Consider the following 115343-nt stretch of genomic DNA (forward strand, 5'->3'; position numbering starts at 1 on the left):
CGACCTGGCCATGGGCACCGCGCGGGCGCTCATCCGCCGCGGCTTCCCGGTGGGCCCGTCCTCCGGGCTCAACTACGCGGCGGCGGTGGAGGCGGCGAAGCGGCTGGGCCCGCAGGCCCAGGTGGTGACGGTGTTCCCCGACCGCATGGAGCGCTACTTCTCCACGGAGCTCATCCTGCCCCGGCCCAAGCCGATAGACTGATTTGTACAGCACACCGAGGGAGTCGAATCCTGAAGGCCGGCACCGCTCAATCTCTTGTCACGAAATCTTGGCCCCCATGCTCCCCATCGAAAACCTCACCATCCACCGACTCCGAGGTCTTCGTGACGTTCAACTTTCCGACTGCGGGCGCGTCAATGTCCTGGTTGGTCGCAACAACTCGGGAAAAACCACCGTGTTGGAGGCCGTGGCACTTCATGCACGACCGCTGAGCCCAGGAGACTGGGTAGAGGCTGTTCGTCGACGTGACCTAACCAACTCCCGCTCAGCACTGATTGAAGGACTGCGCTGGCTCTTTCCACATACGCAGGAGAATGGCTCGGGGGATGCGGGTCCATTCGTAGGCACGGTTCATCTCAGTGGCCAGGGAAGACTACTGACCCGGGAAGCACGCGCCCACTTTAAAGAACTCGAAGGGTACGCCGTTGGGACCGAAGAGCCGCCGTCGGGCTTCGCCACGGAGATCCTTACACTCCACGACAGCGGAATCAGGCGCGGGGCTAGTCTTGAGTTCCAAGCAACCCTGACAGATACCGACGCTGCACCTGTTTCAAGCGGACCCCTTCCTTCTTATGAGGAAAGATTCACTGTCACACTTTGGGAGACTGGCCGTGGTCCCATCGCTCAATTCCCCCAGGGTGCCGCATCGCCCGTCGCCACGGTCACTCCATTCAGCCATCGGTTCCAGCAACTTGAAGTGGAGGCATTCTCAGATGCCGTCTTTTCAGACCTCAAGCCGACGGTGCTCGACCTCCTCAAGCTGTTCGACTCCGACATCGAGGATCTCGAAATATTGAAACGGCCTCGGAATGATGCGGCCATCTACATGCGCCATCGTCGACTCGGAATGGCCCCACTCAACACTTTCGGTGATGGGATGCGTCGAGTGCTATTGATGGGCCTCAGCGTTGCTGCGGTCCAGGGAGGTCTCCTTCTCATCGACGAGATAGAGTCAGCCATCCATACAAAAGCGTTGGATGCAGCGTTTCGATGGCTCATCAGAGCCTGCCAGCAACTGGATGTGCAGCTTTTTGCCACAACGCATAGCCTTGAGGCGGTTGACGCCTTGCTAGCCGCGAGTACGTCCTCCGACGAACTGGTCATCTACCGACTCGAAAGCAAGGCAGAAGGCATTCGAGCGAAACGGTTCTCGCAGGAGCAACTTCTCGTTCTGCGTGAAGAGCTTGGGCAGGAGATCCGAGTGTGAAGTACGCAATGCTCGCAGTGGAAGGCACGACGGATCAAGCAGTCGTCGGACGCACATTAAAGCTGCTCAATTTCAAGAGGTTTGGTGGTCAGAGCGAGCGCCTCGACGCGCTCTGGAACTCCATCGTCCCCACCTATCCGCCCCAGAAAGGCAACCTCTATGATCGTCTTGCGATGCCGTCAATCTTCGCGAACGCCTCCCAATCCCTAGCCATTTACCAGGGTAATGGAAGCGACTTGATCAAGAAGGTGAGCGCCCTACTCACGAACCACGACCTGCATGAAAAGCTCGATGCGTTCGGAGTCATCGCGGATGCTGACAATCATGCACCCTCAACCGTAGCAACAAAATATCAGCAAGGATTCTCCGCGCTTTTCCCAAGGATTCCCGCGACACCGGGCCAAGTCTCCCAGGATCATCCCAAGACGGGCATCTTCGTTTTCCCCGACAACTCCAGCAAAGGTGTCGTCGAACACCTGCTCATCGAATGTGGCGATGTTGTGTATGGTCCGTTGCTCAAGCGAGCTCGGGCCTACGTCGATGGATTCAGCGTGGATGCCAGGAAAGCAGAGAACTGGACACCATTTGCCCCCGAAAAGGCCCTCATTGCAGCAGTAGCCAGCCTGCTCAAGCCAGGCAGTACCAACACCGTCACAATCGCGGACAATCTCTGGATATCTGACCAAACAAAAGACCAAGCAATGCTTGCGAGCCTCATCGGCTTCCTAAGAACGCTGCTTCGAGAAACCAACGATCCTATCAGTGAAACCACGTAGCAAGTACGCGTCGACGGTTAAGGGATTCCGCCTTCCATCCGCATGCGCATGTACGCTCACACATCGGACGCGCCAGCCGGCGGGCGCGTACGCTTGCGCGCATTTGGAACTCTGGCAGCGAAGCGGCTGGGCCCGCAGGCCCAGGTGGTGACGGTGTTCCCCGACCGCATGGAGCGCTACTTCTCCACGGAGCTCATCCAGCCCCGGCCCAAGCCGCCGCCCGTCGCGGGTTGAGCCCGCGACAGGCGACCGGACGGCTCAGAAGCCCCAGGGCAGTCCCAGCACCTGCCAGAGCGCCAGGAGCAGGGGCCAGAGGATGAAGAGCGCGATGACGTAGGGCAGCATCAGGGCCACCACGGTGCCCACGCCCGCGCCCTTCTGGTACTTCTGGGCGAAGGTCACGATGAGCGCGAAGTATGCGTTCAGGGGTGAGACGGAGTTCATGGGCGAGTCGCCCACGCGGTAGGCGGCCAGCACCGCGGCCGGGTCCACGTTGAGCCGCATCAGCAGCGGGACGAAGACCGGGGCGAAGATGGCCCACTTGGGGATCGCGCCCGTCATGATGAGGTCCAGGACGGCGACGACCAGGACGAACCCGATGAGCAGCGGGAGCGCCCCCAGGCCCGCGCCCTCCAGGGCATCGCCCACCTTCACGGCCGCGAGCGTCGCCATGTTGCTGTAGGTGAAGAAGGCGATGAACTGGCTGATGATGAACAGCAGGAAGATGAGGCTCGCCAGGCTGCCCACGGCCTTCTCCATCGCGCTGATGACGTCCACCGTGCCCTTGATGGTCCCGGCGCCAATGCCATAGGCCACGCCCGCCACCAGGAAGAGCAGCGTGACGGCGACGATGAGGCCGCTCATGAACGGAGAGTCCCCGATGAGGGCCCCCGTCTCCGGATTGCGCAGCGGCGCGCCCGAGGGCACCGTCAGCAGGACGAAGACCGCGGCGAGCCCGAGCACCGCCCAGGTCGCGAACTTCAGCCCGCGCGACTCCTCCTTCGTGGGGCTGCTCCCCGCCTCCGCCGGCAGCTCCCCGGTGTACTTGCCCAGGCGCGGCTCCACCAGCCGTTCGGTGATGATCGTCACCACGACGGTCAGCAGCACCACGGAGGCGCACGAAAACCAGAAGTTCGCCGTCAGGTCGATGGAGAGCGCCGGGTTGAGGATGTGGATGGCGTCGTTGGTGATTCCCGTCAGGATTCCATCCAGCGGCTTGATGAGGATGTTCACGCTGAAGACAGACGCCACGCCCGCGAAGGAGGCCGCCAGCCCCGCGACGGGGTGTCTGCCCACGCTCAGGAAGGCCGTCGCCGCCAGGGGAATCAACACCAGGTAGCCGGCATCCGCGGCGACGCTCGACACGATGCCCACGAACACCAGGATGTACGTGAGCGCCTTGCGCGGCGCGACCATCACCAGCTTCCGGATCAACGCGGAGACCAGCCCGGACGACTCCGCGACGCCCACGCCCAGCATGGCGACGATGATGACGCCCACGGCGGTGAAGCTCATGAAGTTGTCGATGACGCCCGCGAACATGAAGCGGAGGCCGTCCCCCGTCAGCAGGCTCTTCGCCGCGGTGGTGGTGGTCTCCAGCTCGTGCGTCTCCGGGTTGATGGCCTGATAGGTGACCGAAGAACCCATCAGGTAGAAGACGTGGGAGAGCACGATGACAATGCCGATGAGCGCGACGAAGATGACGGCCGGGTGGGGCACCTTGTTGCCCACCCGCTCAATGGTGTCGAGCGCCCTCGCCATGCCCTTCTTCTTCGGCTCCGGCCTCGGAGGGATCATGCGATGGTCTGTGATCTCGGTCATCTGGCGCTCCCCATGCCGTGAACAACTCTCAAGAATCAGCGAAAAAACTCCGCATGACTGGGAGTGTGGACAATGCGTCCCTGGACGCAGGGGGTCGGGGGATTGCGGACAGTCAGCGCAGGGGCTCGCGCGGCTTCAGGGCCAACACCAGCAGGGGGTGACGGCCCAATCCCTCATCAAGGTCTCCCGGGCACGGCCTCAGGTGTCGGGCTTCGAGCTGAACAGGCTCAGGCCGAGCCGCGGGGACAGGAACCGCGCGACGAGCTGCCCCTGGATGCTGTTTCCGGCGGCGTCGAGCCGCGGCGCGAAGGTGCCCAGCGCGCCCTTCCCCGGGGCGACGGCGACGATGCCTCCACCGATGCCACTCTTGCCCGGTATCCCCACGTCATAGAGCCAGTCTCCGGACGTTTCGTACATCCCGGCCGTGGCCATCACCGCGAGCGCGTGGTGGCAGACCTCCTCGTCGACGACCCGCTCCCGGGTGAGCGGGTTGACGCCCCCGTCCGCCAGGGTCGCCCCCATCACGGCGAGCTCCCGGGCGGTCACCGCCAGCGAACACTGGCGGGTGTAGAGCTCCGTCGTCAGGGCCGGATCCATCTCCAGGCGACCCAGGCCGTGCAACAGCCAGGCGAGCCCCTGGTTCCGGTGGTGGGTCTTCGACGCGGAGGCATACACCTCTTCGTCGAGCGCGAGCCGGGTGCCGGCGAAGCGGGACAACCCCTCATGGATGAACCGCCACCGGGCCTCTGGACTGGTGCCGGGGACCAGGCTCGTGGTCGCCAGCGCGCCCGTGTTCACCATGGGGTTCGTCCGTCCGTCCGGGCTCAGGTCCATCGCCATGGCTGAGTTGAACGGCAGGCCCGTGCCATTGACCCCCAGCTTGCGCCGGGCCACCTCCGGGCCCAACGCCTGGCAGACCAGCGCGAAGAGGAACGGCTTGGAGACGCTCATGATGGAGAACGGATGGTCCACGTCTCCCGCCCCGTGGCTGCTGCCGTTGATGCCCACCACGCACACGCCGAACAGCCGTGGATCCACCCGGGCCAGCGCGGGGTAGACCTGGGAGCACTGCCCCTCCGTGTTCCCTTGATGACGTTGGTAGGCCTGGTCCACCAGCTCTCGAACCCGCTCTGGAGCGGGGAGCTGGCCGGTGGAGACGAAGGGGGGCTCGCCTGGGGTGTCCATTCGTGGCGGCCCTCCTGGGTTTCCTGCAACGGCTGTCATTGAAAAGGTCCGTCGCGCCCCAATGGATGTCAATGCGCCGGGTTGGCTACAGCACGGCGCAGCCGACCATGGGACCGGTTGAAGCTGGCTGCCCCCGCCGTCAGCTTGGACGGCGCGTGGGCAGTCCCTGCCCCCCCAATGCGCTGGGATGCCCATGGCCTGCTCTCTTCCGCTGCTCCTCGCCGTGCTGGCCCAGACGCCGGAGCCGAATCCCCGGCCCGCTCCCGCCCCGACGGCTTCGCCCTCCGTGGCGGAGGACGCCCCCAAGGCCCTGTGCGAGGACCTCACGGAGAAGGAAGCCGGCCCGTGGACGGGCTCCGCGGCGCTCTCGTTCCTGCTGCTCGCGGGCAACAGCCGGTCGCTCGCGCTGACCGCGAATGGGCTGGCCGAGTACCGCACGAAGGTCTGGGTCGCGACGTTCAAGGCGGATGGCGTCCTGGAGACCGCCGCCTCCGCCGAGGAGGGCGACGGTGACGAGGACGTGGTCGCGGAGGCGCTGGTGGCGTCCGTTCGCGGTGAGCGGCGGTTCACCCCGCTGCTGGGCGCCTACGCCCTGGTCTATGGAAAGACCGACCACCTGGCCAGCATCGAGCTGCGCCTGGATGGGGAGGCAGGCATCGCCTTCACCCTGCTGGAGCGCGACACGAAGTACGCGGAGCAGCAGTTGCTTCGCCTGGACCTGGGCCTTCACTACTCGAACGAGTCCCGGTTCCAGTACTTCGAGGACGAGCAGGAGCTCCCCAGCGTGGATCTGCTCGCTCCAGGTGGAAGGTTGACCTTCTACTACCCCTTCAACGAGCGGCTGAAGTTCACCCAGTACCTGGAGGTCTTTCCGAACATCCTGGGCGACTCCCGCCTCCTCGCCGACTCCACCACCAAGCTCTCGACGTACATCACGCACCGTCTGGCGCTCAGCACGAACCTGCTGGTGCAGCTTGATACCGCTCCCGCGGCGGGGAAGGCCGTCGCGGACGTGGCGCTCACCCTGGGCGCCGAGTTCGAGTTCTGAAAGAGCCCGGGCGCCTTCGCCCGGGCCCTTCCCTGCGTGCGTCAGGTCAGTGGCGGGTCTCCCCTGGCGCGCGGAAGCCCAGGAGGAATTCGATGAGCAGGCGCGTGCCGTAGCCGGTCGCGCCCTTGGAGCGCCACGACTTGTCGGTTTCGACCCTGGAGGTCCCCGCCATGTCGATGTGCGCCCAGGGGATGCCGGCGACGAACTCCTCCAGGAAGAGGGCCGCGGTGATCTGCCCCGCGTTCACCCCGCCGACGTTCTTGAGGTCCGCGACCTCCGAATCCAGCTCCTGGCGCAGGCGCTTGTCGAGCGGGAACTGCCACACCGTCTCATCGGACTTCTCCGCCGCGGCGCACACCTGGTCGACCACGCCCTGGTGGTTGCCGATGACGCCTGCGTTGTCATTGCCGAGCGCCCGCTCGCAGGCGCCGGTGAGGGTCGCGATGTCGAGGATGGCGTCGGGTGGCGGCTGCTCCTCCGTCGCCAGGACCAGGCCGTCCATCATGACCAGCCGGCCTTCGGCGTCGGTGTTCAGGACCTCCACGGTCTTGCCGCCCCGGGCCGTCAGGACGTCGCCCAGCCGCATCGCCTTGCCGCCCGGCATGTTGTCCGTGCACATGAGATACCCGGTGACCGAGGCCCTGGCGCCGAGCGAGGACAGCGCCGACATGGCGGCCAGGATGGCCGCGGCGCCGGACATGTCTGTCTTCATCGCGGCGTGGACCAGGTCGTTCGGCTTCAGGCCCAGGCCTCCCGAGTCGTACATGATGCCCTTGCCCACCAGCGAGACGCGGCCGACGGGTTCGAGCGCCTTGCCCCGCGCATCCTTCGGCCGGTAGGAGAGCTTGATGAGGCGCGGCGGTTCGGAGCTGCCGGCGTTCACGCCGAGCATGCCGCCGCAGCCGAGCTTCGCGAGGGCCTTCTCGTCGAGGACCTCGATGTCCAGCCCCGACGACTCCGCCACGACGCGCGCGATCTCCTCGAGACGGCGGGCGGTGAGCAGCGTGGCCGGCGCGTTCGACAGGTCGCGGGCCAGCTCGGCGGCCCGGGCGGTGATGCGGCCGCGTTCGACGCCGCGCTTCACCTCTTCGGGCGGAAGCGACGGCGACAGGAGGGTGAGGGCTTCGAGCGGCGGCTCCTGCTGGGACGTGCGCTTGAGGGGGCGGTAGCGGTAGCGCGCCAGGAGGACGCCCTCCACGACCGCCTGCGCCGCGTCCGCGGGCGCGACGCCGGTCAGCTCCGGCAGGGTGATGGCGAGGTGGGCATAGTGGCCTCCCGCCCTGGCGAAGGCGGCCGCGGCGTGCCGGAGGGAGGTCAGGTCGCGCCCCTCCTTCGGCCCCATGCCCACGACCACGACGGCGGGGCCGTCCGCGCGGGGGATGACCAGGGACTGGCCGACCTTGCCCTCGAAGCCGGCGGACGCGAGCCGGGTCCTGTCCAGCCCGAGCTCACGCGGAACCTCCCCCTCGACCCCGACGGCGATGCCGATGCAGCCCGCCTCCTTGGGCATGGCTTTCGAGACGTGGAGCTGGGTCGCCGCGATCTCGTCCACGGAAGGGGCGGGATGGAAGTCCGACACTGCTTCCGCATGGAACGTTGGAAACGTCATGGCTCTGTCCTCGTGTGCCGCACCCGCGCGGCAATCACTGTCGATCTCGCGAGAACGTATTCACGGGCCGACCGGCGCCAAGACATGGCGCCGGAACGGCGAGCCCTTCTTCGACTGGCTGAGTGACACCCCGGGGCAACGCCCGATTTAAAACCCCGGCATCGTCCGGATGTCTGTCATTGGGACTACGTGCGCATGCGCACGCGCGTCTCATGCACCGTGTCCGGCGGGGGCGCGGTCCGCTCGCGCTCCTGGGCGCGCATCAGGCGCAGGATGCTGGGCCCCAGCACGTCGATCTCCGTGGAGGCGTAGGCCTCCGTGCCGAAGCGGCGGATGGAGTCCGTCTGCTTCGCCAGGATGCGCGCGTCCTGTCCGAAGATGTGCAGGGCCACTGGCAGGACGAAGGGCATCGCGGCCTTGAGCAGCAGGCGCGGCACCGGCAACTTCACCGTCACCACCGCGTACACGAGCGTCTCGAAGTCGCCCACCGGCGTCATCGCGGAGTTGACCAGGATGTGGCTCTTCTCCCCGATGCGGTACTCCACCTGCGCGATGGACGGCATCAGGAAGCGGTCGAAGTGCTGCACCACCCCGCCGCCCGGGGCCAGCAGCCGGCCGACGAGCCCCTTGGGCGCGGGCTCACCGATGTACTCCGCCTCCACCCGGTCCGCGCCGCGGCGCACCACCACGTCAATCTCGTTGCGCTTCTCCGCGGTGCGGAACAGGCCCCCGTGCAGGAAGGCGGTGTGCGGCACGTCCAGCGTGTTCTCCAGCACCGCGTGCAGCGATCCCGGCGCGCGCAGCACCTGGCGCACGGTGGAGTAGCCGGCCGCGTCCAGCAGCGGGAAGCGGAAGGGCTCCGTCGTGGGCTCCACGCCGGGCGTGGAGTAGACCCAGACGAAGCCGTCCTGCTCGCGCGCCGCGTAGGCGGTGGCGCAGCGCGACTTCGCCTCGGGCTCCCCCACCAGCCCCGGGATGAGCCGGCACTGGCCCCCCGCATCGAAGCGCCAGCCGTGGTAGCCGCACTCCAGGTTGCCGCCCTGCACGCGCCCCAGCGACAGGGGCACGTTGCGGTGCGGACACCGGTCCACCAGCGCGCCGGGCTTGCCTCCCTCGCCCCGGAACAGCACCAGGGGCGTGCCCTGGAGCGTGCGCGCGAGCGGCTTGCTGCCCAGCTCGCGCGACGTGCAGAGGATGAACCACGAGTGCGGAAGCTTGACGACGGAGATGTGGCTGGAAGGCGCACCTGGGGTGCGCCCCTCCTCGCGGGCGGTCATGCGCCCAGTCTAATGGGCCCGGGCCCGCGTGCACGCCCCCTTCGGTCAGGCAGCCCGGTGGCACACCCGGCGGGCTACGCGTCCAGCCTCCGCAGCCGCAGGGCGTTGGCGATGACGGACACGGAGGAGAGGCTCATCGCCACGCTCGCGAACAGGGGGCTCAGCAGCAGGCCGAAGACGGGGTACAGCACGCCCGCGGCCAGCGGCACGCCCAGCAGGTTGTAGATGAAGGCGAAGAAGAGGTTCTGCCGGATGTTGCGCAGCACGCCCTGGCTCAGCCGGCGCGCCCGCGCGATGCCGCGCAAGTCGCCCTTCACCAGCGTCACGCCCGCGCTCTCCATCGCGATGTCCGTGCCAGTCCCCATGGCGATGCCCACGTCCGCCCCCGCGAGCGCGGGCGCGTCATTCACGCCGTCGCCCGCCATCGCGACCACGCGCCCCTGGGCTTGCAGCTGCTTCACCGCGTCCCCCTTCGCGTCCGGCTGCACGCCCGCGATGACCTCCGTGATGCCCAGCCGGCGCGCCACCGCGTGCGCCGTGGTGGGGCTGTCGCCGGTCAGCATCACCACGCGCAGGCCCTCGCTGCGCAGCCGCGCCAGGGCCTCCGGCGTGGAGGCCTTCACCGGATCCTCCACCCCCAGCAGGCCCGCGGCCCGGCCGTCCACCGACACCAGCACCACCGTCTGGCCCTCCTGCCGCAGCGACTCCGCCCGCGCCGTCAGGGCCTCCACCGACACGCCCAGCGCCCGCATCAGGGCCTCGTTGCCCAACGCGACGTCGTGCCCGTCCACCCGCCCCCGCACGCCCTGCCCCGGCTGGGACTGGAAGCCCTCCACCCCGACCAGGGAGGCGCCCCGCTCCCGCGCGCCCGTCACCAGCGCCGCCGCCAGCGGATGCTCGCTGCCCCGCTCCAGGCTCGCGGCCAGCCGCAGCAGGGCGGTGGCCTCCATGCCCGGCGCGGGCTCCACGGACACGAGGCTCGGCTTGCCCTCCGTCAGCGTGCCCGTCTTGTCCACCACCAGCGTGTCCACCGCGGCCATGCGCTCCAGCGCCGCCGCGTCGCGGATGAGCACGCCCATGCGCGCGCCCTGCCCCGTCCCCACCATCACGGACATCGGCGTGGCCAGCCCCAGCGCGCACGGGCACGCGATGATGAGCACCGCCACCGCGTTCACCAGCGCGTGCGCCAGCCGGGGCTCCGGCCCCCACACCGCCCAGACCACCGCCGTCACCACCGCCACCGCGATGACCGCGGGCACGAAGACGCCGGCCACCCGGTCCGCCAGCCGCTGGATGGGGGCGCGCGTGCGCTGGGCCTCGGCCACGCGCTGCACGATGCGCGACAGGAGCGTGTCCTGGCCCACGCGCTCCGCGCGCATCACCAGCGACCCCGTGCCGTTCACCGTGCCGCCCGTCACCTTCGCGCCCGGCCCCTTCTCCACTGGCACCGGCTCGCCGGTGACGAGCGCTTCGTCCACGGCGCTCGCGCCCTCCAGCACCTCGCCGTCCACCGGCACCTTCTCCCCGGGGCGCACGCGCAGCCGCTCCCCCACGTGGACCCAGGACAGCGGCACGTCCTCCTCGTGGCCGTCGTCCCCGATGCGCCTCGCCGTGGCGGGGGCCAGCGACAGGAGGGCGCGCAGGGCGCCGGACGTCGCGTGGCGGGCGCGCAGCTCCAGCACCTGCCCCAGCGCCACCAGCGTGAGGATGATGGCGGCGGCCTCGTAGTACACGGGCACGGTGCCGCCGTGCCCCGTGCGGGCCCCCTGCGGCAGCAGGTGCGGGAACAGCGTGGCCACCACGCTGAACAGGTACGCCGCGCCCGCGCCCAGCGCGATGAGCGTGAACATGTTGAGGTGCCGGTTGCGCACCGACGCCCAGCCCCGCTGGAAGAACGGCGCCCCGACCCAGGCCACCACCGGCGTCGCCAGCGCCAGCTGCACCCACAGCTGGGCCTCCGGGGAGAGCGCGAGCCGCACGGGCAGCATGTCCGCCATGCCCAGCACCATCAGCGGCACGCTCAGCACCAGCCCCACCCAGAACCGCCGCGTCATCGAGCGCAGCTCCGGATCCGGCTTCTCCTCCAACGTCACCGTGCGAGGCTCCAGCGCCATGCCGCACTTCGGGCAGGCGCCGGGCCCGTCGCGCACCACCTCCGGGTGCATGGGGCAGGTGTACTCGGTGCGCGTCTCCAGCGCGGGCGGCGCGTCCGGCTCCAGCGCCATGCCGCACTTCGGGCAGGCGCCCGGCGCGTCCCGCCGCACCTCCGGGTCCATGGGGCACACCCAGGTCGTGCCCGGCGAGGAGGCCGGTGGCGGACTCCGGGGTTGCAGGAAGTGCTCGGGGTCGGCCTGGAAGCGCTGGCGGCACTTCTCCCCGCAGAACGACCAGGTATGGCCTGCGTGCTCCCACTGCCCCCCGCGAGGGGCGCGCGGGTCCACCTCCATGCCGCACACGGGGTCGATGGCAGGCCCTCCTGCCTCCTGGGCGGGCGGGGAAGGCGGCGGCCGGGGCGAAGGCGAAGCAGGGGGATGTGAATGGGGGTGCGTCATGGTGAGGCCTCCTTTCCCCGGGCCAACGCGGCACCCGGCGCGCTCTTACACATGCTTGAGACCGCAGGGCGGCGGCGGAAGGGTCCCGCCTGATTTCCGCCGGGTTCCCCACCCGCGCGCACCCTGCTCCCCGCGCTGGCGGCAAGGGAGCCAGCCGGGCCCCGTCCTTGTCCCCCGGGGGAGTTCTCCGATAGGACGCGGGCGCTCGGCGGGCCTCCAATGTCTGGAGTTCCAGACCCTTGGGGAGCACCCGGCCGGGTTCAGCGGGAAACGACCCGGAAAATCCCCTCCCTCCGTATGGACAGGGAGGCGAGGCGGGGCCCGAACGGAGAGGGCAACGGATGCGACGCACATGGGGGACGTGGGGGCTGCTCGCCCTGCTGGGCAGCGGCTGCGACGCCATCGACCTCTCCGACATCACCCGACGCGACGCGAAGACGCGGGTCCGCCCCGAGCCCGCCGGTGAGCACTGTCCCCTGGGCGGTCAGGCGGTGCTGACGGGCCTGGACCAGGACCGCGACGGGGAGCTGGACGACGCGGAGGTCACCGCCACCCACTACGTCTGCGACCGCGCGCCGTCCGAGGTCCGCACCCGCGCACGGGCCGAACCGCACGGCGTGAACTGCGCCCTGGGAGGACAGGCGGTGCAGTCCGGCCTGGACCGGGACGCCAGCGGGCAGTTGGACGACGCGGAGGTCACCACCACCGACTACGTCTGCGCCACCGCCGTCGCCAATGTGCTGGTGCGCGTGCGCCCGGTGCCCCCCGGCGCGCAGTGTGCCCGGGGCGGGCAGGTGACCCATGCCGGCCACGATGCCAACGGCAACGGGCTGCTGGAGGACGCGGAGATTTCGCGCGAGGTCTACGGCTGTGACGAGCGGGCCCCGGTGCTCTCCCGCGTGCGGGAGCTGCCGAGCTCCGTCGCCCCGTGCGACCGCGGCGGCGCGGTGGTGGAGGCGGGCGCGGACCTGGACCTGGACGGGACGCTCGACGCGGAGGAGCTCGACGCCACCGCCTACGCATGCGACGTGGCCCCCGCCTACGTGAAGCGCGTGCACTACGCGATGGAGCCCGGCGGGATGAACTGCCCCACGGGCGGCACGGGCGTGAACGCCTTCGAGGACGCCGACGGCGATGGCTCACCGGATGCCAACGCCTTCCAGACGACGGTGTACGTGTGCCAGGCCCCCCGCATCCACGACGGAGACTTCGTGGTCACGAGCGCCGTGGACCTGGTCGCGCTCCAGGGGGTGGGCCGCCTGCGGGGCACCCTGCGCATCGAGGCCCCCACGCTCACCGAGGCCATCCTCCCCACGCTGCCCGTCATCGACGGCTCGCTCGTCGTGCAGGGCAACTCCAGCCTGCGGCGCCTGTTCCTGACCAGCCTGCGCTTCGTCGGGGGGAGCGTGGAGCTGCGGGACAACGCCCGGCTCGACGGGCTGGGCCTGGGGGATGACACCCGCGGCCTGCTGCGCGTGGCGGGCAGCCTCGTCGTGGAGAACAACCCCGCGCTCCCCGACCTGTTGGGGCTGGTCGCGGTCGTGCCCGCCCATGGCATCAGCCTGCGCGCGAACAACGCGATCGTGCAGCCCGGCCCCCTGCCCAACGTCGTCACGCTCCAGGGCTCGCTCGTCATCGAGGACCACCTCCAGTTGGACCGGACGCCCTTCATCCACCTAGCCCACGTGCACGGCGACGTGTTCATCGTGAACAACGCCAAGCTGCCGGGCCCCTTCGGGCTGGATCAGCTGTTGACCGTGGACGGTGAGCTGGAGCTGCGCGACAACCCCGTGCTGGAGGTGCTCCACCCGCTGGCCAGGCTCACCTCCGTGGGCGACCTGCACATCCTGGGCAACGCGAGGCTGCCGGACACCACCGGTTTCGCCCAGCTTGCCCGCGCCAGGCGCATCCTCATCCAGGGCAATCCGGTGATGACGCGCGCGGGGGACATGCCCCTGCTGGCCCAGGTGGAGCGGGACTTCAGCGTGAAATACAACGCGGGGTTGCAACGCGTGCATGGCCTGCCCCAACTGCGGAGCGTCAGCGTGGTGTCCGCCGTCGGCAACGGACACCTGGTGTCGCTGGAGGCCTTCCACACGCAGACCCGGCTGGACACGCTGGAGGTGCTGGGCAACGCGCGGCTGACGGCGCTGGGCGACTTCCCGGCGCTGCGCCACCTGGACTTCCTCAACGTCCAGGGCAACGAGGAGCTCACCGACCTGGGCCTGGGCGAGCTGGCCCGGGTGCTGACGAACTTCGTCGTCGTGGACAACGTGAAGCTGCCCACGTGCAAGGCCACCGCGCTCGCGACGCGCGCGTTCCAGGGCGAGCCCGCGGGCCTCCACATCGACCTGAACGACGACACGGCCACCTGCCCCTGAGGCCGCCCGTCAGCGGCGGGGCTTGCAGGTGCAGTCCAGGCACCCGTGCGTCGCGCACGCGCCGCAGCCGCGCTCCAGCGAACGCTTGAGCGCGAGCCGCGCCCGGTGCAGCCGCACACCCGCGTTGTTCGCGGTGATGCCCGCCTCGCGCGCCACGTCCGGCACCGCGCGGCCCTCCAGGTCCACCTGGCGCACCAGCTCCGCGTAGGAGGGCTTGAGCGTGGGCAGCAGGTCCGCCAGACACGCGCACACCACGCCCTTCAGCTCGGCGTCCTCCGGCGCGGCTTGCGCGTCGCGCGCCTCCACCTCCAGCGCGCGCCCTTCCGCGGCCTGCCTCCGGTGGTGGTCCACGAGCGCGTTGCGCAGCAGGCGGTAGAACCACGCCACCGCGCCTTCGCCGTCGTGCAGCGCCCCACCCTTCTCCAGGGTGCGGGCGAAGGCCGTCTGGAAGAGGTCCTCCGCGACGGCCCGGCTGCCCACGCGCCGCTCCAGGAACGCCAGGAAGCGGCGCTGGTGGGCCAGGAGCGCCGCCACCACGTCCTCGCGGTCCGGGGGCAGCCCTGCGTCTGGCCCTTCAGCATCCATGCGCTTCGCGACCGACTACGGAGGGCCGTTGCCCTGGCGAACGGAGTTCAGCTCCACCGCGGTGGCGTAGACCTGCGCCCACGCGCGGAACTTGAAGCGGTCCATGGCGCCCTTCTGGTCGTTCGCGTAGTCGAACATGTCCTTGCGGAACATCGCGTCCGCGGCCTTGCGCGCTTCCGGCTTCAGCGGCGTGCCCTTGCGGTCGTAGTAACGCAGCAGGTCGTAGCCGTAGTCGTGCGTCTTGGCCGCCTTGTCGAACTCCTTGTCCGGGCCAATCTTCCCGGGCACCGACGCATAGCCATGCGGGTCCTGCATGCGCTGCCCGTGCGGCGTCTGGATGGCGTAGGGCTTGTAGCCCATCACCTGCTCGAAATCCGCCGGGGGCGGACGCGCGCCGGTGAGGTACTCGTTCATCAGCTTGCCGTGGTCGCCCGGAGGGGCGGCCGTGACGGCGGCGGTGCGCTGGGTGGCGGCGGTGCCCGCGGAGAAGGAGTCCTTCACCTGGTTGCGCACCGGAGGGGTCGCGGGGCGCGCGGGGGCGGAGGCCGTGCCGGAGGTCTGCGGGGGGCGAACGGGAGTGTTGCGGATGATCATGGAGGGCCCGGGGAGAAGTCTTCTCTCTTTTTCGCGGATCGCCGCCCCAAAGTTGCGAGCAACGCCCCAAAGTCGCGCAGAATGAGACAACGCGCCGCGTGGTGCACTCTGGAGGATACCGTGGGAACTGAACCGTACCGCTACCTTGAGGCAATCAAGCAGGTGAAGGCCGGCAACCTGGAAGAGGCCCAGCGTCTCGTGGAGGAAGCGAGCAAGCAGGGCCACGCCTCCGTGGAGGAGCTGCTCGCGATGGCGTTCGCCATGGACGAGAAGAAGCAGCGTCCGCTGGCCACCAGCCTGCTGGAAGAGGCGCTGAAGCGGCAGCCGTCCGCGGTGGAGCCCGCCTGCGTCCTGGCCATGTTCCACCTGGAGAACCAGGAGGACGCGGAGGCCGCGCGCATCCTCACGCCCGCGCTGGCCGCATCTCCGGACCACCCCAAGGCGAACCTGTGCATGGCCATGGCCCTGGCGAAGACGGAGACCGAACGCGCCCGGACGTTCGCGGCCAAGGCGATGAAGGATCCGGACGCGGACATCCGCCAGCAGGCGGAGGCGCTGGACAAGTCGCTCTCCGAGCACGCGCCCCGCTAGCCACCCGCACCCGCTAGGATGACTCGCCGCGCTTGAAGTCCTCCGTGCGAACCCCGTAGCGCTTGAGCAGGCGGTGCAGGCTCTCGCGCTCCATGCCCGCGCGCTCCGCCGCGTGGGTGACGTTGCCGGAGAACTCCTGCATCAGCGCGGTGAGGTAGTCGCGCGAGACGGCATCCCGCACCTGATCCACCGCCTCGCGGTAGGGCCGCTTCGCCAGCGCTTCCGTCGGAAGCGCCCCCGGCGTCGCGGCGGGACGCACCGGGCCGGACTCCGGAGGCAGGTCCTCCGGGGTGATGCGCGGCCCGGTCGCCACCGCCACCGCGCGCGCCACCGCGTTCTGCAGTTGCCGCACGTTGCCCGGCCAGGGCGCGGCGGTGAGCGCCTGGAGCGCCTCCGGCGTGAAGCCCTCCAGCTCCGGCCGCCGCGCGGTGGCCAGGAAGTGCATCGCCAGCAGCGGGATGTCCTCGCGCCGCTCGCGCAAGGGGGGCATCCGCACCGTCACGCCGTCCAACCGGTAGTAGAGGTCCTCGCGGAAGCGCCCCTGCGCGACCTCCGTGGCCAGGTCCCGGTGCGTCGCCGCCACCACGCGCACGTCCACCGTCACCGGCGTGGTGGTGCCCACGCGGCGCACCTCCTTCTCCTGCAGCGCGCGGTTGAGCTTCACCTGCACCGGCAGCGGCAGGTCGCCCACCTCGTCCAGGAAGAGCGTCCCGCCGTGGGCCTCCTCGAAGAGGCCCGCCTTCGCGCCCGTCGCGCCCGTGAAGGCGCCCTTCGCGTGGCCGAACAGCTCGCTCTCCACCAGGTCCGCCGGCAGCGCGCCGCAGTTCACCGCGACGAAGGGCCTGTCGCGCCGGGGGCTCTCCCGGTGCAGGGCGCGCGCGGCCAGCTCCTTGCCCGTGCCCGTCTCGCCGGTGAGCACCACCGTGAGGTCGCGCGCCGCCACCTGCGCGAGCAGCGCGTGCGTCTTGCGCAGCGCGGGGCTGGTGCCGCGCAGGCCGTGGAAGTCCGGCATGCGCGCCACCCGGGCCTGGAGCCCCGCCGCGTCCCTGCGCTGACGGCGGCGCTCCAGCGCGCGCGCCACCACCAGCGCCACCTCGTCCGGATCAAACGGCTTGGACAGGTAGTCGTACGCGCCCTGCTTGATGGCCTCCACCGCCTTGGGCACGCTCGCGTAGGCGGTGACGAGCACCACCTCCGTGTCCGGCGCGCGCTGCTTCACCTCGCGCAGCACCGTGAAGCCGTCCGCGCCCGGCATCTGGATGTCCGTCACCACCACGTCGAACGCGCGCGTGGACAGCAGGCCCAGCGCCCGCGCGCCGTCCGGCGCGGTCGTCACCGCGTACGCGTCCCCCAGGATGCGCGCGAACAGCTTGAGCATGTTCTCCTTGTCGTCCACCACGAGCACCGTCGGCCTCGCGTCCGGCGTCACGGCGTCCGGCTCCTGCGTGCTGCTCATGCCGCTGCCTCCTGTTCACGCGACGGCGCCGGCAGGGACAGCGTGAAGCGCGCGCCGCCCAGCGGCCCCACGTCCACGTCGATGCGCCCGCCGTGCGCCTCCGCGATGGCCTGGCTCACCGCGAGCCCCAGCCCCGTGCCCGTGGGCCGGGTGGTGAAGAACGGCTCGAACAGCCGCGCCCGCGCCTCGGCCGTCATCCCCGGCCCTGAATCCGACACCGCCACGCGCGCGCCGCTCCCCCCGTCCACGTCCAGGCGCACCTCCACCCGTCCACCCTCCCCCGCCGCCTCCGCCGCGTTCTTCACCAGGTTGAGCAGCACCTGCCGCAACCGGGAAGGCTGCGCCCACGCGACGCCTTCACCCTGGACCTCCACCGTCACCGGCCCCAGCAGGGCGGACTCGCGCAGCCGGGCCACGACCTCCTCGCACGCCTCGCGCAGCGCCACCGGCGCCACCGGCCCGCGCCCCGGGCGCGACAGGTCCAAAAGCCCCTCCACGATGTCCTGGCAGCGCACCGCCTCCTCCTCCACCACGCGCAGGTCCTCCGCGAGCGTGCCCTCCGCCCGCCGCTGCAACAGCCGCACGTACCCGAGGATGACGCCCAGCGGGTTGTTGATTTCATGCGCCACGCCCGCCGCCAGCCGGCCGATGCCCGCGAGCTTCTCGTGCTGGACGCGCTGGGCCTGGTGCTCGCGCAGCGCCCCCGTCATCCGGTTGAGCTGCGCGGCCAGGTGGCCCAGCTCCCCCGGGTCGTCCTCCGGGATGCGCACGTCCAGGTCCCCGCGCGCCAGCCGCGCCGCGCCCTCCGACAGCCGCGCCACCGGCCGCGCCACCGAGTTGCCGATGTAGACGCCCACCCCGGCCGCGAACAGCGTGGCGCCGCCCAGGAACAGCAGCGCCCAGCGGAAGCTGTCGCGCTCCACCGCGCCCACGTGCGCCTCGAAGGCCTCCATCGACGCGTCCGAGCGCTCCGTCAGCGCATCCACCCGCGCCTGGATGCGCGACACCCACTCCAGCGCCCGTCCGTGCGCCGCCTCCACCGCGGGCGCGTCCTTCGCCATCACCGCCGGCAGCAGCATGTCCCGGTAGAGCCGGTCCAGCGCGTCACCCGACGCCTGGATGTCCGCCACCGCCGCGCGCTCCTCCGCGTCGCGTGCCTGCTCCGCCAGCCGCCGCGTCAGCGCCTCCACGCGCGAGCGGGCCTCGGTGTGGAAGCGCCGGTGGCTGTCGTTGCCCAGGATGATGGTGTGCGCCAGGTGCGCGTACTGGTCGCGCACCGCCGTGGCCAGCTCGCGCGCCTCCCGCGCCCGGCCCCCCACCTCGCGCAGGGCATGCGTGCCCTCATGGATGTCCGACAGCCGGCCAAGCACATAGCCCGACGCCGCGGCGAACAGCGCCACCAGCGCGCCGAACGCGAGCAACAACCTGCGGGTGGTGGTGCCGGAGACGGGGCGCATCGGAAGCCTTCTTATAAGCGAGGCGCGGGGCGCGGGCCTGGGCTCCGCGCCTGTCCTCCAGTGGCGCCCTCTTCCTTCCGGCGCTTCATTCCCCTTGCACCCCGACCCGCCAGCCGAGCATGACTCCCCCTGAAGGCGCGTGCGGGTCCATCCTCCAGGGAGGACCGACGCGGGGAGCCACTCATGGCGATGCGCTTCAAGAACCTGGATGGCAGCGGACCGCACCCGTTCAACACCATCTTCAAGTGGGCCGTGGTGGACAAGCTCGGCGGCAAGCGCCGCAGGTCGCCCGCGCGCGCCACGGTGCCGCGCGTGGAGCCGGACCTCGCGGTGCTCGCCACCCCACCCGCCCCGGGCGAGGGCGCGCGGCTGACGTGGCTGGGCCACGCGAGCTGGCTGGTGCAGTTGGATGGCGTGTCGCTGCTCATCGACCCGGTGCTGCGCGACACCATCAACCTCGTCATCCGCCGCAACGTGCCGCCCGGGGTGCCGGTGCAGAAGCTGCCGCCCATCACCGCGAGCCTCGTGTCCCACAACCACTACGACCACCTGGACCTGCCCACGCTCAAGCAGGTGGGGGCCCGCGTCATCACCGGCCTGGGCCACGCGCCCATCTTCCAGGGCGAGGGGCTGCCCTTCAGCGAGCTGGACTGGTGGGAGTCCACGCAGGTGGGCCCCGTGCGCGTGCACTACGTGCCGTCGCAGCACTGGAGCCGCCGCGGCCTCAACGACGCCAACCAGATGCTGTGGGGCGGCTTCGTGGTGGAGGGCTCCAGCGCGCGCGTGTACCACTCCGGCGACACCGCCTACTTCCAGGGCTTCAAGGAGATCGGCTCGCGCTTTCCGCGCATGGACGCGGCGCTGCTGCCCATTGGCGCGTACGACCCGGCGTGGTTCATGCGCTTCCAGCACATGAACCCGGAGGAGGCCGTGCAGGCCTTCGAGGACCTGGGCGCGCTCGCCTTCTTCGCCATGCACTGGGGCACCTTCAAGCTCACCGACGAGCCGCTCGACGAGCCCCCCGCCCGCCTGGACGCGGAGTGGCTGCGCCGGGGCTGGCCGCGCGACCGCGTGCACGTGCTGCCCGTGGGCGGCACGCACACCGTGCGCCACGGTTGAGCCCCGGCGGGGCTTGTGCTCTCAAGCAGGCATGCTCCTGCCCACCCTCACCGCCCTGGTCCTCACGCAGGCACCACCCCTCACCTCCACCTCCGAACAGAGCGGCTGGACGCGCACCGGCCGCTACGCCGAAGCCGAAGGCCTCTGCCGCGCCTTCCCCAAGGCGTTCCCCGGCAAGGCCCGCTGCGACACGCTGGGCCTGTCCCCGGAGGGGCGCCCGCTGGTGGCGCTGGTCGTCAGCCAGGACGGCACCCTCACGGCGGACGCCGCGAGAAGGAAGCAGCGCCCCGTCGTCTTCTTCCAGGGCGGCATCCACGCGGGTGAAATCGACGGCAAGGACGCCGGCTACTGGCTGCTGCGCGACGCGCTCCAGGGCAAGGCGCTGCCGGGCGTGCTCAAGGGCGTCACCGCCGTCTTCGTCCCCGTCTTCAACCTGGACGGCCACGAGCGCTTCACGCCCAACCACCGGCCCAACCAGGTGGGCCCGGAGGAGATGGGCTTCCGCACCACCGCGCAGAACCTCAACCTCAACCGCGACTACGCGAAGGTGGACGCGCCGGAGATGGCGCTGCTGCTCAAGTACCTCAACGCGTGGGATCCGCTCGTCTACGTGGACCTGCACGTCACCGACGGCGCCAAGTTCGAACCCGACGTGTCCGTCAGCCTGGAGCCCCAGAAGTCCGGCCCGCCCGCGCTCCAGGCGCTGGGCACGAAGCTGACCGAGGAGCTCCTCACGGGCCTCACCGCCCAGGGCCACCAGCCGCTGCGCTTCTACCCGTCCTTCATCCAGGACGACGACCCGACGAGCGGCTTCGCCTACGGCGTGCCCCCGCCGCGCTTCAGCCACGGCTTCTGGTCCATCCACCACCGCTTCGGCGTGCTCGTGGAGACGCACTCCTGGAAGACCCACGCCCAGCGCGTGAAGGCCACCCGCGACGTGATGGAGGGCCTGCTGCGCCTCGTCGCCCGCGACGGCGCCGCGCTCCAGGCCGCGGTGAAGGCGGAGGACCAGAAGGCCACCTCCGGCCAGGTGCGCGAGGTGGTGCTCGGCTGGGAGAACACGGAGAAGCGGGAGACGCTCCAGTTCAAGGGCTACGCGTACGAGCGCACGCCGTCGGACATCTCCGGCCAGCCGTGGATCCGCTACGACGACACGAAGCCCCAGACGTGGACGGTGCCGTACGCGCCGGACGTGAAGCCCTCCCTCCGCGTGACGCTGCCCACGGGCGGCTACGTCGTCTCCGCCGCCCACGCCGCGTGGGTGGCGCCCAGGCTCGCCGTCCACGGCATCACCTTCCAGCGCCTCGCCCGCGCGGTGCCCGCCGCGAAGGTGGAGTCGTTCCGCACGCAGGACTTCCAGTTCCGCGCGCAGTCCAGCGAAGGCCACCAGGGGCTGGTGGCGAAGGGCGGCTGGAAGCCGGACACGCAGGACGTGCCGGCCGGGTCGCTCTACGTGCCCGTGGCGCAGAAGAACGTGCAGCTGGTGGCGCACCTGTTCGAGCCGTCCGGGCCGGACTCCTTCCTCGCGTGGGGCTTCTTCAACGCCCACTTCGAGCAGAAGGAATACATCGAGGACTACGTGGTGGAGCCCTTCGCCCGGGAGCTGCTCGCGAAGGACGCGGGCGTGAAGGCCGCCTTCCAGGAGCGCCTCAAGGATCCTGCCTTCGCCAAGGACCCGCGGGCCCGCCTGCGCTTCTTCGCGGAGCGCCACCCGGCCTGGGACGAGCGCCTGGGCCTCTACCCCGTCTACCGCGTGGCCGGCGCGCTGAAGTAGCGCCCCCGGACGTGGAAAACCCCCGGCCCGTGTCCCCTTGAAGCGGGACGTGGAGACCGGGGGCTTCCCGAAACGACCTTGCCGTCACTGACGCTCCCCCGGTCCGCGCGGCGCCGGGGGAGCGGCTTCACCCAGGCCGCATCAACCGATGGGCTTCTCGCAGGCGCACGTGCTGACGTTGCACATGAAGCCCGGGCCGCACGTGCCGCCGCAGTCCGGCTGGCAGACGCAGGCGCAGAGGCCCGGGTCGGCCGCGGAGCCGGCGCCGCAGTTGAGCGCGCCCGTGTCGCAGACGCAGCCGCAGGCGTTGTTGTCGAACTTGTAGCCCGCCGCGCAGGAAGCGGACTGCACGCAGGAGCACGAGCAGGCCGCCGTGTTGCACGTCTCGAAGGTGCCGCACGCGCCGCCGCAGTCCGGAGCACACGTGAAGTCACACACGGCGCGGTCGGTGTTGCACACCTGGCCCACGGGCGCGGTGCCGCCGCAGTCCGCCGGGCACTCGCACTTGTCGGTGGTGCGATTGCAGGCGAGCTTGCCCTTGCAGGAGTCCGCTTCGTTCGGGTCGTAGTACTGCGTGTCGGACGCGCACGGGGGCGGGCTGCCGTTGGGGTTCGTCGAACGGTCGATCCAGTAGCGGTACGACAGCGCCGCCTGCGTCTGGCCGGACGTCTTGGGGCGGCACGCGCCGTAGAACGACACGGTGCGGTTGATGCCGTCCACGTCGAAGCCGTTGGTGCGGCTGCGCGGCAGGTCCCCGATGCTCGGGCAGGCCGCGGGGTCCGCCACTTCCGCCACCGCCACCTTCAACGACGCGCCGATGGGCGGCTTGAGCGTCCGGTAGCCCACCGAGGCGATGACGCTGTCCACGATGGCGTTGATGGTGTTGGTGATGGAGGTGTTGTCCCGGATACTGCCGGACACGCCGCCCGTGGCCTGGATGACGTCCAGGTGGCGCGGGTTCTTGTTGTCCTCGCCCGCGTAGCAGGGCTCACCGTCCGGCGGGCAGATGATGCCGTGCACCTGGATGGGCTGCGCGGTGGGGTTGTTCGTCGTGCCGGCCGTGGTGCCCGTGTTGAGGAAGTACGCCGAGTAGTTCGCGATGCTGTCCGCGGACTGGTCCTTCACGTCCGTGAGGATGACCACCACCACCTTCGCACCCGGACGCAGCTTCGTGTCCGCCGCGCCCGTGGACGCGGCCATGTCGTTGATGGCCTTGCGCGCCGCCTCCAGCGACCGCTCGCTGCCGTCACCGGCCAGGCCCACCCAGCAGTTGGTGTTGGCCGTGCAGGTGGTGGTGGGGATGGGCGTATAGGTGGTGCTCCCGCCCGAACCCGCCCGCACCGCGCACACATTGGCGTTGCACACCGCGTTCTGGGTCAGCCACGCCTTGAACTGGTTGATGTTGGTGGTGAAGGGGCGCAGCACATTGCGGTTGACGCTGCTGCCCACGGTGTAGCTGGTCGTCACCATGGCCACGCGCCAGTCCAGCGTCGCGTTGCCCAGCTTGTTGGCCACCGCCGTCGCCGCGTTCGCCAGCGACGTCTGCGACGGCTCCATGGAGCCGCTGTCGTCCACCACGAAGAGGAAGTCCACCACCGCGGTGTTGCCGGTGAAGACCTCGCACTGCACCGCGTCCGCGTCGCCGAACTGCGCCAGCGCGGAGCCGCCCGCCGTGTCCGCCATGGTGAACAGGCTGTTCGCTTCGTTGTAGCGGGCCGCCGGGGTGATGGCGAGCACCACCACCACGCTGTTGTTGGAGCGGTGCACGTACTGCGCCTGAATCTTGAACGGGCCGGTGATGCCCGCGTTGCCTCCCAGCGCGTCCGTGGTGGCGGGCACGAGCGCCTTCGCCAGCGAGTTGGTGAAGACCTTCAGGTCCGCCGTGCCGGCGAGGGCGTAGCGGGACACCGCCGCGGGGAAGCCGTCCCACGTGGTGAACGTCTGGGTGAACTCCACGCTCGCCGGCGCCAGGGGCGCCGTGCCCAGACGGATGCCGGACTCGTCACCCGAGGGGGTGGTGGAGCCCGTCACCTGACCGCGCTTGAAGGCGATGAACGTCGTCTGCCTGGTGTCGTCATAGCCCATCACGCCCACCGTCTGGCCGGCCGCCCGGATGTTGACCAGGTTGGCCTGCTTGAAGGTGTTGGGCAGCGCCAGCCGCATGTCCGCGCCGCTGTCCTCCTTGAACGTCACCGTGCGCAGGTTCTGCGCGCTGCACGCCTTGCCCGCCGGGGTGTTGGGCGCGCCGTCCGTCGGGTTGTTCGGGTTCAGCTCGCCCGGATCCACGCGGCCGTTCTGGTCGGAGTCCTCCGCGCCGTCGGGGATGCCGTCACCGTCGCTGTCCGGCTTGGTGGGGTCCGTCGTCGTCGAGGGGTCCGCGTCGCCCTTGAAGCCGCAGTTGGTGCGCGGGGCCGCGGTCGTCGCCACGCCGCGCTCCACGCCGTCGGAGAGGCCGTCACCGTCGGTGTCCGGGTTGGTGGGGTCCGTCTCACCGGGGTCCACCTTGCCGTTGCTGTTGGGGTCTTCCCCGAGGAAGCCGTTGCGGCCGGCGCCGTCCTGGAGCCCGTCGCAGTCGGTGTCCGTCAGGCGCGGGTCCGTCTCACCGGAGTCCACGCGGCCATTCTTGTTCTCGTCCTCCACGCCGTCCGCCACGCCGTCGCCGTCCGTGTCGGTCTTGGTCTTGTCCGTGCCGGTGGCGTCCTCCACCGCATCCGGGATGCCGTCGAAGTCGGTGTCGGGGATGGACGCGGCGCAGTCCGCCACGCGCGGGTTCGTCTCACCGGGGTCGTGCTTGCCGTTCTTGTTCACGTCCTCCGCGCCGTCGGAGCAGGTGTCGCCGTCGGTGTCGGGCTTGAGCGGATCCGTGCCGTTGGACTTCTCCAGGCCGTCCGGCAGGCCGTCGCTGTCGGTGTCGCGCAGGCGCGGATCCGTTTCGCCGGGGCTCACCGAACCGTTCTTGTTCGCGTCCTCCGCGCCGTCGGCCAGGCCGTCATTGTCGGAGTCCGCGGTGTTGGGGTCCGTCTCACCGGGGTCGCGCTTGCCGTTGCGGTTGGCGTCCTCCAGGCCGTCCGGCAGGCCGTCGTCGTCCGTGTCCGCCTTCACCGGCGAGGTGCGCGTGACCGTGTCCTCGTCCGGGTAGAACGAACAGGCGGGGTTCACGCTGGTGGTGCGACCTACCTCCACGCCGTCGCGGATGCCGTCGCCGTCGGTGTCGCGCAGGCCGGGGCTCGTCTTCAGCCCGCCCGCGTAGACGGTGGAGTACTCCTCCTGGTCCGTCAGGCCGTCGCAGTCCGAGTCCTTGGTGGCGTTGTTCGGATCGTACGGGTCGGTGGGGACCTTGCCCGGGTCGGGATCGGGGTCCACGATGATGCCTGCGTCCTCGACGTAGCCCGCGTCGAAGCCCGCGTCGGTTTCACCGGCGTCGGTGCCGGTGCCGGGGCCGGCATCGACCTCGGGGCCTGGGCCGGCGTCGGGCTCTGGGTCACTGCCGCCGCAGCCCGCGAGCAGCGTCGCCGCGAGCAGGGTGCCTGAGAAGAGTCTTTTCCAATTGCGCATACGGGTCGGGCACTCCGGGAAGGGGGGTTACGGAGAACACCCAGCATAGAAGCAACGACGCGAACTTCCGATGTAGGTGCTCCCCTGGTTGGAGGGACGCATCGCGATTTGAAAACTTGGCGTCCGCCGCTATCGCCTGTTTCCGACCGCACTGTCTGGACGCGGGACTGGAGGGCTCGGTTATCGTCCGGGCCGTGCCTGTCTTCGGTCTCGCGGCGGTGTGGAGGGGAGGGGCGTCGCCCGCGCTGGCGGCGTCCGTGGTGGAGGGCCTGGGCACCCTGTTGCCCTCCGCGCAGTCCATGCAGTTGCTGGTGGCGTTCCGCGACGAGGAGGGGGCGCTGGAGGTGAAGGTGGAGGTGCCCGGCTATCCGCGAGCGGCGGTGGAGCGGCTGGGCGAGGAGGTGCGCAAGAGCGGCGGCACCTTCGTGGAGCTGTGGCGACTGCCCAAGGCGGAGCGGGACGCCCTGCGCTCAAGGACGCTGGCGGGAGGCACGCCCTTCACCGGCGACGAGCGCGCGCAGGCGGCGCAGGAGCTCCAGCAGCACCTGGAGGCGCTGGCCGCGCGGGGCCCGCCGCCGTCCACGCCCGTGCCCCTCACCGCGCCCGCGCCGGAGGTCGCACCCGCGCCCACGCGGGGAGGTGAGCCCTACCGCGCGCCGGAGGAGGCGCCGCAGGAGGACGGGCCGCAGCGCCGGGGCCGGCGCTTCGCCGTGAAGCTGGAGCTGGAGTTCCGCACGGAGCTGGACTTCGTGCGCGAGCACGCGCTGAACATCTCCAACGGCGGACTCTTCGTGCGCACGGCGCACCGGCCACCCCAGGACAGCGTCGTCACGGTGGACGTGAAGCTGCCCAACGGCCAGCGTCTGCAGGGCGAGGCGCTGGTGGTGCACGTGGTGGACGCGCCGTACACGGGCGGCGTGGGCCTGGCCTTCCTCAGCGACGACGCCACCTTCTCGCGGACGCTGGACGACTACCTGGCGAGCCTGGTCGGGGAGACGGCGTGACGGTGCAGCAGGAGGGCCCTCCGGAGGCGTGGCCGCGCGACTGCGGGCGCTTCCAGTTGCTGTCCCGGCTGGGGCGCGGCGGCAACGCGGAGGTGTTCCGCGCGCGGATGCTCCAGGGCATGCGGGCGGGCGAAGAGGTGGCCCTCAAGCGCGTGCGGCCGGAGCGGGCGAGGGACCCCGAGGCGCGCGAGCAGTTGCTGCACGAGGCGGAGCTGGCGCGCTGCCTGGACCACCCCCACATCGTGGGCTTCCGCGAGTACGGCGAACAGGCGGACGGCCCCTACCTGGCGCTGGAGCTGGTGGAGGGCACCGACCTGGGCCGGGTGCTGGCGCAGTGCCGGCGCCGGAGGATCGAGCTGCCCATCGACATCTCCGTGATGATGGTGCGCCACGTGCTGGAGGCGCTGGCGCACGCGCACGCGGCCACCAACGCCAAGGGACGGCCGCTGGCGGTGGTGCACTGTGACGTTTCACCGCACAACGTGCTGCTGTCGCGCGGCGGCGAGGTGAAGCTGGCGGACTTCGGCGTGGCCCGCTCGCGCGCGGGCGCGGCGGTGGACTCGCGGCGCCTGGGCAAGCAGCACTACCGCTCGCCGGAGCTGCTCGCGGGCGAGGTGTCCGTGGCGGTGGACCTGTGGGCGACCGCGGTGCTGCTGTACGAGCTGCTGTCGCTGGAGTCTCCCTTCGAAGGCAGCACCGCCGACGAGGTGGAGGCCTCCATCCGGGGCGCGCGGGTGACGCCCGTGCGCATGCTGGCCCCCGAAGTGTCCGACCCGCTGGCGCTGGTGCTGGACCGGGCGCTCGCGCCCCACCCCGCGCAGCGCTTCTCGTCGGCGGAGCAGTTCGCGCGGGCGCTCGCGGCCCTGAGCGATGACCGGGTGGCGACGCCGCTGGCGGTGGCCGCGGTGGTGCGCGGCCTGATGGGCGCGGAGCCGGTGTCGGGCTGACACGGGTGCCCGGGGCCCGGCCTCACGCCACCTGCTGCCCCTGGGGCACGACGAGGCCCGCGTCGCCCTCCACCACCAGCCGGCTGCGACCGCCGCCCTGCTTCACCACGCGCACCTGCACGCCAATGCGCTCCGCCAGCCCGCTGACGTGGGAGATGATGCCCACCTGCCGGCCGGTGGCCTGGAGCGCGTCGAGCGTGGCCAGCGCCACCTCCAGCGTCTCCGGGTCCAACGTGCCGAAGCCCTCGTCGATGAAGAGGGTCTCCACCTGCGTCGTCTCCGACGACAGCGAGGCCAGCCCCAGCGCGAGCGCCAGCGACACGAGGAAGCTCTCACCGCCGGAGAGGCTGGCCACGCTGCGCACCTCGTCGCCCATGTCGCCGTCCACCACCTGGAGGTCCAGGTCGTGGCCGGGCACGCGCTCCAGCCGGTAGCGGCGCGCCAGTTCGCGCAGGTGCGCGTTGGCGTGCAGCAGCAGGGCGTCCAGCGTGAGGCTCTGGGCGAACACCTTGAACTTCTTCCCGTCGTGGGAGCCGATGAGGTCGCCCAGCGCCTTCCACACCTCCGCCTCGCCGCGCCGCAGCTCCAGGGCCCGGGCCTCCGCCCCGTGTCGTGCGCGGGACGCGTCGTCGTTGTCCAGCCGGGCGCGCAGCATGGCCTCCGCGTGGCGGCGCACCTCGACGTCCGACAGGAAGCGCTCGCGCAGGGCCGCGACGTCGGCCTCCGCCAGCGCGGGCAGGCCCGACGCTTCATGGCGGACGCGGCGCTCCCGGCGCTCCACCAGCACGGCGCGGGCCTGGGCCACGGACTCGCGCAGGGCGTCGAGCGCGCGCGCCTCGCCGTCGCACCAGGCGGCGTCGCGCGACAGCAGGGCCTTCAGCTCCTCCAGCGTGGTGCCACGTCCGGCGAGGCGCTCCGCGAGGACCGCCTGGGCGCTGTCGAGCGCGAGCACGGCCTCGGCGCGCAGGCGCACCGCGTCCTCGGCGCGCGCGGTGGCCACCTTCTCCGCCTGCTGGAGGGCCTCGGAGGTCTCGCGGGCGCGCTCGTAGGCGTCCACGGCCGCGTCGAGCCGGGCCTGGACCTCCGCGCGCACCTGCTGCGTGGGGCGGCCCTGGAGCAGGCGCCCCCGGGCCTGTGACGCCTCCTGGAAGGCCGCGTCCTTGAGGCCCGCGCGCGCGGACGCGGTGTCCGCCTCCTCCCGTCGAGACTGGAGGCGGACCTCTTCCCGGGCACGGCGGCCCTGCTCCTCATCCAGGCGCTCCTGCGCGGCTTCGAGCTCCACGACGCGCTCGCGCCACTTCGTCACGCGCGCCAGACAGCGGCTCTGGAAGAGGGCCGGGTCCTCCGCGAGCTTCTCCTGCCAGGCGGCCGTCTCGTTGGCGAAGGGGGGTGCCACCTCGGTGAGGGCGCGCTGTCGCGACGCGCGGGCCGTCTCACGTCTGAGGAGCGCCTCCCGTTGCTCCTGCACCGCGCGCGCAAGGGCATCCTCGGCCCTGCGCAGGGCCTCCGCCGCGCCTTCGCGACGGGTGCGACGGGTCTCCAGCAGCGCACGGGCCTCTCGCGCGGCGGCGGCCTGGACCTCCGCGGACGCCTCCTCCTCGCGCAGGGTCACCAGTCGAACGCGCACGTCCTCCTGGGCGCTCCGGGTCCACGCCTGCGCGGCGGGGGCCTCCGCGTGCTCCGGAGGGGACTCGTCTTCCGCGCGGGACTCCGGGTGCCCCGGGGAGGCCTCGGTGCCGGGCAGCACGGCGCGGAGCCACCGCTCGCGCGCCGTGCGCCAGGACTCCTGATGTCCCTGGCGCTTGCGGGCCGCCGTGTCGCGCCGGACCTCCGCCTGCGTGGCGGCCGTGTCCGCCGTCGCCTGCCGCACGCTCGCGGCGCCTTCCTGCTTCGCCGCGGCATCCCGCGCCGACTCCAGCTCCCCCACCCGGGCCGCCGCCTCCGCGACCAGCCCCTCCAGCGCCGCGCCCTCCCGGGCATACGGATGTTCGAGCGCGCCGCACAGCGGGCAGGCCTCGCCCTCATGCAACGCGGCCCGGTGCGAGGCCAGGCCCTGCGTCGCCTCCGCGCGGGACTGCGCCCGCCGCGCCTCCTGGAGCATCGCCTCCTGCGTCGCCCGTCGCGCCGCCGCGTCCCGCGACTCGACCGCCGCGCGCGCGGACGCCTCACGGTGCGACCTCACCTCCGCGGCCGCGTCCACTTCCGCCGCGCCCTCCGCCCGCGCCCCGTCACCCGCGAGCGCCAGCGCGCCCAGCGCCTCCTGCCTCGCCAGCAGGGCCTCCCGGAGCGCCCGTCGCGCCGCGCCCCCGTCGTCCCCCAGCGTCGCCTCCGCGTGCGTCGCCAGGGCCAGCGCCTGCGCCTCGGCCTCGACCGCGCCCTGGTGCTCCTCGCGCCGCGCCTGGGTCTCGCCGCCCAGCCGGTCCACGTCCCCGCCCAGCCGGTCCGCGTCCGTCCCCGCGGCCTGCTCCTCCTGGAGCGCTCCCGCGTAGCGCTCCAGCTCCCGCTGCCAGCGGGGCCACTCCGTGGCCAGGGGCTCCCAGGTCGCATGCGACGCGCGCCACGCCTGGGCCGCGTCCACCAGCCCCTGGGCCCTGGCCTCCGCGGCCTGCACCAGCGCCAGCGCCTCCTGCGCGGTGGTCTCCGCCGCGCGGGCCTGCTTCGCCAGCTCCGCGGTCTCCCGGGCCTCGCGCTCGGCCTCCGCGCGCCGCGTGTCCAGCCTCGCCGCCTCCTCCAGGGCCGGGCGCACCTGCGCCTCCGCCTCCTGCGCCGCCGCCCGCGCCACCTCCGCCTGCATCCGCGCCTGGCGCTGCGCCGCCGACGCCGCGAGCGCCGCCTCCGCCTGCGACGCGCGGGCGACCTGTTCGGCCTCCGCCACCACGCAGCGCTGCTCCGCGGTCTCCACCGCCGACACCACCGCGCGGAAGCCCTCCGCCGCGCGCACCGACTCCAGCAGCGCCTGACGCGGCGCCGCCGCCTCCCACTCCGTCACCGCCCGCGTCACCGCGACGTCGGACGCCTGCTCCTGGCCCACCAGCTCCGCGCGCAGCGCGTACCAGGACAGGGCCGCCTCCGCCTCGCGCAGCCGCGCCTCCTCCCGCACCCGCGCGGCCTCCTCCTCCCCAAACTGGACGCGCGCGACCTCCCGCTCCGCGTCCGACATCAACGCGATGGCGGCGAGCCCGTGCGACAGCCGCGTCAACTCCTCCTGCTCCAGCGCGTTCTTCTTGTGCGCCGCGACGGACAGCCGGCTGTACACCTCCGTGCCCGTCATCCGCTCCAGCAGCTCCGCGCGCTCGTTCGCGTCCGCGCGCAGGAACGCCGCGAACTCCCCCTGCGCGAGCAGCGCCGAGCGGCGGAACTGGTCGAAGGACAACCCCAGCCGCTCTTGAATCGCCTGGAGCACCTCGCCCTTGGTGCGGCCGTGGAGCTGCCCCGTGGCCACGTCCGTGAGGCTCAGCTCCTGCGGCCGGAAGCGCCCTTCGGCGCGCTCGCGCGCCCGCCACACGTTCCAGCGCGCGCGGTAGCGCCGCCCGTCCTTGCCCAGGAAGTCCACCTCCGCGTGGCCCTTGCCCGCGCCCCGCCGGAGCATGCCGCGCACGTCGTAGGCCGACAGGCGCGCCTCCTCCTCCTCGTCCGCGCGCCCCACCAGCACCTTGCTGGGTCCGCCCAGCCGGGGCGTGCGATCAAACAGCGCCAGGCACAGCGCATCCAGCAGCGTGCTCTTGCCCGCGCCCGTCGCGCCGGAGATGGCGAACAGCCCCAGCCGGTCCAGCGGCGCCTGGTCCAGTTCCAGCTTGAACTCACCGGCGAAGCTCGTGAGGTTGCTGCCGCGAATCGCCAGGATCTTCACGACGCGTCCTCCTGCACCTGGGTGAGCAGCGCGTGGAACGACTCCAGCAGCTCCGGCGTGGGCGGCTCCTTGAAGTCCCGCGCATACCGCGCGAGGAACACGTCCTCCGGCGTGCGCTCCCGCAGCGACAGCCCCGGCCGCACGTCCGCCAGCGCCCCGCCCGTCCCCGTGTAGAAGGGCGTCAGCTTCACCAGCCGCGCCGCGCGGCCCTCCAGCGCGTGCTCCACCTTGTGGCGCAGCGCCGGCTCCGGCCGGGGCAGCGACACGCAGACCTCCAGGTACGGCCGCATCGACTCCGGCATCCCCGGCTCGCACGCGGGCAGCGCCGCGAGCAGCTCCAGCACGTCCGCGAGCGCCAGCGCGTCCCGGGCGGGCACCCGCACCATGTCCGTCGTGCGCGGCACCGCCAGCGGACGCACCTGCAGGAGCGCCCCGTCCTCCATGTCCACCAGCAACACCTGGTGCTTGTAGTGCGCCTCCGACAGGGACAGCGGCAGCGGTGAGCCGCTGTAGCGCACGCCCTCGCGGCCGCCCACGCGCTGGGCCTTGTGCAGGTGCCCCAGCGCCGCGTATGCGACGTCCTCCGGGAACAGGTCCACCGGCAGCGCGTGCTGGTTGCCGCCCAATATCTTCCGCTCGCTCAGCTCCGACAGCTCCGAGCCCGTCATGTAGCAATGGCCCATCGTCACCAGCGCCTGCCCGGAGCGCCGCCGCCTGCGCGCCCCGTCCAGCACCTCCGCGTACACGGAGCGCACGCCCTCCACCAGCCGGTCCACCGTCGCGTCCGGGACCGGCGGCAGGTCCGAAGGCCGCAGGTACGGCACCGCCGCCACCCACGCGCCCACCTTCCCGCGCGCGTCGTGCACCGGCACCACCAGCCGCTCCAGCTCCAGCGCGCCCTGGTGACGCGGCAGCCCTCCCACCACGCGCACGCCCAGCGCGGTGAACAGCGGATCCGGCGCGTCCAGCCGCGCGGCGGAGTCGTGGTTGCCGCCCACCACCACCACGTCCAGCTTCGGCAGGACGCGGCGCGCGCGCGCGATGAAGTGGTACCAGGCCGCCTGCGCCTCCGCGCTGGGGTTCGCCGTGTCGAAGATGTCCCCGGCCACCAGCAGCGCGTCCACCTCTTCCGCTTCCAGCGTGGCCAGCAGCCACGTCAGGAACGCGGTGTGCTCCGCCTCCCGCGAGACGTCATACAGCGTGTGGCCCAGGTGCCAGTCCGACGTGTGCAGCAGGCGCATCCGGCGTTCACCCTCCCTCGTGGCCCGGCCCCGGCGCCAGCCGGGCAGCCTCTCCCGGTGACGTCCCAACGCCAAGCGGCGAGCCCCCGCTCCCTTACCTGCCCCCTCTGACATTGTCGAAAAAGGGTGTCATTCCGCGCGGTTGCCTTCGCGCCCCTCCCCTCGCGTCCTGTCCTTCCGGCCGCATGTCCCACGGCGGCTTCCCGCCAGCGCCGGGACGACCCGTGGGGACACGGACCGCGAGCACCGGCCCTCCATCGCGCGCCGTGCGTGCACCGCGGGCGCGCTCCGTGGGCCCATTGGCGTGCCGCGTTCCAGGAGAGAGAAATGCAGGCACGCGGGATTCCCTGCGTTTCCACGCGCGCGGATTCCTCCCCGCGTGTTCGCGCCCGGGCAATGCAAGCCTGCCCGGAGCGCGGCGGTGCACTCGGCTTCGGATTTGCGGCTCCTCGCGTCGCGCGTCGGTGCACAATGCGCCGCCATGCTTCCCGGTGTCTCTTCTCCGCTCGGCATCCTCGCGTCCCTGCTCGTCCTGGGCGCCCTGGTCCTCTTCACCCTGTTCCAGCTCAAGCGCCGGCAGCGCGCCGCGTGGGAGGCGTTCGCGAAGGCGAATGGCCTCATCTGCGCGGAGAAGCGGCTGGAGGTGCAGGGGCGCTACCGCGGGCACCCGCTGCTGCTCGCCACCGGCAAGCGCGGCGCGGGCGGCAAGCGACGACACACCGTCACCGTGGCGCGGTTGGACCTGGAGGGCGCGCTGCCCGCGGACCTGCTCCTGGAGTACGAGCGCCCCGAGGACAAGGTGCCCGGCGCCGCCACGCCGCGCGAGGAGCTGCTGGGGGACGCGGAGCTGGACGCGGCCTTCCAGGTGGAGAACCTGGCCCCGGAGGCGCGCCCCGTGCTGCTGACGCCGGAGGTGCGTCAGCGCCTGCTGGGCCTGCGCGGCCACCGCCGGGTCAGCATCAAGGGCGGCTGGCTCCAGGTGGAGCAGCGCGGCGTCCCCGCGAGCACCGGGGCGCTGGACGCGCTGCTCCGCGCGCCCCACGAGCTGGCACGCGCCGTCACCGAAGCCGCCCCCGCCCTGCCCTCGCCCCGCACGATGGAGGGCTCGCCGCACGCGGACGAAGAGCTGCCCGGCTCCGAGCACGCCTGAAGCGCGTCAGCCCGCGACCGCGAGCGCCTCCACGTACTGCTCCCGCACGCGCGTGGCCAGCGCCACCGCGTCCGGACCGAAGCTCTCCGGCGCCAGCGCCGGCAGGACGCGCACCGTGACGGACGCGGTCGGGCTCATCCACGGCCCGTCCCCATCCACCAGCTCCCGCGTGCCCCGCACCAGCACCGGCACCACCGGCACGTGCTCCTCCAGCGCCAGTTGGAACGCGCCGCGCTTGAACGGCAGCAGCTCCCCGGGCGAATAGGTGCCCTCCGGGAAGATGAGCACCGGGATGCCCCTGCGCAGCCAGCGGCGGCACGGCCCCAGCAACTGCTCCATCGACTGCGAGCTGCCGCGCACGATGGGCACGTACCCGAGCAGCGTCATCATCCAGCCCACCAGCGGCGTGCGGAACAGCGACGCCTTGGCCACGAACTTGTACGGCGTGAACAACCCCATCACCGCCAGGATGTCCGCGAAGGACTGGTGGTTCACGACGTAGACGCACGGCCCCTTCGGCAAGAGCTCCCGGCCCTCCACGCGCACGCGCCAGCCGGGCGAGGCGTGCAGCCACAGCCCGTAGCACCACCGGCACACCAGCACGTGCAGCCACCGCCGGTCCGGATCCAGCGGATACGCCACCACGAACAACACCGCGCCCAGCGTGAAGAGCAGGGGCGCGGTGACCAGGAACAGCACGAAGAACCACAGCGAGACGGCGTAGCGCATGGAGGACGTCGGACGTCAGCGCGAGGACGGCGTCGTCATGTTGGCGGCGAAGCCCATCGCGTAGTTGACCTCCAGGCCGCCATCCACCACCAGCGTCTGGCCGTTCACGTACGCGGAGCCCTCCGAACACAGCCACTCGATGGGACGGGCAATCTCATCCACGCTGGCCACGTGGCCCACGGGCACCTGCTCCTTCACCCGCTCCTCCAGACCCGCCCACGCATCGCCCATGTAGAAGCGGCTGGAGTCCGTGTCGATGTAGCCCGGGTTGACCGCGTTGACGCGGATGCCGGAGCCGGCCAGCTCCGCGGCCAGGTACTTCACCATGATCTCCATGGCGCCCTTCATCGCGCCCAGCAGGCCGTGGAACGGCAGCGGCATGCGCGAGTCCATGCCGGACACCGCGACGATGCGCCCCCGGCGCCCCTCCATCAGCGGCACGGAGCGCTGCGCGCCCAGCAGGAAGCTCTTCACCGTCACGTTGAAGGTCTTGTCCATCTGATGCAGCTTCGTCTGCATCAGCGGCGTGAAGACGGTGGAGGCCGCGTTGGCGACGAACACGTCCAGGCCCTTGAACTCCTCCTGGATGACGTCGAACACGCCGTGCAGGGTCGCGGGCTCCAGCTGGTCCGCCATCACCGTGCGACAGCGGCGGCCCAGCGCCTCCACCTCTTTCGCCAGCGTCGCCGCGGAGTCCGCGTCCCGACGGTAGGTGGAGACGATGTCGTAGCCGGCACGGGCCAGCCTCAGGGAGACCGCGCGGCCCACGCCACGCGAACCCCCGGTGATGAGCGCCACGGGAGGAGTCGTCATGACCCCCGGAAATATCATGTTCCCGCGCCGCTGACGCCGCCCGGCTGCCTGCGCGCTCCCCGGCGCGGCCCAGCGGCCCATCCCTGGGGCAGGCAAGACGTCAGGCCCGCGTCATTCTCCTGCAATGCGCTTGCAGGGCCGCCAGATTAGCGCCTTAAGGTGCCCGGTCGAACCGGAGGAGACACCGCATGGATGCGCAGGGCGTTCACATCGAGACCCATCCCCGAGAAGGCGAACCGGTGTTCAGCGCGGGCCGCCCGGACCCCTGCACCATGGTCCTCTTCGGCGCCACGGGCGACCTGGCCGAGCGCAAACTGTTCCCCGCGCTCTTCGAGCTGGCCCGCTCCGGCCTGCTCCCGGAACACTTCGCCATCGTCGCCTTCAGCCGCTCCAAGCTGGAGGACAAGGCCTTCCGCGAACACGTGAAGGCGGGGCTGACGAAGTTCGCCCGCACGCAGCCCGTGGACGAAGCGACCTGGAAGCACTTCGCGGAGCGCATCGAGTGCGTCTCCGGCGGCTACGACGACCCGGACACCTTCAAGCGCCTGAGCGACAAGCTGGCGGACGTGTCCAAGCGGCACAAGACGGGCGACAACCAGCTCTATTACATGGCGACGCCCGCCTCCACGTTCCCGCAGATCATCCACAGCCTGGCCGGCGCGGGCCTGCTCAAGCGCGAGGAGCACCCCGGCCAGAAGCCCTGGCGGCGGCTCATCATCGAGAAGCCCTTCGGCCACGACCTGGAGAGCGCGCGCGAGCTCAACCGCGAGCTGGGCGCGGTGCTGGATGAGAAGCAGATCTTCCGCATCGACCACTACCTGGGCAAGGAGACGGTGCAGAACATCCTCGTCTTCCGCTTCGCCAACGCCATCTTCGAGCCGCTGTGGAACCGCCAGCACATCGACCACGTCGAAATCACGGCGGCGGAGACGATTGGCGTGGAGGGGCGCGGCGGCTTCTACGACGAGACGGGCGTGCTGCGCGACATGGTGCAGAACCACCTGCTCCAGGTGCTGGCCCTGTGCGCCATGGAGCCGCCCGTGTCCTTCGCCGCGGAGGACATCCGCGATGAGAAGAACAAGGTGTTCCGCGCGCTGCGCCCCATTGAAGGCTCGGACGTGCCGGGCCACGTCGTCGTGGGCCAGTACCAGGGCTACCAGGACGAGAAGGGCGTGAAGAAGGGCTCGCGCACGCCCACGTACGTCGCGCTGAAGATGAACGTGGACTCGTGGCGCTGGCAGGGCGTGCCCTTCTACCTGCGCGCGGGCAAGAACCTGAAGCGGCGCATGACGGAGGTGTCCATCCACTTCAAGTCGGTGCCCATCGGCCTGTTCAGCGGCGGGGGCGCCACCTGCCAGCGGCTGCAGCCCAACGTCCTCACGCTGCGCATCCAGCCCCATGAGGGCATCGCGCTGTCGTTCGAATCCAAGGTGCCCGGCGAGGACGTCAACATCGGCGGCGTCACCATGGACATGGACTACGCGGAGAGCTTCAAGAAGCCCGTGCCGGAGGCCTACGAGCGGCTGCTGCTGGACTGCATGCGCGGCAACGCCACCCTCTTCGCCCGGCAGGACAGCGTGGAGCAGGCCTGGGGCTACATCACGCCCATCCTGCGCGCGCTGGAGACGGACGCGGGCGGCACGCTGCACACGTACGAGAAGGGCAGCACCGGCCCGGACGCCGCGAACGCGCTGCCCGCGAAGAACGGCCGACGGTGGTCCACGCTATGATGAAGCCCCTCATCGTCCCTTCCGAGAAGCTGACCCTGGAGGCCGCCGACTGGCTGGCACGCGAACTCCAGAAGGCGCTCGCGACGAAGCAGCGGGTGAGCCTGGCCCTGTCGGGTGGCGGCACGCCGCGCCCCGCGTACCGGGCGCTCGCGGAGCACACGCTGCCCTGGGAGCGGGTGGACGTGTACTTCGTGGACGAGCGCTTCGTGCCGCCCGACGACAAGGACAGCAACTACAAGCTGGTGAAGGAGTCGCTGCTCACGCCGCTGAAGCTGTCGGACCGGCAGGTGTTCCGCATGCAGGGCGAGCGCGAGGACCGTGACGCCGCCGCCGCCGACTACGCGAAGACGCTGCCGGACCGGCTGGACGTGGTGCTCATCGGCGTGGGCGAGGACGGCCACACCGCGAGCCTGTTTCCCGGCCACCCCGCGCTGGAGGAGAAGTCCGCGCGGGTGCTGGCGGTCAAGGGCCCCAAGCCCCCGCCGTGGCGGATGACGCTGACCTTCCCCGTGCTCCTGGGCGCGGGGGCGGTGCTGGGGCTGGTCGCGGGTGAGGGCAAGCGGGACGCCATGCGGCGGGTGCTCCAGGGCGACAGGCAGCTGCCCGCGGCGCACGTCACCAACACGCAGTGGATGCTGGATCCCGCCGCCGGAGGGTAGGCGGGGCTCGGAGAGAACATGGGCACACAGACAAAGCCAGCGCAGTTCGGCGTGGTGGGCATGGGCGTCATGGGCGCGAGCCTCGCCCTCAACATCGCGGACCACGGGTTCAGCGTCGCGGTGTGGGACCGCCACCCGGAGGCCATCACGAAGGTCCAGCAGGAGAACCCGAAGCAGGCCCTGGCGGGCTACCCGGAGCTGGAGGCGTTCGTCTCCGGGCTGGAGCGCCCGCGCCGCATCCTGCTGATGATCACCGCCGGCGCGCCGGTGGATGAGATGATGGAGCGGCTGTTCCCGCTCCTGTCGCCCGGCGACGTCATCATGGACGCGGGCAACTCCTGGTACCTGGACACCCGGCGGCGCGAAGCCCTGTGCAAGGAGAAGGGCTTCCACTTCCTGGGCATCGGCGTGTCCGGCGGCGAGGAGGGCGCGCGCAATGGCCCGTCCATCATGCCGGGCGGCCCCAGGGACGCGTACGCGCTGGTGCAGCCGGTGCTGGAGGCCATCGCCGCGCGCAGCGAGGAAGGCCTGTGCGTCACCCACGTGGGCCCGGAGGGCGCGGGCCACTTCGTGAAGATGGTGCACAACGGCATCGAGTACGCCGACATGCAGCTGCTCGCGGAGACGTACGACGTGCTCCACCGGGGGCTGGGCCTGGACACCGCGACCCTGGCGGACCTGTTCTCCAAGTGGAACGAGGGCATCGCTGAGTCGTTCCTCCTGGAGACCACCATCAAGGTGCTGCGCAAGCGCGACTCGGAGACGGGCAAGCCCCTGGTGGACATGGTGCTCGACAAGGCCGGCCAGAAGGGCACGGGCAAGTGGACCGTGAAGGTGGCGCTCGACAAGGGCGTGCCGGTGCCCTCCATCGCGGCCGCGCTGGATGCGCGCAACCTGTCCTCGCAGAAGGACGACCGCGTCGCCGCGAGCAAGAAGCTGCACGGGCCCTCCGTGTCGCTCACCTCCGAGGAGCAGCAGCACCTGGCCCAGTGGGCGCACGACGCGCTCTACGCGGCGCGCGTGGTGACGTACGCGCAGGGCATGCGGCTCATCCAGGTGGCGTCCGACGAGGACAAGTGGGGCGTGTCGCTGGCGGAGATGGCGCGCATCTGGCGGGGCGGCTGCATCATCCGCGCGAAGCTGCTCACGCCGCTGCGCGAGGCCTTCCAGCAGCAGCCCACGCTGCCCAACCTGATGGTGTCCGAGGCGTTCGCCCCGGTGCTGGAGAAGCTGGCGCCGTCGTGGCGCAAGCTCGTGGGCACGGCCACGAAGCTGGGCATCCCGGTGCCGGTGTTCAGCAGCAGCCTGGCGTACATGGACAGCTACCGCAGCCCGGAGCTGCCGCAGAACCTCACCCAGGCCCAGCGCGACGCGTTCGGCGCGCACACGTACCAGCGGCGGGACAAGCCCGACGCCGGGTTCGTGCACTCGGACTGGCTCAAGTAGTCCCCGGCCCCGCGCGCCACCTACGGCTTCTGGGTGGCGCGCAGCTCCGCGCGGCGGATCTTCCCGCTCACCGTCTTGGGCAGCTCCGACACGAACTCAATCTCACGCGGGTACTTGTAGGGCGCCGTGGTCTTCTTCACGAAGTCCTGCAGCTCCTGCGCGAGCGCGGGCGACGCCGTGTGGCCCGGCGTCAGCAGCACGTACGCCTTGATGCGCTGGCCAATCTTGTCGTCCGGCACGCCGATGACGGCGGACTCCGCCACCGCGGGGTGCTCCAGCAGCGCGGACTCCACCTCGAAGGGGCCCACGCGGTAGCCGGACGTCTTGATGACGTCATCCGAGCGCCCCACGAACCACAGGTAGCCCTCCGCGTCGCGCACCGCGCGGTCGCCCGTGACGTACCAGTCGCCCCGGCTGCTGGCCGCGTTGGCCGCGTCGTCGTTCAGGTAGCCCTGGAACAGGCCCACCGGCCGCTCCGGCTTCACGCGCACCGCGATGTCGCCCTCCTGCCCGTCCGCCACTTCCTCCCCCTGCTCGTTGATGACGCCCACGGTGAAGCCGGGGGACGGCTTGCCCATGGAGCCCATGCGCGGCGGAAGCGACGGGAACATGCCCACGATGACCACCGTCTCCGTCTGGCCGTAGCCCTCGCGGATGAACAGCCCGGTGGCCTCCTTCCACGTCTCGATGACCTCCGGGTTGAGCGGCTCGCCCGCGCTCACCGTGTGGCGCAGCGAGGACAGGTCCACCGCCTTCAGGTCCTGCAACACCAGCGCGCGCCACGCGGTGGGCGGCGCGCAGAAGGTGGTGACGCGCTCGCGCTCCAGCACCTTGAGGAAGGCCACGGGATCAAACCTCCCGCGAAAATCATGGACGACGTTGCACGCGCCCTCGCTCCACGGCCCGAAGAGCTTGCCCCACGCGCACTTCGCCCAGCCGGTGTCGCTGAGCGTCAGGTGCCGGTCCTCCGGCTTCAGGTCCAACCAGTAGCGCCCGGTGATGCGGTGGCCCTGGCCGTAGCTGGCCTGCGTGTGCTGCACCATCTTCGGCATGCCGGTGGTGCCGGACGTGAAGTAGATGAGCAGCGGCTCCTCCGCGCGCGTCGGCGGGAAGGCCACGGCCTGCGACTCCGGCAGCGCCTCCGACGCGTAGCGCGTCCACGGCGAAGGAGCGTCCCCGGTGGACACCCACGTCGTCACGCCCGCGGCGTCCCGCACGCCCTCGAAGCGGTCCAGGCAGCTGGCGTCGGTGAGGACGGCCTTCGCGCTGGCGGCCTCCAGCCGGTAGCGGATGTCCTTGGCGGTGAGCATGGGCGTGCCCGGCATGAAGACGATGCCCGCGCGGATGCACCCCAGCACCAGGAACCACCACTCCGGCACGCGCGGCATCAGGATGAAGGCCCGGTCCCCGCGCGCCAGCCCCAGCCCGGAGAGGAAGCGCGCCGCGTGCAGCGAGCGCTCCTTCAGCTCCTGGAAGGTGAAGGTCCGCGAGTGCCCGGACTCGTCCGACCACTGGAGCGCGGGGGCCTGGGGCCGCTCGGCCGCGTGCCGGTCGATGACGTCCGTGGCGAAGTTGAAGTGCTCGGGCCGCTCCCACCGGAAGTCACGGCGGGCGGTCTCGTAGTCGACGGAAGCGCGGGACGGGGACTCGGGCATGGGCAAGCTCCTGGAGTGTTCCGACAACCCCAGGAGCCTGACACGTCATCCCGTGCCTGAAGGTGCGACGCCCGCGCGGGGCGCCCGGTGGTGGACGCTCCAGCGCGCGGGATGTCTCCAGCGCCGCATGCGGGCCTCATGCGAGGCCCGGGCGCGGCTCAGGGGGCCGCGGGGGCCTGGTGCTGCTGCGCCTGCTTGAGCGCGTTGCCCATCCGCTTGCGCGCCTCGTCGCTCCAGCCGGGCTCGCCCAGGGCGGCCACCTGCTCGAAGTCCCGCGCCGCGCGCGCGTACTGCTTCAGCTCGAACAGCGCCAGGCCGCGGTTCCACAGGGCCTGCGCGTGCTCCGGATCCGCGCGCACCACCGGGTCCAGCAGGCTCAGCGCGTCCTGGAAGCGGCCCTCGTGCAGCGCCACCACCGCCAGGTCGTTGTCGCGCGAAAGCGACGCGGGCTCGCGCACCAGCACCGCCTGCGCCTGCTGCCACTGGCCGTGCAGCACGTAGGCCGCGACGATGCCGCGGAACTCCTTGCGCTCCTCCATCTCCGCCAGCGGGCGCAGCGGGAGCGGCGGCGGGGACTCGGAGAGCTCCGCGCCCGGGTTGCCGCTGCCGCGCATGGGCACGTAGAGGCGCCACTTGTCCGCGCGGGGGTGCGACACACGCGCTTCCAGCGCGCGCGTGGACTGGTCCTCCAGGAAGACCACCGCCGGAACCTCCGCCACCGGCATCATGCGCGGCACCATGACGGCGCAGAGGCTGGCGGCCAGCGCCAGCGGCGCCACCACGCGGGCGTTGCGGCGCACCCACGCGCCCAGCGTCACCACGTTGCTCCGGGGCTGCTCCACCGGCTGCTCCACCACGCCCGTCCCCAGCGCCCGCGCCGCCAGCAGCTCCAGCTGGAGCAGGTCGCGGAGGCCACCTTCGCAGCCGGGGCAGCGCGGCAGGTGGTGCCGGAAGCCTTCCGCATCCGCTTCGGACAGCTCTCCGTCCATGAAGAGGTGCAGCTTGGTGCAATGCGCGTTCATGACTGGACTCCCCGCTCCCGGGCCACGGCGACGCTCGGAAGCAGCAGTTCCCTCAGGTCCCGGCGCGCCAGCGTCAGCCAGCTGCCCACGGTGCCCACGGGGACGTTGAAATGCTCGGCAATGGCCTGGTAGCGGTGGCCTTCCGCGTGCAGCTTGTACGCATCCCGCAGGTGCGGCTTGAGCTGCTCGATGGCCGCCTGGAAGGCGGCATTGCCCACCAGCTCCCAGTTCTCCTGATCCCCATCCCCCGTCGCGGGCAGGTCCTGCACCAGCGCCAGGTGCGGCAGCCCCCGGACCTCCGTCCGCTGCCGGCGGCAGTGGTCGAGGAACCGGTTCGTCATCGTCGTGCACAGCCACGCCGCGCACGCCGCTTCCGTGCGGTCCTTCAAGTGGCCGAACTCCGGCAACGCCCGCTCGAAGGCCTCCTGGACCAGGTCCTCTGGATCCAGGATGCCGCGCGCGCACAACCGGCGGGCCACGGCCAGCAGGCTGGGCCGGTGTCGCCGGCTGAACGCATCGAACTGGCGCCGTTCCCGGTTGAAGAGGTTGGCCATGACGCAAGGACCCGAAGTGACTGGTGGGCTTCCTGACTAAAGACGCCGACCGCTCTGTTTCTTGAGAGAAAAATGCCCGGAAGCGCGGACAGGCCCGCCGGGCAGGACGCTCACCGGGCGACGTCCACCCCCGCCAGCAGGGCGGGGACCGGAGGCGGCGGCAGGGGACGGCGGCGCGCGCGCGGCTCGCGCTGCTCGCAGTTCACGTAGGAGCCCTTCACATGTGGGGCGCTGTGGTCGGGCTCGAAAGCTCCGGGTCGGGCAGAGGACATGTCTCCGGGGGTCATGGATCACTTCTCCTGGTACGACGGAAGTCCGGCGTAAGCATGGGATGGGTAGAAAAAGACGGAACGGGGCCAGTCCATACCATGCCCCGGCGCACCGGAAGGAGGGGCCCCCCTGGGCCAATCCTTCAAGAATTTCAAGGAGTTCTGAATGAACGAGGACAAGTCCCTGCTGCGTCCGGAGTGGCGCCAGTGGCTGGCGGAGAATCTGGCCCTGGGGGTAGGGCCGGAAGACGTGGAGCAGGTCCTGGTGGGTGCGGGGGTGGACCCCGCGCTGGCCCGCGAGGAGATGGCGGCGGTGCGTCAGCACCCCTATTTCCAGGCGTGCCTCCAGGTGGCCCGGCACTTCGGGTGGCTGGAGTCGCTGATGGACGTCTACAGCGAGCTGCGGGCCCAGGACGGCGGCCGCCAGTTGGAGGTGCGCGAGGGGATTGAGCCGGAGGAGTTCTTCCGCCGCTACTACTTCGGCCACCGGCCGGTGGTGCTGCGCGGCCTCATGAAGGACTGGCCGGCCCTCCAGAAGTGGTCGCCGTCCTACTTCCGCGAACGCTTCGGCCCGGTGGAGGTGGAGGTGATGATGGGGCGCGACGCGAACCCGGAGCACGCGGCCCAGCACGACCGGCACCGCACGCGGATGCCCTTCGCGGAGTTCCTCACCATGGTGGAGTCCGGCCGGGAGACGAACGACTACTACATGGTGCCGCGCAACGACAACTGGCGGCACGAGGGCCTGTCGCCGCTGCGCGAGGACCTGCGCGCGCCAGCGGGGCTCATTGATCCATCGTTGCAGGCGGACATGATGACCCTGCTGCTGGGGCCCGCGGGCACCGTCACCCCGCTGCACCACGACAACATGAACATCCTGTTGGGCCAGGTGCTGGGGCGCAAGCACGTGAAGCTGGTGCCGTCCTACGAGCGTCACCGCGTGTACCCGCACCGGGGCACCTTCAGCCACGTGGACGCGGGCCAGCCGGACCTGACGGCGCACCCGCTGTTCGCGCAGGCCTCCGTGCTGGAGACGGTGCTGGAGCCCGGGGACATGGTGTTCCTGCCGGTGGGCTGGTGGCACTGGGTGAAGGCGCTGGACGTGAGCGCCAGCGTCACCTTCCACCACTTCCTCGTTCCCGGCGGCAATACGCACCTGGACGCCCCCTTCTAGCCCGCTCAGTCCGCCTTCTCCACCAGCAGCACGGAGCGCGTCCAGCCGGCGCGCGCGTCGCGGGACAGCCACGCCTGACGCTCGTCGCGCAGCGCGACGGCGGCGGGCGAGCCGGCGTGGATGCGGCGGCGCACGCCGTCGAAGAAGCGGCCCGCCGCGTCCGGGATGTCCACGGTGGAGGCCAGCACCGCGCGGGCGCCTGAATCGATGAAGGCCGCCGGCAGGCTGAAGGGCTCCGTGCTCTGCAGGGCCGTGGTGCGGCCCGCGCTGCACGCGGCCAGGAACACGGTGGGCGAACCGGTGAGCCGCGTCTCGCGCACCACGTCCGCGGTGAGCGCGTAGCGGCCGTTCACCTCCGGCGACAGCACCACCAGCGACGCGCCGGAGATGCTGGGGTCGGTGATGCCGTGCGCGTGGATTTCAATCTCCGTGGCGTCCGCCATGCGGGCCAGCACGCGCGAGGGCGTGGCGTCCGAACCGGACAGCACGTCCGGCGGCGCGGCCCCCGGCTCCGCGTCCGGCGTCCACGCGGGGAGCCGGGGCAGGTTCAACAGCGAAGGGGACTCCACGCCGGCCACCACCAGCCGGCGCGCGGGCGCGGGCCTGGAGCCCGGCGTGGAAGGCGTCCCCTGCGCGGCGCGGCCCAGGCGGAAGCTCCAAGCGATGTCCGAGGGCAGCAGGTCCGTCCGGCCGAAGACGGGGGCCCACGCGAGCACGTCCACGCGGTCGCAGGTGGAGAGCGTCTTGCGCAGGGCCTCCGGCACCAGCCGGGAGGAGTCCGCCCGCGCGAAGGGCTCACGGCGCGCGCTGTCGTAGTGGCCCCGCACCTCGCCCTTGGGCCCTAGCGCCACCAGCACGGCGCGCTCGGCGTGGACGCTCGCGGCCAGCGCGCACCGCGTGGGCACGGGCGTGCCCAGCTGCGCGGCCAGCAACGTCGCGACCTTGGGGAACTCCCCCGCGCGGCCCGCGTCCACCGCGAGCGACGAATAGGCGAGCGCCCAGGACTCGCGCGCCAGCGCGTCCCCGCGCGGCAGCGCATCCGCCTCCGCGATGACGGTCTTGAGCAGCGCCTCGCCCCGCGCCCGGTCCTGCTCCAGGTGGTAGCGGCCTTCCAGATACTGCGCGTACACCCGGTCGCCGCCCACCACCGCCGGGCCCTGCACCGCCCGGGCGGTGATGCGCTGCATCCACTCGGCGTCCTTGGGACCGGAGCCGGAGCGCGTCAGCTCCGCGAGCGTGGCGCCGAACACCAGCTCCATGGGGTTGTCCGCGCAGGCGGCGGCGGTGTCCAGCTCCCGCCGCGCGTCCGCGGGCCGCAGGTCCAGGTAGTGCAGGTGGGCCAGCTGGACGTGCGGCCACGCGCAGCTGCGCGTGGGGCCGCGCGCCATCCACTCCTCCAGATAGGCGCGGGCGCTGCCCAGGTCGTTGCGCGAGCGCGCCACCTGGCTCAGGGACTCCAGGGCGTTGAACTCCAGGTCCCACTCGCGAAGCTGCCGGGCCCCGGCCCACAGCACGCGCGCGTGCTGTTCGGCTTCCGTCACGCGCTGCATGTCGTAATAGAAGACCGCCAGCCGCCGCTCCAGCTCCAGGCAGCGCACCGACAGCGTGCCTTCGCGGCAGCGCTGGAGCGCGGAGAACAGCCGCTGCTCGGCCTTCCACCACGCGCCGTCGGAGACCTCCTTGAAGGCCTGGTCGCGCTCCGCGATGTACGTGAACCAGGGGTCGTCCATCCGCTTGATGCGCTCCACCACGTCCTTCAGGTGGTTCATCGTCCCGTTGCGCGTGCGCAGCAGGGCCCCCATGTAGAGGTCCTCGTCGCCGGACAGCCGCGCCCGGTCCAGGAAGCCCTCGGGCATCGCGCCGCCCTCGCGCATCGCCGCCGCGTACTGCCGCGCCAGCTCTCCCCGGCGGCGGAAGTCGCGCTTCGCCACGCGCTGCACGTAGTCCGTGAGCGTGCTGCCGCCCTGCACGCGGTCCAGCTCCTTCGCCAGCGGCAGCAGCGCCTGCGCGCGCTCCTTGGAGGCCGCGCTGCGCACCACGTCGTAGAAGACGCCGCGCACCGTGCCCGGAAGCTGGCGGGCCGCATCCAGCGGCAGCGGCGCGTTCGCGTCCTCCATCAGGGCCTTCGTCGCGTCGCGCGCCGCCTGCCACTGACGCTGGCGCTCCAGCGTGCTGTCGCGCAGGGACAGCGCCTGGGCGTGGGCCTCGCGGCTCCAGCCCTGCTCGCCCAGCTTCGCCACCTGCTCGAAGAGCTCCGACGCGCGCAGCGTCAGGCCCATCTCCCGGAACACCAGCGCGCGGTTCCACAGGGCCTGCGGCAGGTTCGGCTTCGCCGCCAGCGCGCCGTCCAGCAGCCGCAGCGCCCGCTCATGGTCGCCGCGCGCGAGCGCCACCGCGCCCAGGTCGCTGTCGCGCTCCGGGGAGGCCGGCATGCGCTCCAGGAAGGAGGCCGCCTGGTTCCACTCCGCCTCCAGCGCGTACGCGGCCGCGATGCCGCTCCAGTCCTCCCGGGCCTCCATGCGGGCGAGCGGGCCCAGGGGCATCGGCTCGGCGGGCACGGGACACCCGCCGGCCGGTGCGCGCGAGCGGTAGCGATCCGCCTCCGGGTGCGTGAGGCGGGCCTCGATGCGGGCCGCCGCCCTTCGCTCCACCCAGAAGTTGTCGGTGACGGGGGGCGGCGTCGCCGCGGGCTTCACGGCCGCGACTCCGGCCGTCACCAGGGGGATGGCCAGCGCCAGCGCCCAGAGCATCTTCTTCGCCGGCTTCACCATGCGTTCCCCTCGGGCGCCTCCCCCTGACCGCCGCCCCTCACGCCCGTTCTACACCAAGCCCCGACGAACGCCGACCCGGCCTCGTCCCCACCCAGCAGGCGTCCCATGACGCGGTGGGCAGCAAGCCGGTGAAAATTCAAACACGTCGGATGTTTTTCGGTCCCCACGAATCAATAGACGGGCACCTCCGCCGATCTTGAAAAAGACCTTCATCCCGCCGTCGTCGCGAGCGGAGAACGGGACGCCAGGCCGTCAGGCTGTTGGGGGGATGACGCTCGGGGGCTCGTCCGCACGCCTGCTGTCGTTGGAAGGTTTGAGCGCCCGCATCCTCCCGGAATCACGCGCTTCGGCATGCCTGGGGAAGTGACGGGCGGCAGGCCCCTGCGTCCCTCTTGCCCCAGCAGGCGTCCCAGGGAGCGCACGAAGGACAGGGGGTTGGCGGGCGAGGCCCCCCGGGAAGGAGTTTCGCGCGCCGAGTGTCCCCTCCGCCCAACCCGGACCGAAAGGACCCCTGTTTGAAGCAACTCCTTCGACTCGTCGCCGCGGCCTCCCTCATGCCGGCCCTCGCATCCGCTGGCATCCTCTGGAAGGGCGACTTCGAGACCGGCAACACGTCCCAGTGGACCCGGGATCAGAGCGTTGCCTCCAGCCGTCTGCAGGTCGTGACGGACGTGGTGCGCGATGGGAAGTACGCCCTCAAGGCCATCGTGAAGCAGGGCGATGATCCCATCAACGCCAGCGGCAATCGCAACGAGCTGCTGTACCTGACCCACGAGACGCAGGGGAAGGAGTACTTCTACAAGTGGAGCACGCTGTTCCCGAAGAACTACCCCGTCCATGACTCCTGGCAGGTCATCACCCAGTGGCACCAGGAGGGCTGCTGCGGCTCACCGCCGCTGGAGTTCTTCGTGCGCGGGGACAAGATCAACCTGCGCGTGGGCGGCAACACCACGCCCGTGCTCTGGCAGACGTCCATCAACCAGGGCAACTGGCACGACTTCGTGCTGCATGTGAAGTGGTCGTCCGACAAGAAGGTCGGCTTCGTGGAGCTGTACCACAACGGCAAGCTGGCGCTGCCGCGCACCTACGGGGCCAACCAGTTCGGCAAGGAGCGCAACTACCTGAAGATGGGCCTGTACCGCGACGCCGCCATCAAGCCCGAAGGGACCATCTACCACGACGGCTTCACGATGGCCTCCACCCTGGAGGACGTGATGCCGCCCGCGCCCGCCCCCGTGCCGGTGGAAGTGCCCGCGCCCATGCCGGACCCCACGCCCGTGCCGGACACGACGGACAACACCCCCACGCCCCCGGTGGCGGAGTCCCCCGTGACGCCCGCCCCCGAAGCGCCCGTCACCACGCTGCCCAGCCTTGGCGGCCAGGCCCCCACGGGGACCACCACGCCCATCTCCAACAACCCCAATGGCCTGCCCGGGGATGCGTCTTTCGGTGAGCCCATGGCCGGTGGCTGCAGCGCGTCCGGCACCTCCGGCACCCTGCCCTTCGCCGCCGCCCTCCTGATGCTGGGCGCCGCCATGCTGCGCCGTCGCCGGGCCCCCGCCCGCGTGCGGAGCAACGCGTCGAAGCGCTGACTTTCACCTGATACCGAAGCAAGTTCCTGGCCCGGCGTGCCCTCATGGCGCGCCGGGCCATTCTCTTTGCGGGCACTTTCTTCGATGCCGCAAATATGTCAGAGATTTTTACTATTCCTTGAATTGATTGACCTTCAGGGCTCAATCGGGTTTGCCTTCCCGCCTCCCCGCAGCACGAAAGGCAGGACCCGATGAAGCGGAGCTTCGGTCTGTTCTCCACCGCGACGGCGCTGTTCGCTGGCGCGACCCTGGGTGTCATTCCGTCCGTGGCGCTGGCGGCTTCCTCGCAGCAGGACACGGCGTTCGCGATGGACGCGTCGCCGGAGATCCTCTCCGCGATGCAGCGGGACCTGGGGCTCACGGCGGACGGCGCGCGGCGGCGGCTCCAGGCCGAAGCGGCGGCGGTGCGGGTGGAAGGCTCGCTGCGCACGGAGCTGGGAGCGCGCTTTGGCGGCGCGTGGATGAACGCGGACGGCAGCCAGCTGGTGGTGGGCGTCACCACGGACGCGGACGCGGCCCTGGTGCGGCGCGCGGGCGCGGTGGCCCAGAAGGTCAAGCACACGCAGGCGGAGCTGGAGCAGGTGAAGGCGGAGCTGGACCGCGCGGGCAGCTCGGCCGGCCGCGCCGTGCATGCGTGGTACGTGGACGTCGTCACCAACAGCGTGGTGGTGCTGGCGCAGGACTCCGCGCTGACGGGCGGCTCGGACTTCCTGGTGAAGGCGGGCGTGAAGAGCGACGCGGTGCGCGTGGTGCCTTCGCGCGAGGAGTTCAAGCCGCTGTACGACCTGCGCGGCGGTGACGCGTACTACCCGGGCAACGCGCGCTGCTCCATCGGCTTCTCGGTGGCGGGCGGCTTCGTCACGGCGGGCCACTGTGGCGGCCCGGGCACGGGGACCAGCGGCTACAACGGCGTGGGCCAGGGCACGGTCGTGGCGACCCGGTGGCCTGGCAGCGACTACGGCTGGGTGCGCACCAACGGCTCCTGGGCTTCGCAGCCGTGGGTGAGCAACTACGCGGGCGGCAACGTGCTGGTGCACGGGGCACAGGAGGCGGGCATCAACGCGTCCGTCTGTCGCTCGGGCTCCACCACCGGCTGGCGCTGTGGCGTCATCCAGGCGAAGAACGCCACGGTCAGCTACTCGGCGGGCCTCGTGTACGGCCTCACCCAGACGAACGCGTGCGCGGAGGGCGGTGACTCCGGCGGCTCGTGGCTGTCCGGCAACCAGGCGCAGGGCGTGACGTCCGGCGGCTCCGGCAACTGCTCCACCGGCGGCACCACGTTCTTCCAGCCGCTCAACCCCATCCTGGGCGCGTACGGCCTGTCGCTCACCACCTCGGGCAGCGGCGGCACGGGCGGCCCCATCATCGGCCTGGCGAACAAGTGCATCGACGTGCCGAACTCCAACACGAACGACGGCACCCGCCTGCAGCTGTGGGACTGCAACGGCACCAACGCGCAGCGCTGGACCTTCATGTCGGACGGCACCGTGCGCGCCTTCGGCAAGTGCATGGACGTGGCGTGGGGTTCGCGTGACAACGGCGCGGCCATCCAGCTGGCCACCTGCTCCGGCAACCCGGCGCAGCAGTTCGTCCTCTCCGGCGCCGGTGACCTGGTGAACCCCCAGGCCAACAAGTGCGTGGACGTGTCGGGCGGCAACTCCAACAGCGGCACCCCGCTTCAGCTCTGGGAGTGCAACGGCACCAGCGCGCAGAAGTGGCGCCGGTAGTCGTCCCCTGCTCCACCTGACGTAGGACCGCGCGGCTCCGGAAGCACCCGGGGCCGCGCGCTCGTAGCGCTCCTCACCCGACGGCTTCAGCGGGGCGGCGGACGGAGAGGGCGACGGCCACGGTCCACACCGCCAGCGCCAGTTCGACCACCCGCTGCGCGGCGCCGTCGAACTCGAAGGCGGGGTGGATCCACCAGAACGCCAGGGCCGCCGGCACGCCGCACCCCAGCGCGACGCTGAACAGGCCACGGAAGGCGGGGCGGTTGCGCATCGTCAGGCCGACCACGAAGACCCCGGCGATCCCCGCCAGATAGCCGAGCCCTCCGAGCAGCTCGTGCAGCATCGCCGCCTTGCTGGGCGACGCCAGCGAGCATTGGAAGTCGCAGCGGAAGACGCCGCCGAAGAACAGGCCCAGGCCGTTCAGCGCGCCGAGGCAGAAGCCGATGATCAGCGGCGGCGACTTCGGGAACAGGCCGGCGCACATCAGCCAGAAGGCGGCCAGCAGCGCGCCCGAAGCCATGAAGGCGAAGCTGACGCCCGGGCCGGTGTTCGCGCCGGTCGCGCCCAGCTCGCTGATGTACTGCCGAAGGTGGTCATACCCCGGATAGGCAAGGCCGCCCGCGAGGGCCGCGCCAGCCAGGATGAGCAGGCTCAGGAGCCCGCAGGCAAAGGCGATGGTTCGCAAAAGGTCAGCACTCCCGGGGCCGTGGCCCGTCATCATCCAGCATCCGTGGGGACGTGCTCCAGGAGATAGACGGTGCGCAGCCCGGGGTGCCGGGCCTGCACGGAGCGCAGGGCCCCCCCGTCGAAGGACTGCACGTCCACGCGGTCGGTCAGCCCGGAGGACAGGATGACCTGGGCCACCGCGTCGCCGTGGGCGGGAGCGATGTCCGTTCTCGCGGAGGTGCGCTTGAGCTCCACGTTGAAGCGGACCCGCTCCGCGTTCCGGGCGCGGAGCGGATCCCGCGCCAGGTGCTCGGCGTCTGACTGGCTCGCGGCGAAGGCGAACACCTGTCGCAGGGTGGGCACGGAATAGGCATCCGGAAGTCCCGCGCGAGCGGCGAAGGCGACCGCCTCCGGGGAGCGGGCGCGGTCGTTCGTCTGTTCGGGGCGGTCCTCCAGGAGCCGGTCGCAGACGAAGTCGGCCTGGAGTCGCGCGACGGTGAGGGACGCAATTGGGACGGGGGCCGTGAGCAGGCTCCCATCGATGTGCCGGCACTTCGTGGGGAAGAGGTCCGGGTCGTGGGAGAGCACGGGCACGCCATCCGCGGTGAGGACGGTGTCCAGCTCCAACGTCGTCATGTGGTGGTCGAGCGCGGCCTCGAAGGCAGGCAGCGTGTTCTCCGGGCGCAGGCTCCGCGCACCCCGGTGGCCCTGCGCATCGAAGCGCCTCGGGTCGATGAGGCCCTCCGCGTCCAGCAGGTCGCCTGGGATGCCGTCCGCGTTGGCGTCGAAGTCGCGCACCGCCCGGGCGAGCAGATCCGGCCGGTCGCTGATGATGCCGTCCACGCCGCGCCGGAGCAGGGCCTGCATCGTGGGCAGGTCATTCACGGTCCAGACCACGACGCGGTGCCCGGCCGCATGGAGCCGCTCCAGGTCGATGCCCCGCCCCGACGTTCCGGACGGCGACAACAGCGTGGCGGATGGGGAGCAGACAGGCGCCCGGTTGGAACCCTGGGTCCGCGCGTAGGCTCGCGCAGTGTCCATCAGGCGCACCGTGGGGTCATCTCCTGGCGCGGGAGCGGCCCGACCAGGCCCGGTGCACCCGGCGGCGAGTCCCACGAGCAGCAGCGCGGAGGCGGTCAGGGGAGCGGAGGACACGGGCACATCCTGCCGACGGGCGGTGGGAGGGGGAGCCGGGTTAGGAAGCAGGGACGATGGACGTGAAGGATGCCACCGTGCAGGCCGCGCTGCGCCAGGCCTGTGAGGACGCGGGCCTGCCAGGGTCCCTGCGGGGCTGCGTGTACCCGCTGCTGCGCGACCCGGAAGGCGAGTGGCCTCCGTGTTGCGGTGGGGGCTGCATGCCGTGCGCCTCCACGCTGGCGGACGTGGCGGTGCGCACGCTGGAGCTGCTGGGCACGCCGCGCCGCGCGCCCCTGCCTCCGGGGTGAGCGGCGCTACCGGTAGCGGTGGTCCACGAGCACCTCCGTGCGCGGGAGCGACCAGTGCATCTGGACCATCCGCCACTCCGTGCCCCGGCGCTCGAAGGCGCAGGACACGCGAATGCCCTCGAAGGTGACGGGACGGCCGCCCGCGACCAGCGCGATGTCCATCGCGGGCAACGTGAGGCACGCCATCGTGGAAGGCGGTGCGCCGCCGTGCCAGAGCTGCTCGGAGCGGGGCGTCACCCGGATGTCGCTCAGGCTTCCGAACTGGGCGCGGAAGGAATGTTCGACCTGGGCCCAGCCGACGAAGTGCAGGTTGGAGTGGGTGCCCACCACCACGATGTCGTCGTCATGCCAGAACAGCTCCCCCAGCGCCTCCACGCTGCCCTGCTCGTAGGCGGACACGAAGGCGTTGAAGCGCTGCTCCAGCCCAGCCTTCCAGGCGCCCGGCTCCTTCGGACGCTCACCCCAGGTCGCTGTCATCGCGCCGCGTCCCCTTCTCCGCCAACAGGCAGTCCTCGATGATCCGGGCCACCTGCCTCACGAAGGGGGCCTCCATGACGCTGAAGTGGTTGCCGGGCACCGCGTGGGACTGGAAGGGCCCCGTCGTCAGCGCGCCCCACCACGCCTCCGCGTGGACGTCCAGGACCGTGTCGCGCTCCTGGGCCCGCAGGTACACCAGGGGGACCGGGTGCCGCCCCGGCATGTACGCGGCGATGGCCTCGTTGGTGGCGAGCACCACGTCGCGCAACCGGAAGTCCAGCTCCATGGCCGTCTTCAGGGCTTGCGCCGCGCGCGGAGAGATCTCCTGGAACGCGTCGATCAACTGGAGCACGTCCCCCACGCTCCGGATCCCCAACCGGCGCGAGTCGTCCACCGTCACCGTGTCGATCTGGATGACGCCCGCCACCTCATGCCCCCGCTCCCGCAGGACCGCGGCCATCTCATAGGCAATCACGCCGCCGGACGAATGGCCTCCCAGCCAGTAGGGCCCCTTCGGGTGGGACGCCAGCAGCTCGTCCACGTACCTGCGCGCCATCAACGGCACGTCCCGGTAGAGCACCTCGCCGGGCTCCAGCCCCGAGGCGCGGAACGCCAGCACGGGCCGCGCGGGCCCCAGCCTTCGCGCCAGCGGCATGTACGTGAAGACCGTCCCCCCGATGGGCTGCACGAAGAAGAGCGGCGCCTGTCCTGGCCGTCCCTCCTGGAGCCGCATCAACAACGCGGATTCCTTCCGAAGCGGCCGTCCCGTCCGCTCCAACTCGCCCAGGACCGCCTGGGTCAACGCGCCCAGCGTCGGGTGCTCCAGCACCGCATGCAGCGACAGCGCCACCCCCAGCTTCGACTTGAGCTCGCGGTGGAGCTGCACCACCAGCAGCGAGGTCCCCCCCAGCTCGAAGAAGTGACTGTCGGGCGTCAGGGACTCCTCGCCCAGCAGCTCCTTCCAGATGGCCTCCACCGTCGCCCGCACGCCCTCCCGGTGCAGGGTCCGCGGGCGCGGGACGGGCGTGGGTGGCGGTGCTCCCGAGGGCCTCTCCTCCGTCTTCGCCAGGGAGTAGTGCTTGCGCTCGAAGGGGTACGTCGGCAGCGGCACGCGCCTCCGGGTCTCTCCCTCACGCATCGCGCTCCAGTCCACCGGGGCACCCGCGGTCCAGAGCTGGCCCACCGCGAACAACAGCGCCCGCTCATCGGACTCGGGCGGGCTGCGCCGTCCCTCGGGCACGCCGAGCGTGGACACGACCAGGCGGTGCGGTCCCACCTGGGGATGCAGCAGGGACAGCGAGGAGAGCGCCCGGCCCGGGCCCACCTCCACGAGGATCCGCTCGCGGCCCTCCAGCAGCAGGTCCAGTCCCCGGGAGAAGTGGACCGTGTGTCGCAGGTGACGGGCCCAATACGCGGGGTCGCGCGCGTCGGTCCCTTCCAACCAGGTGCCCGTGACGTTGGAGATCAGGGGGATCCCCGGGACCTTCGGGCTCAGGGACGAGGCCAGGGCGGTGAGCGGCGCCATCGCCGGCTCCACGAGCGCGGAGTGGAAGCCGCCCGCGAGCGGCAGGCGCTTCGACGGCACATCCCGGCCCCGCAGCCACGCCGCGAAGGCGTCCAGCGCCTCCACCGTCCCGGACACCACGCACTGCCCGGGCCCATTGACCGCGGCCAGCGACAGATTCTCGGGAAGCTCCTGCGCCAGCACGCCCTCCGACAGCGGCACGACCAGCATCCCCGAAGGGGGCAGCGCGTCGCAGAGCCGACCGCGCAGCCGGACCAGGGCCACGGCGTCCTCCAGCGAGAGGACGCCGGACAGGCAGGCCGCGGCGTATTCGCCCAGGCTGTGCCCCAGGAGCGCCGTCGGCTGGATGCCCCACGCGAGCAGCAGCCGCGACAGCGCGTACTCCGTGGAGAAGATGGCGGCCATGCCCAGCGACGGCGCGCGGAGGGCCACCTCGGCGCGAGCCCGTCCCGCGTCGTCCGGGAACAACACGGCGCGGAGCTCGCGCTCCAGCTCCCGCCCGAAGAGCCCCAGGCAGGCATCCAGGGCCTCGCGGTACACCGGGGAGCGGCGGTACCACGCCGCGCCCATGCCCACCTCCTGCGTGCCCATCCCGGGGAACAGGAAGACGACTTCGGGCGCATGGCGCGGCGCACATCGCGAGTGTCCGTCGCTCCGGAGCCTCGCGATGGCGTCCGCCGCGCTCCCACCCACGAGCGCACGCCGGCATTCAAAGGCGGTCCGGCCTTCGCGCAACGTGTACGCGACGTCCGCCAGCGCTTGCGCCGGGTGCTGCTCCAGGTGATGCGCGAGCCGCCGCGACGCCGCGTCCAGGGCCACCTCGCTCCGGGCCGACAGCACGAGCAGCGTCGCGGCCTCCCGCGCATCGTCATTCACGGGCGCGGGCGGCGCTTCTTCGAGGACGACGTGCGCGTTGGTCCCGCCAATGCCAAACGCGCTCACCCCCGCGAGGCGCGGGACTCCGTCGGGGAGCGTCCACGGCCGCCCCTCCCGGCTCACCACGAAGCGGCTGCGCTCCAGCTCCAGCTCCGGAGGGGCGTGCTCGAAGTGGACGGTCCCCGGCAGGAAGCGGTGCTCCAGGGCCAGCGTCGCCTTCAGGAGCCCGGCCACGCCGGCCGCCGAATCCAGGTGCCCCAGGTTGCCCTTGAGCGACCCCAGCGCACAGGAAGGTGCCCCGTCCTCGCGGTCTCCGAAGGCCAGCCGCAGCGCCTGGACCTCCAGCGGATCCCCCAGCCGGGTCGCCGTCCCGTGGGCTTCGACAGCGGTGATGTGCCGCGGATCCACGCCGGCGGCTTCATGCGCCCGCAGGAGCACGTCGCGCTGTCCCTCCACGCTGGGGGCGGTGAAGCCGACCTTGCCATTGCCATCGTTGTTGATGGCCGAGCCCCGGATGACGGCATGGATGGTGTCCCCCTCCCGCAGCGCGTCCTCTAGACGCTTCAACACCACGAGGCCCACCCCGCTGGAAGGCACGGTGCCGCGGGCGCGCGCATCGAAGGGGCGGCAGTGCCCGTCTGGCGACGTGATGCTCCCCTCCTCGTGCAGATAGCCGGAAGGCCCCAGCGCGAAGAGGGACACGCCTCCGGCCAGCGCCAGCTCGCATTCGCCCGCGCGCAGGCTCTGACAGGCCAGGTGGATGGACACCAGGGACGAGGAGCAGGCGGTCTGCACCGTGAGCGCGGGCCCGCGCAGGCCCAGTTGATACGCCGCCGTCGTGGCGAGGAACTGCCACGGATTGCCCAGGATGGACCGGTACGACTCCGCGGCCACGGACGAGGTGCGGTAGCGCGGCACCACCTGCTCCAGCCAGTAGCGCGGCACGCCCGCGCCCGCGAAGACACCGGCCCTTCCGGACAGCCGCTTCGGATCGTAGCCCGCCGCCTCCAGCGCTTCCCAGGCACACTCCAGGAAGAGGCGGAGCTGCGGATCCATCAGCCGCGCGTCCTGTGGGCTGTAGCCGAAGAAACCGGCGTCGAAGGACTCGGCGTCCTCCAGGATTCCCGCCGCGCGGACATACGCGGGGTCGTCCAGAAACCGGGGCTCCTCTCCCGCGGCCACCAGCTCCTCGCGGCTGAAGCGGGACAGCCCCTCCCGGCCCTCCACCAGCAGCGACCACAGCGCGTCCACGTCAGGGGCTCCCGGGAAGCGGCCCGCCCGCCCGATGATGGCGATGCGGCCCGGACGCTCCGGATCCGAGCGCCGTGCCCTCGGCGGCGTTCGCGCGGGCTGCTCCACCGACGCGTCGTCCAACCGCCGCGCCAGCGCTTCGAGGGTCGGGAACTGGAGCAGCGTCGCCATGCTCAGCCGGACGCCCAGCTCCACTTCGATGGCCGACTGCATCCGCGCGAGCAGCAGGGAGTTGCCTCCCGCGTCGAAGAAGCCCTCCTGCCTGCCCACCCGCTCCACGCCGAGCAGCCGGCACCAGATCCGCTCCAGCGCCTTCTCCCGCTGCGTGAGCACGGCCGTCCCGGGCACGCCGTCGCGCTCGGGCTCCGGGGCTCGCGAGGCAGGGGGAGGCAGCGCGCTCCGGTCCACCTTGCCCGTGACGCCCAGGGGGAGCGCCTCCAGCACCACCAGCTCCCGGGGAATCATGTGGGACGGCAGCGTCTGGCCCAGCGCCTCCTTGAAGCCGCGCGACCGCAGCCGCTCCGCCGCGGAGGCTTCGTGGGGGACGACGTAGCCAACGAGGTGCCGCTCCCCCGCGAGCACCCGAAGCTCCACCACGGCGTCCCGCACGTCGGGGTGTTCCCGCAGCGCGGCTTCAACCTCTCCCAGCTCGATGCGGAAGCCGCGCAGCTTGATTTGACGATCCGACCGTCCGTGGAACTCGATGCTGCCATCCGCGCGATGGCTGGCGACATCGCCGCTCTTGTAGAGCCGGGCTCCCGGCTCCGCGCTGAACGGGTGGGGAACGAACCGCTCCGCATCCAGTTCAGGGCGGTGCAGATAGCCCCGCGCCAGGCCCACCCCGCCAATATAGAGCGAGCCCCGGACGCCCACGGGCACCGGCGCCAGGGCCTCGTCGAGCAGGTAGACCTCGTACCCCGGAAGGGGCTTCCCGATGGGCGACCGTCCGGTCCCCGCGACGCAGTCGCCCAGGGTGGCGAAGACGGTGGTCTCCGTGGGCCCGTACACCTGGATGAACCGCCGACCCGGCGCCCAGGTGTCCACGAGCTGCGCCGGCACCTCTTCGCCGCCGACCACCAGCACCTTCAGGTCCGGGAGCGCCCGCCAGGCCATGGGGCTCAGCGCCGCGGGCGTGAACATCGCGATGTGGATGCGCTGGGACTCCAGGAAGTCGGCCAGCTCCTCGCCGGGCATCCCCTCCGCCCGCGCCAGCAGGTACAGCGTCGCGCCGGAGGAGAGCGTCGGGAAGATCTCCGCGACGGAGAAGTCGAACCCGAACCGCGTGAACTGCGACACGCGGTCGCCCGGCGCGAAGCCGAAGCGCGCGGCCACCGTCTGGCACAGGTGGGCCGCGCCCCGGTGCCCGAGCAGCACGCCCTTGGGCCGCCCCGTCGAGCCCGAGGTGTAGATGACGTACGCCAGGTCATCTCCCGTGACGGGGACCCGGGGGTCCTCCACCGAAGCCCCGGCGAGCGCTTCGCGCAAGGACTCCCAGCAGAGGACCGGGACACCCGGGTCGTCCACGAGTGGGAGCGTCGCCTCCTGCGCGAGCACGAGCCTCAAGCCCGCGTCCCGCGCCGTGAAGGCCAGCCGTGCCCTGGGAAGGCTGGGGTCCAACGGCACGTAGGCCGCGCCCGCCTTCAACGTCGCCAGCACGCCGATGATCATCTCGAAGGAGCGCTGGAGGCACAGACCCACCAGGTCCCCGGGCCCGACGCCCAGCGACCGCAGGTGGTGGGCCAGCCGGTTCGCCTCCGCGTTCAGCGTCCGGTAGCTCATCACCCGACCCTGGAACACGAGGGCGGGGGCCTCCGGCGTGCGCGCGGCCTGTGCCTCGAAGGGTCGATGCAGGCACTCCGCGGTGGCCACGTCCTCCGCCGGCCCCTGGGCCCACGCGAGGAGGCGGGTCGTCTCCAGCTCCGACAACAGCGGCAGCGCCGAGACCGCCGCCTCCGGACTCCGGACGACCTGACGGAGCAGCGTCACGAAGTGCGCGCCCAGTTGGGTGATCATCCAGGGGTCGAACAGGTCCAGCGCGTACTCCATCCGCACGGACATGCCATCCGGCCGTTCATCCAGTTCAATGGAGAGGTCCAGCTTCGACGTCCCGGTGTCGACGTCGTGCGGCTCCACCCGCCACCCCGAGCCCGGCACCGCGATGGGCGGCTCCAGCGTGCACGACACCTGGAGGAGCGGATTGGCCCCGGGGATGCGCACCGGGTTCACCGCCTCCACGATGCGCAACAGCGGCACGTCCTGATGTTCGAGCGCCTCCAGACACGTCTGTCGCACGCGTCCCACCAGGGCCCGGAAGCTCAGCCCTTCGGAGAACCGCAGCCGCAGGGGCAACAGGTTCACGAAGTGCCCGGAGATGGAGCGCAGCTCCTCACGGCCACGTCCGGAGAACGCCCCCCCGATGACGAGGTCGTCACCGCCGGAGTAGCGGTGCAGCAGCGCACCGAACGCCGACAGCAGCGTCATGAAGAGCGTGGCGTCCTCACCGCGCCCCAGCGCCTTCACGGCCTCCAGGAGGTGCCGGGGGATGCGCACGACGTGCTTCGCGCCACGGAAGCCTTGGACGGGTGGACGGGGACGCTGGGTGGGGAGCTCCAGCGGCGGTGCTCCCGCGAGCGTCCGCGTCCACCAGGCGAGGTGCGGTGCGAGGGCCTCCTGATGGCGCGGGTCCTGCTGCCAGACGGCGGCATCTCCGTACTGGAGCGGGAGGGGCTCCAGCGCCGCGGGCCGTCCCTCGATGGCGGCCCGGTAGAACCGATGCAGCTCCTGGAGGAACCTGGCCATCGTGAAGCCATCCACGACCAGGTGATGCATGACCAGCGCGAGGCGGCACTCCGAAGCGCTCAGTCGCATCAGCGTCGCGCGCAACAGCGGACCCGCTTCCAGGTCGAAGGGTTCGCGCGCTTCCTGCGTGGCCAGTTGGGCGGCCTTCGCGCTCCGGAGTCCGTCGGGGACCGGGCGCAGGTCCACGCTCCGCAACCGGAAGGGGACCGTCGGCACCACCCGCTGGAAGGGGCCGTCTGGTGTGGAGCCGAAGCGCGTGCGCAGGATTTCATGCCGCGCGATGAGCGACAGGAACGCCTGCTCCAGCGCCTCCGGCTCGATGTCGCCGGGGAGCAAGAGCGTGAAGGGCTCGTTGTAGAAGGCGCTCCGGGGCGCCACCTGATGCAGCAGCCAGAGCTGTCGCTGGGCATCGGACAGCGGCAGGGGCCCGCTCCGCTCCACGGGAACGACCGGGGGCAGCTCCAGGTCTCGCGCCTCGCCCCTGGCGCCTTCCAGTCTGCGCGCCAGCGCTTCGAGGGTCGGGTTCTCGAAGAGCGCTCGCACCGGCAGGCGCACCGACAGCGCTTGCGCCAGCCGCTCGATGAGGCGGACCGCGAGCAGCGAATCCCCTCCCGAGTCCATGAAGCGGTCCTGGGTGCCGACCTGCTCCGCGCCCAGCACCTCCGCCCAGACCCGCGCGACCTCCCGCTCCAGCTCCGAGCGGGGCGCTTCACCCTCCCCCGCGCCGAAGTGCGGCGCCGGCAGTTGCTGGAGGTCCACCTTCCCGCTGGGGTTGAGCGGCAACTGCTCCAGGACCACGACCGCGTGGGGGACCATGAACGCGGGCAGCCGCGCGCGCAGGTACGCCTGAAGCTCGGACGCATCCAGGGCCGCACCCGCGCGCGGTGAGACATGGGCGACGAGCCGCTTGTCCCCGGGTGACGCCTCCTGCACCCGGACCACCGCGTCCCCGACACGCTCGTGGTCCCGCAGCGCGCTTTCAATCTCCGCCAGCTCGACGCGCGCGCCCCGGATCTTCACCTGGTGATCCACCCGCCCCAGGAACTCCAGCGTGCCGTCCTCCCACCACCGCGCGCGGTCCCCCGTCCGGTACAGCCGCGCGTCCGGGGCGTCACGGAAGGGATCCGGGAGGAAACGCTCGGCGGTCAGGTCGGGGCGGTTCAGGTAGCCCCGCGCGAGCCCTTCGCCTCCGATGTACAGCCCGCCCACCTCTCCCACAGGGGCAAGCGCCAGCGCGTCATCCAGCACGTACACCTGGAGGTTCGCGAGCGGCCCTCCAATGGGGATGGACCTCCCCAGCGTCGGCGGCGAGCGGAGTTCATGGGCGGTCGCGGAGGTGGTGCACTCCGTGGGGCCATAGCTGTTGAGCAGGCGTTGGGGTTTTCCGTGCGCCATCACCCGCGCCACCCACTTGGGGTCCAGCACGTCACCACCGACCATCAGCACGCGCAGCTGTCCGAACGCCTCCGGGATGGCCGCCGCCAGTTGATGGAACAGCGCCGTGCTCAGGACCGCGACGGACACCGCGTCCCGCTGGAGCTTCGCCGCGAGGAGCGGAGGCGACAGCAGCGTCTCCCGCGACGTCAGGCACAGCGTGGCGCCGTTCAGGAGCGCGCCCCAGACCTCCAGGGTCGAGGCGTCGAACGCGAACGAAGCGGCCTGGAGGACGCGGTCGTCGGACCGGAACCCCATGAAGCCCTCATCCAGCACCAGCCGCGCCACGCCGCGATGGGGGATGCACACACCCTTGGGCCTGCCCGTGGAGCCCGACGTGTAGAGCACGTACGCCAGCGAGTCGGGGCCCGCGCCGCCCCGGACGTTCCAGCCATCTCGCTCCTCGCAGGGTTCGTCTGGCGCGGGAAGCTCGACGACGTGGCCCTGGAAGCGCAAGCCATGGAGCGCCTCACGCCGGCCCACCAGCACCCTGGGGCTGGCATCCTCGATCATCAGGTTGAGGCGCTCCACCGGATGACTGTCATCCAATGGCAGATAGGCACCGCCTGCCTTCAAGATGCCCAGCAGTCCGATGATGGTTTCGGGGGTGCGGTCGACCTGGATGGCCACGGGCGCGTCCGGCCCCACACCCAGCGCCTGGAGCCGCCGCGCCAGCCGGTTCGCCCGCCGGTTGAGCTGCGCATAGCTGAGCGCGCCTCCCTCGAAGCGCAATGCCACGGCGTCGGGTGTCTCACGCACACGGCCTTCAAACAGCGTGGCGACGTCCAGCCTGGAAAACTCCGTCTCGCTTCCTTTTGAGAAGGCCTGGAGTCCATGTGGGTGCGCGGAGTTGGTATTCATGACGAGTCATTGCCCCCTCCTTCTCAACGCACGGCCCCGGAAACCTTCACATCGGGTGACCGCCCGGTCTGAAACACCGTAGGCTTCCGCACATCCATGAGTCCCATCGTCCACGCCGAACTGTCCTGGCTGCTGGCCCAGGGGCTGCGCGAAAGGCGTGACCGCATCCTCGTCACCTGCGCGGGGCTCGCGCCGGACCTGGATGGCTTGTCATTGCTGGCGGGTGAAGAATTCTATGCGCGCTACCACCACGTCATTTTTCACGGCTACGTGGGAGCGCTCATCACGATGACGGTCTGCGCCGCGCTGGCACGGCGGCGCGCGGCCGTGGCGCTGCTGTCGGTGGCCGCATTCCATGGGCACCTGCTGTGCGACCTCGCCGGCAGCGGTCCCGGCTGGCCCATCCATTACTTCTGGCCCCAGAGCCTGAGGGAGTGGTCCTGGTCCGGACAGTGGAACCTGGCCTCGTGGCAGAACTCGCTCATCGGGCTGGCGGCGACCCTGGCCTGTCTGGCGTGCGCCGTGCCCTTCCAGCGGACCCTCGTGGAGCTGTTCTCACCCCGCTGGGACGCGGAGGTCACCCGGACCGTGCGGCGGCGCCTTGGCAGGCAGGATGCAGCCAACGCCCCTTGAGGGGGACGCTACGGCGTGGCGGCGGGCTCCAGCTTCACCTCGAAGAGGTCGGGCCACAGCTTGCCGGTGAAGAACAGGCGGCCGGTGCCCGGCTCCAGCGCGATGCCGTTGAGCACCCCGCCATTGCCCTGGAGCCGTCCGCGCACCGCCCGCACCAGCGCCGACGCGTCGATGACCGCCAGCACGTGGCCCGTGGCGTAGTCGATCTTCAAGACATGGTCGGCGTACCAGACGTTGGCGTAGAGGCCGTCCTCCGCGCACTCCAGCTCGTTGAGCCGCTCCTGCGGCACGCCTTGCAACGTCACCTTCACCTGGGACTTCACGCGGAAGTCCTTCGGGTCGTGGAAGCGCAGCGTGGACGTGCCGTCGCTGCGCACCAGCTGTCCCTGCCAGAAGCACAGGCCCCAGCCCTCGCCCGTGTACGCCACCTGCTTCTCCTGCACGGGCGGCGTGCCGCTCCACACGAACAGCGTCTCGTCCTGCCACGTGAGCTGGTACAGGCGCTCGCCGTCGCTGGCCAGTCCCTCCGGGAACACGTCCGGCAGGTCCTGCTTCCACAGCGGCGCGGCCTGCTCCAGCGAGATGCGCCGCAGGTCGCCGTCCTCGCCGGTGCTCTCGTAGAGCTGGCCCTGGTGGAACTGGAGGCCCTGCGTGAAGGCCTGCGGGTCGTGCGGGTACGCATGGACGATGCGCGCCACCAGGCGCTGCGGCACCCCTTCAGCGGGCCCCGCGTCCGGCGTCTGTCGCTGCGCGGGCGCGCACCCCAGGCACAGGAGCAACAACGGCAGGGACCAGGGCATGCGGCGCATGGGCTTCCTTGCGAGGGGACGACTTCGCGGACGACACCAGCTTAGCGCGCGCCGTCCGACGCTGCCTCAGCCCCGGGCCACCGAGAGCGCCGCCTCCACCGCGTTCCGCAGCGTCTCCAGTTCGAACGGCTTGTCGAGCACGCAGGCGGCCCCCAACCGCTCGGCCTCGCCGTGCAGCTTCGCGTCACCGAAGGCGGTGATGAGGATGACGGGCGTGTCCCACTGCTCGCGGCGCAGGCGGGCGAGCACCTCCAGGCCGGTGAAGCCCGGCATGCGCACGTCGGTGATGATGAGGTCGGGCGCGCGCGACTCGTCCGCGGTCAGCCCTTCGATGAGGACGCGCACCAGTGCCGGTCCATCCGCCGCCTCCATCACTTCATAGCCGCGCCGCACCAGCATCTTGCGGATGAGGGTGCGCATCTCGCGTTGATCATCCGCGACGAGGATGCGGGGGGCCCGCTCCGGCGCCGTCGAAGGGTTCTTCCAGGCCGCGCCACGCGCGGCCCCTTCCGTCTGCTCGTGCACCATGGGTGGGCTCTCCTGGAGGGTGGGTTGAAGGGGCACTGGAGCATCCGGCGTGCCACCGCCGGAGGTCCGGGAACCCGCCGAAGGACCAGGATGGGGCGTGGGGCAGGCTGCCCCCGGGAGAAATGCCCCGGCTGGGGCACTTTGCCCCGCGTCGTCGGGGCGCCCCGGGGCAGGTCGCCCTCGGAGGACGGGGCCGCGGGTCCTGGCCCGGAGGCTGCAATGAGGTCCAGGCGTCGGACCGGATGCGGGGCTTCCTCCTCTGAGCTCCCTTCCAGGCAGCTGGGCCATCAGTGGCTCCCGGTGTCGCTGGTGGAACGGGACCGCTGCCTCCTTCCCAGGGTGCCCACCGCATCCGGTCCGACTCTTTCCGCCCGGAAGGCTGCTTCCGGCCGCCACCAAGGAGAACGCACGATGGTCCGCACGCTTCCGTCCCGCCGCCGCCTTGCCCGCGCGCTCATGCTCACGCCCCTGGTCGCGCTGGGGGCCTGCAAGCCTGCTCCGGACACGGCGCCGCCCGAGCAACCCACGCTGTCGCTCAAGACGGCCACCGCGCCCTCGGGGGCGAAGGTGGAGCCGGCCGTCTATTCGCCTCCGCTGTCCACCGCGCCTGGGGCGCTCACGTCGCTGGCGCCGCTGGTGGACACGGTGAAGGGCGCGGTGGTGAACGTGGAGGTGCAGGCGCGCGCCCGCCCCGCCATGGGCATGCGGGGCCTGCCACCGGGGTTCGCCGAGCGCTTCGGTCTGCCGGGGGGACAGAGTCCCTTCGGTGGGGGCGGCGCGCCGCCGAAGCAGGGGCAGGGTTCGGGCTTCGTCATCGACCCGTCGGGCCTGGTGCTCACCAACAACCACGTCGTGGAGGGCGCGGACACCGTCCGGGTGAAGCTGGAGGACGGGCGCGCGTTCGAGGCGGAGGTGCTGGGCCGCGACGCGCTCACGGACGTGGCGCTGCTCCAGTTGAAGGGCGCGTCCGGCAACCTGCCCTTCGTGAAGCTGGGGGACTCCGACGGCCTGCGCGTGGGTGACCCGGTGATGGCCATTGGCAACCCGTTCGGGCTCGCGTCGAGCGTGAGCGCGGGCATCCTCTCCGCCCGGGCGCGCGACATCCACGCCGGCCCCTACGACGACTTCCTCCAGACGGACGCGGCCATCAACCCGGGCAACTCCGGCGGCCCGCTCTTCAACATGCGGGGTGAGGTGGTGGGCATGAACACGGCCATCATCGGCGGGGCGACGGGCATCGGCTTCGCGGTGCCGGCGAACCTCATCCAGGCGCTCCTGCCGCAGCTCCAGGAGACGGGCGTGGTGCGCCGGGGCTGGGTGGGGCTGGCGGTGCAGGACCTCACGCCGGAGCTGGCGCGGGCGCTGCGCGTGGAGGCCGCGAAGGGCGCGGTGGTGGCCGGCGTCAGCGCGGGGGGGCCCGGCGCGAAGGCGGGCCTGCGCGAGGAGGACGTCATCACGTCGGTGGGCGAGCGCGCGGTGGACTCCGCCGGTTCGCTGACGCGCGCGGTGGCGCTGCTCAAGCCGGGCAGCGAGGTGAAGGTGAGCCTGGTGCGCGGGGGCAAGGCGATGGAGGTGCCGGTGAAGCTGGGCACCCGTCCGACGCAGCGGGGCGAGGAGGAGATGACGCCCCGGGATGCGACGCCCGCGCCGCTGTCGAAGCGGCTGGGCCTGCGGCTGTCGGAGGCGCAGGACGGCAGCGGCGGCGCGCAGGTGGTCTCCGTGGAGTCCGGCAGCGCCGCGGAGCGCGCGGGGCTCGCGCCCGGCATGGTGCTCACGCAGGTGGGCGACCAGAAGGTGTCCGGCGTCGCGGAGGCCGCCCAGGCGCTGACGGCCGCGGAGCCCGGCGCCGCGCTGCTGCTGCGCGCGCGGGTGCCCGGACAGGACGGGGCGCTGCTGCGCGCGATTGAAGTGCCGGCGCGGTAGGGCGCGCGCTGCCTCCAGTCAGGAGGAGAGCGCCTCCGGGTGGGGCAGGTCGGGCACGCGGCGCGGCCTGGTGCGCGTCGCGTGGTCGTAGAAGCACTCCGGCCCGAGGACTTCGCGGAGCTGCTGCTCCGCGGCCTCCGCGGCGGGAGTCATCGCGTCGGTGGGCAGGGCGTAGGGCTCCACGAGCACGATGCCGTCCGCGACCGTGCGCCGCTGGGATTCGGGGACCGCGTTCAACCGGTCTCCGAACATCTGGAGGAACGGCGGGCCGTAGAAGTTGCGCCAGAAGACCCCGGCGAGACCTTCGCTGGGGTCGCGAACGGTCCACGTCCAGCGTTGTCCGATCCCATCCGGAGAGGGGATGAACTGGGTGCACTTCCGGCGTTCGTCCTCGGCGGTCGCGGAGATGGCCAGCGGTGAATTGAACAGCTTCATCAGCGCCGTGACCTGTTGGACGTGGGCATCACGCCACTTCGCGTTCTTCGCGCGGGAAAGCGCGGCATTCCAGGTGAGCTTGCCCACATGAGGAGGACCGTCCGCCTTCCTGGCGGAGAACAGGAAGAAGTCACGGTCCGTCTTCGCCAGCACCATGAGGCTGCGGAATTCGAGGAAGTTCGCCACCAGTGAGCCGTAGTCGATCCGCTGAGGATTGATCTGATCATCGAGAGAACGAACAGGCACGAACCACCGGTACTCCTCGAACGCGCTCTTGAGGAACGCGCGAACCGCAGTCTCCGAGGGGACGATGGGTGGCAGGCTGATCTTGGTCATCAGATATTTCAACGGCACACGCGAGCCTCACGGATAGGCGTCCGACAGGGCTTTGCCATCCTCTTTGAGCTGCATCAAGAACTGTTCGAGGGGAGAGGTCAGCTTCGTCTGCCCCGCGGGATGCTTCGCGGAGCGGAAGTACACCTCAATGTGGCCACCGTATTTTCGGACGTATTTGAGCATGGCCTCCAGGTTGCCCGTGAGCGCCATCTCCGCGCGGCCCTTGGCTTCCACGAAGTGGTAGGGCTGCCCCCACACGAGTTCCTTTGGGTTGCCCTTCACCGCGTCCGGGACGAAGCCTTGGGCCTTGCTTCCCGGAGGCGGCAGCATCAACGCCGTGTTCTTCCGCTGGCCCTTGGACTTCAGCACGGCCTGCTCGAACTCACTGCCCGCGCCCTTGTTCTTGATGACCGTCTGGTAGAGCCGTTCCCACTCCGGATCCACCGCGTACTGGATGCGGGGGTACTTCGCCGGATGACGGAACTGGTAGTCCACCCAGGCCTGCGCCAGGTGCTCCGCGCTGCCTGGCACCAGCCGCGTGCCCTCCGCCGTCACGCGCGAGCCCACCAGTGCCACGCGCTTGCCCTGGCCCAGCACGCGGCCCGCTTCGGCCAGCGGGGACTCCAACCTCTTCGCCACGGCTTGCAGCTTCGCCACGTCCTCCGCGGTCACCGCGTCACCGCGCGCCGCGGCTCGCAACACCCGGCGGATCTCCTGCGCATCCTGGGGTGACAGGTGCTGCACCACCCGCTGCAACACCTGCACCTCGCGCAGGCTGCGGCCCGTCAACAGCGCCACCCGCTCCACGCCCTGCGCGCCCTCGGACAGCAGACGCCCCGACACCACCGGCAGCGCCACGCTCACCGCGCACAGCAGCCGCTCACCGTCCGTCAGAGGGTGTCCCAGGATGCTGACTCCCAGCACCACACCCGTCACGTCCGCCACTTCCCCGGCGACAGGCAGCAGGCCCACCGCCATCTCCAGCACGACCTCCTCCGGAGGAATGCCTGGAGGCTCACGGCGCGGATCCCACGTCGGGGGCGCCAGGCGGCCCGCCTCCACCGCCGAGGCCAGCAGGCTGTCGCGCGCCAGCAGGTAGAGCGCCACCTCGCTGGGGCTCTTGCGCACGAAGTCCGGGTCCAGCGTGTGCGCGTAGGCCCAGTCCAGCACCGCCTCCACCAGCGCGCGCTGCGTCGCTTCGTACAGCGCGCTTTCGGTGAGCAGGCCGTCGCGGCCGAGCCTGCGGAAGTGCGACTCCGCCAGGGCCCGCCCACGCGCATCCGCCCAGCGGTGGTACTCGTCCAGCTTCGCGGCCACCCGCTCCGAGCGCGCCCCTTCCACACGCCGCGCATCCGCATGCGTGGCCTTCCGCCGCAGGTACACTTCCAGCGGTTCGTCCTCCGCGAGCTGTTCTTCGGTCCGCGAAAGGGCCCAGAGGAGCAGGTCGTTGAGCGCGGCGTGGCCCGCCTGCCGCGCCGGCTCCTTCACCGCGGGCAGCTTCAAGGCCGTCCGCTGCTCCGCGATGAACGCGAGGTAGCGGCCCAGCACCGCGCCGCCCACGGTGCCGCGGGGAGCGTCCTGCGGAAGCGGTGGCGGCGAAGCGCTGTGATAGCGCGCATACCCCTGCATCCCCACCGGCAGCCCACCGGCATGGGCGGCGAAGCCCCCCATGAGCCCCACGCAGAGCGCCACGAGACGCCACGCGCGCCCGGCCCCTCCGCTCCAGCGCACTGCTCGGCGTCCGCGCATGCGTGTCCCTCCGCTTGAACAGGGCTAGCAGGGAGTCCTGACATCCCTGGCGCAACGCGGTGCGAAATGACGCTGCGGAGGTGCACCCCCACCCCGCTGCCCCCAGGTGCACTCGCGATGTCCGGTGTCGCGCGTTTTCCGGTGGCGTCGTGCCTGGACGCCCTCCGGGCATGAAGCGACTTCTGACGTCTGTCTCACGCGGACGCCGCCCACCCCACCCCAGGGGGTCGGAAATCGTGGGGGCCCTGGCATAGAGTGGACTTCGTGCCGCGCTGCCTCACATGCGGGCGGCGTTGGGAGGGCTCTCACGCGCCGTGCCCCCCTGGCGCTCCGCCCATCACCGTCCCGCCGCCCGACGTCTCGTTGCTCGTGCCCGACGTTCCGGGCTACCGCTGCGAGAAGGTCATCGCGCGCGGAGGCTTTGGCGTCCTGCTGGCCGCGCACAAGCGCTCCGCCGACGGCCGCGAGGGCGAGCGCATCGCGTTGAAGCTGGCCCGTCCCGGCGTCGCGCTCGCGGAGGCGCAGCTCGCGCGCGAGGCGGAGGCCCTGCGCGTCATCGGGCCGCCCACCGTCCCCGCGCTCCATGAGACGGGCACGCTCCCGGGCGGGCAGTGCTTCGTCGCGATGGAGTTCGTGCCGCTGCCCACGCTGGCGGACTGGCTCGCCCAGGTGTCCGGGCCGCTGTCGCCGCAGGAGTTCTGGCCGCGCGCCAGCGCGCTGCTGGACGCGGTGGCCATCGTGCACTCGCACGGGCTCGTGCACTGCGACCTCAAGCCCGAGCACGTCTTCCTGGACGACGCCCACCGCCGGGCCCGCGTCTTCGACTTCGGGCTGGTGCAGCGCCCCGCTCCGGGCGCGCCCGCCGACGACGGCACGCCCGCGGACACGTCCTCCTTCGCCGGCACCGCCGAATACATGGCGCCCGAGCAGTGCGCCGGCCACGCCGCCCTGGATGCCCGCACGGACGTGTACGCGCTGGGCATCATGCTCTACGAGCTCATCACCGGACGGCCGCCCTTCTTCGGCGCGCTCGCGGAGGTGCTCCAGGCGCACCTGTCGCTGCGGCCGCCGCCCCCGTCGGAGTACGCGCCGGTGGCGCCTCCGGTGGAAGAGGTCGTGCTGCGGTGTCTGGCCAAGGAGCCCGTGCGCCGTCCCCGCGACGCGGCCGCCGTGGCCCAGGCCCTGCGGGCGGCGCTGGACCACGCGGGCCAGTCCGTGGTGCAGCCCGCGCCCCGCGTCACCCTCACCGTCCTGCCGGAGGTGCGCCCCGCCCAGACGCGCCGCTCGGTGGCGGTGCTGTTCCTCGCCTCGCGCGCCAACCCCGTCGCGGTGCAGAAGGCCCTGGCCGCCTACGGAGGCCACATGGCCTACACCGACGGCGCGCGCTTCGCGGGCGTCTTCGACCCGGACGTGGGGGAGAACCCCGTGCGCCGGGCCCTGCGCGCCGCGGAGGGGCTGGCCGAGCGCGGGCTCGCTCCCGCCGCGCACGTGGACGTGGCCACCGTCACCGTGCAGCGCCGGCTGGACGGCGCGCCCCGCTACCTGAGCGCCAGCTTCGCGCGCGAGGACCGCTACCCCAGCGTCCCGGAGGCGCGCGGCCTGCTGCTGTCCCACGCCGCGGCGGAGGCCGTGCCGGAGGTGCCGTGCCTGCCCGTGCCGGGGCGCTCGGGCATGATGCGCCCCGCGCCCTCGGGCGCCACGCCCCGGCCGGACGTCACCGTGTTGCAGTTGGGCAGCGCGGTGCTGCTGGGTCGCGACGCGGAGCTGGAGGGGCTGCTGGACAGCGCCCGGGGCGCGGTATCCGAAGCGGCGCCCACCATCGTCACCGTGCGCGGCGACCGGGGCCACGGCAAGAGCCACCTGGCCACCACGCTGGCCCTGCGCCTGCGGGCCACCCTGCCCCACGCCCGCGTCTACTCCATGCGCGCCCGCGAGCCCGTGCAGGGCGACCCGGAAGGGACGCTGCGCACGCTCCTGCGCGTGGCGCTGCACGGCTTCGACCGCGACGACACGGACACGCAGGAGGATGGCCGCACCGCCATCCTGGACCGGCTGGGCTCCCGGCTGGGCATGGAGCTGTGGCCGGGCGTGGCCGCGACGCTGGGGTGGTACGCGCCCGGCGGGCCGGAGCTGCACAGCTGGGCCGCGGCCCCGGGCGCGCTGCGCTCGCTGGCCCTGCGCGCCACCGGTGAGCTGCTGGCGGCGAGCGCCCGCGAGCGGCCCCTGTGCCTCATCGTGGACGACGCGCACTTCGCGGAGGAGACGGCGCTGGACGCGCTGGAGTACGCGGCGCTGGCGGAGACGCGCGTGCCCCTGTGGGTCTGCGTGCTGGTGCGCCCGGGCTTCGAGCAGAGCCGCCCCTCCTGGGGCGCCCGCGCCGCGCGGCAGCTGGAGCTGCCCCTGTCCGGCCTGTCTTCGGGCGATGCGCAGGCGCTGTGCCGCGCGCTGCTCAAGCCGGTGGAGAACGTGCCCGCGCAGGCGGTGGAGCGCATCGTCGAGCGCGCGCAGCGCGTGCCCCTGTTCCTGGTGGAGTTGGTGCGCGGCCTCAAGCGCCAGGGCCTCGTGCGCCAGCGCTCCCCGGGTGGCAACTGGTACCTCGTCACCGACGAGCTGGACCGCGTCCCCGAGCTGCGGCTCGTGGAGTGGCTGGCCGACCGCGAGCTGGGCGCCCTGCCCCCGGCGCTCGCGGCGCACGCCCGCCTGTGCGCGCTGCTGGGCGCGGCCTTCACCGCCACCGCCGCGGACGGCGTGGTGCGCGAGCTGGAGCGCGACGGGGCCGCGGCGAGCTTCCCGCTGGACGTGGGCCACGCGACGCGGCGGCTGCTGGACTCGGGGCTGCTGGTGGAGCACCGGCTGGAGGGCCTGAGCTTCCGCAACGAGCTGGTGCGCGAGGCCGTCGTCGCGGGGCTGCCCGCCGAGGAGAAGGCGCGCATCCACCACGCCGCCTACCGCCACTACCTGAGCCCGGCGGGTTCGCAGGAGCGCCAGCGGCTGGCCCGGCTCGCGCTGCACGCGGCGGCGGCCGGCCTGCGCGACGAGGCGGCGGCGCTGACCATCGACCTGGCGGAGTCCGCGCGCGGCCGTCACGCGTTCCTGGACGCGGAGGCCATGTACACGCGCGCCCTGGAGCTGCTCGACCCCGAGGACGAGCTGCGCTGCCTCACCGCGCTGCGAGGCCGGGGCCTGATGCGCTACCGCATCGGCCGGTACGAAGACTCGCTCACCGACTTCGCCATCGCGCGGGAGCGGGCCCGGGGCGTGGGGGACTCGCGCGCGGAGGTGGAGCTGCTGCTCGACGAGGCGATGGCGCTCGACTGGGTCAACGACTACGCGCGCAGCGAGGAGCGGGCCCAGGAGGCCCAGCACCTGTCGGAGACGGTGACGTCGCCCTACGTGCAGTCGCGGCTGCTGCTGGCGCTGGGCCGCGCGCAGTTCCGCAAGGGCGAGTGGCTGGACGCGCTCATGCCGCTGGAGGCCGCCGCGGAGCGGGCCCGGAAGCTGGGCGACGCGGGCTACGAGACGCTGGTGGTGGCGCTGCTGCTGATGGCCGTCATCCTCCCGAACCTGGGCGACATTGATGGGGCCGAGCGCGTGATGGACGAGGTCATCAGCGCGTGCACGGAGCGCGGAGACCGCTTCCACCTGGGCTCGGCCATCAACAACCGCCGCAACCTGTGGGTGGCGCGCCGGGATTTGACGCACGCCCTGAAGGACCAGGAGCGCTTCATGCAACTGGGCCGCGAGCTGGGCGTGGTGGGCTGGGAGTACTTCGCCGAGCACAACATGGGCGAGCTGTACTACCAGGCCGGCGACGTGGAGGCCGCGGCGCCGCACATCGCCCGCGCCATCGTGCTGGAGCGCCGGCACCCGGAGGTGGCGCACCGGCCGTGGGCCCTGCTGCTCCAGGCGCGGGCCATGGCCTGGACGGGCCGGCACGACCGGGCCCGGGAGCTGCTCACGCAGGTGCGGCAGACGATGGCGAACAGCCGGCACGGCGTGAACCTGAGCCCGTCGGAGGAGGTGCTCTTCTCCATGGTGGAGCTGACCGCACGCGACGCGACGGCGGAGGAGTGGCACGCGCTGCGCGAGCGCTCCGCGCAGGTGTCCGTGGAGCAGGAGCCCCTGGAGGTGCTGGAGATGATGGGCCTGGCGGCGTGGCGCCGGGGCGACTTCGCCGAGGCGATGCTCGCGCTGGGAGAGGCCCTGGCGCGGGCGGCGCACGTGCCCAACCTGATGGAGGACCGCATCCGCCGCTCGCTGGAGCGCGTGCGGGACCTGACGCCCGCCGCGTAGCGACTACGCCGAGCGCTGCAGCGCCGTCGTCGCGGCGAGGATGAGCCCCATCAACGATTCACCCACCAGCGCGCCCGAGCCCACCGCGGGCACCTGCGCGTCGGTGAGCTTCGGCGACCACCGCCGCGCGAGCGCCGCCAGCCCCGCGCCCACGCACAGCGTCACCGCGAAGAAGGCGGGCGTGATGAACCCGATGCCCATCGCCACCGGCGACGGCAGCCACCGCGCCGCCTTGCCCCGCGCGGCCAGCGTCAACACCGCGCCCACCGCGCAGCCCACCAGCGCCCCCAGCCCCGCGTGCGGCGGCAGGCCGGACAGGCCCCGCACGGACACCTCCGCCACCGCGCGGAATTGCGCCGCCGCGGGCACCGGCAGCGCGGCCGTCCCCAGCCCGTACGCGTCCACCAGCAGCAGGTAGGCCGGCACCGCCACCACCGCGCCCACCACCACCCCCACCAGCTGCGCGGCGAGCTGCTTCGACGACGAGGCGCCCAGCAGGTGCCCCGCCTTGAGCGACCACAGGCTCACGCCCGTCTGCGCCGCCGCGCCCGCCACCACCGAACCCGCCGCCACGTTGGGCGCCAGCTCCCCGGGCCGCACGCCACCGAAGACGACCTGCGTGAGGTTGCCCATCTGGCTCACCGGCGACACGTCCGTCTGCCCCGCGCCGCGCGCGCACACCGCGCACAGCGGCACCAGCAGCACGAGCGCCAGCACCATGGACGGGACGCCCAGCCCGAACAGCACCCCGCCCAGCACCACCGCCAGCACGCACGCGACCGCCGCCACGCCCAGCATCCACCGGGGCAGGCCGCCGCGATTCGCCCCCACCGAGCGCAAGTCCCTCGCCGCGCTCAGGAAGTCGCGCGCCTGCGCGCCCAGGGACACCACCGCCGCGCCCACCATCAGCCCCACGCCGGGCCACGTCAGCCACGCGGACAAGGTGCCGTACTCCGCGCCCACGACGACGCCCGCGCGCAGGAGCACCGGCGAGAGCACGCCCCAGGCCACGACGGCGCCCAGCAGCATGCTCAGGGCCAGCTGAAGCCCCGTCATCATCCCCACCGCCAGCAGCATGGGGCTCACGCCCACGCCCCACGTCAGCGCGCCCAGCGCGGTGCCGTCCACGCGACCCGGCAGGGCCACCATCCCCGGCAGCCACCCGCGAGCGTCCCGCACCCACGTCACCGCCATGGCCACCAGGCCCGCGCCCACCAGCGTCCGGCCGCGCCCCACCGACGTGCCCGGGGCCTCCGTGGGCGTGGCCGAGTGCAGCGTGGAGATGAGCTCCGCGGTGGCGATGCCCGTGGGGAACGGCAGCGCTTCCTGCTCCAGCAGGCGCCGGCGCAGCAGGCCCGCCACCAGCACGCCCACCGCGCCCAGCACCAGGCCCCACGCCGCGATGCCCCAGCCCGGCACCGCCACGCCCAGCAGCGCCAGCGCCGGCAGCGCGCCCAGCAGGCCCGCCGCCGCGGGCATCGCGCCCACCGCGGACGCGGCCGTCTGCGTGAGGTTGTTCTCCAGCGGCGTGTACGGCACGCCCCGCCTGCGCCCATAGGCGGCCAGCCCGCTGAACCCCAGCACCGTCGCGGTGATGGAGCCGCTGTCCCACCAGCCCGTCTTCATCCCCATGTAGAGGTTGGTGACGGCCAGCAGCGCGCCGATGAGCAGCCCCATCCCCAGCGCGCGCACCGTCCACTCGCGGCCCTGGGATGCCGGCGCGCCCGCGAACCCCGGGTCCTGCGCCACGGGCAGTGGCGCCCCCGGCCCCGCCGCGACCTCGGGAGGAGCCGCGGGGTGACCGGAGGGGGCGCTCATCGCCCGGCCTCCGCCGAGCGGCCCACCAGCTCCCGCAGCTGTGTCAGGTCCAGCGGCTTGCTCAGCTTGAGGTTCGGCACGTCGCGCAGGAAGGACACCGTGCGCGGCGTGAAGGCCCCGCCCGTCATGAACACCATGCGCCCGGCCTGCTCCGGCGCGGAGCGCCCCAGCTCGAAGTACAGGTCCATGCCCGTCATCCCCGGCATCATCACGTCGCAGAGGATGAGGTCGAAGCGGCCTCCTTCGTTCACCAGCCGCAGCGCCGCCTGCGCGCTGTTCGCCGTGGCCACCTCGTGCTCCGTCGCCAGCGAGCGCTGCAGGGCCACCGTCACGTTGGGCTCGTCGTCCACCACCAGGATGCGCGCCCGCGCCCCGGCCTGCGCCGTCGCCGACAGCCGGGGGTAGAGGTCCGGCTCGTGCTGCGCCGAGCGCAACACCACGCGGAAGGTGCTGCCCTGCCCCGGCACGCTCTCCGCCTGGATGGAGCCGCCCATGGATTCGATGATGCCGTGGCAGATGGACAGCCCCAGCCCCGTGCCCACGCCCACCGCCTTCGTGGTGAAGAACGGGTCGAAGATGCGCCCCAGCACCTCCGGCGTCATGCCCACGCCGGTGTCGCGCACCTCCACCACCACCTTGCCGGGCTCGCCCTGGCGGATGATGGCGCGAATCTCATGCTCGGTGACGGAGGACGGATCCTCCGGAATCGCCTGCGCCGCGTTGAGCAGCAGGTTCAGGAACACCTGGCACAGCCGCGCCTCGCTCGCCTCCACCGCCGGCACCGGTTCAAATTCGGTGATGAGCCGCGCGCGGTGACGGATGACGTTGTCCGCCATCTTGCACGCCAGCTCCACGGAGCGGCGCACGTCCACCGGCATCGGCCGGGACTCCTGTTCGCCGCGCGCGAACACCTTCAGGTCCCGCACGATGGTGGCGATGCGCTCCGCGCCCTCCGTCGTCTCACGCACCAGCTGCTGGATGGCCGCCACCGGCTCCGAAGGCGCGCCCTGCGCCTCCAGCTTGTCCAGCCCCTCGCGGATGAGGTGCAGGTTCACCAGCATGTACGCCAGCGGGTTGTTGATTTCGTGCGCCACGCCCGCGCCCAGCGTGCCCACGCTGGCCAGCCGGTCCGCCACCACCAGCCGCGCCTGGAGCTGCCGGCGCTCGCTCATGTCCCGGTGGACCATGATGTTCGCGATGATGCGCCCCTCCGCGTCGCGCAGCGGCACCACCACCGACTCGCAGACGCACGCCATGCCGTCGTCGCGCCGGAACTCCAGCTCCCCGGACCAGCGCCCGTGCACCTCCAGCGCGGTGAGGATGGCGCCCGTCAGCCGGTCCGGCTCGCCCGGGTGCAGCACGCTGAAGAGCGTCTGGCCCATGGCCTGCTTGCGGCTTCGGCCGAACATCCGCTCCGCGCTGGTGTTCCAGTCGATGACGCCGCCTGCCAGGTCCGTGATGACGACGCCGTCGGAGATGCTCTCGAAGATGAGCGCCTGGCGGTGCAGCTCCTGCTCCGCCTGCTTGCGCGCGGTGATGTCCATCACCGTGCCCGTCACCCGCGCGGGCTGCCCCGCCGCGTCCAGGAGCACGTCGCCCTTGCACGAAATCCAGCGGTAGCCGCTGCCCGCGGGCTCGATGCGGTACTCCACGTCCACCTGCGACTTCTGCGCGAGCGCCGTCGCCAGCCCCGCGCGCAGCCGGGGCAGGTCCGCCGGGTGGACGATCTCCTCCAGGTCCATGGCGCGGCCGGACAGCTTGCCCACCGCCAGGCCCAGCAGCCGGTCCACGTGCTCGCTCCACGTCACCTGACCGCTCTTGGCGCTCCAGTCCCAGATGCCCACGCGCGCCGCGGACAGCGCCTGCCGCAGCTGCTCCTCGCGCTGCTCCAGCACCTCGCGCCGGGAGAAGCGGAACACCGTGACGGTGCCCACCTGGAGCCGGTCCCCCTCCTGCAGCTCCGCCGTGGACACCGGCAGGCCGTTGAGGAACGTGCCGTTCGTGGACTCCAGGTCGGTGACGTGGCAGGTGCCGTCGGCGGCGCGGCGGATGCGCGCGTGCTTGCGCGACACCCCGTGGTCGTCGATGCGGACCTCCGCCTCCGAACCCCGGCCGATGATGTGCTCGCCCGGCTCCAGCCGGTACGCCTTGCCAATGGCGGCGGGCGTCGTGGTGCTGATCAGGATGAGACACGCCCCGGTCGAGGACGGCGCCGTCACCGACTGGCCCGCGCAGGTCGTGAGCTCGTCCAACAACGTCATCATGTGTGCCAGCCCCCTGGCGTTCCCCTGCGCTCGGGCCGGCACTCTCCTCGCCGCCTGTCGTGCATGACGCCGCGCTCCGTGATGGCCAGAAGCCTTGGCCCGGACCGCGACCATACCCCAACGGCCTCCAATGAACGCCCCTTCCACCCGCAGGGCAGGAAGCCTGACTCCTGGTGAACGGGCACAAGAGCAGGCAGGGAGGCAACCCGCCACGGGCGCACGCGACCCACCCCGTGAATGGTAGGGTGCGAATCATTCATGGCGGCGGACTCCGAGAGCACCTTCCGCATCCAGGCGCGCGCCACCGCGAACGCCACGGACAAGGGGCATGACGCACCTCCCCGTTCCGAACGGGGGCCGGGCACGCTCGCGGGCGAGTACGTGCTCAAGGGGATGATCGCCGCCGGCGGCCACGGCAGCGTCTACGAAGCGGAGCACCGCATCCTGGGGCGGCTGGCCGCGGTGAAGGTCCTGCACGCGCACCTGGCGGACCAGGGGGAGATGCTCCAGCGCTTCGTGCGCGAAGCCCGCGTGGTGAACCAGATCCACCACCCCAACATCGTGGACGTCTACGACTTCGGCCTGATGCCGGACGGCAGCCCGTACTACGTGATGGAGCTGCTGTCGGGGCGCACGCTGAGCCAGGTGGTGCAGGAGCGCGGCCGGCTGTCCGCGTCCCGGGCGCTGGCGTACCTGGAGCCCATCTGCGGCGCGCTGGAGGCGGCGCACCGGGCGGGCGTCGTCCACCGGGACCTGAAGTCCAGCAACATCCTCGTCGTGGAGGAGGGGGAGAAGCCCCGGCTGAAGCTGCTCGACTTCGGCATCGCGAAGCTCATCCAGCAGGAGCCCGGCCAGGAGGGGCTCACCACCGCCGGCCAGCGCCTGGGCACCGCGCACGCGATGGCGCCCGAGCAGTTCCGGGGCGGCCGCATCGGTCCGCCCACGGACGTGTACGCGCTGGGCGTGCTCCTGCACCAATTGCTCACCGGTCGCTACCCGTTCCAGTCCGATGATCGGCTGGAGCTGGAGCGGATGCACCTGGAAGCCCCGCCGCCGCGCCCCAGCGTGCGCGCCCCGGTGTCGCCCGGCATGGACGCGGTGGTGCTGCGCTGCCTGGACAAGGACGCCACCCGCCGCTACCCCAGCGTGAGCGCCTTCCTCACCGCGCTGCGCGAAGCCGCCGAGGAGCCCGGTCAGGTCGAAGGCCAGGTGCGCCCCGTGCTCGCCGTGCACGCGGAGGTGGTGCTGCCCCCCACCGACCAGGACGACGACACCCTCTACGCCGCGCTCGCCGGGGTGCTGGACACGCTGGAGGAGGGCCTGCGCGCCCGGGGCTTCCTCCTGGCCCTCCAGACCGGCACCACGCTGCTGGGCGTGCGGCCCCTCTCCCCCGACACCTCCCCCGCCGACACGGTGAAGGCCCTGCGCGAGCTGCACGCGGACGCCCAGCGCCTGGCGGACGCCGCCCACGCCCACGTCCACCTGTGCCTCCACCATGGCGAAGCGGAGACCCGGGGCGAGGCCGGGGAGGCCGAGGTGGTAGGGGGACCCGTCACCCACGTGGCGACCTGGAACGTCAGGGAGCCCCACGGCTTCGCCGTGACCCCACCGGCTGCGCGCCTTCTTGAGGACCCACCCCCGCGGTGAGTTGTCCTTGCAGCACCCCACCCCGATCGTCCTTGTGGTCGAGCCCACCCCACAGGCCTACTTGTGCTTGCGTCAGAATTAGACCCACGCAGTAATTTTTTGAAGTCGCGGTATTTATTTTCCCCCCTGAATGCGTCACGATTCCCCTGTCTGACAGTTTCAGCGACTTTCTAGATGAAAGCCTGGACTGCCTGACATCCTGGAAGTCGCCCATCGACTTCCCTTGAGCGGGAGCCCCCTACATGCGCCTCACCCCTGCTTTTCAGCCTGGAAGTGGATGCAGCGAGTGGTGGAACCGGAGTGCCTTGAACCAACCCCTGAAGGCGTTGCTGCTGACGGGTGCGTTGTTGGCCCTGGTGGGTTGCGGAAGCGCGGCACCGGAGGGCACCCCGGACGAGGCGTGGGTGCTGGCGTCGGCGCAGCAGGCGCAGCAGGTGGACAACGGCCTGTCCACCAACGGCCTGTCGACGAACGGCCTGTCCACCAACGGCCTGTCCACCAACGGCCTGTCGACGAACGGCCTGTCCACCAACGGCTTCAACGACTGGTTCAACGCGAACGCGGGCACGTCACCGGCGCTGATGGCGTACATCGTGAAGTGCGCGGTGCCGGCGGGGCAGACGCGCGCCTACCAGAACCTGGGCACGGGGGCGAAGTACACGTGGCACGGCAGCCTGGGGCTCGCGCCGGGCTGGGCGTCGGGCAAGCCCGCGACGGTGGCGGAGCAGCAGGTGGTGAGCGCGTGCCTCGCGGCGCACGCGAACAAGTACGGCCTGCACGTCTCGCTGTCGGTGCTGGGACGCACCTCCGAGGGCACGGCGCTCTCCTATTCCTCCGAGGAGCTGGCGACGTTCAACGCGAAGGAGGCGTGCTTCTTCGGCAACCTCTTCACGACGGACGGGCTGTTCGCGGCGCGTGATCGCGACTTCAGCGCCGCGGAGAGCTCCACGCGCGCGTGCGGCCTGACGCTGAAGGCGGACCACTGCGCGCCCATCACCAACGTGGGCAGCTGCGCCCAGTTCTGCACCAAGGCCGACCCGACCCAGCCCTACTACACGCAGTGCACGTACAACGGGAAGTCCTACCCGGCCATCACCACGCGCGTGCAGCCCCAGGAGCTGTACCGCTGCGGCGACGGCGTCTGCCAGTTCACCGAGCACTGCGGCACCGGCCTCACGGCGGACAGCTGCAAGGCCGACTGCGGCACCTGCTCCTAGGCTTCAGCTTCACCCCGCACCGGGCACGTCCGGCCTCCCCCAGGGCCCGTGCCCGCGCATCCCGGCGCGTGGCCCACCCCACCGCGCGCCCGGGTCCCGGAAGCAGGATGGCGACGGTGCAGGAATCCGCGCATGTCGAATCCACGGCGGCACGGACCCGCGTGCACCTTGCCCGGCACCGGGCGGCGGTGTTGGATGACCTTCGCGCAAGGCCGGTCCGCCGAAGGGACCACCGCCACGAGGAGCGGTAACGGCCGCGGGTGTTGGAGTGGGCCGCGATGACGTTACGAGCGAAGGTCGGGCGGTTGGCCGCGATGACGCGACGGCGGAGCACCTTGCGGCAGGCCTTCCAGGGCCTGGGCACCGGGCCCGCGGCCATCCTGCGCTCCGGCCAGGAGGCGCCCCGCGCGGACAACCACCTGCTGGAAGAGACGGTGCGCGAGCGCACCGCGGCGCTGGAGGCCGCCAACGCGAAGCTGTCCAGCAGCCTGGAGCAGCTGCACGCCACGCAGGCCCAGTTGCTCTTCGCCGACCGGCTCATCGCCCTGGGCCGCATCGCGGCGGGCGTGGGTCATGAAATCAACAATCCGCTGGCCTTCATCCTGAGCAACCTGGAGTACATCCACCAGGAGCTCCAGCAGAAGGAACGCCTGTCGGAGCAGGACCGGCAGGAGATCCTGGAGGCGCTGGCGGAGACGCGCGACGGGGCGGAGCGCATCCGGCTCATCGTGCGCGACCTGCAGACGCTGTCGCGCGCGGAGGACGTGGGCTCAGGGCCCGCGGAGCTGGCGGCGGTGGTGCGCACGGCGGCGAAGATGGCCATGCACGAGCTGCGGCATCGCGCGCGCCTGGTGGTGGAGTGCGACGGCGTGCCCCCGGTGCAGGGCAACGGCTCCCGGCTGGGCCAGGTGTTCCTCAACCTGCTGCTCAACGCGGCGCAGTCCATCCCCCCGGGCAACGCGGAGGCCAACGAGGTGCGCGTGGTGGCGCGCCCCGGAGCGCCGGGCCACGTGCTGGTGGAGGTGCGCGACACCGGCTGCGGCATCGCCCCCGAGCACCGCGAGCGCATCTTCGACCCCTTCTTCACCACCAAGCCGCTGGGCGTGGGCACCGGCCTGGGGCTCGCGGTGTGCCACGGCATCGTCACCTCGCTGGGCGGGACGCTGACGATGGAGAGCTCGCCCGGCCAGGGCAGCATCTTCCGCGTGTGCCTGCCGGTGGCCGGGGCCTTCGTGCAGACGCCGCGTTCTCAGGCAGACTGGACCTGACGGACGCCTGCCTCCGGGCGTCCCGGTGCGTGGCGCATGCGAGGCCCCGGATTCCTGGCCTACATGCTGACGAACTGCGCCCTCAACGCGGTGGGCCACGGCAACACGGAGTGGCGGCCGACGCACTTCGTGACGTCCTGGGTGGGCCGCGTCTTCTTCACGCCCACGCTCCACGCGATGCACCCCGCGCGCCACCAGGGCCACTGCGGCCTCCATGCGGTGCTGTTCGACTGGTGGTTCGGCACCACGTTCGAGGACCATCCCCAGGTGCATGCCCGGGCCCGCGACGCAGAGGGCCTCACGCGCATGGGGGAGCGGCTGCCGGCGGGCCCGCCCCCCCCTGCCCGCTCCCGCCGCCCCGAGGCGCGACCGGCGCTGTGAGGTCCGCGAAGCCCCCACGTCCCACGGTGGGCTCCCGTCCCTGGCGGGCGGCGGCTGACCAACACTGCGCGGCGGCCCGGAGCCAGGGAGGGGTGTCATCCGGGGGACCCGGCCCTACAATCGAGCGGTGAACTTGCGGCAGGACGTGATCATCATCGGCGCGGGTGCCAGCGGGACGCTGCTGGCGGCGTGTCTCTTGCGCGGCGCCCGTGCGCCCCTGCGCGTGACCCTGGTGGAGAGGGGGGAGCGCATCGGGCGCGGGGTGGCGTACTCCACCACCAGCGCGCGGCACCTGCTCAACGTGCCGGCCGGCCGCATGAGCGCCTGGGTGGAGGAGCCGGAGCACTTCCTGCGCTGGCTGCGCGAGGAGGCGCCGCAGACGCCCCCTTCCGCGTTCGCCGAGCGCCGCCGCTATGGCCAGTACCTGGAGGCGGTGCTGAAGGAGGCGGCCCGGAGGGCCGCGCCGGGCGTGCACCTGGAGACCGTGCGCGACGAGGTGACGGCGGCGGTGGACACCGGGGACGGGGTGACGCTGACGCTCGCGAGCGGCGCGACCCTGGAGGCGCGGGGCGCGGTGCTGGCCCTGGGCAACGCGCTGCCCGCGGACCTGCGCGTGCCGGACGGCAGGCTGTACGCGAGCGCCCGCTACCACCGCTCGCCGTGGTCGCCCGGGGCGATGGAGGGCATCGGGCCCGAGGAGCCGGTGCTGCTCATCGGCACGGGCCTCACCATGGTGGACACGGTGCTGTCGCTGGGCGAGCGCGGCCACCGGGGACGCGTGCACGCGCTGTCCCGGCACGGCCTGCTGCCGCACGTGCACCGCGCCTCCGGAGCCGGGGCGCCCGCCGCCGCGGAGCCCCTGCGCATCCGGGAGCTGCTGCGCTCGGTGCGCCGGGAGATGGACCGCTGCCGCCACGCGGAGGCGGCCACCCACGCCGCGTCTTCCCAGGAGCCGTGCGCGGCGCCCTTCAGCACGCTGCGCATCCGCGACGTGCTGCGCGCGATGCGCCAGGAGGTCGACGCGCAGGTGGCCGCGGGCGCGGACTGGCGCGCGGCGGTGGACGCGCTGCGGCCGGTGACGACCCCCCTGTGGCAGCGGCTGACGGACGCGGAGCGCCAGCGCTTCCTGCGCCACCTGCGCGCGCACTGGGAGGTGCACCGCCACCGCATGGCCCCGGAGATCCACGCGGCGCTGGAGGGCTGGCGGCGCGAAGGGCGGCTGCTGCTGCACGCGGGCCGGGTGCTCGGCTTCCAACTGGAGCCGGACGGCGTGACGGCCCGCCTGCGCCCCCGGGGCCAGCGCGAGCCCCAGGCGCTGCGCGTGGGCCACGTCATCAACTGCACCGGCCCCGAATCGAGCCTGTCCTCGCGCAGCCAGCCGCTGCTGCGGGGGCTGCTGGAGGCGGGGCAGGCGCGCGCGGACGCGCTGGGCATGGGGCTGGCCACGGCCGGGGACGGCGCGGTGCTCGACGCCCGAGGCCGGCCCTCGGCGCACCTCTTCACCCTGGGGCCTCCCCGGCGCGGGGACCTCTGGGAGACCACCGCCGTGCCGGAGATTCGCGCGCAGGCGCGGGACCTGGCGGACCACCTGCTGCGACACCTGGGGACCTCCCGGAGCGCGGCCACGCCCGCGCCGGGCGCGCCCTGAAACGGGCGTCACGCGCACGCGGTGTGGGCCTGGCCGGTAGCTGACCTGACAGCCGCCATGACCTGAAGGCCGGGCTCCCTCGCCGGAGGGGCAGTGGGCCGGCCGCGCCGGAGGATGTGGGGGGCGGGGATTCGTGCGAGATTCGAGCCCCCCTCCTGGAGTTCCCCCCTGATGGCCCTGAAACGCCCCCTCCCCGCCCTCATGGGAGGCGTGCTCCTGTTCGTGCTCATGAGCCTCGGGGTGCTCGCGTCCCAGCGCCTGCGCACCGACGCCCTGGAGGCGCGGCTCGTGCGCGAGCTGAACACGCTGACGCACGCGGAGCACCCGAGGCCCGCGCACGTCTCGCCCGCGCGGGCCGGCACCTTCGGCACCGCCCTGGCGCCGTTGCTCCCCGCGCTCGTGCGGCCGGGCCCCGCCGCCCCGCCCACCCCGGAAGAGGCCGCGCGCTGCGAAGCCGTGACGGAGGGCCGCTCGCCCGTCAGCGACCTGCCCGCGTCGTGTCGTGAAGCGCTGGAGCAGGGGCGGCCCCTGATGCGGCAGGTGCTCGCCGCCACCCACGCGGAGTCGGGCGGCCTGCCAGAGGAGCTGCGTCCCGTGTCCGGGCCGGACGTGGCGCGGCGGGAGGCGCTCACGCAGGCCCTGCGGCGGGTGCTGGAGCAGGCGGCGCTGGAGACGCGGCTGCTCGTGGCCCGGGGCGACTCGGACCCCGCGGTGGACACCTGCCTGGACGCGCTCGCGCTCAGCCGGGAGCTGGCCCTGGGGGGAGGACTCGCCGGGCAGCGGCTGTCCGCGCACGGCTACGCGCGCGCGTGGCGGGCCTGCGCGGACGCGCTCGACGCGGCCTCCGTGCCCCGCAAGCGACAGGCGGTCTCGCAGCTCACCCGCCTGCACGAGGGCTTCCCGCCGGTGTCCCTGACGCTGCACGAGGACTCCCTGGCCGAGCAGCTCCTCGCCTTCCGCGACCTGCTGTCCGACGACGCCCGGTCCCTGCTGCCCCCCGCCTGGCTGGACGCGCCCTCCCTGTCGGGCGCCCTGTCCCGGCGGCTCCAGTGGCGGCAGTGGGTGACGGACTCGGACGACCTGCGCGCCGTGGTGGATCAACCCGTCGAAGCGCGCCGCCGCGCCCTGGGGGCCCTGGCGTCCCGGAAGGCCGCGGCGCACCTCCGGCGGGAAGAAGCCCCCTCGGCGCGCCAGCTCTCCCAGGACATGGAGGCGCTGGACCTGCGCGCGCTGCGCTCCGAGGCCCTCATCGCCCTGGCGGAGGTCGACGTGGCCCGGGCGGAGCGGGGCCAGTGGCCCAAGACGCTCGCCACGAAAACGACCTCGCTCGTGCTGGAGCCGGTGGACGCGTCCCAGGCCACCCTCCGCTCGTGCGTGCGGGGCCTCACGCCGGAGGCCCTCCGGGTGACGGCCGACGCCCCGGCCACGCCCCGGCAGGCGCGCGAAGCGCCCTGAGTCCCCCGCGGAGGCGCCCTCCCCTCCCAGGGCCTGCCCGCGGGCGTCTTCACGTCCGGCCTCCACCGACAGTGCGGCCATGTACGATGCGACTTTCCGTGACCGCGGGAGACATCTGTCATGGCCTGGAAGCTGGTGCTGCTGGACGAAGTGTCGAAGGTGCTGCCGGACGCGCCGCTCAAGGGCTCCGACATCCGCGTGGAGCTGCCGAATGCCAGCTACGCGCTGCCCTCCGGCGAGAAGCTGGGCCCGCTGACGTTCGCGTTCGACGTGTCCGCCAAGGGCTTCATCGAAGGCTATGACGCCCCGGCGGACGTGGATGCCGCGGGCGTGGTGGGGGAGTCCTCCCGGGATCCGGAGAAGCAGCTGTCCCCGCCGCTCGTCTTCGGCGACGACCATGCGTGGCTCAAGTACGCGGTGGAGGCGCGCGTGAAGGCGGAGCTCGGCTTCCCGCTGCCCTACGTGGCGCTGGCGGCCAACGGGGACGTGCGCGTGCTGCTGGCGGACTACCACCGGCACCCCCAGGACGCGAACGCGCGCGCCGCGCTGAAGGCGAACGCCCCCGCGCTGAGGCTGCCCCTGCTCACGGCGTCGCTTACGAAGCTGGGCGTGGGGGACGCGCTCTGCTTCCAGGCCCGCGGCGAGCTGTCCGTCACCGCGACGCTGGACTGGACGGACGTCTACACCACCAACCTCCAGGCGCTGACGAAGCTGCTGTCCGCCAGCACCCTGGTCGCCTTCGAGGCCAAGGCCGGGGCCACCGTCTCCGCGAAGGTGAGGGTGACGGACGACTACGCGGTCATCTTCTCCCGCCCGGAGCCGGGGCGGATCCGCGTGCAGGTGAAGAAGGCCGTGGCCCGCGAGGCGGGCGTGACGGCCGACCTCCACGTCGAGGCGAGCCTCACCGACCCGACCGCCGCGCTCGCCCAGGTGGAGCGCGTGCTCGAAGGCCTGCTGTCCGTGCCGCTCGCCACCTTCGAATCGCTGATGACGAAGCTGGAGACGCACACCCTGTCCGAAGCCGAGACGAAGGTGCTGCGCATCGTGCTGGACCGGCTGGGCTTCCAGGAGCTGGAGGCCAGCCCCTCCGCGCTGCGCCAGGCGTGGGAGAAGCTGCGCGCGGACGCACGCACGCGCGTCCAGGCGCTGGCGGAGGCGAAGTTCGCCGCGGGCTTCCGCTACGAATACCTGCGCCTGCGCGAGCAGACGACGCTCCTGTCCACCGTCTGCACCGACGCCCAGGCCCAGATGCTCCACCCGCTGCTGGTGGGCGGCGACATGGCCACCGCGATGCACCGCATGCAGACCGAGGGGATGACGCTGGAGCAGTGCCTGCTCAAGGAGGTCAACCGGGAGTCGCAGGCGTGGGGCTTCTCGCTGCGGCTGGGGAGCTGGGCGCTGGGCGGCAACGACGCGCGCGACCTCACCCAGGTGGTGCAGCGCAACAGCCTGGAGCGGGAGGCGCCCCAGCGCGTGTCCTTCCTGGGCGTGCGCAGCTACACCAGCACGCTGCTCACGCCGTACGCGCACTGGACGGCGGACTTCAAGGCGGACATGGCGGAGTTCCGCAAGTCGCCCACCGTGGCGGACTTCGACCTGGGCCTGTACCTGCTCCTGCGCCGCGACGCGCGCAAGCGCGGCGACGACGACCTGCGCCAGTGCGTGGACGAGGCCATCGTCTGGGGCGCGCTGGATGACGCCGAGGAGGAGGACGTCCTCAAACGCATCCGCGAGGCCGCGGGGGGCAAGGCCATCGAGACGCGGGTGGAGCTGAAGCTGGACAACCGGACGCTGCGCGACGTCATCCTCCACGCGGCGGACCCCGACGCGCCCACCGTCTTCGCGCGCGCGCTGGCCCGGGCCCTGCCCTGGTACCCGGTGCCGTGCCGCGACCGCCCCGCCGTGCGCGAGTCCGTGTACGCGCCCCTGTGGCGCGCCTACCTGGACCAGAACTGGTCCGCGTCCGACGCGGCGAAGACGGCCGCCGCGACGCTGAAGAACCATCCGCTCGTCGGGCTCTTCGCGTACACGGAGGGGCAGCTGGGCAACAGCATGCTGACGTTCGCGGAGGTCATCCAGAAGAACCCCGGCACGGTGGCCAAGTGGCGCGACCTGCGCGCGGGCCTGCTCGACTTGCGCAACAACGAGCAGCGCTCCCCGGCCGTCTTCGGCGGCGCGTTCAAGGCCCTGTCGCAGTCGTGGGCCCAGTCCTTCCACCTGAAGGCGTCCGGGGCGTTCTTCCTGGAGCTGGCGTCGCGCGGCGGCAACGGGCTCGCGACGGTGGAGCGCACCTTCACCGTGACGGTGCCGGACACCGGCGCGAGCATCGTCTTCTCCAAGTCGCGCGCCTGAGGGGGCTTTCGTTGGGTTCCGCACGCTCCCAACGCGTGTGGAACCCCTCCCGGCCGGCCAACGGATGCGGAGGTGACGCGTCGCATTGCCACCCTGGCGGGGCGGCACTACATCCCGGCCGCGCCGGGCTCTCTCCCCGGCAAGGGGTGCCCGCGCGATGATCGTCGGTCGGATGTTGTCCTGGCGCATCGTCCTTCGCTACACGGGCCTGCCCGTCGCGCTCCACGTCATCCTCGCGCTCGCCATCGCCATTGGTTACGACGTGGTGGGCGCGGAGTGGCTGTCGGTGCCCGCGCTGCCGGTGACGGTGCTGGCGGCGGCGCTGGGCGTGCTGCTCGCCTTCCGCAACAACTCCGCCTACGAGCGCTGGTGGGAGGCGCGCACCCTCTGGGGCGGCATCGTGAACGCCTCCCGCACGCTGGCCCGGCAGGTCATCACCTTCCTGCCCGCGCCCCGGGCCCACCGCAGCGACGGCACCGTGGAGACCCCCTCGGCCGCGTCCCGGATGGTGCAGATGGCGGTGGAGCCGGAAGGCCCCGCGCTGGCGCCCGTCTGGTCCCAGGTGGGCGACGGCGCGGTGAGGGATCAGCTCGGCAAGGCGCGCGACCTGCGCAAGCCGGGCGCCCCGCGCGCGAACCTGGCCACCTTCGAGCACCCCCCGTCCAACTGGAGCCAGCCCCGGGGCGTCATCACCGGCGCGTTCGAGGGCATCACCGAGGACGCCCGCGAGCTCATCTACGCGCAGATCGGCTTCGTGAACGCGCTGCGCTGCCACCTGCGACGGCAGGACCCCTTTCCGGAGATCTGGCCCTTCTTCCGCCCGTCGTTGCTGGAGGCGCTGCGCGACGAGCAGAACGTGCCCGCCGCCATCCTCCTGTGGATGTCCACGCGCATGCGCCGCGTCTACAGCGACATCGAGCACCCGGAGAAGGTCTACCTGCGCGTCGCCATGGACGAGACGCTCACGGAACTGACCAACCACCTGGGCGCGTGCGAGCGCATCAAGAACACGCCCCTGCCCCGCCAGTACGACATCCTCCCGCACGCCATGGTGCGCGCCTACCTCACCATGCTGCCCCTGGGCGTCGTCGCGGACCTGGGCGTGCTCACGCCGCTGGTCACCGCCATCATCGCGTTCCTCTTCATCGCCATGGACGCGGTGGGCCGCGACGTGGAGGACCCGTTCGAGGATGGCCTCAGCGACACGCCCATGACGGCCCTGTGCCGCACCATCGAAATCAACCTCCGGCAGATGCTGGGGGAGACGGAGCTGCCCCCGCCCCTCCAGCCGAAGGATGGCCTGCTGTACTGAGGGCCCTACTCCCGCGCCGTCACCTCCACCGTGCCCAGTCCGTCCACGGTGAGCTTCACCACGTCGCCCGGCTTCATGAGGTACGCGGCCGTGGCCGCGCCCGACAGCACCACGCTCCCCGCGGGCAGCACCTCGCCGCGCTCCGCGAGCAGCGCGCACAGCTGGATGAGCGACACCACCGGGTCCCCGGAGATGGCGTCCGAGCGCGCCTCGCCCTCCACCCTGCCGTTCACCTCCATGCGCATCTGGAGCTTCGTCAGGTCCAGCTCCCGCACGCCGCGCTCGGTGGTGCCGGGCACGAAGAGCGACGACGACGCGTTGTCCGCCACCACGTCCGGCAGGCTGAAGTACTTGAAGCCCACGAAGCGCGAGTCCAGCACCTCCATGGCCGCGAACACCGCCGAGCACGCGTCCAGCACCTCGTCGCGCGTCACCGTGCCCTTCAGCTCCTTCGACGTGCGGAAGGCGATCTCCGGCTCGATGCGCGGGTGGATGCCCGCGCCCACGTGCACCACGCCGCCCGACGGCACGAGCATCCGGTCCGTCAGCACGCCGAAGATGGGCGAGCCCAGGTTCATCTGCTGGCGCTTCGCCTCGGAGGTGAAGCCCATCTTCAGGCCCACGCGCCGCTCGCCCTGCGCCTCGCGCAGCCGGATGCCCTGCGCCTGCACCGCGTAGCCGTCCGGCACGGACAGGCTCGGGTGCGCGTGCGTCAGCGGGGGGATTTCACGCCGCTCGCGCCGCGCCGCGTCCAGGGTCTGTGCCAGGGTCATCACGTCCGCCGAGGAGGTCATCTTCCGGATCCTTTCTCTGCCCAACCTGTAATTCCACCGGCCAGGTTCACGGGCGGAATGGGGCGGGCAGCATCCGGGAGGCGGGCCGGCCGCGCAAGCGAGCGTCAACCGACGGAACCGCTCGGAATCCTGGAGGCGGCGGACGGGCGCGGCTTAGATTGCCGCGCGTCGTGTCTCCCCCAGGAGGGCGCTGCCTTGGAAACGGTCCTCAACTACATCGGTGGTCAGCTGGTGCCCGCGGCGGGCGGCCAGTGGCTGGACAAGCCGGAGCCGGCCACGGGCGCGCTGTACGCGCGCGTGCCGGACTCGCGCGAGGAGGACGTGCGCACCGCGGTGGAGGCGGCCGGCCGGGCGTTTCCCGCGTGGTCCGCGCTGCCGGCGACGGAGCGCTCGCGGATGTTGCGGCGCATCGCGGGCCTCATCCATGAGCGCCTGGACGCGTTCGCCAGGGCGGAGTCCATCGACACGGGCAAGCCGCTGTCGGTGGCGCGCACGGTGGACATCCCCCGCAGCGTGCTCAACTTCGAGTTCTTCGCGGACGCGGCGACGCAGTTCTCCTCCGAAGCGCACGCCATGGACGGCGTGGCGCTCAACTACACGCTGCGCTCGCCGCTGGGCGTGGTGGGCTGCATCTCGCCGTGGAACCTGCCGCTGTACCTGCTGACGTGGAAGATCGCCCCCGCGCTGGCCATCGGGAACTGCGTGGTGGCCAAGCCGTCGGAGGTGACGCCCATGACGGCGTTCCTCCTGTCGCAGGTGTGCCGCGACGCGGGCCTCCCCCCGGGCGTGCTCAACCTGGTGCACGGCCTGGGGCCCAACGTGGGCGGGCCGCTCACGCGCCACCCGGACGTCAGCGCCATCTCCTTCACCGGCAGCACGCGCACCGGCGCGGAGATCGCCCGCGTGGCCGCGCCCGCCTTCAAGAAGCTGTCGCTGGAGATGGGCGGCAAGAACCCCAACGTCATCTTCGCGGACTGCGACTTCGACGAGGCGCTGGCCACCACGCTGCGCTCGTCGTTCGCCAACCAGGGGCAGATCTGCCTGTGCGGCCCGCGCATCTTCGTGCAGCGCCCCCTCTACGCCCGCTTCAAGGAGGCGCTGGTCGCGCGCACCCAGGCCCTCAAGGTGGGCGACCCGCTGGTGGAGGGCACGGACCAGGGCGCGCTGGTGTCGCGCGAGCACTTCGAGAAGGTGCTGGGCTACGTCGACCTCGCGAAGCAGGAGGGCGGCCACGTGCTCACCGGCGGCCGGCGCGCGAAGGTGCCGGGCCGCTGCGAGAACGGCTGGTTCGTGGAGCCCACGCTGGTGGAGGGCCTGTCGTCCGCGTGCCGCACCAACCAGGAGGAGATCTTCGGCCCGGTGGCCACGCTCATGCCCTTCGACGACGAGGAGGAGGTGCTGTCCTGGGCCAACTCCACGCGCTACGGGCTGGCGGGCAGCGTGTGGACGAAGGACCTGACGCGCGCGCACCGGTTCGCCTCGCGGCTGCACAGCGGCATCGTCTGGGTGAACACCTGGATGCTGCGCGATCTGCGCACGCCGTTTGGCGGGGTGAAGGACTCGGGCGTGGGCCGCGAGGGCGGCTGGGACGCGCTGCGCTTCTTCACCGAACCCAAGAACGTCTGCATCAAGCTGTGAAGCCCTGCTGCCCCTGGAGCGACGCGTGAGCGCTGGCGAGCGGATCGATTCGAAGAAGGCCCCGGAGCCCGTGGGGCTCTACCCACACGCGCGCCGTGTGGGGAACCTGTTGTTCCTCTCCGGCGTGGGCCCGCGCGAGCGCGGCACCAAGGCCATCCCCGGCGTGGAGCTGGATGCCCAGGGCAACATCGTCTCGTACGACATCGAGGCGCAGTGCCATTCGGTGTTCCGCAACGTGCGCTACATCCTGGAGGACGCGGGCTCGTCGTGGGACCGGCTGGTGGACGTGACCGTGTACCTCACGGACATGAAGAAGGACTTCCCCACGTACAACCGGCTGTGGGCGGAGTACTTCAAGGACGACCCGCCGTGCCGCACCACGCTGGAGATCAACCGGCTGCCCACGCCCATCGCCATTGAACTCAAGTGCATCGCCACCATTGGAGACGTGTGACATGGGACGACTGACCCCCATCAACTTCAAGAAGTGGATCGACGAGCACCGTCCGCTGCTCAAGCCCCCCGTGGGCAACCAGCAGGTGTGGGCGGACCGGGACTTCATGGTCACCGTGGTGGGCGGCCCCAACGCGCGCACGGACTTCCACGTCAACGAGGGCGAGGAGTTCTTCTACCAGCTCGAAGGTGACATCACCCTGCGCGTCATCGACGAGGGGCAGGTGCAGGACATCCCCATCCGCGAAGGGGAGATCTTCCTGTTGCCCCCCAAGGTGCCGCACTCGCCGCAGCGCCCGGCCGGCACGGTGGGGCTGGTGCTGGAGCGCCGCCGCCAGCCGCAGGAGCTGGATTCGTTCCTCTGGCTGTGCCCGAAGTGCGGCGAGAAGCTCTATGAGGAGTCGCTGCACGTCACCAACCTGGTGACGCAGCTGCCCCCGGTGTTCGAGCACTTCTACGGCGACCCGGAGCACTGCACCTGCAAGCAATGCGGCACGAAGGTGACGCGGGGTGGTGCGCCCAAGTGAAGGTCGACATCCACACGCACCTCCTGCCTCCGCAGATGCCCCGCTTCGCCGAGCGCTTCGGCTACGGCGGCTTCATCACGTTGGACCACCACGCGCCGTGCCGGGCGCGGATGCTGCGGGACGACGGGAAGTTCTTCCGCGAAATCGAAAGCAACTGCTGGGACCCGAAGCAGCGCGTCGTGGAGTGCGACGCGCACGGCGTCCAGGTGCAGGTGCTCTCCACGGTGCCGGTGCTGTTCAGCTACTGGGCGAAGCCCGAGCACGGCCTGGAGGTGGCGCGCTTCCTCAACGACCACCTGGCCAGCGCGGTGGCGACGGCGCCCCGGCGCTTCGTGGGCCTGGGCACGGTGCCGCTCCAATCCACTGACATGGCGGTCAAGGAATTGGAGCGCTGCGTGCGCACGCTGGGCTTCGCGGGCGTGCAGATTGGCAGCCACGTCAACGACCTGAACCTGAGCGACCCGGCCCTCTTCCCCTTCTTCCAGGCGGCGAGCGACCTGGGCGCCGCCGTCTTCGTGCACCCGTGGGACATGATGGGTGAGGCGAAGATGGCGAAGTACTGGCTGCCGTGGCTGGTGGGCATGCCGGCGGAGGTGTCGCTGGCCATCTGCTCGCTCATCTTCGGCGGGGTGATGGAGCGGCTGCCGAAGCTGCGGCTCGCGTTCGCGCACGGCGGCGGCGCGTTCCCCGGGACGATTGGCCGCATCCAGCACGGCTTCGAGGTGCGCCCGGACCTGGTCGCGGTGGACAACCCCGTGGCGCCGCGCGACTACCTGGGGCGCTTCTGGGTGGACTCGCTGGTGCACGACGCGGAGGCGCTGCGCGCCATCGTGAAGCTGTTTGGCGCGGACAAGGTGGCGCTGGGCAGCGACTATCCCTTCCCGCTGGGCGAGGACCGGCCCGGCACGCTCATTGAATCCCTGACGGACCTGGAGACGCCGGTGCGCGAACGGCTGCTCTTCCGCAACGCCCTGGAGTGGCTGGGGCGCTCGCACGAGGACTTCGCACCATGACGGCCCCTGTCTACGAGAGCACCGACGCCTTCGCGCACACCCTGGACGCGCAGGATCCGCTGCGTCCCTTCCGCGACGAGTTCCTGCTCGTGGCCAGCCCCTCCGGGGCCCCGTCCGTCTACCTGGCGGGAAACTCGCTGGGGCTCCAGCCGCGCAAGGCGCGCAAGTACGTGCAGATGGAGATGGAGGACTGGGAGCGGCTGGGCGTGGAGGGCCACGTGCACGGCCGTCACCCCTGGCTGCCGTACCACGAGCTGCTCACCGAACAGGTGGCGCGGCTGGTGGGCGCGCAGCCCCAGGAAGTCGTGGTGATGAACACCCTGTCGGTGAACCTGCACCTGATGATGGTGTCGTTCTACCGACCCACGCGCGAGCGCTTCAAGATCCTCATCGAAGGCAACGCCTTCCCGTCGGACCAGTACGCGGTGGCGTCCCAGGCGCGCTTCCACGGGTACAACCCCGAGGAGGCCATCGTCCGGCTGATGCCGCGCGAGGGCGAGGAGACGCTGCGCCCCGGGGACATCCTCGAAGCGGTGGAGCGGCACGGCAAGCAGGTCGCGCTGGTGATGCTGGGCAGCGTGAACTACCTCACCGGGCAGGCGTTCGACATCGGGGCCATCACCCGCGTGGCGCACGCGCAGGGCTGCAAGGTGGGCTTCGACCTGGCGCACGGCGCGGGCAACCTCCGCTTCGCCCTGCACGACGACGGGCCGGACTTCGCGGTGTGGTGTTCGTACAAGTACCTCAACGGCGGGCCGGGGAGCCTGGGCGGCGTGTTCGTGCACGAGCGGCACGCGCACTCGCCGGACCTGCCGCGCTTCGAGGGCTGGTGGGGCCACAACAAGGCCACTCGCTTCGAGATGGGCCCCACGTTCGACCCGCTGCCGGGCGCGGAGGGGTGGCAGCTGTCCAACCCGCCCATCTTCCAGCTGGCGGCGCTGCGCGCGTCGATGGAGCTGTTCGACAAGGCCACGATGGAGGCCGTGCGCGCGAAGAGCGAGAAGATCACCGGCTTCATGGAGTTCCTCCTCAACCGGCTGCCCGGCGGGTTCGTGACCATCACCACCCCGAAGGACCCCAAACAGCGCGGCGCGCAGCTGTCCCTGCGCTTCAAGGGCGAGCCCAAGCGCCTGCTGGGGCGGCTGTCCCAGGCGGGCGTCATCTGCGACTTCCGCGAGCCGGACATCATCCGCGCCGCGCCCGCGCCCCTCTACAACACGTACCTGGACGTCTTCCGCTTCGTGCGGACGCTGGAAGCCCATGCCCTCGAATGAGTCGAAGCTGACGGTGGTGGGAGCGGGCCTCGTCGGCTCGCTGCTGTCGCTGTACCTGGCCCGCCGGGGCCACACGGTGGAGGTGCTGGAGCGCCGGCCGGACATGCGCCGCGAAGCGCTGGACGCGGGACGCTCCATCAACCTGGCCATCTCCACGCGCGGCCTGCACGCGCTGCGGCAGGTGGGGCTGGAGGAGGAGGCGCTGAAGCACGCCATCCCCATGCGGGGCCGGGTCATCCACCCGGTGCAGGGGGAGCTGGCGTACCAGCCCTACGGCAAGGACGACTCGCAGCACATCAACTCGCTGTCGCGAGGCTGGCTCAACCGCTTCCTGATGACGCAGGCGGAGGCCACGGGTCGCGTGCGGATCCACTTCCGCCAGCGCGTCACCCACGCCGACGCCGCGGCGGGGACGCTGACGGTGCAGGACGAGGCCACGGGCGAGACGCGCGAGGTGCGCGACACGGTGGTCTTCGGCACGGACGGCTCCGGTTCGGCGGTGCGCCAGGCGATGCAGCCGCGGCCGGACTTCCAGGCGACGCAGGAGACGCTGGGACACGGCTACAAGGAGCTGACGATTCCGCCGGGACCGGGCGGCAGCTTCCAGATGGAGAAGCACGCGCTGCACATCTGGCCGCGCGGCTCCTTCATGCTCATCGCCCTGCCCAACGAGGACGGCAGCTTCACCTGCACGCTGTTCCTGCCGTGGCAGGGGCCGGTGAGCTTCGACTCCCTGAAGACGCCACAGGCGCTGGAGGACTTCTTCCAGGAGCGCTTCCCGGACGCGAAGGCGCTGATCCCCGGGCTGGTGGAGGAGTTCTTCGCCCGCCCCACCGGGCACATGGTGACGGTGAAGTGCGCGCCGTGGCGCGTGGGAGGACGCACGCTGCTGCTGGGCGACGCGGCGCACGCCATCGTGCCCTTCTTCGGCCAGGGGATGAACTGCGGCTTCGAGGACTGCGCGGTGCTGGACGGGCTCCTGGCGTCACAGACGGACTGGGAGGAGACGTTCAGCGTGTTCGAGCGGCGGCGCAAGACGAACGCGGACGCCATCGCGGACATGGCGGTGGAGAACTTCATCGAGATGCGCGACAGCACGGGCGACCCGCGCTTCCTCCTGGAGAAGGGCGTGGAGAAGGTGCTGCTCAACGCCTTTCCGGGGGAGTTCGTCAGCCGCTATCCGCTGGTGAGCTTCAGCCGCGTGCCCTACCGGCTGGCGTACGAGGTGGGCGCCATCGCGGGCGGCATCGTCTCTGAATTGTCTCGGGGGCTGACGCGCCCCGAGGACGTGGACCTGGACGCGGCGGCGAAGCTCATCCGCGGCCGGCTGACCCCTTTCATGAAGGAGCACGCGGATGGATTTCGGCCTGAAGGGTAGACGGGCGCTGGTGACGGGGGCGTCCTCGGGACTGGGGCGCGCCATCGCGGAGACGCTGGTGAAGGAGCGCGCCACGGTGGCCATCTCCTCGCGGGGTGGGGACAAGCTGGAGAAGGCGGCGAAGGAGCTGGGCGCGGCGCTGGCGGTGCCGTGCGACCTGACGCAGGCGGGCGCGGCGCGCGAGCTGGTGCACACGGTGACGCAGAAGCTGGGCGGCCTGGACGTGCTGGTGGTGAACGCGGGCGGGCCTCCGGCGGGGGGCTTCGAGGCCATCACCGGGGAGCAATGGCAGACGGGCTTCCAGAGCCTGTGGTTGTCCACGGTGGATGCCATCCAGGCGGCGCTTCCGGGCATGAAGGCGCAGGGCTGGGGCCGCATCGTGCTGGTGACGTCCACGGCGGCGCGCGAGGCGATGAGCAACCTCACGGTGTCCAACGGCCTGCGCGCGGGCCTGCTGGGGCTGGTGAAGAGCCTGAGCAATGAAGTGGGCCCGTACGGCATCACGGTGAACGCGGCGCTGCCCGGCTACCACGCGACGGACCGGATGAAGGACCTGGGCCTGTCCGACGAGAAGGTGGCGCCGAACATCCCAGCGCGGCGGCTGGGGAGGCCGGAGGAGTTCGCGGCGCTGGTGACGTTCCTGGCGTCGGAGCCGGCCGCGTATGTCAGCGGACAGTCCATCGCCTGTGACGGTGGAGCGCTGCGCGGATTCTGAGGTGTGCTCCGTGTCTTCCCGGGGGGAAGACACGGGCAAGACGGTCCGGGCGCCGCTGGCGCTCGCGGTGGTGTCCTGGTGGATGACGGGCTGCATGGCCACGGGCACGATCGTGGAGGGCAGACTCCAGCCCAAGCATTTCCAGTTCGTGACCATCGTGGAGCATACGGGGCCAGGGCCGGGTGGCTGGCGGGCGGCGTGTGTCCGGGTACCCCTCCGGAGAGACACCGGTGAGATGTACATGTGTCAGCTTGGCGTCGAGGAGCCCATGGAGACAAAAGCCCTCGGGCCCATCTCCCTGCCGCTGGCCCAACGCATCTCAGCGGATTGCGCGAACCTCTCAGCACAGGCCGTGTTCAGCGCGGCCACTCCCGCCACTCCGCTAGGCCTCGCCTGCACGGAGTTCAGGGACACCCTCACGCTCGCGCTCTCCAAGGCAATCTACGGCTCGCGGGTGAAGCAACTCTGCCGCCAGGAAGCCACTCCCGTGGAGCCCCGGTTCAAGAAGCCATGAGTCCTTCCGCCCAGGAGTTGTTTGAGATTGCGCGCCTCTACTGGGGGGTGGACGAAGCTTATGACCTCCGGCAGGAACCAGGCCCCGAAGACATTCGCTACGAAGCGCTCTGGAAGGAGAAGCGGAAGGAGTTCGACCGGTGGCTGGCCTTGATGAAGCAACTCAAGGAGGCGTTCCCGGACTGCGACGTCTGGGATTACCCCCCCCCACGGCGAACCCGGCCTTCGGCGTGATCGTCGCCCCGCCTGGTGAGAAGGCCCTGCACGGTCCCCAGCTCGAGTGGCGGGTCGTCGGCTACCTGAGCATCCTGGCCCCGGTCTACACCGTGCATTGCGTCCGCCATGAGGTCTACGGCCAGCACCACCGGGACTCCAAGGTGTTCCTGGGCCCCACGCCCCTGGCGCTGCGCGGCATCGCGGACGTCATCGCCCAGCGCATCGAAGAGGATTACGGCGCCACCGCCCTGCCCCTGGACATCGCCCAGACGCCCGTCCCCCTCTACGTCAACTTCATGAAGCCGCCCCAGACGACCCTCTTCCACGCCCTCTTCTCCTCCGAGCCCTGGAACATCTTTTGACGCGCCCGGTCGGGTATTCCCGGCCCTAACAGAGAAGCCAGACTGTTTGTAGCTGGTGGATTTCTCACGTTTTGCGACAGAGTGCGCCGCCTTCGCCGGGAGGGGCATTCCGTGTCCAGACGCAACCGTGTCAACCGTGGGCTGTGGCTCGCGGTGCTGCTGTGGGGAACCGGGGCTTTCGCCCAGGGCAACTCGGTCATCACCGGGACCCTGACGAACGCCGCGAACAAGGGGCCGCTGGAGGACGTCGTCGTCACCGCCACCTCGCCCCAGCTCCAGGGCGAGCGCACGGTCGTCTCCGACAAGAGCGGCCTGTACCGCATCCCCCAGCTGCCCTCCGGCACCTACCTGCTGCGCTTCGAGGCCCAGGGCTTCAAGACCTACGAGCGCGGCGGCATCCTCCTGCGCATCGACCGCACCATCCGCCTCAACGCCGAGCTGCTCCCCGACGAGGGCCTCACGGAGACCGTCGAGGTCGTGGGCGCGCCGCCCAGCGTGGACGTGGGCTCCAGCGCCGCGGGCGTCACCGTGGACCAGGACTTCATCCGCAACATCGCCGTCATCCGCCCCGGCACCAAGGGCTCCGCGTCCCGCTCCTTTGAAGGCCTGGCGGAGCTGGCCCCCGGCGCCGTCGAGGACCGCTACGGCGTGAGCATCAGCGGCAGCAGCTCCCCGGAGAGCCAGTACGTCGTGGACGGCCTGTCCGTGAACGACCCCGGCGTGGGCACCCTGGGCACGCCCCTGTCCGTGGAGTTCGTCAAGGAGGTCAACATCATCACCGGTGGCTACATGCCCGAGTACGGCCGCTCCACCGGCGGCGTGCTCAACGTCGTCACCAAGTCCGGCTCCAATGAGTTCCACGGCTCCGTCTTCGCCAACATGGCCCCGGGCGCCCTCCAGACGGCGGGCACCGTGGTGCGCCGCGAGGGCAGCGTCATCTCCGCGCAGGGCAGCGCCCACAACCTGGGCGACTTCGGCTTCGATTTGGGCGGCCCCATCCTCAAGGACAAGCTCTGGTTCTACGTGGGCGTCGCGCCGTCCTTCAATCGCATCCAGGTGGACCGGCAGCTCAGCAGCTACGAGCTGTGCACGGAGGTGGACCCCGCCAACGGCTGCTCCGCCGTGAACGCCCGCCGCAAGGACCCCGCCACCGGCTTCTCCCAGGTGAACCCCATCGCGGGCACCCAGGTCAGCCGCTTCGCCGACGAGCGCACCCTGCAGTTCCTGAGCAAGCTCACCTACAACTTCAACCAGGACCACAGCCTGGCGGTCTCCGTCTTCGGCACGCCGCGCTCCTCCGGCGGCGTTGGCAAGTACGCCTTCAGCGACGACGGCGAGCCGGAGGTGTGCACCAGCCTGTCCTGCACCAGCTTCGTGCAGGGCGCCTACGGCGCCATCGCCACCCAGCGTGAGAACAGCGCGCTGGACCTGGTGGCCAAGCAGACGTCGTCCTTCTTCGACAAGAAGCTGCTCGTGGACGCGACGCTCGGCTGGCACCACCAGGCCGACTCCATCCTGCCGTCGGACGGCTCCGGCCTGGGCTCCGGCGAGGGCCTGTCCGCGCAGTCCAACATCGCGTGGCGCCGCACCCGCAACCCCGGCCCCCACACCATCAACGAATTCGAGTCCCTGCCCGACCCCGCCGCCTGCGGCGCCACCCCCGCGGAGCAGGCCCTGCGCTGCCCCGTCACCGCCTATTCCACCGGCGGCCCCGGCACCATCAGCATCCAGCGGCTGGACCGCGTGCAGGGCAAGGTGATGGGCACCTACCTGCTGGAGGCCCTGGGCCACCACATCCTCAAGGCCGGCGCGGACATCGAGCGCATGAGCTTCTACAACAACCGCGCGCGCACCGGCCTCACGCCCTGGCAGGAGTGCACCGGCGGCGACTGCTTCTTCAGCCTCAACCAGTACGGCTACCTGGAGGCGCCCGACCGGCCGGTGTTCCTGGCCAGCAAGGAAGGCACCTCCACGTCCACCACCGTGGGCGGCTTCATCCAGGACAGCTGGTCCATCCTCGACAAGGTCACCGTCAACGCGGGCCTGCGCTACGACGTGCAGACGCTGTACGGCCTGGATGGCGAAGTGGGCCTGCACCTGCCCAACCAGTGGTCCCCGCGCCTGGGCGTCATCTACGACCCGACGCAGGCGGGCCGCGCCAAGCTCTTCGTCAACTACGCGCGCTTCTTCGAGAACGTCCCCCTGGACATGGCGGACCTGTCCTTCCCCCAGCAGCAGCTCCTGTCCTCCACCTACCGGGCGCCCCCGTGCAACCCGTCGCGGGAAGGCTCGCTGCTCACCGACTGCACCGTGGACGCCAACCGCACGGCCATTGGCAACCGCGAGAGCCCCAACCAGCTCTGGGACGCGCAGGGCGGGGACCGCGTGCCGGTGGATCCCCAGATTCGCGCCCAGTCCGCGGACGAGTTCGTCCTGGGCGGTGAGTACGAACTGTTCGCCTCCGGCCGCCTGGGCGCCACGTACACCCGGCGCTACCTCAACGACGTCATCGAGGACATGAGCCGCGACGACGGCAGCACCTTCTTCCTGGGCAACCCGGGCAAGGGCTACTCGACGGACTTCCCGCTGGCGAAGCGCGAGTACGACGCGGTCAACCTCTACTTCCAGCGGGCCTTCACCCACGGGTGGCTGGCCCAGGCCAGCTACACCTGGTCCACGCTGCGCGGGAACTACTCCGGCCTGTTCCGCGCGGACACCGGGCAGCTGTCCCCCAACCTCACGCGCGACTTCGACCTGGTGTCGCTCACCGTCAACCGCGACGGCCAGCTCCCCGGGGACCGCACGCACTCCTTCAAGGTGTTCGGCGCGAAGGAGTTCGTCGTCGGACCGCGCACCAGCGTCAACGTGGGCGGCAACTACCGGGCGCGCTCCGGCGCGCCGCTCAACTACCTGGGCGCGCACCCGCGCCGCAGCGGTTCGGAGACCTTCATCCTGCCGCGCGGCAGCGCCGGCCGGCTGCCCTGGGTGCACGGCGTGGACGGCCACGTGGGCCTCAACCAGCGGCTGGTGAAGGACTACGTGCTCACCGTGTCGCTGGACGTCTTCAACCTCTTCAACTTCCAGCAGTACACGGACGTGGACCAGACCTTCACCACCACGCGCGTGTACGCCATCGAGCAGGGCGGCAACCCGGACGACCTCACCGCGTGCCTCTCGAAGAACAACCCCTCGTGCAAGGTCATCTCCACCGCGACCGGGCTGCCCATCGTCGAGCAGGACATCAACCCCAACTTCAAGCGGCCCACCGCCTACCAGGCACCGCGGGCCATCCGTCTGGGCGCGAAGCTGAGCTTCTAGGCCCCGCGCCGCACGAGAAAGGACACCCGCGATGAAGCTTCGATGGATGGCAGTGAGTGGGGGGCTGGCGGCCGCGGTCGTCACCGCCGGGGCCTGTGGCAGTGAGCCGGAGGCCCCCTGCGTGGTGGCCCGCGCCGTGTCGGACGGCTCCACCGGTTCGTTCGCCACGACGTACCAGCTCAAGGAAGGGCAGAACCCGGACCTCGCCTGCGCCCGGCTCAAGCCGGAGCCCCTGGGCCTGCAGAAGTACTTCAGCCAGGACCCCAAGGCCCCCGACACGGTGGGCGTGCGCAGCGCCCGGCTGGGCCAGCTGCTGAAGGACTTCGCGGCGCGGCTCCCCCCGGGCGCGGGCGACTCGGCCACCGCGGTGGGCCCCTTCGCGTCGGAGACGCCCGCGGAGGACCGCTTCTGCACGGTGCCCCAGCTGACGCCCACGCGGCTGGACGTGCCCGAGTCCCCGGCGGCCGACGGCGGGGTGCTGCCCGCGCAGGACTACGGCTATGCGTGGAGCAACCTGCGCATCTACAACACGCCGGAGATCCCGGGCACGCAGTTCACCGCGGACCTCGTCTACACGGAGAACGGCTGCACCGCTTCGTACGCCGTGAAGGGCATCTGGCCGGTGGTGAAGTGCCAGGACAGCACGACGAAGGGGCCGAGCGACGCGCTGTGCGACCCGTACGCGGACTATGACGCCGGGCGGCTGCGCGGCTCCGGCATCAACCCGCTGTTCCCGGTGAAGTGCGACCCGGACGCGCTCATCTGCGTGCTCACGGGTGAGGTGCCGTCGGCTCCCTGAAGGCGCCGGCGCTGCCAGGACGCAGGAGCGCGGGCAGGTCCCGGAAGTCCTTCACCAGGAAGTCCGGCTGCTCGCGCACCAGGACCTCGCGCGGGAACGACGTGGCGACGGCGACACACGCCGCGCCCGCGGCCCGCGCGGCCCTGAGCCCCGCCACCGCGTCCTCGAACACCACGCACCCCGTGGGCGCGACCCCCAGCGCGGAGGCCGCCTTCAGGTACACCTCCGGATGCGGCTTGCCCCGGGTCACGTCCGTGGACGTCACCCGCACGGGGAACAGGTCCTCCAGCCCCACGCGCTCCAGGGCCAGCTCCGCGTTGTCCGCCAGCGCGCTCGTGCCCAGCGCCCAGGGCACGCCCGCCTGCCCCAGCGAGCGCAGATACGCCCCCACGCCGGGGACGGCGGACACCGGCTCGCGCTCCAGCAGCCGGTGGAAGGCCATCTCCCGGTCGTACGTCAGCGCCTCCACCTCCTCGTCGCTCAACGCCCCGCCGAACCACGCGCGCAGCGTCTCCCCTGCCCGCTTCCCGTTGGTGGCGAGCAACTCCTCCCGCGTGGGCACATAGCCCCGCTCGCGGGCGAAGTCCTCCCAGACGCGATAGTGCAGCTCGGTCGTGTCGATGACGACGCCATCCAGGTCGAAGAGGACGGCGTCGAAGGGAGCGATGTTCGAGGTCGATGGAGACATGGAGGCTCGGGCTTTCTCGAAGATCCACACGGGAGGCCCTTCAACCCTATTCACGGGGTGGGCCCGGGGCGCGGCATTCGCCCACCTCGCAGGTGCTGGGCGGGCGGGCAGCCGGGGGGATGGCCCCTGGGAGGCCGCGTGGAAAAGCACCGCCCCGAGCCGCTTCACACCTTGAAGGGCTCGCCTGACCGCTCCAGGGCCAGCCGGCCCGTTGTAGGCTTCGCCGGAGGTCCATGTCGCCCCCCAAGAACCCCGCTGAATTCTCCACGACCGCCGTCCGCTCGCAGGCCACGCCCTCACAGGCGGCCCACGCGGTGCCCGCGCTGACCCTCATCGGCCACGCGCAGCCGCAGCGCATTGGCGAACGCCTGCTGCTCGACGGGCTCCTGTCCGGGGAGCGCGCCGTGGCGCTGTCCCGCAACGCCCCGGACTTCAGCCGTCCGGGCGGCGTGCTGTCGCTGCCCCTGGGGGACCCGTTCCTCAGCCGCACCCCAGTGCGCTTCGAGCCCGGGGTGCGCGGCGGCGTCCGGCTGCTCGTGCCGGAGGACGGGACGCCAGTGGTGGTGGGCAGTGAGCCGGTGAAGGGCGGGCGGGAGTTCCCCGCGGAGGCGCTGGCGTCAGGCGTGCCGCTGGTGCTCGCCGGGCGCGTGGCGCTGCTGCTGCACCGGGCCACCCCGCGCGCGGCCGGGGCGCTGGGCTCCCCGGTGGACCTGACGGCGCTGGGCATGGTGGGGGACAGCGAGGGCATCGTCCGGGTGCGCGAGGACGTGCTGCGCGTCGCAGACCTCCAGGTGCCGGTGCTGGTGCGGGGCGAGACGGGCACGGGCAAGGAGCTGGTGGCGCGAGCGCTCCACACGCAGGGGCCCCGCCGCGCCGGCCCCTTCGTCAGCGTCAACCTGGGCGCCCTGTCGAAGGACCTCATCGCCGCGGAGCTGTTCGGCACGCTGCGGGGCGCGTTCACCGGCGCCACGCGCGACCGCGACGGCTTCTTCCGCGCCGCCCACGGCGGCACCCTCTTCCTGGACGAGGTGGCCGAGGCCCCTCCGGAGGTGCAGGCGGCGCTGCTGCGCGTGCTGGAGACGGGCGAAGTCTATCCGGTGGGCGGACAGACGCCCGTGCGCGTCGACGTGCGGCTCGTCACCGCCACCGACGCGGACCTGGAGGCGCGCATCCACGACGGACGCTTCAAGGCCCCGCTGCTGCACCGGCTGGCGGGCTTTGAAATCGTCGTGCCGCCCCTGCGCGAGCGCCGGGAGGACATCGCGTCGCTGTTCCTCCACTTCGCCCGCCAGGAGCTGGAGACCACCGGCGAGGCCGGGCGCCTGACGTCCGCGGACGCCCGCGCGGAGCCGTGGCTCCCGGCGTCCCTGGCCGTGCGGCTGGCGCGCTCCGCGTGGCCCGGCAACGTGCGCCAGCTCCGCAACGTCGCCCGGCAGCTCGTCATCGGCAGCCGGGGCCTGCCCGGGCTGCGCGTGGACGCCCGGCTGGAGCAGACGTTGGACGCCGACGCCCTGCCCATCCCCGGACAGCCCCTGTCCCCGGAGCCGTCCTCCCCTTCGGAGAACACCCCCGCCGGGCACCGCACGCCCGCGCGCCGCAAGCCCGCGGACGTGAGCGAGCAGGAGGTGCTGGAGGCCCTGCGCGCCTGCGCGTGGGACCTGAAGGCCACCGCGGACTGGCTGGGCATCCCGCGCTCCTCCGTGTACGTGCTCATCGACAAGAGCTCGCTGCTGCGCACCGCGCGGGATTTGAGCCCGGAGGAGATCACCCGCTGCTTCCACGAGTGCGAAGGCGACCTGGACCGCATGGTGCAGAAGCTGGAGGTCTCCCGCCGCGCCCTCCAGCGCCGGGTGCGCGAGCTGGGCCTGGAAGGCACCTGAGACTGACACGTCAGCCTTGTTTCAGTGTGTCACTGACGCGTCCGGGGCGCCGTGTCCCGCGCCCCGTCGGTGATACTTCCGAGGGTGTACACACGAGCCCGCACGCTGGTACGGGCACTGCATTGCCGTGAGGACCTATGGCCAACATCACAATTGATATCTCCACGACCCCCGTCACCTACCTGCCTGGACCGGAGGTGAAACATGGCGACACGGTGACGTTCACGCTGGGCACCGCCACCAACATCGTCAGCGCCAAGGTGACTTTTCCCCACGGCACCTGCCTCACCACGTCCGGCCCGTTCCTCCTGGGGAGCACCACCATGGCGACGTCGCCGCTGACAGTCTCCGCCACGGCGCCGAAGGGCCCCTACGCCTTCGAGGTCAACATCCCCGACCCCGACCTCGATGAAGCGAAGGACCGGATGGTCGGACCGCTGGAGACGGACCGGAAGAACGGCGGCATCGACGTGACGAGCGACCCGCCGGAACTGTAACGGGAAGCAGCTCGAGGGCCCCCTCAGGGCCCACGGGCCCCGGCCGCGTGCTCCCGAACCTGAGCGCGCGGTCCCGCGTGGAGCCGCAGCAGCTCCTCCCGCACCGCGCGAGCCCGTACCCACCGGGGGCGGGCCGTCACCACCGCGTCGGCCAGCTCCAGCCCGCGCTTCAGTCCGGCCGCCGCGTCCTGGCCCTCGCGCAGTCGCCACCCGGCCCACGCGCCGTGGAAGTCCGCCGCCGCCAGCCGGTACTCCAGCCTCGGGTCCCGCTTCAGGGCTTCCTCGTAGGCCTGCGCCGCGCTTGTGAAGTCGCCGTCCGCGCCGTGGCCGCGCGCCTTCCAGCGGGCCCGGACGCCTCCTGCTTCCGCCAGGTAGCGCCACGCATTGCCCAGGCTCGGGTTGAGCTCACGGGCGCGGTTCAGCGCCGCTTCGGCCCGCGTCAGCTCCGGCGCTGGATCCTCCTGCCGGGACAGCGCCCACGTCGCCTGGTGCACCCACGCCTTGCCCAGGTTCGCCAGGACGTCCGCGTCGTCCGGCAGCCGCTCCAACGCCTTCGCGTAGTGCTCCACCGCGGCGCGCAGCGCGGCCGTGGGGTCCTGTCCCTTCGCGAGCTGGCCCTCCGCGCGGAATACCTCCCACTCGCCCAGGTTGTTGAAGGCGAAGCCCTGCGTGGGCGCCAGGGTCCGCGCCTGCTCGAAGGACGCGCGCGCCTTCGCGAGCAGGGCCTCCGGGTCGCCCCCCTCCTCCGCGAGCAGCTCCCCCTGCCAGAACAGCGCGGAGCCCAGCGCGTTGTGGAGCGCCGGCTGCTTCGCGTTGAGGTCCAGGCCCTGGCGGTACAGCGCGAGCGCCCGCTCCAGGTCCACGCTCACGTCCTCGCCCTTGAGGTAGTGGAAGCGCGCCAGCTGTTCGGCCACCTCCGCCCCGTTGAAGCACGCGCTGAAGTTGTCCGGGTTCAGCGACAGGGCGCGGAGAAGCGCGCTGTTCGCCTTGCGCAGGTCCCCCGCCGCGTCGGGCGCGTTCGGCGCGTTGGCGCGCTTGCGGTAGCCGACCCCCAGGTTGATCCACGTGTACGGCTCCTGCTCGCTCAGCTGGAGGGCCGTGAGGTACGCGTCGATGGCCTTCGCCTGGAACGGGAGCGGGTCGCCTCCGCGCGCGGCCTCCGCGTCCGCCTGCCCCTGCCACGTCAGGCCCAGGTTGGCGTGGAAGGCGTAGTCCCGGTCCTCGGGGCGCAGGCGCTCGAAGGCCGCGGTCGCCCGCTGGAGCTGTTCGCGCGGATCCTGCCCGTGCAGTTGCTGGTAGCGCGCCCACTGCCGGTGGGTGAGGGCCTGCTCCAGCGGGATGCGGGCGCTCGGCGGCGCGACGGCCTCCGCGGTGCGCAGCGCTGTCAGGGACTGCTCCAGCAGGGCCTCCACGCCCTCCCCTCCCTGGTTCGTGCGCTGCTCCGCGAGCCGGCGGTGGAAGCGCGCCACCAGCACCAGCGCCCGCGCATGGTCCGGCGCGGCGGCGAGCGCGCGCGACAGCGCCTTCAGGCCGCGCTCGTAGTGCGGCAGCACGTTGCCCTCGCCGTACAGCTCCATCACCATGGCGGCCAGCTCCAGCCGCCCCAGCACCGCGTGCACCCCGGGCTGGCTCTCCGCGGTGGCGACGGCGGCGGCGTACGCCTCGCGGCTCAAGGCCAGGTCCGCCTGGGAGCCCGCGCGGTCCCCGCCGTTCCAGCGCTGCATGGCGCGCGCGAGCAGGATGTCGCCGCGCAAGAGGGGCGCTTCGTAGAACCACGGCACCTGCATGCCGGGCGTGTCCAGCAGGGACAGGGCCTCGTCCGGGCGGTCCTCGTAGAAGGCGAACAGGGCCTTCACGAACGCGGGCGGCGCGGGGACGTCCGGCCCTTCGGCCTGCCGCAGGTACGCGAGCGCGGGGTCGCGGTAGCGCCGGTGCAGCTCCTTGCGGCGGGCCTCGCGCTGTTCGGGCGCGCGGCGCTCCACGTCCAGCAGCAGCTGATCCCTGTAGAGGTGACCCAGCACCTGCGCCAGCGCCCACGCCACCCGGGGCTCGCGGAAGCCCTTCGCCCACGCGGCCTCCAGCCTCTCGCGGGCCCCGTCCAGGTCATCCAGGGCGAACAGCGCGCGGCCCAGGGCGTACTGCCCGGAGCCATCCGCCCGCGCCCCCGCGCGCCGCACGTCCGCCTCCAGCGCGGCCATGCTCGCGCGCAGCGCCTGCCGGTCCTCGCGCGTGTCATGCAGGCGCGACAGGGCGGAGTAGCGCACCGCGGACTCGATGCGCTCCACGCGCTCGGTGAAGGCGCGGGCCAGCCGCTCGCGCTCGGCCACCTCGCCGCGCGCGAGCGCCGCCTGCCCCAGCGCCCCCGCCACCACCACCACCACGCCGGAGCCCAGCATCAGCGCCGCGCGGTGCTTGCGGACCTTCTTGCGCAGCCAGTAGCGCGCACCCTGCCGGGCCCGCACAGGCTCCCCGGCCAGGAAGCGCTGGAGGTCGTCGATGAGCGAGCGCACGGAGTCGTAGCGGAGGGGCCGCTCCTTCTCCAGGCACTTGAGGACGATGGCCTCCAGGTCCTCCGGGATGTTCACGTCCAGGGAGCGCGGCGCGAGCGGCGCCTCCCGCTGGAGCCGCGTGAGCACCTCCGCTTCGGTATTGCCGGTGAAGGGCGGCTGTCCGGTGAGCAGCGCGTACAGCGTGCCGCCCAGGGCGTAGACGTCCGCGCGGCGGTCCAGGCGGTGGCCTTCTCCGCGGGCCTGCTCGGGCGGCATGTAGTGCGGCGTGCCCAGCACGGCGTTGGCGGGGTGGCCCTCCTCGCGCCAGTCGCGCGCCAGGCCGAAGTCCATCACGAAGGGGTTGAAGCCCCCGTCCTCCGTGCGCTCCACCAGGATGTTGCCGGGCTTCAGGTCGCGGTGGACCAGCCCCGCGCGGTGCGCCGCGTGCACGCCCTCGGCGGCCTGGGCCAGCACCAGCACCCGCTGCTCCAGCGTGAGGGTGTTGGACAGGTGCCCCAGCGACGGGCCCTCCACGTAGCGCATGGCGATGAAGGCCTGCCCCCGCACCTCGCCCACCTCGTAGACCTCGCACACGCGCTCGTGGCGCACGCGGGCCTGGGCGCGGGCCTCGGACAGGAAGCGGCGGGCCAGCTCCGGGTCCCCGTCGCGCACGAACTTGAGGGCCACGTTGCGGCGCAGGAGCGGGTCGTAGGCCAGGAACACCTGCCCCATGCCGCCCTGCCCCAGGAAGCGCACCGGCTCATACCGGTCCCAGCCGGGCACCGGGAACGCGGGCGCCCCGTCCGCGTCCACCGCCTGGGGAGGGGCGGTCGACAGCGTGGGGGCCTCCTGGATGGGAGCGCCACCCCGGTCCGTGCGCTCGCGGGCCAGGTCCTTGCGCAAGAGGTCCAGGGTGTTCTCCGTCAGCCGGCCCCGTTCCTTCAGCAGCTCCAGGGGCCCGCGGTGCAGGCGGAGGGCGTCCTCGCGCAGGGCCGCCGCCTCCTCGGAGGACAGCAACCCTTCGTCCAGCGCGAGGAGGACCTCTTCCTCGTACAACTCCTGATGGCGGCCTGCCCCGTGCACGGACGGAGCATACGGGGAAGGCCAGACGATGCGGGAGCGCCGCCGGAAGGGCGCCAGTAGGAGGGGCGAGGGGGCGCCCCCAGGGGGATGCTGCCGGCCCCTTCCGGCGGCCTCCGCGAAACGCCGCTCCGGAGGCTCTGGAGAAGCTCTGGCGAAGCTCCGGAGCAGCTCCGGAACTTCTCAGGGACGCGCCCGGGACCTCAGGCGGCCGGGCGGCGCTGCCTGCGGCGCAGGCCGGGCAGTCCCATCAGGCCCAGGAGGGCGAGCCAGGAGGCGTCGGGCGCGGCGCTGCACCCGCCGCCCGCGAAGGCGCGCGTGTTCGTGACGGTCCAGGTGTGCTCCGCGGGCGAGGCGTCCACGTTGCCCGCGTCGTCCACCGCGCGCACCCGCAGGGTGTGCTCCCCGGGGGGCACGGTGTACCGGGACTGGCACGGGACGAAGGGGCCCCCGTCCAGGCTGCACTCGAACGTCACCCCCTCCTCCTGGGGTCCGAACTCGAAGTCCGCCGTCCGGGAGGAGCCGCTCGCGGGGGGCGCCTTCACGATGACGGTGTCGGGAGCCTGGGTGTCCACGACGAAGGGCACGGTGTTGGACACGGTGCTGGTGCCCCCCGTGGGCGTCTCGGCTGTGGCCGTCACTTCATGCGGGCCGTCCAACAGCGTGGTGGAGGGCATGCAGCTCCAGTTCCCGGAGGCATTGACGGTGGCGGTGCAGAACACCGTGCCGCCTTCGCGCACCGTCACCTGGCTGCCGGGCTGACCGGTGCCGGTGATGGCGGGGGTGGGGGTGTCCACGGTGGTGCCGGGCGCGGGGCCGGTGATGACGGGGGCCGCGGGCGCGGGCTCATGGCCCACTTCCACGGTGCACGTGGCCGAGCAGCCGTCGTTCGCGGTGGTGTTGCCGTCGTCGCACGCCTCCGCCGCGTCCTTGATGCCGTTGCCGCACACGTTGGCGGCGGCGCACACATGGGACACGGGGTTGCAGACCGCGTCACAGACACTGGAGGCCGGGCACGCCTGGCCAATCTCCAGCAGGCAGCGCGGCGAGCAGGTGTCGCCCGCCGTGAGGTTGCCGTCGTCACACACCTCGGCGCCCGCGCGGACACCGTCGCCGCACGTGGTGCCACAGAGGCTGGGAGCGCCGGTGCACGAGTAGCCGGGCTCCACGGCGCAGACGGTGCTGCAGCCGTTACCCGACGCCACGTCGCGGTCGTCGCACTGCTCGCCAGCGTTGATGACGCCATCGCCGCAGGTGTTGAAGCACGCGTTGCCGGGCGCGGGGCAGCTCCAGCCCGCCTCCACCTGGCAGGACGCGTTGCAGCCGTCGCCCGGCGTGCTGTTGCCGTCGTCGCACACCTCGGCGCCCGCCGTCACGCCATCACCGCAGAGGGTGGCGCACACGCTCGGGGTCCCCGAGCAGCTCCAGCCCGGCTCGACGCGGCAGCCATTGGAGCAGCCATCGCCGGACTGCGTCTCGGCATCGTCACACACCTCGCCCGTCTCCAGCGCACCGTTGCCACAGGTGAAGGCGCACACGGAGGGGCCGGCCGCCGGCATGGTGCAGGCGTAGCCCCGCTCCACGCGGCACTCGGTGGAGCAGCCGTCGGACGACGTCAGGTTGCCGTCGTCACACTGCTCGCCCGGGTTCATGGTGCCGTTGCCGCACGTCTGGGCGCAGGGCTGGCCCGGCGTGGCGCAGGCGTAGCCCAGCTCCAGGGTGCAGGCGTTGGAGCAGCCGTCGCCCAGGCTCGTGTTGCCGTCGTCGCACAGCTCGCCGGGGTTCAGCAGGCCGTTGCCGCACAGCGGGGCGCAGGAGGAAGGCGCTCCGAAGCAGGTGTAGCCCGTCTCGATGCGGCACGCCGCGGAGCAGCCGTCCGAACCGAACGTGTTGCCGTCGTCGCACTGCTCACCAGCGTTGAGGGTGCCATCACCGCAGGACGCCACGCAGGCGCTGCCCGGGGTGGGACAGGCGTAGCCCGCTTCGACGCGGCAGCTCGCGTTGCAGCCGTCGTTCGCGGTGGTGTTGCCGTCGTCGCACTGCTCCCCGGTGTTGAGGGCGCCATTGCCGCACGTCTGGGCACAGGAGCTGGGCGCCCCCGTGCAGCCGTAGCCGGGCTCGATGCCGCAGCTCGCGCTGCAACCGTCGCCGTTGGTGGCGTTGCCGTCGTCGCACTCCTCGCGCAGGGAGATGGCGCCGTCGCCGCAGCGGTCGTCATACGCATCCACGAACAGGTAGCGGAAGGCGTTCGGGGGCGAGACCGCGTTCTCGTTGCACAGCTCGATGCGGTTGACGCCCGCGCGCCAGGGCGCGGAGGTGCCGAACTCGCGGAAGATGTTCTTCTGCCACGGCTGGCCGGAGGGCTCGCTGACGGTGACGGGGGACACATTCGCGCCGTTCACCTTCGCGCTGTCGAACTGGTTGTCGTTGAAGGTGGCCAGTCGCACCCGGAACTGGGCGACGTTCGTCGTCGAGGGGACCAGGAAGTCCTGGTAGACGCACGTCTGCCCGCCCAGGGGCGCCATGAAGCGCGCGGTCTGCATCTCCAGGGGCCAGTCGTTGGCGTTGCGCACGCCGGTGTCCGCGCCCGTGGCGGTGCCCGCGTAGAACCAGTGCGGATCCGCCACGATGCCTTCCAGGCGGCGGTTCTGGTTGTCCACGCCGGTGTTGAAGATGGCGACACCCGCGCCCACGCAGCGGCTGGGGCTGCCGGCGCAGGCGAAGCCGGGCTCCACCTCGCACTGCCGGCTGCACCCGTCACCCTCGAAGCGGTTGCCGTCGTCGCAGACCTCCTGCGCGAAGGACGGGTACGCCCGGTTGTCGAAGACGCCGTTGCCGCACAGGGACAAATCACACGAGGACGAACAGCCGGTGCCGTTGTCCACGGTGTCGCCGTCGTCGCACAGCTCGCCCGTGTTGGTGACGTTGTTGCCGCACAGGCTCGCGAGCGAACAGGCGTTGCCCGGCACGTTGCACAGGTAGCCGGCCTCCACGGTGCCGGAGGCCGAACAGCCGTCCCCGCTCGTGGTGTTGCCGTCGTCACACTGCTCGCCGGGCTGGAGCCGGCCGTCGCCCACGAGCGCCGAGGACTGCTGGCGTGAGAGCACGGGTTCAGGGGTGGATGGCCGCGGGTCACTCGACTCGCAGCCGATGAGGAGGAACAGGGCACTGAGGGCCGCGGCGGTGAAGCCCGCGCGCGCGACCGTGCGTGACGCCTGTCCCTTGAAGAGGGACTCCATGACGTTCATGTGCATGAAAGGTCTGCCTTACTTCTGAAGGGGTTCCGGGGAGGGGGAGGAGGAGGCCGGCGTCGTCCGCACGCCCTCCGCCTCTCCGACGATCTTGAACTCGACGCGGCGGTTCTTCGCGCGGCCGTCCGCCTTGGCGTTGTCCGCGATGGGCTGGTTGGGACCGAAGCCCTGGGCTTCCAGCCGCCCGCGCTCCACGCCCTTGGCCACGAGGTAGTCCACCACCGCTTCGGCGCGCCGCTGGGACAGGTCCAGGTTGTAGTCGGCCTTGCCCGTGTTGTCGGTGTGGCCTTCCACGCGGATCTTCGCGATCTCCGGGTGGGAGACGAGGATGGCGGCGACCTTGTCGAGCACCGGGTTGCTGCGCTTCTGGATGACGGCCTGGTTGTTCTCGAAGAAGACGGACTCCATGATGCGGATGCGGCCTGAGTCGATGCGGGCGAGCGGCACTTCCTTGCAGCCGCCGTTGGCCTCGGTGCCGGGCTCGTCCGGGCAGTTGTCCAGCCGGTCCACGACCTTGTCACCGTCGCGGTCGGGCTCCACGTCCGGGCAGCCGTCCTGGTCCTTGTAGCCGTTGACCGTCTCCGGCTCGCGCGGGCAGGCGTCCTTGGAGTCGACGATGCCGTCCCCGTCGGAGTCGGGGTCGTCCGGGCAGCCGTCCTCGTCCTGGAAGCCGTTCTTGTTCTCCGCCTGGGCGGGGCACTTGTCGGCCAGGTTCAGGATGCCGTCCTTGTCATCGTCGCCGTCCGGGCAGCCCTGGAGTTCGGCGAGGCCCGGGGTGGTGGGGCAGCGGTCGTCAGCGTTCTTCACGCCATCGCCATCCGCGTCCAGGTCGGGACACTCGGAGGCCACGTGGGGCTGGCCCGCGATACAGACGGGGCCGGCGGGCGCGGGAGGCGCGCCGAAGGAGACGCCCGCGAGCAGGCGGAAGCGCGGCGTGCCCGGCGTCTGGCCAAAGCCCGGACCGCCCATGAAGTACACCTCCGTGCCGTCCGCGGTGGGGACGCGCAGGCCCAGGAGGACCTCCAGCGAGCTGGGCGAGTCCTGCACGGGCAGCGTGCCGCGCACGAGCACCTCCTCGCGCAGGCCGAAGAGGCCCGCGGACACGTTGACGCCGCCGTTCAGCTCCACGCCCATCTCGTCGCGCACGGGGCTGGACTGGGGGGACAGGGCATACGTCTTGGTGCGCACCAGCGCGCCCACGTCCGCGCCCACGCGGAAGGTGTTGGCCAGCCGCTTGCCCAATCCCAGACGCGGGGAGAAGGTGAAGCCCTCGTCGCGCGTCAGGGCCGCCTTGCTGCCCAGGGGCAGCGCCGCGCCCAGGTGCAGGCCGAGGTCGATGGGGCCGCCCCGGTCCTCGGAGAGGAAGCCGGCGCGGGCCTGGAGCCAGGGGGTGCCGAGCGCGAAGGTGGTCGGGCGGCTCACGCCCACCGAACCCGTCTCCGGGCCCCACTGGGACACGATGGGCAGCTGGGCGCCCACTTCGAGCCAGTTCGTGAGGGCGTAGGCGCCGCTCACGTGCGCCGTCACGCGGTTGGAGATGATGACGCTCTGCTCCTCGTCATTCTCCAGGAGGACGAGCGGACGGTTCTCGTAGTGCGCGGTGAGTCCCACGCGGAACTGCCCGGCGGGGAGCAGGTCACCGGTGGACAACACGAGGCTGTCGCGTGCGCCGGGGTTGAGTTGCAGGCGCTCCAGTTCGATGCCCGGAATGGTGCTGCTCTGGGCCTGGGCGCTGAAAGCGCAGAGGACGGCCAGCCCTCCGACCCCAAGGTGATGCCTTCGTGCGAACAAAGCGTTCCTCCACATCCACTCACGGACGTAGGGACGCCCGCGACCCTTCGCATTGCGAGGGGCGCGATGGCGGATGCACGCCTGAGGCCATCGCTGTCAAGAAGACAACGGTAAGAGTTGCGCGGGGATGGCGGGAGGGCTGGGCGGAGGTGCGTCGGGCTGACGCGTCAGCGGCGGGGTGCGGACACGCGGAACACGGCGGCTGACGCGTCAGGAGCGCGCCGTGTTCCGGCAGGGTGCGTCACAGGTCGAAGTGGCCGGCGGCTTCGGGCTGGTAGGGGACGGCGACGATGCGCAGGCGGCGGGTGCGGCCGTTGGGCAGGGGCCACTCCACGGTCTGGCCCACGGACAGGCCCAGCAGCGCGCTGCCCACGGGGGCGAGGATGGAGATGCGGCCCGCGTCGCTGTTGGCGTCCTTGGGATAGACGAGGGTGACCTCGCGCTTGCCGCCGCCCTCTTCGTCCTCGAAGACGACGGTGCTGTTCATGGTGACGACGTTCGCGGGGATGGAGGTGGAGGAGGTGACGACGGCGCGGGCCAGCTCGGACTCCAACTGCTCCACGATCTCGGCGTTGCGCACGTTGCCGTACTGTTCGACGACGCGCTCCAGGCGCTGGAGGTCGGTGTCGGTGACGATGAGGGGGTGGTCGTGGGTCATGGCGGGGCTCCTGGTGGGGGTGAAGGAATGACGGCGCCACGCATTCCCGGGAAAAGGGAGCGCATGGGGGAGCCGTCGGGTGAAAGAGTGGAGAGGACGCCGACCGTCGCGAGCTACACGGGACGGAGGGCGTGGGAGACAAGCCAGGCGGTGGCTCGGCCATGCGCGGGCAGCGTCCGGCGCACGGAAATCCGGCGCGGAGCACTCTGCTGGCAGGCTGTGAGCGAAACCGTCATCTGGACAGGGACCCGGGGCTGCGAACGCAACAGTGGAACCCTGAATCTAACCGTGTCGGCCCTGATTGCAACCCGACCCCCAGAAGAGACCGACCGGGCGGGCAAGCGCCGTATGTCAAGGAGGCGATGGTTCAACGCAGCGGGGACACGTCCTTGAACCTCACGCCGGTGGCCCCCAGGTGCTCCAGAGCGAGCTTGATGTCCTCGGAGACGATGAGGGACACCTCCCAATGCAGGGGCCGGAACACCTTGGGACTTCCGATGCGGAGGGCATCCAGATGCATGCCCCACACGGAGAGGTAGGTACCGACTTTCTCTGGGAGCCCGTTCTTGGGCATCCAGTAGCGCACCTCTTCCGAAGCTTCGTCGTCGATGCAGTTCACGCGGTGGACGGCATTCAGGATGAGGAAGTCGTCGGGCTGCCCTTCGATGTCCACGGGGAAGAACTGCACGTCATCCGGGGCCAGCTGCTTGAAGATGGAGGCCACCCGGACGTGGACGACGGGAATGCTGAAGGGCGCGTGGGAGTAGTCGAGCACGGTGCCCGGAATCTTGACGGGGATGCGAACACGCTCGGGCCAGAAAGCCGGCTTGCCCATTCGGAACTGCCAGGGGTTGTGGAGCTTGAGCCCCTGCGCATCGCGCGGGTGCCCAAGTTCCCAGCGTCCTTCCAGGTACACATCGTCAGAAAGGTCGAAGTACCGCTGCGACATGGGTCGAACTCCTGGATTCACTCCGTGCGGGTCACCAGCTTGTTGAGGATGCTTCCCTCGCTGACGAGTTCATCCGCCAGGGTTCGCAACATCCGCGTCAGCGACTCACGGCATTGCAAGATGGTTTGGCAGTTCAAGGGCGCCATGAACCCGCTCATGGTACGCGCGAGGATGGGGTCCCTTGTGGCCAGGGACATGAACCTGGTTCGCGGGATCATTCAGCGACATGTCCGCTCGTTCGAAGATTTCTTCGTAGCGCGGCGTCCAGGGTCCTCCATTCGCGGTGGAGGTGCTGAACTTGTCGGACGCGATGTGGTGCTTCGGCCCCACCGCGTCCACCACCGGCCCACGAACCGTCATCGCCACCGCGCCCGGAGCCAGCGCGATGGAAATGGCTCCCGACGTCGACACCGCGACCGACTCCACCTGCGCGACCGCCCCCAACCGGAAGCCACCCTGGGCCGCGCCCACCACTGACGCCTGCGCCGAACCAGGCAGCGTGGGAATCTTCACGGCCATCGTCTCCGCGGTGCTGCCCAGCGCCGCCGTGGCCAGCATCACGAAGGCCCGTGCAGCGTTCACCCCCATCACCTCGCCGTAGCGTTCCCCCGCCTCCCGAAGCGCCTCGAAGGTCGAGGCCTCCCGAGCCGCATCCGCGAGCACCAACCATCCCCGGATGAGGCTCACCACGGTGTCGATTCCGGCATACGCGATGAGCACCGCGGTCAGGGTCGCCGCGATGCCCTTGGACACCGCCGGCTCCGGAATCAGCCACAGCCCCAGGTACAGGGTCGCTGTCGTCGTGATGGTGGCGATCACCGCCTCCCGGCTGACCATGCCCCGCAGTGCTTCGTCCGTTTCGTCCCACACCGAATCCAGCGCGATGGAGAAGGCCAGCGTGCGCCGGCCGACGTCGTCCAGCGTGGGGCCGTCCTGCAAGAGGTGGAGGCAGTCTACGGACAAGGCCTTGCGCTGACACCACCGTCCGTAAGCCGTAGCGAGTCCTTCATCCGGAGCCGCCTGGAGCCGCAGCTGCCGCCTCTCCGGCTCCTTCATGGAGACAAGACCCAGGCGCCTTTGAACATGGGAGTACGCACGCGGAGGCATGGAGGCAGCCAACAACCGGGAGGCTGTTTCCCTCGGTGGCGCGGAAACGGATGCGTCGCGCGCCAGCGCTCTCACCGCCGCCACGAACGCCTCTTCCTCCAGCTTCGCGGGACGGACCTCCATGTCGGGTGCATGGGTGATAGGCGCCCCCTGCCCCGTCTCCAGCCTCACGCTCCGTGACGTCGTGCATCCCGCCCCACCGAGCAGCGCCAAGAGGACAACGGCAACCTGCGTCAGGCGTACCGGGACAATGGATCCACGAGGGCGGAGAGGTTTACCCGGCAGGCGAGGATATGGCATGGGTGAAGGGCTCCCTTGCGAGGCACGGCCTTCCGAATCCTAGCGACCTCTCGACTGCTCCTGACGCCGCCATGCAACGACGCCCTGAACTCGACAGCCTGCGCGGAGTGCTTCTCGTCCTGATGACGCTGACGCACCTGCCCACCCGGCTGAACGTCATCAGCAACCAGCCGTTCGGCTTCGTCTCCGCCGCCGAGGGCTTCGTCTTCCTCTCCGCGTTCCTCGTCGGCGTGGTGCACGCGAAGAAGCTGAGCACGTCCAGCCCCGTCGCCATGGTGAAGAGCCTCTGGAGCCGCGCCCTCAAGGTGTACGGCTACCACGTCGCCCTGCTCTGCTTCGCGTTCACCATCATCGCCGCGCTCGGCGTCGCCGCGCGCCGTCCCGCCATCCACAACCTGCTCGGGTTCTTCCACCAGGATCCGCTCACCGCCCTGTGGAGCAGCCTCTTCCTCCTCTACTGCCCCCCGCTGCTGGACATCCTTCCGCTCTACGTCGTGCTCCTCCTGCTCACGCCCGCGGTGATGCTCGGCGCGCGCAAGGAGGGCTGGTCCCGCGTGCTGGGCTTGAGCGCCCTCATCTGGGTCTGGGCCCAGGTGGGCCTCAAGCGCGCCCTGTATGATCTGCTCGTCGCCATCCCCGTGCTGCCCTGGCCGCCGCTGAGCATCGACCTGTCGGGCGCGTTCGACCTGTTCGCGTGGCAGTTCCTCTGGG

At 71.6% G+C, this 115343-nt stretch carries 82 protein-coding genes (2 of these 82 only partly in view); 45 read left to right on the forward strand and 37 right to left on the reverse strand.

Annotated features, from left to right (window positions below; all coding sequences use genetic code 11):
* The 4 genes from OV207_RS33455 to OV207_RS33470 form a co-directional block, all read left to right on the forward strand.
* A protein-coding gene (locus OV207_RS33455) for a PLP-dependent cysteine synthase family protein (protein WP_267559170.1) crosses the window boundary here: on the forward strand, positions 1-202 show its end. Its footprint begins 755 nt before the window's first position; only the last 202 of its 957 coding nucleotides appear in the window; its start codon lies beyond the left edge, outside the window; the stop codon is at positions 200-202.
* 76 nt (positions 203-278) lie between these two features.
* A complete protein-coding gene (locus OV207_RS33460; protein ID WP_267559171.1) occupies positions 279-1427 on the forward strand; it encodes an AAA family ATPase in 1149 nt (382 codons plus the stop codon).
* Positions 1424-2203, forward strand: a complete 780-nt coding sequence (locus OV207_RS33465; protein WP_267559172.1) for a DUF3226 domain-containing protein — start codon at positions 1424-1426, stop codon at positions 2201-2203. The genes OV207_RS33460 and OV207_RS33465 overlap by 4 nt, the downstream gene beginning before the upstream one ends.
* Positions 2204-2296: 93 nt before the next feature.
* Complete coding sequence (locus OV207_RS33470) at positions 2297-2437, forward strand: hypothetical protein (RefSeq protein WP_267559173.1); 141 nt, start codon at positions 2297-2299, stop codon at positions 2435-2437.
* A gap of 24 nt (positions 2438-2461) precedes the next feature.
* Here the strand turns inward: OV207_RS33470 and OV207_RS33475 are convergent, their stop codons facing one another.
* Positions 2462-4024, reverse strand: a complete 1563-nt coding sequence (locus OV207_RS33475) for an AbgT family transporter (protein WP_227026741.1) — start codon at positions 4022-4024, stop codon at positions 2462-2464.
* 198 nt (positions 4025-4222) lie between these two features.
* On the reverse strand, positions 4223-5209 hold the full coding sequence (glsA, locus tag OV207_RS33480) for a glutaminase A (RefSeq protein ID WP_267559174.1): 987 nt from the start codon (positions 5207-5209) through the stop codon (positions 4223-4225).
* Positions 5210-5402: 193 nt separating this feature from the next.
* Here glsA and OV207_RS33485 point away from each other — a divergent pair, with 193 nt between their 5' ends.
* The gene (locus OV207_RS33485) at positions 5403-6257 is read left to right on the forward strand and encodes a DUF481 domain-containing protein (RefSeq protein ID WP_267559175.1); all 855 of its coding nucleotides are present in this window, start codon (positions 5403-5405) and stop codon (positions 6255-6257) included.
* A gap of 46 nt (positions 6258-6303) precedes the next feature.
* On the opposite strand, the gene OV207_RS33490 is transcribed toward OV207_RS33485, so the two are convergent.
* The 3 genes from OV207_RS33490 to OV207_RS33500 all read right to left on the reverse strand — a co-directional run bounded on the left by OV207_RS33490 (position 6304) and on the right by OV207_RS33500 (position 11695).
* The gene (locus tag OV207_RS33490) at positions 6304-7866 is read right to left on the reverse strand and encodes a leucyl aminopeptidase (protein WP_267559176.1); all 1563 of its coding nucleotides are present in this window, start codon (positions 7864-7866) and stop codon (positions 6304-6306) included.
* Between the two features lie 185 nt (positions 7867-8051).
* The gene (locus tag OV207_RS33495) at positions 8052-9143 is read right to left on the reverse strand and encodes an aromatic ring-hydroxylating oxygenase subunit alpha (RefSeq protein WP_193346728.1); all 1092 of its coding nucleotides are present in this window, start codon (positions 9141-9143) and stop codon (positions 8052-8054) included.
* 74 nt (positions 9144-9217) lie between these two features.
* The gene (locus OV207_RS33500; RefSeq protein ID WP_267559177.1) at positions 9218-11695 is read right to left on the reverse strand and encodes a heavy metal translocating P-type ATPase; all 2478 of its coding nucleotides are present in this window, start codon (positions 11693-11695) and stop codon (positions 9218-9220) included.
* Between the two features lie 341 nt (positions 11696-12036).
* Here OV207_RS33500 and OV207_RS33505 point away from each other — a divergent pair, with 341 nt between their 5' ends.
* Positions 12037-14076 (forward strand): DUF7151 family protein, encoded by a 2040-nt coding sequence (locus tag OV207_RS33505; RefSeq protein WP_267559178.1) that lies wholly within the window; start codon positions 12037-12039, stop codon positions 14074-14076.
* Between the two features lie 9 nt (positions 14077-14085).
* On the opposite strand, the gene OV207_RS33510 is transcribed toward OV207_RS33505, so the two are convergent.
* Together OV207_RS33510 and OV207_RS33515 are read right to left on the reverse strand one after the other, a co-directional pair.
* Positions 14086-14661, reverse strand: coding sequence for an RNA polymerase sigma factor (locus OV207_RS33510; protein ID WP_267559179.1), 576 nt, complete (start codon positions 14659-14661; stop codon positions 14086-14088).
* 15 nt (positions 14662-14676) lie between these two features.
* Complete coding sequence (locus OV207_RS33515; RefSeq protein ID WP_267559180.1) at positions 14677-15255, reverse strand: hypothetical protein; 579 nt, start codon at positions 15253-15255, stop codon at positions 14677-14679.
* 120 nt (positions 15256-15375) lie between these two features.
* Between OV207_RS33515 and OV207_RS33520 the strand changes: the two genes are divergently transcribed.
* Positions 15376-15846 (forward strand): hypothetical protein, encoded by a 471-nt coding sequence (locus OV207_RS33520; RefSeq protein ID WP_267559181.1) that lies wholly within the window; start codon positions 15376-15378, stop codon positions 15844-15846.
* 13 nt (positions 15847-15859) lie between these two features.
* On the opposite strand, the gene OV207_RS33525 is transcribed toward OV207_RS33520, so the two are convergent.
* Both OV207_RS33525 and OV207_RS33530 read right to left on the reverse strand, forming a co-directional pair.
* Complete coding sequence (locus OV207_RS33525) at positions 15860-17302, reverse strand: sigma-54-dependent transcriptional regulator (protein WP_193346722.1); 1443 nt, start codon at positions 17300-17302, stop codon at positions 15860-15862.
* Positions 17299-18759 (reverse strand): sensor histidine kinase, encoded by a 1461-nt coding sequence (locus OV207_RS33530; RefSeq protein WP_267559182.1) that lies wholly within the window; start codon positions 18757-18759, stop codon positions 17299-17301. Before OV207_RS33530 ends, OV207_RS33525 begins: the two co-directional genes overlap by 4 nt.
* A gap of 183 nt (positions 18760-18942) precedes the next feature.
* Between OV207_RS33530 and OV207_RS33535 the strand changes: the two genes are divergently transcribed.
* The gene (locus tag OV207_RS33535; protein ID WP_193346720.1) at positions 18943-19878 is read left to right on the forward strand and encodes an MBL fold metallo-hydrolase; all 936 of its coding nucleotides are present in this window, start codon (positions 18943-18945) and stop codon (positions 19876-19878) included.
* A 31-nt stretch (positions 19879-19909) separates the two neighbouring features.
* On the forward strand, positions 19910-21652 hold the full coding sequence (locus OV207_RS33540) for a M14 family zinc carboxypeptidase (protein WP_267559183.1): 1743 nt from the start codon (positions 19910-19912) through the stop codon (positions 21650-21652).
* A 141-nt stretch (positions 21653-21793) separates the two neighbouring features.
* On the opposite strand, the gene cglD is transcribed toward OV207_RS33540, so the two are convergent.
* Positions 21794-25207, reverse strand: coding sequence for an adventurous gliding motility lipoprotein CglD (cglD, locus tag OV207_RS33545; RefSeq protein WP_267559184.1), 3414 nt, complete (start codon positions 25205-25207; stop codon positions 21794-21796).
* A gap of 194 nt (positions 25208-25401) precedes the next feature.
* Between cglD and OV207_RS33550 the strand changes: the two genes are divergently transcribed.
* Both OV207_RS33550 and OV207_RS33555 read left to right on the forward strand, forming a co-directional pair.
* On the forward strand, positions 25402-26211 hold the full coding sequence (locus OV207_RS33550) for a TIGR02266 family protein (protein ID WP_267559185.1): 810 nt from the start codon (positions 25402-25404) through the stop codon (positions 26209-26211).
* Positions 26208-27158, forward strand: coding sequence for a serine/threonine-protein kinase (locus OV207_RS33555; RefSeq protein ID WP_267559186.1), 951 nt, complete (start codon positions 26208-26210; stop codon positions 27156-27158). Before OV207_RS33550 ends, OV207_RS33555 begins: the two co-directional genes overlap by 4 nt.
* Before the next feature lie 22 nt (positions 27159-27180).
* On the opposite strand, the gene OV207_RS33560 is transcribed toward OV207_RS33555, so the two are convergent.
* Together OV207_RS33560 and OV207_RS33565 are read right to left on the reverse strand one after the other, a co-directional pair.
* Complete coding sequence (locus tag OV207_RS33560) at positions 27181-31008, reverse strand: AAA family ATPase (RefSeq protein ID WP_267559187.1); 3828 nt, start codon at positions 31006-31008, stop codon at positions 27181-27183.
* Positions 31005-32249: an exonuclease SbcCD subunit D C-terminal domain-containing protein gene (locus tag OV207_RS33565; protein ID WP_267559188.1), complete on the reverse strand. Its 1245-nt coding sequence runs from the start codon at positions 32247-32249 to the stop codon at positions 31005-31007. The genes OV207_RS33560 and OV207_RS33565 overlap by 4 nt, the downstream gene beginning before the upstream one ends.
* Before the next feature lie 481 nt (positions 32250-32730).
* Between OV207_RS33565 and OV207_RS33570 the strand changes: the two genes are divergently transcribed.
* Positions 32731-33399, forward strand: a complete 669-nt coding sequence (locus OV207_RS33570; RefSeq protein ID WP_267559189.1) for a hypothetical protein — start codon at positions 32731-32733, stop codon at positions 33397-33399.
* A 6-nt stretch (positions 33400-33405) separates the two neighbouring features.
* On the opposite strand, the gene OV207_RS33575 is transcribed toward OV207_RS33570, so the two are convergent.
* Entirely contained in the window at positions 33406-34128 is a 723-nt protein-coding gene (locus tag OV207_RS33575) for a lysophospholipid acyltransferase family protein (RefSeq protein ID WP_193346712.1), read from the reverse strand.
* 15 nt (positions 34129-34143) lie between these two features.
* Entirely contained in the window at positions 34144-34941 is a 798-nt protein-coding gene (locus OV207_RS33580; protein ID WP_227026740.1) for an SDR family NAD(P)-dependent oxidoreductase, read from the reverse strand.
* Positions 34942-35129: 188 nt separating this feature from the next.
* Here OV207_RS33580 and zwf point away from each other — a divergent pair, with 188 nt between their 5' ends.
* From zwf to gndA, 3 genes are read left to right on the forward strand one after another with little or no spacing between them, the layout of a single operon-like run.
* The gene (gene zwf / locus OV207_RS33585) at positions 35130-36671 is read left to right on the forward strand and encodes a glucose-6-phosphate dehydrogenase (RefSeq protein WP_193346710.1); all 1542 of its coding nucleotides are present in this window, start codon (positions 35130-35132) and stop codon (positions 36669-36671) included.
* Positions 36668-37330, forward strand: coding sequence for a 6-phosphogluconolactonase (gene pgl / locus OV207_RS33590; RefSeq protein WP_267559190.1), 663 nt, complete (start codon positions 36668-36670; stop codon positions 37328-37330). Before zwf ends, pgl begins: the two co-directional genes overlap by 4 nt.
* A gap of 18 nt (positions 37331-37348) precedes the next feature.
* Positions 37349-38776 (forward strand): NADP-dependent phosphogluconate dehydrogenase, encoded by a 1428-nt coding sequence (gene gndA / locus OV207_RS33595; RefSeq protein ID WP_267559192.1) that lies wholly within the window; start codon positions 37349-37351, stop codon positions 38774-38776.
* Between the two features lie 20 nt (positions 38777-38796).
* On the opposite strand, the gene OV207_RS33600 is transcribed toward gndA, so the two are convergent.
* The 4 genes from OV207_RS33600 to OV207_RS33615 form a co-directional block, all read right to left on the reverse strand.
* On the reverse strand, positions 38797-40431 hold the full coding sequence (locus OV207_RS33600) for an acyl-CoA synthetase (protein WP_267559193.1): 1635 nt from the start codon (positions 40429-40431) through the stop codon (positions 38797-38799).
* A 158-nt stretch (positions 40432-40589) separates the two neighbouring features.
* Positions 40590-41453: a tetratricopeptide repeat protein gene (locus tag OV207_RS33605; protein WP_267559195.1), complete on the reverse strand. Its 864-nt coding sequence runs from the start codon at positions 41451-41453 to the stop codon at positions 40590-40592.
* Positions 41450-42007 carry an RNA polymerase sigma factor gene (locus OV207_RS33610; RefSeq protein ID WP_193346705.1) on the reverse strand — a complete coding sequence of 186 codons (558 nt, stop codon included), beginning with the start codon at positions 42005-42007 and terminating at the stop codon, positions 41450-41452. The genes OV207_RS33605 and OV207_RS33610 overlap by 4 nt, the downstream gene beginning before the upstream one ends.
* A gap of 110 nt (positions 42008-42117) precedes the next feature.
* The gene (locus OV207_RS33615) at positions 42118-42279 is read right to left on the reverse strand and encodes a hypothetical protein (protein ID WP_267559196.1); all 162 of its coding nucleotides are present in this window, start codon (positions 42277-42279) and stop codon (positions 42118-42120) included.
* A 163-nt stretch (positions 42280-42442) separates the two neighbouring features.
* Here OV207_RS33615 and OV207_RS33620 point away from each other — a divergent pair, with 163 nt between their 5' ends.
* The gene (locus OV207_RS33620) at positions 42443-43450 is read left to right on the forward strand and encodes a cupin-like domain-containing protein (protein WP_267559197.1); all 1008 of its coding nucleotides are present in this window, start codon (positions 42443-42445) and stop codon (positions 43448-43450) included.
* Between the two features lie 5 nt (positions 43451-43455).
* Here OV207_RS33620 and OV207_RS33625 read toward each other — a convergent pair whose 3' ends face one another.
* Positions 43456-46221, reverse strand: a complete 2766-nt coding sequence (locus OV207_RS33625; protein WP_267559198.1) for a CHAT domain-containing protein — start codon at positions 46219-46221, stop codon at positions 43456-43458.
* 515 nt (positions 46222-46736) lie between these two features.
* On the opposite strand from OV207_RS33625, the gene OV207_RS33630 reads away from it, so the two are divergent.
* On the forward strand, positions 46737-47813 hold the full coding sequence (locus OV207_RS33630) for a polysaccharide lyase (RefSeq protein ID WP_267559199.1): 1077 nt from the start codon (positions 46737-46739) through the stop codon (positions 47811-47813).
* Positions 47814-48004: 191 nt separating this feature from the next.
* Positions 48005-49540, forward strand: a complete 1536-nt coding sequence (locus OV207_RS33635; protein ID WP_267559200.1) for a ricin-type beta-trefoil lectin domain protein — start codon at positions 48005-48007, stop codon at positions 49538-49540.
* A 73-nt stretch (positions 49541-49613) separates the two neighbouring features.
* On the opposite strand, the gene OV207_RS33640 is transcribed toward OV207_RS33635, so the two are convergent.
* Together OV207_RS33640 and OV207_RS33645 are read right to left on the reverse strand one after the other, a co-directional pair.
* A complete protein-coding gene (locus tag OV207_RS33640) occupies positions 49614-50225 on the reverse strand; it encodes a DUF998 domain-containing protein (protein WP_267559201.1) in 612 nt (203 codons plus the stop codon).
* A gap of 32 nt (positions 50226-50257) precedes the next feature.
* Positions 50258-51361, reverse strand: a complete 1104-nt coding sequence (locus OV207_RS33645; RefSeq protein WP_267559202.1) for a glycerophosphodiester phosphodiesterase family protein — start codon at positions 51359-51361, stop codon at positions 50258-50260.
* Between the two features lie 56 nt (positions 51362-51417).
* On the opposite strand from OV207_RS33645, the gene OV207_RS33650 reads away from it, so the two are divergent.
* A complete protein-coding gene (locus tag OV207_RS33650; protein WP_193346699.1) occupies positions 51418-51651 on the forward strand; it encodes a hypothetical protein in 234 nt (77 codons plus the stop codon).
* Between the two features lie 6 nt (positions 51652-51657).
* Here OV207_RS33650 and OV207_RS33655 read toward each other — a convergent pair whose 3' ends face one another.
* Positions 51658-52128, reverse strand: coding sequence for a nuclear transport factor 2 family protein (locus OV207_RS33655; RefSeq protein ID WP_267559203.1), 471 nt, complete (start codon positions 52126-52128; stop codon positions 51658-51660).
* Complete coding sequence (locus OV207_RS33660) at positions 52109-60772, reverse strand: non-ribosomal peptide synthetase/type I polyketide synthase (RefSeq protein ID WP_267559204.1); 8664 nt, start codon at positions 60770-60772, stop codon at positions 52109-52111. Before OV207_RS33660 ends, OV207_RS33655 begins: the two co-directional genes overlap by 20 nt.
* Before the next feature lie 198 nt (positions 60773-60970).
* Between OV207_RS33660 and OV207_RS33665 the strand changes: the two genes are divergently transcribed.
* On the forward strand, positions 60971-61507 hold the full coding sequence (locus OV207_RS33665; protein WP_267559205.1) for a metal-dependent hydrolase: 537 nt from the start codon (positions 60971-60973) through the stop codon (positions 61505-61507).
* Between the two features lie 8 nt (positions 61508-61515).
* Here OV207_RS33665 and OV207_RS33670 read toward each other — a convergent pair whose 3' ends face one another.
* On the reverse strand, positions 61516-62316 hold the full coding sequence (locus OV207_RS33670; protein ID WP_267559206.1) for a glutaminyl-peptide cyclotransferase: 801 nt from the start codon (positions 62314-62316) through the stop codon (positions 61516-61518).
* A 66-nt stretch (positions 62317-62382) separates the two neighbouring features.
* Complete coding sequence (locus OV207_RS33675; protein ID WP_267559207.1) at positions 62383-62844, reverse strand: response regulator; 462 nt, start codon at positions 62842-62844, stop codon at positions 62383-62385.
* 411 nt (positions 62845-63255) lie between these two features.
* On the opposite strand from OV207_RS33675, the gene OV207_RS33680 reads away from it, so the two are divergent.
* On the forward strand, positions 63256-64767 hold the full coding sequence (locus OV207_RS33680; RefSeq protein WP_267559208.1) for a Do family serine endopeptidase: 1512 nt from the start codon (positions 63256-63258) through the stop codon (positions 64765-64767).
* 18 nt (positions 64768-64785) lie between these two features.
* Here OV207_RS33680 and OV207_RS33685 read toward each other — a convergent pair whose 3' ends face one another.
* Entirely contained in the window at positions 64786-65538 is a 753-nt protein-coding gene (locus OV207_RS33685; RefSeq protein ID WP_267559209.1) for a hypothetical protein, read from the reverse strand.
* Positions 65539-65565: 27 nt separating this feature from the next.
* Positions 65566-67287, reverse strand: coding sequence for a hypothetical protein (locus tag OV207_RS33690; protein ID WP_267559210.1), 1722 nt, complete (start codon positions 67285-67287; stop codon positions 65566-65568).
* 369 nt (positions 67288-67656) lie between these two features.
* Between OV207_RS33690 and OV207_RS33695 the strand changes: the two genes are divergently transcribed.
* A complete protein-coding gene (locus tag OV207_RS33695) occupies positions 67657-71580 on the forward strand; it encodes a serine/threonine-protein kinase PknK (protein ID WP_267559211.1) in 3924 nt (1307 codons plus the stop codon).
* 3 nt (positions 71581-71583) lie between these two features.
* On the opposite strand, the gene OV207_RS33700 is transcribed toward OV207_RS33695, so the two are convergent.
* Together OV207_RS33700 and OV207_RS33705 are read right to left on the reverse strand one after the other, a co-directional pair.
* A complete protein-coding gene (locus OV207_RS33700; RefSeq protein WP_267559212.1) occupies positions 71584-73398 on the reverse strand; it encodes an OPT/YSL family transporter in 1815 nt (604 codons plus the stop codon).
* On the reverse strand, positions 73395-75659 hold the full coding sequence (locus tag OV207_RS33705; protein ID WP_267559387.1) for a PAS domain S-box protein: 2265 nt from the start codon (positions 75657-75659) through the stop codon (positions 73395-73397). Before OV207_RS33705 ends, OV207_RS33700 begins: the two co-directional genes overlap by 4 nt.
* A 261-nt stretch (positions 75660-75920) precedes the next feature.
* Here OV207_RS33705 and OV207_RS33710 point away from each other — a divergent pair, with 261 nt between their 5' ends.
* The 8 genes from OV207_RS33710 to OV207_RS33745 all read left to right on the forward strand — a co-directional run bounded on the left by OV207_RS33710 (position 75921) and on the right by OV207_RS33745 (position 86942).
* Complete coding sequence (locus OV207_RS33710) at positions 75921-77309, forward strand: serine/threonine-protein kinase (RefSeq protein ID WP_267559213.1); 1389 nt, start codon at positions 75921-75923, stop codon at positions 77307-77309.
* Positions 77310-77551: 242 nt separating this feature from the next.
* Positions 77552-78526 (forward strand): hypothetical protein, encoded by a 975-nt coding sequence (locus tag OV207_RS33715; protein WP_420715281.1) that lies wholly within the window; start codon positions 77552-77554, stop codon positions 78524-78526.
* Positions 78527-78804: 278 nt separating this feature from the next.
* Complete coding sequence (locus OV207_RS33720; protein WP_193346685.1) at positions 78805-79794, forward strand: sensor histidine kinase; 990 nt, start codon at positions 78805-78807, stop codon at positions 79792-79794.
* A gap of 36 nt (positions 79795-79830) precedes the next feature.
* Complete coding sequence (locus OV207_RS33725; protein ID WP_267559215.1) at positions 79831-80175, forward strand: hypothetical protein; 345 nt, start codon at positions 79831-79833, stop codon at positions 80173-80175.
* Between the two features lie 127 nt (positions 80176-80302).
* Positions 80303-81823, forward strand: coding sequence for an FAD/NAD(P)-binding protein (locus tag OV207_RS33730; protein WP_267559216.1), 1521 nt, complete (start codon positions 80303-80305; stop codon positions 81821-81823).
* 171 nt (positions 81824-81994) lie between these two features.
* Entirely contained in the window at positions 81995-83278 is a 1284-nt protein-coding gene (locus OV207_RS33735) for a hypothetical protein (RefSeq protein ID WP_267559217.1), read from the forward strand.
* Positions 83279-83398: 120 nt separating this feature from the next.
* Positions 83399-85630, forward strand: coding sequence for a hypothetical protein (locus OV207_RS33740; protein ID WP_267559218.1), 2232 nt, complete (start codon positions 83399-83401; stop codon positions 85628-85630).
* 157 nt (positions 85631-85787) lie between these two features.
* Entirely contained in the window at positions 85788-86942 is a 1155-nt protein-coding gene (locus tag OV207_RS33745; protein WP_267559219.1) for a bestrophin family protein, read from the forward strand.
* 5 nt (positions 86943-86947) lie between these two features.
* Here OV207_RS33745 and OV207_RS33750 read toward each other — a convergent pair whose 3' ends face one another.
* On the reverse strand, positions 86948-87736 hold the full coding sequence (locus tag OV207_RS33750) for a 2-keto-4-pentenoate hydratase (protein ID WP_267559220.1): 789 nt from the start codon (positions 87734-87736) through the stop codon (positions 86948-86950).
* A 195-nt stretch (positions 87737-87931) separates the two neighbouring features.
* Here OV207_RS33750 and OV207_RS33755 point away from each other — a divergent pair, with 195 nt between their 5' ends.
* From OV207_RS33755 to OV207_RS33810, 12 genes are all read left to right on the forward strand, one after another.
* Complete coding sequence (locus OV207_RS33755; RefSeq protein WP_267559221.1) at positions 87932-89374, forward strand: aldehyde dehydrogenase; 1443 nt, start codon at positions 87932-87934, stop codon at positions 89372-89374.
* Between the two features lie 25 nt (positions 89375-89399).
* Entirely contained in the window at positions 89400-89828 is a 429-nt protein-coding gene (locus tag OV207_RS33760) for a RidA family protein (RefSeq protein WP_267559222.1), read from the forward strand.
* A 1-nt stretch (position 89829) separates the two neighbouring features.
* The gene (gene nbaC / locus OV207_RS33765) at positions 89830-90354 is read left to right on the forward strand and encodes a 3-hydroxyanthranilate 3,4-dioxygenase (protein ID WP_120624126.1); all 525 of its coding nucleotides are present in this window, start codon (positions 89830-89832) and stop codon (positions 90352-90354) included.
* Positions 90351-91367 carry an amidohydrolase family protein gene (locus OV207_RS33770; RefSeq protein ID WP_267559223.1) on the forward strand — a complete coding sequence of 339 codons (1017 nt, stop codon included), beginning with the start codon at positions 90351-90353 and terminating at the stop codon, positions 91365-91367. The genes nbaC and OV207_RS33770 overlap by 4 nt, the downstream gene beginning before the upstream one ends.
* Positions 91364-92641 (forward strand): kynureninase, encoded by a 1278-nt coding sequence (kynU, locus tag OV207_RS33775; protein ID WP_267559224.1) that lies wholly within the window; start codon positions 91364-91366, stop codon positions 92639-92641. The genes OV207_RS33770 and kynU overlap by 4 nt, the downstream gene beginning before the upstream one ends.
* Entirely contained in the window at positions 92628-94019 is a 1392-nt protein-coding gene (locus tag OV207_RS33780; RefSeq protein WP_267559225.1) for an FAD-dependent oxidoreductase, read from the forward strand. Before kynU ends, OV207_RS33780 begins: the two co-directional genes overlap by 14 nt.
* Positions 93997-94734, forward strand: a complete 738-nt coding sequence (locus tag OV207_RS33785) for an SDR family oxidoreductase (protein WP_193346674.1) — start codon at positions 93997-93999, stop codon at positions 94732-94734. Before OV207_RS33780 ends, OV207_RS33785 begins: the two co-directional genes overlap by 23 nt.
* A gap of 94 nt (positions 94735-94828) precedes the next feature.
* Positions 94829-95248 carry a hypothetical protein gene (locus OV207_RS33790; RefSeq protein ID WP_267559226.1) on the forward strand — a complete coding sequence of 140 codons (420 nt, stop codon included), beginning with the start codon at positions 94829-94831 and terminating at the stop codon, positions 95246-95248.
* Positions 95245-95481 carry a hypothetical protein gene (locus tag OV207_RS33795; protein ID WP_267559227.1) on the forward strand — a complete coding sequence of 79 codons (237 nt, stop codon included), beginning with the start codon at positions 95245-95247 and terminating at the stop codon, positions 95479-95481. Before OV207_RS33790 ends, OV207_RS33795 begins: the two co-directional genes overlap by 4 nt.
* On the forward strand, positions 95478-95825 hold the full coding sequence (locus OV207_RS33800; protein ID WP_267559228.1) for a hypothetical protein: 348 nt from the start codon (positions 95478-95480) through the stop codon (positions 95823-95825). The genes OV207_RS33795 and OV207_RS33800 overlap by 4 nt, the downstream gene beginning before the upstream one ends.
* A 111-nt stretch (positions 95826-95936) precedes the next feature.
* On the forward strand, positions 95937-99143 hold the full coding sequence (locus OV207_RS33805) for a TonB-dependent receptor (protein ID WP_193346673.1): 3207 nt from the start codon (positions 95937-95939) through the stop codon (positions 99141-99143).
* Positions 99144-99174: 31 nt separating this feature from the next.
* Positions 99175-99942, forward strand: coding sequence for a hypothetical protein (locus OV207_RS33810; RefSeq protein ID WP_267559229.1), 768 nt, complete (start codon positions 99175-99177; stop codon positions 99940-99942).
* Here OV207_RS33810 and OV207_RS33815 read toward each other — a convergent pair.
* Complete coding sequence (locus tag OV207_RS33815; protein WP_267559230.1) at positions 99914-100630, reverse strand: HAD family hydrolase; 717 nt, start codon at positions 100628-100630, stop codon at positions 99914-99916. The genes OV207_RS33810 and OV207_RS33815 overlap by 29 nt on opposite strands.
* A 233-nt stretch (positions 100631-100863) precedes the next feature.
* Between OV207_RS33815 and OV207_RS33820 the strand changes: the two genes are divergently transcribed.
* Entirely contained in the window at positions 100864-102510 is a 1647-nt protein-coding gene (locus tag OV207_RS33820; RefSeq protein ID WP_267559232.1) for a sigma 54-interacting transcriptional regulator, read from the forward strand.
* Positions 102511-102647: 137 nt separating this feature from the next.
* Positions 102648-103007, forward strand: a complete 360-nt coding sequence (locus OV207_RS33825) for a hypothetical protein (RefSeq protein ID WP_267559233.1) — start codon at positions 102648-102650, stop codon at positions 103005-103007.
* A gap of 23 nt (positions 103008-103030) precedes the next feature.
* On the opposite strand, the gene OV207_RS33830 is transcribed toward OV207_RS33825, so the two are convergent.
* The 6 genes from OV207_RS33830 to OV207_RS33860 all read right to left on the reverse strand — a co-directional run bounded on the left by OV207_RS33830 (position 103031) and on the right by OV207_RS33860 (position 114188).
* On the reverse strand, positions 103031-106579 hold the full coding sequence (locus OV207_RS33830) for a protein kinase domain-containing protein (RefSeq protein WP_420715282.1): 3549 nt from the start codon (positions 106577-106579) through the stop codon (positions 103031-103033).
* A 200-nt stretch (positions 106580-106779) separates the two neighbouring features.
* Positions 106780-109824, reverse strand: coding sequence for a DUF4215 domain-containing protein (locus OV207_RS33835; RefSeq protein WP_420715285.1), 3045 nt, complete (start codon positions 109822-109824; stop codon positions 106780-106782).
* An 18-nt stretch (positions 109825-109842) separates the two neighbouring features.
* The gene (locus OV207_RS37695; RefSeq protein WP_324291587.1) at positions 109843-111618 is read right to left on the reverse strand and encodes an OmpA family protein; all 1776 of its coding nucleotides are present in this window, start codon (positions 111616-111618) and stop codon (positions 109843-109845) included.
* A gap of 241 nt (positions 111619-111859) precedes the next feature.
* Complete coding sequence (gene rnk / locus OV207_RS33850; RefSeq protein ID WP_267559237.1) at positions 111860-112276, reverse strand: nucleoside diphosphate kinase regulator; 417 nt, start codon at positions 112274-112276, stop codon at positions 111860-111862.
* A 367-nt stretch (positions 112277-112643) separates the two neighbouring features.
* The gene (locus OV207_RS33855) at positions 112644-113225 is read right to left on the reverse strand and encodes an imm11 family protein (RefSeq protein ID WP_267559238.1); all 582 of its coding nucleotides are present in this window, start codon (positions 113223-113225) and stop codon (positions 112644-112646) included.
* A 105-nt stretch (positions 113226-113330) separates the two neighbouring features.
* Positions 113331-114188: an AHH domain-containing protein gene (locus OV207_RS33860; RefSeq protein ID WP_267559239.1), complete on the reverse strand. Its 858-nt coding sequence runs from the start codon at positions 114186-114188 to the stop codon at positions 113331-113333.
* A gap of 515 nt (positions 114189-114703) precedes the next feature.
* Between OV207_RS33860 and OV207_RS33865 the strand changes: the two genes are divergently transcribed.
* Positions 114704-115343, forward strand: partial view of an OpgC family protein gene (locus OV207_RS33865; protein WP_267559241.1) — the 5' portion only. The gene runs 482 nt beyond the window's last position; 640 of the gene's 1122 nt are visible here — the first part of the coding sequence; it begins with the start codon at positions 114704-114706; its stop codon lies off the right edge, out of view.

The organism is Corallococcus sp. BB11-1, assembly GCF_026626625.1.
Taxonomy (GTDB): Bacteria; Myxococcota; Myxococcia; order Myxococcales; family Myxococcaceae; genus Corallococcus; species Corallococcus soli.

Excerpts from the sequence above, each read along its gene's own strand:
- OV207_RS33635 (WP_267559200.1), top strand. The coding sequence starts at position 48,005 with ATGAAGCGGAGCTTCGGTCTGTTCTCCACCGCGACGGCGCTGTTCGCT.
- glsA (WP_267559174.1), bottom strand. The coding sequence starts at position 5,209 with ATGGACACCCCAGGCGAGCCCCCCTTCGTCTCCACCGGCCAGCTCCCC.
- OV207_RS33505 (WP_267559178.1), top strand. The coding sequence starts at position 12,037 with ATGCGACGCACATGGGGGACGTGGGGGCTGCTCGCCCTGCTGGGCAGC.
- OV207_RS33485 (WP_267559175.1), top strand. The coding sequence starts at position 5,403 with ATGGCCTGCTCTCTTCCGCTGCTCCTCGCCGTGCTGGCCCAGACGCCG.
- OV207_RS33720 (WP_193346685.1), top strand. The coding sequence starts at position 78,805 with ATGACGTTACGAGCGAAGGTCGGGCGGTTGGCCGCGATGACGCGACGG.
- OV207_RS33790 (WP_267559226.1), top strand. The coding sequence starts at position 94,829 with ATGGCCACGGGCACGATCGTGGAGGGCAGACTCCAGCCCAAGCATTTC.
- OV207_RS33700 (WP_267559212.1), bottom strand. The coding sequence starts at position 73,398 with ATGAGCGCCCCCTCCGGTCACCCCGCGGCTCCTCCCGAGGTCGCGGCG.
- OV207_RS33510 (WP_267559179.1), bottom strand. The coding sequence starts at position 14,661 with ATGGATGCTGAAGGGCCAGACGCAGGGCTGCCCCCGGACCGCGAGGAC.
- OV207_RS33745 (WP_267559219.1), top strand. The coding sequence starts at position 85,788 with ATGATCGTCGGTCGGATGTTGTCCTGGCGCATCGTCCTTCGCTACACG.
- OV207_RS33780 (WP_267559225.1), top strand. The coding sequence starts at position 92,628 with ATGCCCTCGAATGAGTCGAAGCTGACGGTGGTGGGAGCGGGCCTCGTC.
- OV207_RS33725 (WP_267559215.1), top strand. The coding sequence starts at position 79,831 with ATGCGAGGCCCCGGATTCCTGGCCTACATGCTGACGAACTGCGCCCTC.
- OV207_RS33500 (WP_267559177.1), bottom strand. The coding sequence starts at position 11,695 with ATGACGCACCCCCATTCACATCCCCCTGCTTCGCCTTCGCCCCGGCCG.
- OV207_RS33855 (WP_267559238.1), bottom strand. The coding sequence starts at position 113,225 with ATGTCGCAGCGGTACTTCGACCTTTCTGACGATGTGTACCTGGAAGGA.
- rnk (WP_267559237.1), bottom strand. The coding sequence starts at position 112,276 with ATGACCCACGACCACCCCCTCATCGTCACCGACACCGACCTCCAGCGC.
- OV207_RS33565 (WP_267559188.1), bottom strand. The coding sequence starts at position 32,249 with ATGCGCCTGCTGCACACGTCGGACTGGCACCTGGGCCACACGCTGTAT.
- OV207_RS33740 (WP_267559218.1), top strand. The coding sequence starts at position 83,399 with ATGGCCTGGAAGCTGGTGCTGCTGGACGAAGTGTCGAAGGTGCTGCCG.
- OV207_RS33615 (WP_267559196.1), bottom strand. The coding sequence starts at position 42,279 with ATGTCCTCTGCCCGACCCGGAGCTTTCGAGCCCGACCACAGCGCCCCA.
- OV207_RS33460 (WP_267559171.1), top strand. The coding sequence starts at position 279 with ATGCTCCCCATCGAAAACCTCACCATCCACCGACTCCGAGGTCTTCGT.
- OV207_RS33835 (WP_420715285.1), bottom strand. The coding sequence starts at position 109,824 with ATGAACGTCATGGAGTCCCTCTTCAAGGGACAGGCGTCACGCACGGTC.
- OV207_RS33825 (WP_267559233.1), top strand. The coding sequence starts at position 102,648 with ATGGCCAACATCACAATTGATATCTCCACGACCCCCGTCACCTACCTG.
- gndA (WP_267559192.1), top strand. The coding sequence starts at position 37,349 with ATGGGCACACAGACAAAGCCAGCGCAGTTCGGCGTGGTGGGCATGGGC.
- OV207_RS33795 (WP_267559227.1), top strand. The coding sequence starts at position 95,245 with ATGAGTCCTTCCGCCCAGGAGTTGTTTGAGATTGCGCGCCTCTACTGG.
- OV207_RS33535 (WP_193346720.1), top strand. The coding sequence starts at position 18,943 with ATGGCGATGCGCTTCAAGAACCTGGATGGCAGCGGACCGCACCCGTTC.
- OV207_RS33600 (WP_267559193.1), bottom strand. The coding sequence starts at position 40,431 with ATGCCCGAGTCCCCGTCCCGCGCTTCCGTCGACTACGAGACCGCCCGC.
- OV207_RS33815 (WP_267559230.1), bottom strand. The coding sequence starts at position 100,630 with ATGTCTCCATCGACCTCGAACATCGCTCCCTTCGACGCCGTCCTCTTC.
- OV207_RS33715 (WP_420715281.1), top strand. The coding sequence starts at position 77,552 with ATGCGCCTCACCCCTGCTTTTCAGCCTGGAAGTGGATGCAGCGAGTGG.
- OV207_RS33625 (WP_267559198.1), bottom strand. The coding sequence starts at position 46,221 with ATGGTGAAGCCGGCGAAGAAGATGCTCTGGGCGCTGGCGCTGGCCATC.
- OV207_RS33575 (WP_193346712.1), bottom strand. The coding sequence starts at position 34,128 with ATGCGCTACGCCGTCTCGCTGTGGTTCTTCGTGCTGTTCCTGGTCACC.
- OV207_RS33810 (WP_267559229.1), top strand. The coding sequence starts at position 99,175 with ATGAAGCTTCGATGGATGGCAGTGAGTGGGGGGCTGGCGGCCGCGGTC.
- OV207_RS33570 (WP_267559189.1), top strand. The coding sequence starts at position 32,731 with ATGCTTCCCGGTGTCTCTTCTCCGCTCGGCATCCTCGCGTCCCTGCTC.
- OV207_RS33680 (WP_267559208.1), top strand. The coding sequence starts at position 63,256 with ATGGTCCGCACGCTTCCGTCCCGCCGCCGCCTTGCCCGCGCGCTCATG.
- kynU (WP_267559224.1), top strand. The coding sequence starts at position 91,364 with ATGACGGCCCCTGTCTACGAGAGCACCGACGCCTTCGCGCACACCCTG.
- nbaC (WP_120624126.1), top strand. The coding sequence starts at position 89,830 with ATGGGACGACTGACCCCCATCAACTTCAAGAAGTGGATCGACGAGCAC.
- OV207_RS33650 (WP_193346699.1), top strand. The coding sequence starts at position 51,418 with ATGGACGTGAAGGATGCCACCGTGCAGGCCGCGCTGCGCCAGGCCTGT.
- OV207_RS33685 (WP_267559209.1), bottom strand. The coding sequence starts at position 65,538 with ATGACCAAGATCAGCCTGCCACCCATCGTCCCCTCGGAGACTGCGGTT.
- OV207_RS33475 (WP_227026741.1), bottom strand. The coding sequence starts at position 4,024 with ATGACCGAGATCACAGACCATCGCATGATCCCTCCGAGGCCGGAGCCG.
- OV207_RS33610 (WP_193346705.1), bottom strand. The coding sequence starts at position 42,007 with ATGGCCAACCTCTTCAACCGGGAACGGCGCCAGTTCGATGCGTTCAGC.
- OV207_RS33785 (WP_193346674.1), top strand. The coding sequence starts at position 93,997 with ATGGATTTCGGCCTGAAGGGTAGACGGGCGCTGGTGACGGGGGCGTCC.
- cglD (WP_267559184.1), bottom strand. The coding sequence starts at position 25,207 with ATGCGCAATTGGAAAAGACTCTTCTCAGGCACCCTGCTCGCGGCGACG.
- OV207_RS33665 (WP_267559205.1), top strand. The coding sequence starts at position 60,971 with ATGAGTCCCATCGTCCACGCCGAACTGTCCTGGCTGCTGGCCCAGGGG.
- OV207_RS33530 (WP_267559182.1), bottom strand. The coding sequence starts at position 18,759 with ATGCGCCCCGTCTCCGGCACCACCACCCGCAGGTTGTTGCTCGCGTTC.
- OV207_RS33750 (WP_267559220.1), bottom strand. The coding sequence starts at position 87,736 with ATGACCTCCTCGGCGGACGTGATGACCCTGGCACAGACCCTGGACGCG.
- zwf (WP_193346710.1), top strand. The coding sequence starts at position 35,130 with ATGGATGCGCAGGGCGTTCACATCGAGACCCATCCCCGAGAAGGCGAA.
- OV207_RS33540 (WP_267559183.1), top strand. The coding sequence starts at position 19,910 with ATGCTCCTGCCCACCCTCACCGCCCTGGTCCTCACGCAGGCACCACCC.
- OV207_RS33620 (WP_267559197.1), top strand. The coding sequence starts at position 42,443 with ATGAACGAGGACAAGTCCCTGCTGCGTCCGGAGTGGCGCCAGTGGCTG.
- OV207_RS33710 (WP_267559213.1), top strand. The coding sequence starts at position 75,921 with ATGGCGGCGGACTCCGAGAGCACCTTCCGCATCCAGGCGCGCGCCACC.
- OV207_RS33735 (WP_267559217.1), top strand. The coding sequence starts at position 81,995 with ATGGCCCTGAAACGCCCCCTCCCCGCCCTCATGGGAGGCGTGCTCCTG.
- OV207_RS33705 (WP_267559387.1), bottom strand. The coding sequence starts at position 75,659 with ATGACGTTGTTGGACGAGCTCACGACCTGCGCGGGCCAGTCGGTGACG.
- OV207_RS33605 (WP_267559195.1), bottom strand. The coding sequence starts at position 41,453 with ATGAACGCGCATTGCACCAAGCTGCACCTCTTCATGGACGGAGAGCTG.
- OV207_RS33495 (WP_193346728.1), bottom strand. The coding sequence starts at position 9,143 with ATGACCGCCCGCGAGGAGGGGCGCACCCCAGGTGCGCCTTCCAGCCAC.
- OV207_RS33675 (WP_267559207.1), bottom strand. The coding sequence starts at position 62,844 with ATGGTGCACGAGCAGACGGAAGGGGCCGCGCGTGGCGCGGCCTGGAAG.
- OV207_RS33515 (WP_267559180.1), bottom strand. The coding sequence starts at position 15,255 with ATGATCATCCGCAACACTCCCGTTCGCCCCCCGCAGACCTCCGGCACG.
- OV207_RS33670 (WP_267559206.1), bottom strand. The coding sequence starts at position 62,316 with ATGCGCCGCATGCCCTGGTCCCTGCCGTTGTTGCTCCTGTGCCTGGGG.
- pgl (WP_267559190.1), top strand. The coding sequence starts at position 36,668 with ATGATGAAGCCCCTCATCGTCCCTTCCGAGAAGCTGACCCTGGAGGCC.
- OV207_RS33655 (WP_267559203.1), bottom strand. The coding sequence starts at position 52,128 with ATGACAGCGACCTGGGGTGAGCGTCCGAAGGAGCCGGGCGCCTGGAAG.
- OV207_RS33580 (WP_227026740.1), bottom strand. The coding sequence starts at position 34,941 with ATGACGACTCCTCCCGTGGCGCTCATCACCGGGGGTTCGCGTGGCGTG.
- OV207_RS33490 (WP_267559176.1), bottom strand. The coding sequence starts at position 7,866 with ATGACGTTTCCAACGTTCCATGCGGAAGCAGTGTCGGACTTCCATCCC.
- OV207_RS33525 (WP_193346722.1), bottom strand. The coding sequence starts at position 17,302 with ATGAGCAGCACGCAGGAGCCGGACGCCGTGACGCCGGACGCGAGGCCG.
- OV207_RS33820 (WP_267559232.1), top strand. The coding sequence starts at position 100,864 with ATGTCGCCCCCCAAGAACCCCGCTGAATTCTCCACGACCGCCGTCCGC.
- OV207_RS33690 (WP_267559210.1), bottom strand. The coding sequence starts at position 67,287 with ATGCGCGGACGCCGAGCAGTGCGCTGGAGCGGAGGGGCCGGGCGCGCG.